Raw genomic sequence first — 115,343 nt, 5'->3', positions numbered from 1 at the left:
TGATCCGGTAAAATTGCAGAAAAACCTCCCTGTTTTAAATGCTTAAATAAAGCACGTACACCAGAATCATCTGTAGGGACCAGTGTGGCATTCAGGCGTTGCCTAGCTTCAAGCATGAAGCGGTCAACATCCTGATTCTTGCTGGGCTTGTACATAATCACAGGAGAGGTATGCTGATTCACCCAGACATTCAACAGCTCCCACGTACCAAAATGTGGAACTACAGCCAAGCAGCCCTGAGGATTTTGCAAAGCTTGAATAAATAGATCTGCACCATGCACATCTCGAATTAAAGACAGCGCATATTCAGAAGATGAACCCCAAATTTTGACGGATTCTGCATACGTCATGCACTGACTTTTGAGGCTGCGTTTAGTCAAATCAGCTCGTTCAGATTCAGAAAGTTCAGGATAAGCAGAGGCTAGATTAATCTCAGTCACTCGGCGTGCAGAAGAATGGCTGAGATACAAAATAGATCCAGCCAGTTGCGCAAGATTTTGAATGAATCTTAGTGGAAGCTTGGAGAAATTTTTAAGTAGGGTGTACATGGTATCCAGATGGTCAGATTATAGGTCTTTGTCCGGATTGCCCTTCAGCACCATATAAATCAAACCTACAAAAATCAGCAGGGCACCTAAAATACTGCTCAGACAAAAATACACAATACGGTCATTGGTATCGAGGTTGAACAGGTTGTTGGCAAGGATATAGCGCATGAACAGCCATTGAACCACTGAAAATACAATAAGCATAATGCTGCGATTACGAACTGCAGGACGCATAGCCATTGCTAATTACCTTAGATTAAAAACTGTGGCTATTATGCCACTGTTCCAGATGTGACTCAATCACACAAAAAAAGCCCCACACGAGGCAGGGCTTTTTCACTTAAATTTTCAAGAATTATTCTTGAGATTCAGCTTTTGGTTTTTCACGTAAGCGAATACCAAGGTCACGCAGCTGGTTTGATTCAACTGGTGCTGGCGCTTGAGTCAATGGACATTCAGCAGTCTTGGTTTTCGGGAATGCAATCACGTCACGAATTGAAGCGCCGCCAGTCATCAACATCACCAGACGATCCAGACCAAATGCCAAACCACCATGCGGAGGAGCACCGTAACGTAGTGCATTTAACAAGAAGCTGAATTTCTCTTCTGCTTCTTCTTCACCAATACCAAGTGCTTCAAAGATCGCTTTTTGCATTTCAAGATTGTGAATACGTAGTGAACCACCACCGATTTCAGTACCGTTCAATACCATATCGTAAGCCACAGACAATGCAGCACCTGGATTGTTCTTCACTTCTTCTACGCTAGATTTTGGCAGCGTGAATGGGTGATGCACAGACGTCCATTTACCATCATCAGTTTCTTCAAACATTGGGAAATCAACAACCCAAAGTGGTGCCCACTCGCAAGTTGATAATTTAAGGTCATGGCCGATCTTCACACGAAGCGCGCCCATTGCATCGTTTACAACTTTAGCTTTGTCTGCACCGAAGAATACGATGTCGCCATTTTCAGCACCAACACGTTTCAATAGATCCAGCACGATTGGCTCGATGAATTTAACGATTGGAGATTGTAAGCCTTCGATACCTTTTTCAAGTTCGTTGACTTTGATGTACGCCAAACCGCGTGCACCGTAGATGCCTACGAATTTGGTATATTCATCAATCGCGCTACGTGGCAGTGAACCCGCACCCGGTACGCGAAGCGCAACGATACGACCTTTAGGATCCTTCGCAGGACCTGCGAATACTTTGAACTCAACGTCTTGCATCAAGTCTGCAACGTCAACCAGTTTCAAAGGAATACGCATATCTGGTTTGTCAGATGCATAGTCACGCATTGCATCGTTGTATGTCATGCGTGGGAATTTATCGAACTCTACGTTTAGAAGTTCTTTGAACATCTTCACGGTTAAAGTTTCCATTAAATCCATGATGTCATCGTCACTCATGAACGATGTTTCAACGTCGATCTGGGTGAATTCAGGCTGACGATCCGCACGCAAGTCTTCATCACGGAAACATTTTGCGATTTGGTAGTAACGATCGATACCACCCACCATCAACAACTGTTTGAACAGCTGTGGAGATTGTGGCAGTGCGTAGAAGCTACCATTCGATACACGACTTGGAACCAAATAGTCACGTGCACCTTCAGGGGTTGCACGAGTCAAGATCGGAGTTTCAACATCCAGGAAACCATTGTCTTCGAAGTAGTTACGAATCAGGTTGGTCAACTTAGAACGGAAACGTAAACGATCTAGCATTTCTGGACGACGGATATCCAGGAAACGATATTTCAAACGAATTTCTTCAGAAATATTGGTGTTTTCGTCATTCAAAGGGAATGGCGGAGTTTCAGACTGAGCAAGAACTTCAATTTCTTTACCCAAGACTTCGATTTGACCGCTCACCATATTGGCATTTTCTGTGCCTTCATAACGGCGACGTACACGGCCTGTAATTTTTAATACAAATTCTGAACGTACTTTATCAGCAGTTGCGAATGCTTCAGGAGTATCTGGGTCAATAACCACTTGAACAAGACCATCACGGTCACGCATATCAAGGAAGATTACACCACCGTGGTCACGGCGACGGTGTACCCAACCGCATAATGTTACGGTTTGGTCAATTTGAGCTTCGGTTAAAGAACCGCAGTAATGAGTTCGCATCATAGCGTTAGAAATCCAACTATATGGGTTAAGGTCAGCGAATACGTAAACAGCGTACCGCTTTGAGTAAAGGTAGGATTATGCCTCTTTGGGCATGTTGTCACAAGAACTTGGGTCAAAAACAATATCATTTTAAAGTGAATAGGGAAAAGCCAGTGCTTTGTTTAACCCATCTTGAGATCTCTGTCTAAAAATAAAAACAATAAACAGCCCAGACTGAAGGTGATCAGAAAGCCTTGGCTAAATTCATTGATCGAGCGGCCAGTAAAATAGTAGAGATCTGATTGCCAGACTTCCGTAGAAATATAGCGCGCATAATCCCAGACAGAAAATAGGCCGGTGAATATAGAAAAGAGCAATAAGCCCCAGGCAAACGATTTGATTTTTAGGCTGACTGTAAGATATTGCTGATGAGTTTTATAATAATGCAGGCTCATCCACAGGATAAGAGGCAAGACAATCACTGAGGTGCCAATCTGTAAAATCCGATGCAGCGGATAGCTTTGTCCAAACAACTGAAAATGTTGGGCTAAGACTTCATGGAAGGCAAAAGTTCGAAAATCGACATGGGTTATTCCATCCCAGATTAAATGGGTGGCTGTACCAATGATGACTGCCAGACACATCACCAGGATGAATTTTAGTGCTGAAAGGATATTGTGAATCTTTAAATCATGCTGAATACCGATGAAACGGTAAATCACGGGCCGGTAAATCAGGTACCAGACGGCACAAAAAGCCAAACCAATCCAGAGATCTGGATGAATCAGAGAAGACCATAAATGGGTGATATTCGAATTAGTATGAGTAAACAAGCGATGCAGATCGGGAACCATGCTCCCAATTGCCAGCGCAGCAACAGGAAGTCTATTCCCAGTCAAATATGAAATAGGTGGAGCAAGCACAGCATGCGATAAGGTAAAGGGCATAAAGACAATGTTTTAATGTAATCAAAAGTATTCAAAGGACATTCTAATAAAATATAGCACTGAGTATCGTAAAGGATTGCAAAAATAATGAAATGTTATATTATAACATTCATCCAAAATACTGAATTTGAGCTTCGGTCATGTCCTTCCCTAAGAATCTAATAACATTGTCAATTTTTGCTGTAGTTGCGCCTACAGTGTTTGCAGAGCAATCCTCATCTTCTATCCCGGTTCAGACCATGGACACGATTCAGGTGCAAGCTCATCCATTGGTGCAGACTGCGGCGGATTTCGCGGTTGTGGATCAAGTCGTGGATCAGAAAGCGCTGTCTGAACGTGCGACCACCATTGGGGATGCCTTGGCAGATGAGCTGGGTGTTTATTCTAATCAATATGGTTCAGGCTCAAGTCGTCCGGTGATTCGTGGTCAAGATGGTCCACGTGTGAAAGTATTGCAGCATGCTTCTGAAACAGCGGATGTATCTACTTTGTCTCCTGACCATGCTGTCACTGTTGATCCGATTCTGGCGAAACAGGTCGAAGTGATTCGCGGTCCATCTACGTTGCTTTATGGTGCCGGTACAGTCGGTGGACTGGTGAATGTCACTGATCAAAAAATTCCGACCCAGATGCCTGAAGATGGTTTGGAAGGTACAGTTGGTCTACGTTATAACTCAGGCAGTGACGAAAAACTGGCAAGTGCTGGTGTGACAGCGGGTATTGGTGAAAATTTTGCTTTGCGTGTAGAAGGCTCAAAGCGTAAAGCCAATGATTATATTGCGCCGGATTATGTGGTCGAAGAGCCGCATGGAGATCACTCCCACTTTCATAAAGAACGCCGTGTCGACAATACCTTTGCAGAAGGACAAACAGTCAATATTGGCGGATCATGGATTCATGGCCGTGGTTTTGTTGGTCTATCTTATAGCAACCGTCATGATCAGTATGGTTTGCCGGGGCATAGTCATGAATATCATGGCTGTGTTTTACATGGCGATCATTTTCATGGTTGTCCAACACCTGACCCAGATGCACCAGTCCATGAAGAGCATGGTGGACCATGGGTAGATTTAAAATCTGAACGCTATGAAGTACGCACCGAACTGGAACAGCCTTTTGCCGGTGTTGAAAAACTACGTGCACATGCCAGCATTACCGATTATGAACACAATGAACTTGAAGAAAGTGAAGTCATTAGTAACTTTAAAAGCAAAGGTTATGACGGCCGTTTAGAGTTGGTGCATGTGCCAGTTGCAGGCTGGGAAGGGGTGATTGGAACCCAGATTTCACAGCAAAAAATTAATCTTGCCGCATCAGAGCATGACCATCATGAAGATGGCGATGAGGACGATGAAGAACATCATGTTCATAGTTCAGGTGTCGTGATGCCGGACACAAAAACTGACAAATTCAGTCTTTTTGCTTTAGAGCATAAGCAACTTGGCGATGTGCATGTTGAACTTGGTGCGCGTGTCGATCATCAAAAAGTGAAAGTAGATTCGGATCAGAAAGATTATTCGGGGACTGGTGTCTCTGCATCCGCTGCTGCCAACTGGGAATTTGCACCGGACTACAAACTTTCTGTAGTGGGATCACATCAGCAGCGTTTGCCTTTAGCTCAAGAACTCTATGCTGATGGCTTGCATTTTGCGACCAATACCTATGAACTAGGTAATCCTGATCTCGATAAAGAAACTTCAAATAATCTCGAGTTAGGTCTGCATTATGAAGGGGATAAACTGGATTACCATGTGCATGTCTATCACAACTGGTTTGATGATTATATCTATGGCGAAACGGTAGCGCAAAAAGGTAATTTACGTGGCGTGCAATATACCCAAGACAAAGCTAGATTCTATGGTACAGAAGCACAAGCCGGTTATCAGATCAATGATATGTATAAGCTCAGCGTCTTTGGGGATTATGTGCGTGGCAAGATTGAAGGCGAAAATGCACCACGGGTACCTGCAGGTCGCTTAGGCACCAAAGTCGAAGCAGACTTTGCCGATGGCTGGTCAGGTTTGGCTGAGTATTATCATGTCTTTAATCAGGACAAAATCGCCAGCTATGAAGATGAAACCCAGGGCTACAATATGGTGAATGTTGGCTTAAGCTATGCCAATAGCATTGCAGATAACAATGCTTATCGGGTTTATTTCAAGGCCAATAACCTGCTTGATGATCAGGTGTATTCACATACTTCCTTCCTGTCGAATATTCCGCAGGTGGGTCGCAACTTTACCGTCGGCGTACAGTATGATTTCTAACAGGTCTACTGAAATAATCGACTAAATCATCTAGATCTCACTGAAATCTACTTGAAAAATCATAAGATAAAACCTAGCCTGAGTATATTGGGTTAGGTTTTTTCTTATGCGTATCTTTCAACGAATTCACAATAAATTAAACTGGTCGAATCGCCGTTATGTGGCTTTGATCATTAGTATGCTGGCCGTGGGTTATCTGGCTTCGGCGATCTACCACACGTATAAGCCTTTGCCGGAAGATCTGAATTACACGGGCAAGCTGCGTCATGCCGAAGTCAAATTTCTGGCCGATCAGACTTATCTGGATGCAGAAGGAAAACAGCATTTAGATCATCGCATTTTTAATGAAATGCTGAAAATGATTGAAGAGGCCAAATCGCTGATTGTGCTGGATATGTTTTTATTTAATCAGCAAACCGGTGCATCTACGCAGCAGCATCAGGCACTGAGTCAACAGTTGAGTGATGCTTTAATCAGTAAGCGTCTGCTGCAGCCTGAGGTAGAAATCAAATTTATTACCGATCCGATCAATTCGGTCTATGGTGGAATTAGATCCGAGCAGTATCGGGAATTACGTCAGCACGGTATTGATGTGATTGAAACCAATCTGACGCCGTTGCGGGCTTCCAATCCAAGCTGGTCCGGCTTCTGGTATATCTGTTGCCAGGGCATTGGCAATAATCCGGAAACAGGCTGGTTGCCGAATCCATTTGGAACAGAAAAAATTACCCTGCGCAGTTATTTTGATTTGTTTAACTTTAAAGCCAATCATCGCAAAACTATGGTGGTGGATACCGATCAAGGCTGGAAAGCACTGGTCACGTCCATGAACCCGCATGATGGCAGTTCGCGGCATTCCAATATTGGTTTATTGGTCTGGGGGAGCACAGCTGTGGATATTTTGAAAACAGAACTGTCTGTGGGCATGATGTCACAAGCGAATATGCCAGCCATTGTCGCTGGGGATTTTCAGGCAGACAGTAGCCAGCCACAAGCTCAGGTGCTGACTGAAAAAGCCATTTATGATGCGATTCTGAATCTGATTCAGACCGCGAAAGCCAGTGAACAGATTGATCTGGCAATGTTTTATCTGTCTGAGCGAAAAATTATCAAAAGTCTGATAGCGGCCCATGAACGTGGTGTCAAAGTCCGGATTTTACTCGACCCAAATAAAGATGCCTTTGGCCGTGAAAAGAATGGAATTCCAAATCGGCAGGTGGCTTCAGAATTGCACGAAGCGGGTATAAATGTACGTTGGTGTCATACTCAGGGTGAGCAATGTCATAGCAAGATCCTAATGAAGCGCAATGCTCAGCAAGCTGAAATGATTTTAGGTTCGGCCAATTTTACGGTACGCAATTTGAAAAACTATAATCTGGAAACCAATATGCGCGTGGTGGGTCAGCCTCAGGCCGAAGTCTTCCGGGATGCCCAGCAATATTTTGAGGGGGCATGGTCAAATCTAAATGGCCGTTCGATGAGCGTAGATTACACTCAATATGCAGAAAACTCGTTCTTTAAATATTGGCTGTATCGTTTTATGGAATGGAGCGGCTGGTCGACGTTTTAATTTTAAATCCCTCCTGACCTCCCTTTTTAAAAAGGGAGGAAAGTCCCTCTTTGAAAAAGAGGGAGTTAGGGAGATTTTTTATTATCAGCTTTTTGATTCTGGATTCGGCGGAACCAGCTGATCCAGCTCTTTATCCGTTAATTGATCCAGCTCAGAAATATCGGTTTTAATTTTCCATTGCGCTTCATCATCGACTGGATTTGGTAAACGCGCTTCTAACCAGTCACAAACTACATCGGGTGGGAAATCTGCGTGATTACACTGGATCACCCAGCACAAGAAATCTCTGGCGATACCATTCATATACGGTGGTGGAGATACTGGCAGGAACTGCGTCGGAAGACGTTCATTTTTAGAAATATAATTCAGGACATGACCTAATTCTTGCACAGTTTGCCAAGCCAGCGGATGATCGACATTGATCTGAAACTTAAACCACCATGCCTGTTTGCCATCTGAACCATAGCTATCAATCCGTTCTTTCTGAACACTCGGCATTTTAGAAAAATATTCATGTAAACGATCGAAATTTAAATCAGACACAGTATTCAACTCGAAACATTAAAAAAGCAATTTTAGCATAAAGTAGCAGCCTGCCGACGTGCCTGTCAGATTGAAAATAGGCGAGCGCATTACAAAAAATTGCAGCTCCAGCGAGCTTATCCATATTTTCTGCATCTATTTTGTTTAAAATATAAGCAGATTATTCGGAGGAAGCTCAAATGAGAATCGTACTATCGAGTGCAATATTGGCTGCATTGCTATTAGGAGCTTCTGCACAAAGTATGGCTGGCAATGCTTGGGTGGGTTATGGTGGTGTAGATCGATCCACACCGAATTATCGCAGCGCTCCACGATCTTATGATCCACCACGGCAGCATTATCCGCAACGTCCGCTGCCACCAAGACCACATTACCCGCAACGACCACCATATTGGGGCTATCCACCTGCACAGAGTCAAAGTGGATTAAACATTCAGTATCAGGCACCGACCACTATTTATCAAAATTCGAATAGTTATAGCTGGGTCAATGGTGATCCGAATGTTGCCCGGATTGAAAGTTCGAGATATACGGTAATTACCGATTGGCAGCGTTTAGGGTTACCAGCACCACCGCGTGGCAGCTACTGGATTTATGAAAACGGACGCTATGTGCTGGTGCCGAATCGTTAAACTGCTCTAAACTCTGAACGGATAATTCAGTTATAAACGTCAATAACTCAAAAAGACCAAAATAGTTCCCTCTCCTGTGAGGAGATGAGATACCGTCTTGGTAGTCAATCAGGTTTTGAGATTATTCGACCAATAAATAATCTCTTTGATAGGCAGTCTGATGTTTTAAAACGCCATAACACAGATGTATAAGCTTGCGCATTGCAGCACCTAAAGCACACATTTTATTTTTACCCTGGCTTAATAATCGTTGATATAAAGCTTCAATGTGTGGATTATATTTAATCGCTGTTAATGCTGACATATACAATACTGAGCGTATTTTACTGTCACCTGCTTTTGATAAGTGACTTTGCTTGTTGACTGAACTGCCAGACAACTGATGTACTGGAACCAAACCTACATATGCAGCAGCTTGACTTGCTTTTTCAAACTTGTGCGAATGAAATAACCCCAACAGTAATAAGCCTGATCGTTCACCGATTGAAGGAATAGTTTGCAGTAATTTCAAATCCTGTTTCAATGTTGGATCTTGATCTATGTGATTATTTATTAACTTATCAATATTTTCAAGTTGCTGATTTAAATACTCAATATTCTCTTCAAGTAATTTAATCACAACAACGGAGGTATGAGTGGACTGCGCCTTTTCAAGTCGATTCTTTTCCTGCAATAGACTACCTAGATAGACATCTCGTCTGCCTAGTAAAGCTTTTAATAATCTGACATTTTCAGGTTCAGGCTGCCATATGATTAACTTTGCGGTGTAACCATAACGTGAAAGAGCTTCACTATCAGCTTTATCCGTTTTATTTAGCATGGACATGCCTTTGGCAAAGGCTCTTACTCGTGAAGGATTAGCCACACAAACCTTTACACCTGCATCATATAGATAATATCCCAAATTCTCATGATAAACCGAAGTCGCTTCCATGATTGCTGTCACTTGATCAGGTTCAATTTTAAGAGTGATGAGCCATTTGAGCAGACTGCCAAAGCCACTTTCTGTATTAGTAAATATTTTATTTTTTCTTTTTCCAGTCAAACCTTGAGGAAAAATGCAACAATCTATTTTGGTTTTACTGACATCAATACCTAGCATAATCATGGTGATATTCCTTGAGTTTAAGCTATGATTTTTATCCCATTAACCATCATCTTACCTTGTGAATACAGCATCAAAGTGCTTAGTTACCGTTCAGAGTTGTATGAGGGATAAGGGCAAATTGTAGGTTTTATCTCAGGTTCAAATTTAAGATTTTAGCAGCACTCCAAACTCTACAATTTGCGTATAGTGGTAGCTAATCACTATATCAATCAAGATACAAGTAGCACTGCTACGCAAGGGAGAGATTGCTTGAGATAAATCTCCCAAAACCCTAAACGAGGCTTAAGTATTACTTTAAGCTGAAGTGCAAAAAAGAGGGCTTAAAAGACTATGCCAATTCATCATCTTCTGGACGCGGTGTTTTGCCAAGGGGTAATGGCTTTTCACTATGTTTGTCACGAATCACGGATGGATAAGTCCATGAGGCATAGCGCACCACTAATATCGCAAAGGCCAGAATCAGAATCGAACCGGTAATAATCACCAGATCCATGCTGGCTTTATGCGTGTGTTGAATATCTGCAATCAGCAAACGGGTCAGTGCAGTAATGGCAATATAAATCAGGAAACGTACTGGCATATGGTTGGTTTTGAAATAGATGCCGACCATGGCACCAAGTTCCAGATAAATAAACAACAGAAGAATGTCGTCAATGGTGGCGAACTGTTTGACGGTCAGAATGTCAATGACGGTATGGCCAGCGGACCAGATCACCATACAGCCAATAATAAACAGCGCAATATAATGAAAGCTTTCTACAGCAAGATTACCAAGACGGTCGAGGAGCGCTTCAAATTTTTCAATTTTCGGACGTGATTTAGACATATTATCCTCCTGATTTTTCCTGTGAAATAAAGATAGTTACAGAATAACGTGCAAAGATCATGCACAGAATGATTGAATGAAAAATAAAGATTAAATTATTTGAACTTTTGCGCTTTTTTTAGACTAAATTGCTATATTGTATGGGTGGTACATTGAATAAATAGGAGAAAAAAGTGTTAGATAAAATTCAAACAAAAATTAGCCAATTAGAAGCCGGAAAAAAATTAATCCTCGGCGTAGGCATTAAGGCGGAAGATATGCAAAAGGTGGTGGAACTCTGCGAGTCTTTAGAGTCAGAGGGGAATATCAAAATTGTGAATAAACATCTGAATCCGAAAAGTAATAATCAGCCAGATACCTTGCTGATTCAAAAAGTTTAATTGTTGAATTTTCATAAAAAACGCCTGCTGATGCAGGCGTTTTTATTGCAGATTTTCAGCTTAAGCTTGAGTCGTGAAATAATCTTCAGAGAAGTTCATGATGACGTCAGAACCTGATTTCACTTTGGTAATGCGTAATGCTAGTTCAGGCAGAATGCGTTGTACAAAATAACGTGCCAGAGCGAGTTTATTTTGATAGAACTCACCTTCTTTATTTTTCGCTGCATTGGCAATGCGCGCGAACATATAAGAGAAGCTCAACAGACCTACAGCATGCAGATAGTCAACTGCGGTCGCATTCGGGAAGTCATGGCTTTCTCTTGCTGCTTCCAGAATATATTGAGTTACCGATTCAACTTCAGTCGCTGCATCCAGTGTGGCATCTTTAATGAAGTTTAGATCCGCATCCAGACTATTGGCAAAGTTACGGATTTCAGAAATATATTCAGAGATATATTCGCCGCCACATTTAATGGTTTTACGGCCGATCAAGTCTTGTGACTGTACACCGTTAGTGCCTTCATAGATCTGGGAAATACGCAGGTCACGGATACATTGCTCCAGGCCCCATTCACGGATATAGCCATGACCACCGAAGACCATTTGTGCATCTAATGTCGCTTGGAATGCGGTATCCGTTAAATACGCTTTCGCGATTGGTGTTAATAGCGCAACACGGTCATTGGCTTTTTTCACCGCTTCAGGATCAGTCGAGAATTTGGTGATATCCAGTTGTTGACCTACATACACGGCGAATGCACGTGAAGCTTCATTATTGGCACGTACATTCAGCAGCATACGGCGTACATCACCATGCACTAGAATACTGTCCGCAGGTTTGTTTGGTGATTGAACGCCAGCCGCGCTGCGACCCTGTAAACGGTCTGTCGCATATTGCGCAGCGTTTTGATAAGCGAATTCAGAAGCACCTAGGCCTTGGATACCCATCGACAGACGTTCATAGTTCATCATCACGAACATTGCAGCGAGACCTTCATTTTCTTTACCAACGAGGTAACCTTTCGCACCGTCAAAGTTCATTACACAGGTTGCTGATGCCTTGATTCCCATCTTGTGTTCGATTGAACCTGGGCCGACCGGGTTACGTTCGCCAATAGAACCATCTTCATTCACCAGGAATTTCGGTACGATGAAGAGGGAAATACCACGAGAGCCGGCAGGCGCATCTGGGGTTTTTGCCAGAACGAGGTGAATAATATTTTCAGCCAGGTCATGGTCACCGCCCGTGATGAAAATCTTGGTGCCGCTGATGCTATAAGTGCCGTCTTCGTTACGTTCAGCTTTGGTCTTGATAATACCCAGATCAGTACCGGCATGTGGCTCGGTTAAGCACATCGTGCCTGACCATTCACCTGAATAAATTTTAGGTAAATAGGTTTCTTTTTGTGCTTGTGAAGCGTAGCTGTTCAGCGCCATGCCTGCACCAACAGAAAGCAGTGGATAGAGCATGAAAGATGGGTTGGTCGCGAACAGCATTTCATCAGAAAGTACCGTTAGCATTTTCGGCATTTCCTGGCCGCCCCATTCCATATCTGCGCCTAGACCAATCCAGCCGCCTTCTGCATATTGTTTGAATGCTTCTTTAAAACCAGCAGGTGTGGTCACATTGCCATTTTCAATTTTTGCGCCTTCTTCATCACCTGTACGGTTCAGTGGAAGCATGACGTTTTGCGAAAATTTTGCCATTTCTTCAAGAATCGCTTCTGCTGTCGCAGCATCCAGATGCGCTAGATTTTCATTGGCCTGCCAGAACTGTTCTGCATTGAAGACATCGTTCAGGATGAATTTCATATCGGCAAGTGGCGCGTTATAAATTGGCATGGTGTGTCACCTGTTTATTGTTTGATTAAATGAGTTTTAATCAGTCTAAAACACTCAAAATCTGAATGTTAGACGACTAAAGGTTAATTCTATAACTCTTTATAAAGAAAAAGGACTGCCTGTTGATTGACCGTCCTTTTTCTGTGATGTAGTTAGTCTGAGACTAACTTAGAATGCAAAGTGTTCCGCATCCAGGTTCATCAATGGCTCTACACCTGTCGCAATCACTTCAACGTGTGAACGAACGCGTGGCAGGATTTTCTTGAAGTAGAAGCGTGCTGTCGTCACTTTGGCATTGTAGAAATCAACCTCAGTGGTACCAGCAGCCAGTTGCTCCTGAGCAACCAATGCCATACGTGCCCATAGGAAAGCTAGAGTGACATAACCAGAGAAGTACAGGTAATCAACTGCAGCTGCACCGACTTCTTCAGGGTTTTGCATCGCGCGCATACCAATCTGCATAGTGAGATCGCCCCATTCTTTGTTCAAGGCAGCCAATGGTTCAACGAATTCTTTCATTGCAGCATTGTCTTTGTGCGCTTCAGCAAATTTATGGATGATCTTGGTGAAGTCTTTCAACATTGCACCTTGCGTACCCAATACTTTACGGCCTAACAAGTCTAGTGCCTGAATTTCAGTGGTACCTTCGTACAAGCAGGCGATACGTGTATCACGTACGATTTGCTCCATACCGTGCTCAGAAATAAAGCCGTGACCACCAAATACCTGTACACCGTGTTTCGCAGCTTCAGAACCGGTTTCAGTCAGGAACGCTTTCGCAATAGGAGTAAGCAATGACAGGATGTTGTCCGCAAATTTACGGTCAGCTTCTTCTGCAGCATGTTCAACCACGTCAGCATATTGTGCTAATAGATAAACCAGTGCACGACCGCCTTCTGCATATGCTTTTTGCGTCAACAGCATGTTACGTACAGCAGGATGTACAATGATTGGATCTGCTTCTTTTTCTGGTGCTTTAGGGCCACTTAAAGAGCGCATTGCCAGACGGTCTTTTGCGTATGCAAGCGCGCCTTGGAATGAACCTTCAGATGCTGCAAGACCTTGAACTGCTGTACCGATACGTGCTGTGTTCATGAAGGTGAACATGCAGTTCAGACCGCGGTTTTCAGGTCCGATCAGAAAGCCTTTAGCATTGTCAAAGTTGATGACACAAGTCGCGTTACCGTGAATACCCATTTTGTGTTCGATCGAACCACAACGTACACCGTTACGCTCGCCAATCGAACCGTCAGCATTCAGGTTGAATTTTGGCACGATGAATAATGAGATACCTTTAGTACCTTTCGGTGCACCTGGCAGGCGAGCAAGTACGATATGGATGATATTTTCAGCCATGTCGTGTTCACCAGCAGAGATAAAGATTTTCTCGCCAGAGATTGCGTAGCTACCGTCTGCTTGCGGTTCAGCTTTGGTACGGATAATACCCAGATCAGAACCTGCATGAGATTCAGTTAAGCACATGGTACCCGTCCACTCACCTGAAACCAGTTTAGGCAGGTAAGTGTCTTTTTGTTCAGCTGAGCCATGGTGTTCTAAAGTACGAACCGCACCGTGAGACAGGCCAGGGTACATGCCCCATGCCCAGTTCGCAGTACCGACCATTTCAGAAATCGCGATACCTAAAGAGTTCGGTAAGCCTTGACCGCCGTATTGCTCTTCAGCAGAAAGAGAAGGGAAGCCAAGCTCGATGTATTTTTGGTACGCTTCTTTAAAACCAGTTGGAGTAGTGACAACGCCGTCATTCCAGGTGCAGCCTTCACGGTCACCGGTCTGGTTGATTGGAGACAATTCGTTTTCACAGAAGTCGGCCGCAGCTTCTAAGTACTGATCTACCAGCTCACGGCTTACGTTTTCTTGGAATGCAGGGAGATTTGCATAGTGTTGTTCAGCATTTAATAATTCATGCAACACAAATTGCATATCACGTAAAGGCGCTTTGTATTGTGGCATATCGGTTTCCTCAATACTGGTTGAACCAGCGTTATAATCTTAGATGAACTAAAACCTGTCTTCACTGACACGGTTTGGAATGATCTAATCGTGCAACAACTTCCCCTGCGGTACAAGCTTTTCGGGGTGTTTTCTTGGTGACTGTAAAGTCAAAGATTAATCTGCATGATGCATTAAAGGTCTTGAGTATAAAGACTTTAGTCATATTTTGTAGGAAAGGAATAGTCAACTGTATGCATGAAACAGCACACAATAAAAAAGCACCCGAAGGTGCTGGTCGTGAAGCCTTGATTCCTATGCATTAATAGGCAGAGGCTGTAGGCTGAAAACGAACATGACATTTGCCATTGATGGTTTGTTCGCCCATCTTGATCTGTGCAGCTGTCCCGTCTTTTTTGCTTTGACAGGCTTGTAGCATGGCTTGTTGATGTGCCTGGTGTTGAGCGAGGCGCTGATCAAACTGTTTAGTCAATTCTGCACGTTTGGCATCAGTCAGGACTTCACCGCGCATCATGCCGCCACGCATATCGGCACGCATTGGATGATGTTCAGCTTTCATGCCACGATGTTCACCGCGATGGCTTTTCATCTCTTTACGATCTGCTTTAAAGACCATCTGGCAGGTGCCGTCTATGGTTTTATCGCCACTCTTGACCTGAATGGCTGAACCCACGGCTTTATTGTCGCAGGCCTGTTGAAGCTGTTTGGCAAACTGCATGCGTTCTGCACGTTTCGCTTTAAACTGCTCACGCTGTTCAGGGCTTAGATGATGTTTTTTACCTTCATGATGTTTCATCATGTGGGGATGATCGTTGTTTGGGACATTGCTGGTAGATTGACAGGCAGTCAAAGCGCCCATCGATAAAACACTGGCACTGATTAATGCTATTTTTGTCATGGTTTGCATATGATTAATCCCGTTAAAGGTCTGATTCTTTTGATCGTTAAAGATTAAACAATAAAGATGTAGAAACAATGAAGAGTTTTTTGCTGCGGTGTTCGCTACAATAATGAATATAGAAGAAAAATTGAGATTTCTATTTTGAACATTCGCCGCATTCCCATTGCATTACGTCTATTTTTGACCGTGCTGTTGACCACGCTGGTCATTACCACGGTGAGCCTAGGTGTATTGCATCTGAATATGCAGCGTAATTTCGCCCGCTATGTCGCCGATGTCGAAATGCAGAAGCTGGATTATGTGATTGAAAATCTGGCCGATGTCTATGCAGTCTATCAGGACTGGGGCAATGCGATTCAGGCACAGATTCTCCAGATGGAAGGTGAAGCCGCGCCGGATGATTATGACCGTTTATCACGCTGGTGGCTGCGCCGTCAGTATGATATTGCCTTGCAGCAGCGTTATTTTCAGGAACAGACCCTGGCTCAGGTCGCACCAAGTATGGTGGATCCAGAGCTGCCACAACGTCAGGTCAATGAAGAAGAATTACGTTTATTAGCATCTAATTTGCCCTCCCAGTTTCAGCCTTTTGAAGGCCTGAAATTCCCGCTCAGTTCTAATCAAAATCTGTTTAGAACTGATCGCAAAAATGGTGAGCAGCCAGCCCAGCAACCGACTGGTAAAAAACAGTTTATTCAGATGCCGGACCGTCTTGGCCTCAGTTCACGTCTCTCACTGTATGATGCCAAGCGTCGTTTCGTAGTGGGTGAGGCTTCAGATGAACAGATTTCTTATCGCCCGATTATGGTGAATAATCAGATTGTTGGCTATTTGGGCTTAAAACCGGTTCTGGATCAGGATGATGCGCTCAGTATTAATTTCTTCAGTAACCAGAAGCGTTATTTATTTCTGGTCTATGCACTCAGTATTTTGGCGAGTCTGATTGCCTCCCTGTTATTGGCGACTTATTTTAAAAAGCCGATTCAACGTCTGCTCAATGGTACACGTGCCTTGACCCAAGGAAATTATCAATATCAGGTGAAAGTGAACCGGAATGATGAATTAGGTGATTTATCCAATGAATTAAATGCATTGGCGGTGATTCTGGATCAGCATGAAACCTCACGCCGTCAGTGGGTGGCAGATACTTCGCATGAGTTAAAAACCCCATTGGCAGTGTTGCAAGCACAGATTGAAGCGATGCAGGACGGAATCCGTAAACCAACGCCTGAACATTTTGCTTCCATGTTGGCTCAGGTGAATAGCCTGAAAAAACTGACCCAAGATCTGGCAGCATTGGCACAGGTCGATGCCCAGCAATTGCAATTCTATTTCTCGACAGTGAATCCGTGGGAGGTGGTGCAGCAGGAACTTATTAACTTCCAGCCGAACTTTGAGCAGGCTGAATTGACGGTTACTGCAGATGGCGAAGGGACTGAGTTAAATCTGGATCTGGATCGTTTTAAACAGATTGTGGCGAACTTGCTCAGTAACAGTATTCGCTATACTGAAGCAGGCGGGCAGGTGCATATTCACACCACGCAAGATGATAAAGAATGGACCTTATATATCGATGATAGTCCATTTGGCCTGACTGATGAACAACTGGCGCGTATTGGCGAGCGTTTCTACCGTGTCGATGATTCGCGTACCCGAGCGACTGGCGGAACCGGACTGGGTTTGGCATTATCATGTAAAATTACGCAGGCGCTGGGCGGCAGCTTAAGCTTTGCACATTCACCACTGGGTGGTTTACGATGCAAGCTGAGCTTTCCTAAACAAATGAAACCATGAAGGGAATAGATTGATGAAACATGTCATGCTGGTTGAAGATGAAATCGAACTTGCACAGTTGGTGCGAGACTATCTGGAAGCTGCTGGTTTTGAGGTCAGTATGTTTCATGATGGGCAGGAAGCATATAACAGTTTTACCCAGCGTAAACCGAGTCTGATGATTCTGGACTTGATGGTGCCGCGTATGGACGGCCTGACCATTTGCCGTAAGGTACGTGAACAGTCGGATTTACCGATTATTATGGTGACTGCACGTACTGAAGAAATTGACCGTGTGTTGGGTCTGAATATGGGTGCAGATGATTATCTCTGTAAACCATTTAGTCCGAAAGAACTAGTCGCGCGTGTACAGGCTGTATTACGTCGTCTGGACCGTAAATCAGAACCGGAAAGCAATGATTTATTCCGTATGGACAAATCACAACAGCGTATCTGGTACCAACAAAAAGCCTTGAATTTAACGCCGACCGAATTCCGTTTGCTGGAGTTATTCCTGGAACATGTCGGACAGGTCTACTCACGTGCACAATTGCTGGATCATATTAATCCGGATAGTTTTGATGTGGCAGACCGTGTCATTGACAGTCATATCAAGAATTTGCGCCGCAAGATTTCAGATGCAGCTGAAACCGGCAACCGTCATGAGTGGATTCAGGCGGTGTATGGGGTCGGTTACCGTTTTGAATATCCTGAAGATTGAATAAATAAATATTTTTTTAGCATTGTAAAGCTCCTTTAAAATGGTTATTTTTTAGGAGCTTTTTATTTATAATTTTTAGAGGGTTGGGGTAAAATGATTTTAAAAAAAACATTACTAGTACTAAGTTGCTCTGTGTTTTTAGTGGCTTGTGGTGGAGGTGGGAGTGGAAGCGAATCATCTTCACCTAGCGGAGCAAATGGGGGAGAGGTAACGACACCTGCTTCGGATTTAGAAAAAGCAAAACAACTTGTTAAAACCACCAATGCTATCATTTCTTATTATGATGGTTTTCAAAATATTGCTGATCAATATAAAGTTCCTGCAGAAGTAATAAATAACACATCTTCAGATTTGAGCCGTGCAACAAACTTATTATTAGTGATTGCAGAGGTTGTTACTGAGAATGCACAGGGGCAGACCAAGACTTATACAGCACAACAAATTCAGGATTTAATTAATCAGGATGATGCATATAATTTTAAATTTAAGAGCAATACTTTAAAGGCTAATGTTACGGGTACTTCTATTACTATTTCAGGTGATGCTAGTGTCCAATATTGGCAAGATTTTGATTGGGATAAAGTTACAGCGGACAATGCTTGGAATAATGCAAATTGGTATAACGATCCTGCATATTCAATTTATGGTGATGATGCTGAAGTTACAGTATCAAATTTGGTCTTAGAAGCACCGTTTATTGATACCGCACGTACAACTTATAATTATAAGATTCAGAATAATGGAAAAATTTCTACCAAGAATCTTAAAAATCAAACTGCGAGTTTTAGTTTCACTGCAGATAGTACAGCATCTATGGTTTATGCTACCGCAGATACAATGGAAAACCGTGAAGATATTCCGAATCAAGCCACAATGAATTTAAAAGGACTTTTGTTTGAAAGTGCAGATGTGAAAGCCAATTTAGCAGAAGTTTCTTTAATTGCACGCAAAGCTAAATTTGATAATGGTGTTGAAACTTTAGAACAATTGATTCCATCTGAGTTGGTGCTGAAAGGTCTTGTAAGTTATCAGCAGGAATCGTTGAATTTAGAAGCTAAATTCAATTTGAATAATGATTTATCTAAAGCTATTGATGTGAGTGCTGGGCAGGAAACATCGACTAATTTCATCAATGCGAATTTAAATGTCAAATTAAGCGGTAACTTAAAAGGTGCTAATGCAGTACCTACACCATTTAGCATTGATATTACTGCAAAACGTGCTGAATTTACCAAAGGCACAGCTACTGTTGCCGTTGTCGTTGATAAAAATGCATTGGATATTGAGTTAACTGCAAAAGACTTAGATCAAGAATATCAAGTTATTGCGGGTGTAATTAAGCATAAAAATGGAGCATCCATCAGTATTGCAGATGTACAGGGTTTTACTTCAGCGAATATTATGGTTGCAGGAAAAAGTTACGGGGACCTCACTAAAAACTCATCTGGGCAATATGTGGTGAAATTTAATGATGGCACAATAATTTATATCGCTCCTTAATCTAAAACTTAACTTTGAGAAGAAGGCAGCATTTGCTGTCTTCTTTTATATCTAATGAAAAAAAATTTATTCATATTGGCCGTAAGTTTGCCATGCTCTGCTTATGCGGAAAAAACGATTCAATACAGTATAAATGCTGATATTTATAGTGAGCCTGTTAGTGTACATGCCTTTTTAAATGGTTGGGAAACCCCTAATTTTAAAAAAGGCAATAATGCCTTTGCACATGGGAAAATGAAATTAGAAACCAAACAGGATAATTGGACTGTAGGTTGGGTTTGGGCTTATGACTATCAGATTCATTTTAGTGATGATATGGCAAAGTTATATTATCAAATTGAAAATGATCAGTTAATTGATGCAAATAAACATAATCAATTGGAATTAGAAGCTCAGCATGTCGAAACGGTGGGAACTCGTTTTGCCTATGATTGGAAAGTTCATCCTGATTGGACAATTGTGACAGGAGCAACGGCTCTCATCGGCCGTCATTATGTGGATGGTAAATTTCAAGCAACAGGACAAACAACCAATTTGACTGAATTGATGGATCGAGTAGCTTGGTTAAATGGTTCATTGGATTATAGTTATGACCGTCCTGCTTTAAAAGAAGAAGAATTAGGTTGGGATGGAAGAACCAGTAAAGGTTATGGCTATGGCCTAGATTTTGGTTTACATGGGCAAATCAAAAAAGATTGGAATATTAATCTTCAGGTCGATGATTTACTCGGTTACTTATATTGGGATAAGGCTCCATTTACACGCTACAATCTTTATTACGATCAAAATCAGCGTCCTCGAATGGATCTAAGTGGACAATTAAGTAAGAGCAAACAGTATCGTCAAAAACTGCCTTTTAAATTAAGTTCGGAAATTAGCTATGATGTTCAAACTAAGCCTTGGAGTGCGAGCATTAGTAGTTTTTCAAATGAATATATAACATTAGCTCAACTCAATGCCTTTTGGAAAATGGAACAATTAAAATATGGACTGCATATAGAGCCGCAAACACAAGCTTGGGGATTATCAATACAGCATAAAAATTTTGGTGCTAAATATATGACTGACAATTTAGAGAGCAATCAGGCACATCGTTTTAGTGCCTCTTTATATGCTCAATATTACTGGTAAAATCTTTCAACATTAAAATTTTCTAATAAAAACGGAGCGATATGCTTCGTTTTTATTAAGAAGAACAACTCACCATGACTTCAGGCACGTCACTCGGCAATGGCGCTAAATCTTCAGGCTGTTCCAGATCTGACTGTTTCAGATAAGGTTGACTGAGTAATTTAAACAGGCGGTCGACTTCAGAAAAATCATCCCGCTCTGCCAGTTCAATGGCTTTCTGTGCCATGTGATTACGCAGAATATAATGTGGATTGATCAAGTGCATGGCGGCGTGTAACTCTTCAATATCCTGTTGTTCTCGAATGCTTTCATATTGCGTCAAAAATGCTTCAAACTGACGACGGTCTAAGCAATCATCTTTAATGGCTTCATAGTCTTTATTTTGCAGACGGATAAAACTCTGGGTGTAGTCCAGTTGCTCACTTTGCAAAATTCGCAGAAATGCCATCGCACAATCAAAACTGTCTTTATGGAAACTTGGCAAGCCCATTTTCTGATTTAAACCATATTTATAATGCTCTAAGAATGTTGGCTCATAGTGCTCCAGACATGCTGCCAAATCCTGTTTCCATTGTTCTTTGTCATAATCTGTAGGGCAGAGCGGCACCAGATTATTTAACCATTGCCACAAATTCCAATGTCCGATACTTGGCTGCTGCTGATAGGTATAACGCCCTTGATAATCCGAGTGGTTATTGATCCAGTTCGGACGGAAGCGCTCCATAAAGCCATAAGGACCAAAGTCCAAAGTTGAACCGGTAATATTCAGGTTGTCAGTATTCATCACGCCATGTGCAAAACCAACCAGTTGCCATTTGGCAATCATCACCGCAGTGCGCTGAATAACTTTTGTGGCAAAGCTCAGAATCGGCTGTTCGGCTTGCAGGCATTCTGGATAATGCCATTCGATACATTTCTGGATAAATTCAGCTAGTAGATCTGGCTGATACTGATTGATCCATTCAAAATGGCCGAAACGGATATGACAGTCTGAAGTACGCAACATCATCGCGCCCGGCTCTAGCTTCTCACGCTGAATACCTTGGATTGATGAAGTAAAACCAACTGCATTACTGGATGCTACACCTAAAGCATTTAAGGCATGACCTGCCAGATACTCACGAATGACTGAACGCAGTACTGCACGACCATCGCCCATGCGTGAATAAGGGGTTGCACCAGCACCTTTTAAATGCAGGTCAATGGTCTGATTATTTTTATCCAGAATTTGCGCAATCAACAACCCGCGACCATCTCCCAACTGTCCTGCCCATTGTCCAAACTGATGACCTGCATAGACCATAGCCAAGGGTTCAAATTCAGTAAAAACTTTCTGACCACTACAAATCTCGACCCATTGCGCCTTGTCTTCATCCGACCATTGCAGTTGCTCTGCTAAAGCTGCATTAAAATGTCCGGCTTTCGCACCTTTTAACGGCAGCGGAACTTGATGGTGATAGAGGCGGGCGGGCAGTGTTTGATAGCGAGAGTTAAAATACATGGCATCAGTACAGGATTGGAATAAATTTACTATAACAAAGATAGCTGTATAAAACTGTTGTATAAGCGAGAGTCACGTTATCTTTCGGACATAAAAAAAGCCCCAATCGGGGCTTTAGTGTTCAACAGCTTTTATTGAGAAACTGCAGACTTTTTCAAATTACGAACCAGTAGATTCAAGGTTTGACGATGATGAGAAAGACGCTGTTCAACCAGCTGGAATTCAACTTTCAGCTTGTCATCCATCTGGTGAATTTTTTCAGCCATAGATGCTTTCTTGACCTGAATTTCCTGTTCTTTCAACTTCGCCCAGTCATTTAAAGTTTGGGTAAATGCATCATATTCCTGTGCGATTTTGGTTTTTACCGCCGAGATATCTTCAGAAACATCATGGCCATATACCGCAAGATCTTGTTCGGCATATTTAAACTTCATCGCCAATTCCGCTTTTTTGATATTAAAGCTAGGAATACGGCGCAAGTTTTTAGCTAAACCAAGTTTAGAACAAGTCCAGATCAACCATTTAGTTGGATCGTACTGCCACCATTTCACGCCGTTACGGTAATCGTATTGGAAAATGTGGTGATAGTTGTGATAACCCTCACCCCAAGTTGCAACCGCGAGTACGAAGTTGTCACGTGCAGTATTTTCATCGGTATAAGGACGATTTCCCCACATGTGGCACAGTGAGTTAATGAAGAAGGTCACATGATGGCTCAGGATTAAACGCATTAATCCACCCAACAGCAACACGCCCCAGACATCGCCGACTGCCCAGCCAATTGGCAATAAAATCGCAGCATGAACAGCAATCACTAAAGGAACGTAGTATTTGTCCTGAAACATCACCACTTTGTCTTTTAACAGATCTGGCGCATTTTTATAGTTGGCTGCACCTGATGGATAATCACGTAACATCCAGCCAATGTGTGCATACCAGAAGCCTTTATTGATCGAGTACGGGTCTTGATCAACATCATCGACATGACGGTGATGGGTACGGTGACCAGATGCCCAGAATAAAATACTGTTCTGTACAGCAAATGTACCCATAATCATCAAGATGATTTTTAATGGTAAAGTGGCTTCATAAGCACGATGTGCCCACAGGCGATGGTATCCTGCTGTAATGCCGAGGCTGCTTACGCCCAGTAAAACAAACATACTGATCCAAGCGGCAGCGCTAAAATCATGGTGATACGCATACAACGGAATCGCAATCAGGGCTACAATCGGTAAAAATACCAATGCAAACACAGCAATCCAGTTGATGGGGGCTTTGGGTAAGGGAGCATTCATCTCCAACAGCACTCCTAGAACCTCGGAAGGTATAACAAAAAGCAGAAACTACTGTTGGTTTTAACAGCAGCCTATCTTGTCCATATTAGCATGTGCCCTAAGGCATCACTAGCATTATTGTACGGTTGTATTGTACTTGTCGGTAACAGAATAAGTAGGGCAGAAGTGACCATTTTGCGAGCGTAGACGGGTTCTGATTTCCGACTAAGTGACTGAGGATTATCACTCTTTCAGAAAATGGAAACCGAATGAATCAGAGGAAAATAGTTGTTCATAATTTCTACAATACTATCAGGAAATTTGCAGAATATAGAGGTTGGGCAACTTAATTTCACTTTCAAATAAAATCTGATTAAGGAACATTCACACTTTCATTATTGTATTGTCGAAATGAACTGGATCAAGAAATACCTAGATCAATTAAGGCTAAGAGAGATTATTTTAAGAGAAATTGTTCAGAGTTGTTGCAGCATCAATTTTGGATAATCGGTAATCAGCCCCTGAATGCCCCAGTCTCGCAGCTGTTTAGCTCGGGTGACATCATTGACCGTCCAGACACTGATATTCAACTCGGCAGCCTGCGTAGCCTGAATCAGGTCTTTACTGGCCAGTTCATCCATCCAGCCAATATGACAGCATCCAAGTTCCAGTGCCTGATCAATAGCCTGATGTTTGATATCGGTCTCAATCAATAAACCACGTTTTAAACGTGAGTTTTGCTGTTTGAAAGCATCCAGAATTTTGGCATCAAAGCTGGTAATAATAGCTGCCTGCTCATAACCTTGTAACTGCTGTTCGACTTCAAACGCGATTTTTTCAGCTGCTTCTTCAGATGCTACGCTTTTGATTTCGACTTCAATATGCTCAAAATTTCGAATGACATTTAAGGTTTGATCGAGCAGTGGGGTCGCTTCGATTTTATTCCATTCTGACCAGGCCACTGCGTGATTATATTGGGTAAGATCTTGACGGTTACACTCGTATAGATGCTTCTGCAAGCCGGTGGTGCGCACAAAGTCGTCATCATGCATGATAATTAAGGCGTTGTCTTTGAGCTGACGGACATCAAACTCAACGGCGCGAATGCCGATCTCCTGAATATATTGAAAACCGCCCAAGGTATTTTCAGGGGCTTCGCCACGTGCACCACGATGACCAATTATGCGCATAAAATGCTCATGAGTGGGAAAGTTAAGTTCATTTTGCGAGGGCTACGTGACAGAAGGATGACACTTTCTATTTTCGTCAGATGCTCTGTAAAATCAAGAGACATCTGAGGTGTATTTTTAGATGCTAACTTGAAACATAATTTTACTTTTCGATGCTGTCATTGATGTTTTTTTGCCACAGCACTTCGGAACCGCCCTCAGCGCGTTGCAGGGTGCGCGATGCAACAAATAACCAGTCCGATAAACGGTTAAGTAGTTGTAGTGACGCTGCCTGAATGTTTTGGTCACGGTGATGTACCGACATCACGCTGCGTTCTGCACGACGGCAAACAGCGCGGGCCTGATGGGCAAAGCTGCACACCAACGTTCCAGCAGGCAGAATAAAATCTTTTAACATCGGCAAAGCTTCATTCATGCGGTCGATATCATTTTCCAGAAACTCAATCGATACCGGTTGCACCAGATTAAAACCCGGAATACACACTTCACCGCCCAGATCAAATAACCAGTGCTGGATCAGGCTTAAAGATTTATCCCAAGCGGCTTGATCTTCAATGTTGCTTGCTGAAATTTGTGCGCGTAATACGCCAATCACGGCATTCAGTTCATCGACATCGCCGAGTGCTGTGATACGCAAATCATCTTTGGCAACACGTGAGCCATCACCGAGTCCTGTGGTACCTGAATCGCCTGTGCGGGTGTAGATTTTGCTTAAACGGTGGCCCATATGTGTTCCTTGAATTTTTAATGAAGATAATAAAAAAGGATAATGTCGGTCATAACATTATCCATAAACTGCGCTGTTTTAAAGTTTTTTGCTGTTTAGAGCTTAGTATTTAAAGGTGATACCTGCAGAAGCGAGACGGCCACCGTTCACATAGTACTGGTCGCCAGCGCTATGCACAGTTTTGTATTTCACATCACCGACATTTTCAATGTTAGTAAACAGTTTAACTGTTGGATTAATATTCCAATATGCATTTAAGTCAACACGTGCATAACCTGGAATATCACGACTAAAGTCCTTCGCTTTCGATTTTGCTACCAGTGCAGCACTTAAACCGTAATCGGCATTTTGTAGACCTGTCGATACAGTGAATGACTGACGAGGGCGACGTAATAGCTCTGAATTCTGTTTCGTATCTTCAGTTTTGACATAAGTGTAACCGGCATTAATAAAGAACTGATCTTTTGCCCATTGTGCCGTCAATTCGCCGCCAGTCATCTTGGCTTCATCAATGTTTTGGTTTTGGTAAACAGTAGTTGGAAGCCACTCTTCTCCACAATCAATAATACATTCCGAATTAATTAAATTATCGACTTCCGTATAGAAAGCGGAAGCACCTACTAAAATATTTAATGGAAGTTTTTGATCTATCCCCATTTCATACGAAATGCTTTCTTCAGGCTTCAGTTGATCATTGCCGCCAAAAGCATACATATCATTTAAAGTCGGTGCCTTAAATGCTGAACCAATATTGGTATAAATGCTGGTATTAGGGAGCAATTGATAACGGATACCACCTTGTGCAACGGTATGTGAGCCAAATTTTTCGTTATCTTCGACACGCACACCCATCTGAGTGCTTAAGCTATTTGTCTGATACTGATGCTGAATATAGTAGCCTGTTGAATTAATATCTTCATCAATAGCCTGGGTTTTTGCATCGGTATTACGCTGGGTAATGCCCAGTAAAACATTTTGTGCTGCTGTGAAATTCCATTTGCCATAGATTTCTGCTTCTTGCGTGGTGCTATGTACAAAGCTGCTTGATGTGACCTGATCTAAGTCATCTTTAAACTGAGATAGACGTGCATTAATTTCAGTGGCTTGTGTTGGGTTAATACGACCTTTTAAGTTTACAATTTTATTTTCAAAATCTTGGCTGGAAAATGCACCCCAATTACTGTATTGGACATTTCCTGAATTTTGACTGTAATCGAGTGATGTTGCATAACGCTCTTTTTCAATACCGAATTTTGCACTATAGCCTTTTTGATCATAACTGTAGTCACGGTTGTCATTGATATTGAATACAGGTGTGCCGTCAGTTTCTAAAACTTGACCGCGAATCTGCGCATACACCCCATTTTCTGCCAAGTCAGCCCCAATAATTGATTTGTAGGTTTGATTCTCACCAATTTCACCTGTTACAAAGGCACTCGTTTTTTCAGGCGTTTTTGTTACAAACTGCACTACACCACCAATTGCGTCTGTACCATAAAGCACAGACGCAGGGCCTTTTAAGACTTCAATTTGTTTAAGATCAGTGGTGTCTAAAAAAGGAATAGACGCTGCACCTGTGGTGGCTGTATTTAAACGAACACCATCACGTAGTACTAAAACTTGATTGGAATTGGTACCGCGTAAAAAAATAGAAGTTTGCTGGCCATAACCACCCGATTGCACGACATTAATACTTGGGTCTGTTTTGAGTAAATCTGGTAGTGCTTTAAGAGGTGATTGCTCAAGAATTACAGGTTCAATAATCGAAATACGCGCTGGTACATTTTCAATATTTTGTTCGCTGCGTGATGCCGTGATCACAATGGTATCTAAAGATGCTTTTGCAACTTTTTGCTCGGCGGCATGGACAGATGAAGTAAAACCCAACGCAAGTGCGATCGCACCTACTAAGGCAGTAGGTTGACAATGAAGTGACATGTTAAAGCTCCCTACATTCACTTCCCCGTGAATGATTGAGTTATAGAACACAACAAGCAGGTTTCCGGACTTAAATGTGCAAAGCAGCGACTTTGCTGTATATCCACCTTCCCACATCAAGATGCAGTGGTGTAAACCGAAGAGTTTAAATTGATAGACGTTTCATTTTTTACCGTTGCGGGGGCAGTGCTGGATTTACACCAGCTTCCCTAAAGCCTGAAGGCTTGGACTTGCTGCAAAGTGAGCGCAGTATAAAGTTTGTATGCCTTATAAACAATCTGCATCGAGAATAATCCGGATGAACTTTTACGCAAGTCAGAAAAATTGCATTACAATGATTTGCCCCAATCTTACAGATTGTTCAATACATTGGTAGATCTAGAGCCAACATAATATGCGAACCCGTGCCAAAATTTGTGGAATCACCCGAGTTGAAGATGTACATGCCGTAGCCAATGCTGGCTGTGACGCGATAGGATTTGTATTTTATCCACCGAGTCCGCGGCATGTCACTTTAGAGCAGGCTGAAATCCTGATTCAGTCGGTTCCAGCTTATGTACAGGCGGTGGGTTTATTTGTGAATAGTCACGCAGATGAAATCCAGGCGATTTTAAATAAAATACCGCTGGATATTTTGCAATTTCATGGCGATGAAACGCCTGAACAATGTCAGGCCATCGCCCAACAGGTCGGACGCCGTTGGTATAAAGCCATTCAGGTAAAACCTGATCTGGATGCAGTCGCAGAAATTCAAGGTTATCAAGATGCAGGCGCAAGCGCAGTGCTATTAGATGCATGGCATCCTGATCTGAAAGGTGGCACAGGGCACAGCTTCGATTGGGACACATTTCCCAAACTCAATCTTCCCTTGGTCTTGGCAGGCGGTTTAAATCCTGACAATATTGAACAGGCAATTCTCACCACACAGGCGTATGCCGTCGATGTGAGTGGCGGTGTCGAGTCCGCAAAAGGTATTAAAGACCAACAACTCATAGAACGCTTTATGCAAGGAGTCCATCGTGGATCAGCAAAGTACTAGCCAGAACAGTCAGGCAGTTGACTATACCCAATTCCCGGATGAACGCGGGCATTTCGGTATTCATGGCGGACGTTTTGTGTCAGAAACACTCATGGCGGCTTTAGAAGACTTGGAAAAGCTCTATTTCCGTATGAAAGATGATGCGCAGTTTTTGGCAGAATTTGACCGTGACATGGCGTTTTACGTCGGTCGTCCGAGTCCTTTATATCATGCTGAGCGATGGTCGAAAGAGTTGGGTGGCGCACAGATTTACCTGAAACGTGAAGACCTGAACCATACCGGTTCGCACAAAGTAAATAATACAATCGGTCAGGCTTTGCTGGCGAAGCTTTCCGGCAAGAAACGTATTATTGCCGAAACAGGTGCAGGCCAGCATGGTGTAGCAACGGCAACAATTGCAGCACGTTTAGGTCTTGAATGTGTAGTATTCATGGGCGCAGACGATGTAAAACGTCAGGCGATGAACGTCTACCGTATGCGTTTATTAGGCGCGACGGTTGTGCCGGTAGAAAGTGGCTCTAAAACCTTAAAAGATGCCATGAACGAAGCCATGCGTGACTGGGTGACCAATGTTGATTCAACCTATTATGTGATTGGTACCGTGGCAGGTCCACACCCATATCCGCAGCTGGTTCGTGATTTCCAGTCGATCATCGGTCGTGAAGCACGCCGTCAAATTTTGGAACAGGCTGGCCGTTTACCAGATGCCCTAGTGGCATGTGTCGGTGGTGGATCTAATGCAATGGGCTTGTTCTATCCATTCCTGAATGACCAAGACGTGAAAATGTATGGTGTTGAAGCAGCAGGTCATGGGATTGAATCAGGCAAGCACTCTGCGCCATTGAATGCCGGTCATGTCGGTGTCCTGCATGGTAACCGAACTTACCTGATGTCGGATGCGCAAGGCCAGATCATCGAAACCCATTCAATTTCTGCAGGTCTGGATTATCCGGGTGTGGGTCCGGAACATAGTTTTCTGAAAGATATGGATCGCGTGAAATACGTGCCGATCAATGATCAGGAAGCTTTACAGGGTTTCCGCGACTTGACCAAGATTGAAGGCATTATTCCGGCGTTAGAAAGCGCACATGCTATGGCTTATGTCACTAAACTTGCACCGACCATGGACAAGGATCAGATTATTATTGCGACGGTTTCAGGTCGTGGTGATAAAGACTTGATGACTGTGGCACGCATTGATGGGGTAGAAATGGTTGAGATGTAAGTTCCTTAAAGTCCTCTCCTTGCAGGAGAGGGTTTGGGAGAGGTTATTTCAATAAAAAATCGTGCTAAGTTTTCTTAGCACGATTTTTTATTGAGTAGATTTTGAAAGAACACGTTTGTATGGAATTAAGAGAATTCACCTTGCGCGCGCTCTTTGGCCCATTCACGTAAAACAAATTTCTGCAATTTTCCGGTCGAAGTTTTTGGAATTTCGGTAATCACCACATCCTTAGGCACTTTAAAACGGGCCAGATGCTCACGGCAGAATTCCATAATTTCTTCTTCTGTGGCTTTTTTTCCTTCTTTGAGTTCGATAAAGGCACAAGGAACTTCCTGCCAGCGTGGATCAGGCTTGGCGACTACCGCCGCAGTCAGCACCGCCGGATGCTGATACAGCACTTCCTCCACTTCAAGTGAAGAAATATTTTCTCCGCCGGAAATAATCACGTCTTTAGAGCGGTCGGTAATTTTGGCATAGCCATCCGGTTGGCAAACTGCCAGATCTCCTGTATGGAACCAGCCTCCCGCAAAGGCTTCTGCTGTCGCCTCAGGATTTTTCAGATAGCCTTTCATCACGATATTGCCACGGAACATGATTTCACCCATGGTCTGGCCATCGTGTGGCACTTCCTGCATGGTATCCGGATCAAGTACTTTCATGCCATCTTGCAATGGATACGGTACGCCCTGACGGGAGTGCAACTGCGCCTGTTCCTGAATGGATAAATCACTCCAGCCTGCCTGAGATGCACATAGGGCAGAAGGGCCATAGGTTTCAGTCAAGCCATAAACATGCGTTACATTAATACCGATATTGCGCATGCCTTCGATAATCGCAGCTGGAGGTGCGGCACCCGCCACCATCACTTCGACACGGTGATCAATTTTGGTCTTTTTCTCTTCAGGTGTGTTAATCAGCATCGACAGGACAATCGGTGCCCCACAGAAGTAATCGACTTTATGTTCGGCAATCAGTTTAAAGATCAGTTCAGCATCAACTTTACGCAAGCAAACGTTGGTTCCACCGTTGGCCGCCATGGTCCAGGCAAAGCACCAGCCATTACAGTGGAATAGCGGCAGTGTCCATAAATAGGTGGCACGTGGTGTCATGCCACAGGCAATAATATTACTGGCTGCGTTAATGTAGGCACCACGATGATGATAGACCACGCCTTTCGGGTTGCCGGTGGTCCCAGAAGTGTAACTTAAGCTGATGGCATCCCATTCATCTTGAGGTAAATGCCATTCAAAGTTTGCATCGCCTTGCGCAATCCAGTCTTCATATTCGATTTGGCCAATACGCTGGTCTTCACCTTCAAACTCTGCATCAGCCACATCAATGACATAAATGTCTTGTGAAACTAGAGCGAGTGCTTCAGTCGCAAGTGCAGTAAATTCAGGATCAACCAATAATACTTTGCTCTCAGCATGTTCCAGCATGAAAGCAAGGGTCTTGGCATCCAGACGGGTATTTAAGGTATTCAGGACGGCACCTGCCATTGGTACAGCAAAATGCGCTTCGATCATGGCAGGGACGTTAGGCAGCAGGACAGACACGGTATCATTTTTACCGATGCCTAATTTTTGGAGTTGGTTGGCAAACTGACGACAACGGTTGTATTTCTCACGCCAGGTAATACGACGCTTACCGTGAATAATCGCGTTCTGGTTTGGATAGATATAAGCTGCACGATCAAGATAGCGTAAAGGTGATAAGGCTACAAAATTCGCGGGGGTACGCGGTAATTCATCATATGCGCTAACCATTGTAAAACTCCGTTCTATATTTATTTTCATATCCTGTTGAAAAGATATGTATTTCTCAGAAATCTTGCATTTATGCTTTAGTCGAGTACGATTTTACAAATTTTAAGTATTTGAATATTAATAAAAATATTTAACCCTGCTTAAATGTTTTGAACGCATGGGTTCCCAAGTTTGATTTTTTAGGTATTTTACTCTAGTTCAGCCATTAAAATAATATGAGCCCAGGAAGAATAATGAAAATACAACAGGCGAATGACGTCTGGCGAAACTGGTCGGGGAGCCAGTTCAGTGCCGCTCGGATTGTTCAGCCCAGCCAGATCAGTGAATTACAAAGTTTAGTGAAGACCCATGCACACATTCGTGCAGTGGGTGCAGGACATTCATTTAGCCCATTGGCCAAAACAGATGAGGTGTTGCTTAATCTCGATTTGTTAAAAGGTATCGTTGCCTTTGATCAAGAGAAAACACAGTGCACCGTGTACGCCGGTACGCGTTTATATGATTTGGGGAAAGATCTGACACCGATCAATCAGGCCTTAATCAATCAGGGCGATATAGACCAGCAAAGTCTGGCCAGAGCGATTTCGACTGGAACGCATGGCACGAGCATCGATTTACCTTGCATCTCTGCTTTCGTGGAAGGCTTTGAATTGCTGACCGCAGATGGCGAGCTGTTGCAATGTTATCGTCAGCAGAATGCTGAGATATTTCAGGCTGGACGGGTAGCGCTGGGTAGTTTGGGGGTGTTGACCCAAATTACCCTGCAAAATCGACCACGATATAAACTAAAAGAACAGATTCGGCTCTGTTCATTAAAAGACATATTTACCCATATTGATCAATGGAAACATCAGCACCGGCATATTGAATTTTGGGCTTTTTTACATGCCGATCAAGTGATGCTGAAAACTCTGGATGAAACGGATGCAACCATTCAGCCGAGAACAGAGAGCTGGCCTTCGGAAGATGCCTTGCTGACCTTGTGTTCAGAATTGACTTGAAAGTTGCCTGCTACGAATCCTTATCTGCAAAAATTGCTCGGTGTCTTTGTCAAACCGACCTGCTATGTCGATTGGTCGCATCGCATTTTCCCCACCCCGCGTAATACCAAATTTAATGAAATGGAATATCAGATTCCGGTTAAGCAAGGTTTGCAATGTCTGGAAGAGGTTTTAGCGACTTTAAGGAAGCATAAGGTGCCGATGTTTTTCCCGATCGAGTTCCGTTATGTCAAAGGCGATGAGATCTGGCTAAGTCCTTTTTATCAGCGCGATTCGGTCTCCATTTCGATTCATCAATTTTATAAACAGGATTATCACGCGATCTTTGATCTGGTCGAACCGATTTTTCAGAAATATCAGGGACGACCGCATTGGGGCAAGTTGCATAGCATGAGCGCCGCTTCGCTGCGCGAACTCTACCCAAAATGGGAGGATTTTATGGCGTTGCGTCAGCAACTGGATCCGCAGCAAAAATGGCTCAATCCGTACCTAAAGCAACTGTTTTTGTCTGGTAAATGAGGAGAGGGTGATGCAATCGAATTATTTTCAGCAACTGACACAAGACTTAAAACAGCAGGGAACTGGCACACCGCAACTGATTCTGGATTTGGCGCAATATCGACATAATCTGGAGGTTGTGCAGTCAAAATTGCCTGCGAAGTTAAAACCACGCCTAGTGGTGAAGTCCTTAGCCAGCATTCAGCTACTCAAACTGGCCAGTGAAAAGCTGAATACCCAGCGCTTTATGCTGTTTCATCTGCCGCATCTTATGGAAATTATTGGGACGTTTCCGCAGGCCGATATTTTGCTGGGTAAACCGATGCCGATTCAGGCGGTAAAATCTTTTTATCAAACTTTATCTGATCAAAATAAAATCAATGATCAAGGAAATATTCAATGGCTAATTGATGATGTGGAACGATTAAAACAATATCTGCAACTCGCGCAAAGCTTGAATACCTGCCTGAATGTCAATATTGAAATTGATGTAGGGCTGCATCGTGGCGGCGTACAAACGCAGCAGTAATTTATAGCCTTAATGGAGCTGATTCAGGACAACGCGGCTTATATCAAATTCTCGGGTCTAATGGGCTATGATGCACATGTCGCCAAATTACCAAAAATTCTGAAAAGTCCTGAAAAAAGTTATCAGCAATCGCAGCAGATGTATCAACAATACAAAACGATGATTCAGCAGCAATTCCCTGATTTATGGCATGAAGGTCTCTGTTTTAATGGCGGTGGCAGTCCGACCTTTATGCAGCATTGCCAGCAAAGTGTCTGTAATGACCTGGCTTTTGGCTCGATGCTGCTCAAGCCAGGCGATTTTGATCTGGCGAATCTGGCTGAACTGCAATGTGCACTCTGGATTGCCGCACCCATTTTAAAAGTGTTGCCTTGTAGCCAGATTCCCGGTTTGGAACTACTAAATTATCTTCCACATCAAGATAAAGCCGTATTTATTTATGGCGGCTATTGGCGAGCGGATTATATCTACCCTGAAAAAAGCCGGCTACATGTGTTATATGGCCGCAGCAGTAATCAGGAAATGCTTCAGGTGCCCATGCAGTGCGATATTCATGTCGATGATTATGTGTTTTTAAGACCGACACAAAGTGAAACGCTGATCCCGCAATTCTACCAGCTGTATGTTTATGTAGAGGGAAAGTTTCTCCAGTGGCAGACTTTCCGGGAATAACGAGATTTTGAACTAAAAAATGAGCCTAAGCCTTTAAAGATCAGGCACAGATTTGACGGTAAATCTTATTTTTATTGGGAAAAGGTTTAATCATGCGGCCAAGCCGTGTAAAATTCGAATCGATTTTATTTATCCACCGTTTTTATCTTTTGAGGCTGTGCCTCGATCATAATCTCGCGGTGATATGCTCCATGGTACGGGGCATCACTCCTTAAGGATTTCTTATGCCAATTATCACTTTGCCAAATGGCGATCAAAAACAGTTTGATCACGCCGTATCTGTGATGGACGTTGCACTTAGCATTGGTCCTGGTCTTGCAAAAAATACAGTTGCTGGTCGTGTCAACGATCGTTTGGTTGATGCGTCTGATCTCATCACTGAAGATGCAACACTACAAATTATCACGCCTAAAGACGAAGCCGGTGTTGAGATCATTCGCCATTCTTGCGCGCATTTGGTCGGTCATGCGGTTAAGCAACTGTTCCCAGAAGCAAAGATGGTCATTGGTCCGGTCATTGAAGAAGGTTTCTACTATGACATCTGGATGCCACGTCCGTTTACCTTAGACGACATGGCAGCGATTGAAGAGCGTATGAAAAAGCTCATCGATCAGGACTATGATGTTGTGAAAAAAATGACGCCGCGTGATGAAGTCATTGCTGAATTCACTGCGCGTGGCGAAGAATACAAATTGCGCTTGATTGCAGACATGCCTGAAGAAACCCAAATGGGCTTGTACTACCATCAGGATTATTTGGATATGTGTCGTGGTCCGCACGTTCCAAACACTAAATTCCTTAAATCGTTCAAGCTGACTAAAATCTCGGGTGCTTACTGGCGCGGTGATGCGAAAAACGAACAGCTACAACGTATTTACGGTACAGCGTGGGCAGACAAGAAGCAGCTTGCGGCTTATGTAAAACGGATTGAAGAAGCAGAAAAACGAGATCACCGTAAAATCGGTAAAGCACTTGATTTGTTCCATATGCAAGAAGAAGCACCGGGTATGGTGTTCTGGCATCCAAACGGTTGGACCATTTACCAAGTGCTTGAACAATACATGCGTAAAGTTCAGCAAGACAATGGCTACGAAGAAATCCGTACCCCACAAGTGGTTGATTTCACGCTGTGGGAAAAATCGGGACATGCTGCCAACTATGCAGACAACATGTTCACCACGCATTCTGAAAACCGCAACTATGCGGTGAAACCAATGAACTGTCCTTGTCACGTACAGGTGTTCAATCAAGGCTTGAAGTCATACCGTGATCTTCCTGTACGTTTGGCAGAGTTTGGTTCATGTCACCGTAACGAGCCATCGGGTTCATTGCATGGCATTATGCGTGTACGTGGCTTTACCCAAGATGATGCGCACATTTTCTGTACCAAAGAACAGATTGGTCCTGAAGTTGCAAACTTTATCAAATTGACACTGGATGTATACAAAGACTTTGGCTTTGAAGAAGTACAAATGAAGTTGTCGACGCGTCCTGAAAAACGTGTGGGTGATGACAAGCTTTGGGATATGGCAGAAAAATCTTTGGCAGATGCTTTAGATGCTGCAGGTCTTGAGTGGGAACTTCAACCAGGCGAAGGCGCATTCTACGGTCCGAAGATTGAATTCTCTCTGAAAGACTGCTTAGGTCGTGTCTGGCAGTGTGGTACCATTCAGTGTGACTTTAACTTGCCAGAACGTCTGGATGCGTCTTATGTCACTGAAGATAATGACCGCGATCAGCCAGTAATGTTACATCGTGCAATTCTTGGCAGCTTCGAGCGTTTTATTGGTATACTGATTGAACACTACGCAGGCTTCATGCCACCTTGGTTGGCACCAATGCAAGCGTGTGTGATGAACATTACCGATTCTCAAGCTGAGGCATGTGAGTCAGTCGTCGCAAAACTTAAAGAAAACGGTATCCGTGCAATTTCTGACTTGAGAAATGAGAAAATCGGCTTTAAGATTCGTGAACGTACATTAGAGCGTATTCCTTACTTACTGGTACTTGGGGACCGTGAAGTAGAGGAAGGCACCGTAAACGTGCGTACCCGCTCAGGAACAAATTTGGGTACTATGTCAATCGATGCTTTCGTTGACCTAGTAAAAGCAGCCGTAGCCGAACGCGGCCGGTACATTGTGGAGTAACAGCGATTAAACAGCCTGACCGTAATCAACAGGGCGGTAACAAATCAAACCGTCCTGCCTTGAATGATGAAATTCGTGCGAAAGAAGTCCGTCTTGTAGACGAAAATGGTGAGCAGAAAGGGATTGTAAGCTTAGCTGACGCCCTGCGCGCAGCAGAAAGTGTTGAGCTTGATCTTGTAGAGATCGTAGCAAACGCTGAGCCACCAGTATGTAAGATCATGGACTTCAACAAGCATTTGTTTGATCTTAAGCAAAAGCAGAAAGAAGCGAAGAAAAAACAACATCAAGTCCAGGTGAAAGAAATCAAGCTACGCCCGGGTACTGATGTTGGCGATTACAACGTAAAACTACGTGCAATCATCAAGTTCCTTGAAGAAGGTAACAAGGTGAAAATCACGCTTCGTTTCCGTGGTCGTGAAATGGCGCACCAACAGTTGGGTCTAGCTCAATTGCAAAAAATTGAAGCTGACGTGGCTGAATTCGGTACTGTTGAGCAGATGCCGAAAATGGAAGGCCGTCAAATGGGTATGTTACTTGGTCCTAAAAAGAAAAAGTAAGCACTCATTAAACGAAAAAAGCCCTGCATATGCAGGGCTTTTTTTATGCTCTAAAATTCCACGCATTGTACATAGCTTAAATAATTTCCCTGGCTTGCTGCCGGGAAAACATCGATAGCTGAATCCGGAAAAACCCGAGGCAAATTTGATTCATCAGACCAGGCTGACACAATTTAAAATCCAAAGTGCCATCGCGTGGACTAATCACATGTGCTGGCATGTTATAGAGCCAACGTTTCAGATGTGCTTTGAGAGAAGCATAGCGTGGATTTAGAAAACTATACTGTACCGAATGTCGTTTTAAGCACAGGCTGATGCGGAAACCGGCCAAAGTATAATAAATAGCGTGTGAGGTGATTTTCAGTTTAGTTCCCAGCATAAGCAGCGAAAGACCAAGAAAGCCGCCAATATAAACATAAAAGCCAGGAGACTCCTGCCATAAAAATAACAGACCTTGAAGAAAGCTGGAATTGCTACGTGCACTGCTGAAATAAAAAATGCTAAATATTCCGACCGGATAACAAAACAGCAAATATCCCGTAGCGCGCATGATCGGGCTAGCTTGATGAAACAGGATATTTTCTGGCGCATTCATGGTTTATTTTTATGATCAGAAAGCGTATTGCCTTAATGAGCTTAGGTAATCTGTAGCCAAAAAGAAAGGCCCTTTCGGACCTTCCTTTGCGTACTTAATCAAGCTTATTCCACTGATTTTTCATCGTTTGCAATGAGCAGTTTATTGCCAATCGGGATTTGACGCGGCAATTTTTCTTCTGGAATAATGCGCTGCAAGTCGATGATCAATAAACCATTTTCATAGTCTGCCTGTTGTACCTCAATATATTCATCCAGACGTAAAGACAATTTAAATGCACGTCGCGCAATGCCTTTGTACAGGAATTCAATACTGTCATTGCTCTGGTTTTCAGGCTTGCCTAGGATGGTCAGCAACTTATTTTCCAGACGAATGTCGAGTTCTTCCTGACGAAAACCCGCAGTTGCCACCACGATGCGGTAATTATTCTCACCACGCTTTTCGATATTATACGGTGGGTAATTCGGTGCATCGCTTTGCATGGCATAGTCAATAAAGTCATTCAAGCGATCAAAGCCAATACTACGACGAAATAATGGATGAAGATTTAAGTTACTCATGATTAGAACCTTCTCACTAAAGCAAAGTTATAAAAACAAGAAAATAAGATCTGTCATGTCAGACATCAACAGCGCATAAGATCGACGCAATCCTTATGCAGAAATAAATATGTGTTTCGGGCTGAAATTTTCAAGATCAAAAAGAAAAAATTATATAAATTTTTAATAAGATTTTGATATTCATTGAAAAATAATTTTTAAATGCAGTCTTGTTGTTTCTTTCTAAATCCTCTATGTTGAGTACATCGTCGCACAGTCAAAGTGCAGGGAGTATTAGAAGAAAATGATCGATTTATATTATTGGGGCACCCCCAACGGCCATAAAATTAGTATTGCTCTAGAAGAAATGGGGCTGGAATATCAAATTATTCCCATCAATATTCTGGAAAATGACCAGTTCCAGTCCGATTTTCTGGCTATTTCTCCCAATAATAAAATCCCGGCCATTGTTGATCAAGATGGGCCACATGGCCGCGCCATTTCAATTTTTGAGTCAGGTGCGATTTTGCAATATCTAGGTCGCAAAACAGGTCTGTTTTATCCAACTGATGAAGTGAAGCGTATTCAGGTTGAACAGTGGCTGATGTGGCAAATGGGCGGTTTGGGGCCGATGCTCGGGCAAACTCATCACTTTAGCCGTTTTGCACCTGAGCGGATTGCTTATGCCACAGAGCGCTATGTCAATGAAAGCAAGCGTTTATATGGGGTGTTGAATAAGCAGCTGGTCGGGCAGGATTATGTTGCCGGCGAATACTCGATTGCTGATATGGCGATATTTCCGTGGTTATTGCGACACGACTGGCAGCAGATCAATCTGGAAGATTATCCTGAAGTTTCCAAATATATTGATCGCTTGAATGCTCGTCCTGCGGTTCAGAAAGCGCTGGCGATACAAGTCAGTTAAGCATCTGCCTTTTTATGCTAAAATAGCCTTAAGCAAATAAAGCCACCCTTACGGCATTGCTGTCCCACAATTTTTCACAAGAGGAAGCTCATTTGAGCTTCCTCTTGTTTTATGGGTATTTTATCGGGTGAAAATAAAGCTTTTAAAGTTCTTCTTTCAAACAAATTCACTTGAATTATTCTGAGTAAACGTTGAACTGTCCAACCTGTTTTCCCTAAATGTTGAGCGAAACTCACCAATAAATAGGCGATCATCGCAATCCAGATTTGTGTCTGAATTGCGTTCCTGCTGCGGCCTAGAAACGCTTTTAATTTGAGATTCTGCTTAATCGCCTTAAAGAACAGCTCAACTTTCCAACGATCTTTATAAATCGCCGCAATGGTGGAGGCGGCTAAATGAAAGTTATTGCTGAGAAAGCTAAAGTGCTTGCCACTTTGCTGATCTCTATATTCAATTCTTCTTAACACTGGGGCTTTTCTTTTTAGGGCATGTGCGCTATTCAGCTGAATGGTTTCATCTTTTAGAATACCTTTGGATTCAAGCACTGGATGTTGCCGGATCACCTGATACACAGATTTAGGCCTAAAACGTGGGACAAATCCAATGTTTTGAGCAGTCAGATTTGCATACCATTGGTAATCGACATAGCCTTTATCAAAAACTACAATGCTGCCAGCAGGAAACTGGAATTTGCGGCCTTGTACCATGTCATTTTCTTTGCCATTTTCAACTGCAACAAACTCAGGAATATCATTGCTGTGATTCAATCCTATGCTGAGTTTCATGCTGGCTTTTGAGTCGTGAACTTTGGCCCATTCACATAAGGAAAGCGACAGGTCAATATGACTGGCATCCAAGGAATACAAGGGATTCTTAAAGCGAAATTTATGAGCTACTTTTGAGTGTTCATAGTATTTAAGCAACTTGTAAAATAGCTGTTGATACAAGGCAGCAGGCTGCTGCTCATTGATTCGTGCCAGCGTGCTTCGGGGAATAGACTTTGCTCCGAGATGACTTAGCTTTTCCTGTTGGCACTCCAAATTGGATTGAATATCTCTCAGACTTTGCCTACAAGAGAATTGAGACATCAATATGGCAATAAACTGATCCCACCGGGAAGCCGCTCTAAATTTCTGTCCAACATGGTGTACTTTAGCAAGTTGTTCAAAATCCTGTCGCACAACAGGTTTAATTAGCTCATGAAATACGGTATTCTGATGTGACAAAACCTGAATCCTGGTCGTTAAAGTGTTTGTTTGCACTCATATTTTAACTGTTAGGACTCAGGTTTTTTTATTTAAAGCAAACTATGGGACAGCAGTGCCCTTACGGTGGTTTTTTATTGGATGGATATATGAACGATTTTCTTCTGAACTTTACCAAGATTGTTGAAAGTAATACCCGAATTTACTGGAGCATTCTTTTCGGAATTGCTGCATGTTTAGTGCTGTATGTTGCTGAAATTGTGCATATCGATCAGGTGATTGCTGCCCTAAATACCAAAGATCAGCAGATTTTACGTGCTGCAATTGCACCGCTCAATGAGCAGTATAAATGGGCGCGGATCATGGCGATGGTGACTGCAGTCGTTTGGTCCAGTTGGGAATATAGTAAAGCCAAGAAAAAAATGGGCTTGAGCCGTTAATGCTCTAATGAGCCTGTTTTTACTGTTTCTATCTGCCTTTGGTGCAGCGACCTTACTGCCTTTACAGTCTGAAGCTGTGCTACTGGGGCTTTTAGTGCAGGGTGAGCAGAGTGCGGTACTGTTAATTGCGGTGACCAGTTTGGGGAATATACTGGGTTCTTGTGTGAACTGGTATCTGGGACTCAAGATTGAGCATTATAAAAATAAAAAGTGGTTTCCGGTTTCAGCAGATAAGATGCTCAAGGCGCAAAAGACCTATCAGAAATATGGTTACTGGTCTTTACTGCTGAGCTGGGTGCCTATCATTGGTGATCCGATTACCCTGATTGCGGGACTATTAAAAGAAAACCTCGTCCGTTTTCTGCTGATGGTCAGCATCGCTAAAATTGGACGTTATCTGTTTGTCTATGCGGCCTTTGCCATGTTCTAAACTTGAAAATAATTTTCCTGATCCAGTCTTGGATATTATTTCAGAGCGAAATCATTCTTTAAATTCGCTTATTGGGTGAAGATGCTTTTGTTTTAAACAAAGATGCTTTAGAATACTCGCTCCCTTACCTGCAGGTCGTTTTGTAATGGTGCAAACGAGCCGAACAGGTGTTCAAAAGAGGTTGTTATGCCTAAGATGAAAACTCGCCGTGGTGCAGCTAAACGCTTTAAAGCGACTGCTAACGGTTTTAAGCGTAAACAAGCGTTCAAACGCCACATTTTGACCAAAAAATCTGCTAAGCGTATTCGTCAATTGCGCGGCTGTGTAATGGTTCACGTAAGTGACGTTGCTTCAGTTCGTCGTATGTGCCCGTACATCTAAGGAGATTATAAATGGCTCGTGTAAAACGTGGTGTACAGGCTCATCGCCGTCACAAAAAAATTCTTGCTCGCGCTAAAGGTTACTATGGTGCTCGTTCACGCGTTTACCGCGTAGCGTTCCAGGCGGTAATCAAAGCTGGTCAATATGCTTACCGTGACCGTCGTCAGAAGAAACGTCAATTCCGCGCTTTGTGGATTGCACGTATCAACGCTGGTGCTCGTCAAAATGGTTTGTCGTACAGCCGTATGATCGCTGGCTTGAAAAAAGCTCAAGTGATTATCGACCGTCGCGTACTTGCTGACATCGCTATGCATGACGCAGTTGCGTTTGCTGCTTTAGCTTCTAAAGCTAAAGATGCATTGGCTGCATAAGTCTTTATGACTTGAAAAAAGACCGCCATTTGGTGGTCTTTTTTTATGCTTAAATAAAAGTAGTCATTTTAAATATTATTTAAAAATCAGTATTGTAAATCTTATATTTTTTAGTCATTGTGAAATTGAATAATTAAAAAACAAGGCTTAAAAATAATGATTCGACTTGCCACCCAACACGATGTCTTGCCGATTGCCCAAGTGCATGTACAAAGCTGGCATGAAAGCTATCAAAATATCATTAAACCAGAGATTCTCGATAAGTTGAGTGTAGAACAAAGAGCCGCTTTGTGGCGTTCTGTGCTTGAACAGGAGAATCGACGGGTATTTGTCTATGAAGAAAATGCTCAAGTTTTGGGTTTTGCTGCTTTTAATTTTCCGGTAGATGCACCAATCAGTGAATTGAGAGCACTTTATTTGCTTCAAAATATTCAAGGTCGCGGCATTGGACGTGATTTGGTTCAATTGGGTTTGGGATTAAGTCGAGAAAAATCCTATCAGCATATGCAATGCAGCGTATTGAACCTGAATTCCAGTCGTTATTTTTATGAAAAGACCGGCGCCTATTTTGTCAGTGAAGGAGATGCCAGCGATCTGGGCGAGAATCTTAAAGACTTATGTTATCAGTGGGACATTTAATTTTTGAATACTCTGGCCCAGCTGGCTCAACGTAGAAAAATCTAAAACCTGGGAAAAGACGATAGAAAATAAATCAGCCCTTAGAAATGTATGGCTGATTTATCTTTTTATCTCAATATCTCCACCGGTCAATTAAGAGAGCATTTCCGGGCGATCAGCAAATGACAGCTTCGGCTCATTCAAATAATGCTGAAATTTTAAGACAGATACTCAGTCGTGATTCCATCATCTGATGGATGATGAAAACCTATCACAAAATCGTCAGCATTATTTCAAGTTGATGCCTGCTCATGAATATCAAAATATCCATTGAATTCTGCCCGTGATGTTCAAGCTTTTCTGGCAAAATGTTAAAGGCCGAAATAGTAGCCAATCAGACAGATAATCACAGTGATCACAATTAAGGTCAGCACATTTGCAGATGAACTGGATTTGCCTGGGTCCTGAGGTTTTTCTGCTTTAGAAATTTTTGGTGAGCGGTCTTCGGTACTCATACCGACAAATGGGTCAGGTGCAACTTTTGGTGTTAGCTGTGCAGTTTTATAGTGATTGGCGACTTTGCTGATGAATTTAGCACTTAAATCATCAATTTTTTGCGAAAAATGTCGCAGGTTAAGTTGCTGCTCCGGGCTGAGTACTTCGCCATCTGCACGATAGGGATGCTGGATTTTCGTTTGAATAAAGTCATTTAAGGCGTCTAGGCGGTACAAAGTCTGGTGAGCATAATCCGCTGAATAGTCAGTGGGAATTAAGGCCAAATGACTTTCGCTATCGGCTTGAATGGCAGGCATGGTGCCGTAATAAGGCAAATTGGTATATGCAGGTTCGGTAAAATCTTGGGCAAGGCTACTTTCAAACAGTTCATGATCGGTATAGGCCTGAATATCATCCCAGTTTGGGGCTTCCAGATCGACATCAATGCGCTTGGCCAGTTTAGGATTTAGCTCATAACACCAGAATGTTTCATGGCGTAAAGGGGATTGCTGTGATTTAGGTGCTTCGTAATCATTGTCTGCGCTGTACCATTCAGGCAGTTCCTTGCCGATGATCCAGGCAGTTTTGGTTTTAGCGCCATGACTGACAATAAAATGCGCCAGTGGTAATAGCTCGATATTGGCATTCGGATTTTTTTCATCAACCAGTAAATCAGAGCGATGCAAGCTGAGGCGACGCACGCCTTGTTTTTTCAGGCCTTCCAGCCAGATCTGGAAATGCTGGGCCAGCAGGTGTTGTGATATCAGATCCCGAAAGGCAAACTGATGCTGATTAAAAATGGAATGTTGAATCCAACGATTGAAACTCAGGTCTTGAGTCAAATACTCATTGCCGTAAGTGACGAGGGTTAGTTGCTGTTTCCAAATTTGATCGAGTGCCATAGTGATTTGATCTGATTGATATTGTGTTTATCTTATACTTTTTATATTTAATCATGCCAATCTAATTTTCCTTAAAACGCATCTTCATCAAAGTGTCTAAAAACTGTTAGAATGTGGGGTTTTTAAAATATTTTTTAACCTGTTGCTTTGAGAGTTACTATGTCACTGGAAGCCCTGACCACTGAAGCGCTCGCTGCGATTGCAGCAGCTCAAGACCTTGCTGCACTTGATCAAGTACGAGTGCAATTTACGGGGAAAAAAAGCCAGCTCGCGGAACAATCTAAGTCGCTTGGTAAAATGGATCCTGAAGAACGTAAAGTCTTCGGCGCACAAATCCATGCTGTACGTGAAACTATTACCGCTGCATTGACCTCACGTCAGGCAGAATTGCATAAAGCTGCCTTAAAACAAAAACTGGCAAGCGAAACCATTGATATTACTTTACCAGGTCGTGGCCAACAGGTGGGCAGTATCCATCCAGTGACCCAGGTGCAAGAGCGTATTTGCCAGTTCTTTACCAAGGCAGGTTTTACGGTTGCAACAGGTCCTGAAGTTGAAGATGACTATCACAACTTTGAAGCACTGAATATTCCGGGTCATCACCCGGCGCGTGCCATGCACGATACCTTCTATTTCGATGTGAACCATTTGCTGCGTACGCATACGTCTGGTGTGCAGATTCGTACCATGGAAACACAGCAGCCACCAATCCAGATCGTGTGTCCGGGCCGTGTTTACCGTTGTGATTCGGATCAAACCCACTCACCGATGTTTCATCAGATCGAAGGTTTATACGTGGCTGAAAATACCAGCTTCGCGGAACTTAAAGGTTTGCTGATTAACCTGCTGAACGAATTCTTCGAAAAAGATTTGAAAGTACGTTTCCGTCCATCTTATTTCCCGTTCACCGAGCCAAGTGCGGAAGTGGATATTATGGATGAACGCGGTCGCTGGTTAGAAGTATTAGGCTGCGGTATGGTGCATCCGAATGTGCTGCAAGCTGCAGGCATTGATCCTGAAAAATACAAAGGCTTTGCTTTTGGTCTGGGTGTTGAACGTTTTGCAATGCTGCGTTATGGCGTAAATGACTTACGTATGTTCTTCCAAAACGATGTGCGTTTCTTACGCCAGTTTGCTTAAGAATTTTTAATCCTCTCCCTCTATGAATTAGGGTTTGGGAAATAGATTAGTTTTTAGATTTTAAATAATCCCCCTAAATCCCCCTTTGAGAAAGGGGGACTTACACGAAACCAATAAAAGTGTGGGTATTCCCCTCTTTATTAAAGAGGGGTTAGGGGAGATTCAGGAATTGAATGTATGAAAATTAGCGAAAATTGGCTACGCACATGGGTCAACCCAGCCTTCGATAGCGAAAAACTTTCTGATCAATTGACCATGTTGGGTCTGGAAGTCGATGACTTATCTTCTGCAGCTAAACCCTTTACTGGTGTAGTGGTGGGGGAAGTCCTGACAGTAGAACAGCATCCAGATGCTGACCGTTTACGTGTAACCACGGTAAACATCGGTTCAGGTGAGCCACTACAAATCGTCTGTGGCGCGCCAAACGTACGTGCCGGCATGAAAGCACCGGTTGCAACCATCGGCGCTGTATTGCCGGGTGATTTCAAAATCAAGAAAGGCAAGCTTCGTGGTATCGAGTCACAAGGCATGTTGTGCGGCGCTTCAGAAATTGATTTGGAAGATAAAATTGATGGTCTGTTAGAGCTTCCTGCGGATGCACCTGTAGGCGTGAATATCCGTGAATATCTAGATCTAGACGATAACGTGATTGATATCAGCATCACACCAAACCGTGGTGACTGTTTCAGTATTCGCGGGATCGCACGTGAGATTGGTGTGATTAACCAATTGCCAGTGACTGCCCCTGAAATTAAAGAAGTGGCTGCAACTATTAGCGACGAAAAGAAAGTCCTTGTATCAACAGAAGGCTGTCCACGTTACTTGGGTCGTGTGATCAAGAACGTCAATACCAAGGCTGTGACTCCTGTATGGATGGAGCGTGCATTGGCACGTTCAGGTATCCGTCAGCACAGCATTCTGGTCGATATTACCAACTATGTGCTGATGGAGCTGGGTCAACCGCTACACGCATTTGATGGCGGCAAAGTTCAAGGCGCGGTACATGTACGTCAAGCGACAGAAGATGAAAAGTTAGTTTTGCTCAATGAACAAGAAGTGGAGCTGAATGAAAAAGTGATGGTGATTGCAGATGATGAAAAAGCATTGGCCATTGCTGGTATTATGGGTGGCTTGTTTTCAGCAGTCAGCGATGCAACCACTGAAATTTTCCTGGAATCAGCATTCTTCGCGCCACTGCATATTGCCGGTCGTGCACGTAGCTTTGGTCTGCATACCGATGCTTCTCAGCGTTATGAACGTGGTGTCGATTTTGAATTGCCATTGATTGCTATGCACCGTGCATCACAATTGATTGCAGAACTTGCGGGCGGTGAGTTCGGACCAATTACAGTTGCCGAAAATGCGGCTCTATTGCCAACACGCGACGCAATTGAGTTGAATCAAGCACAAGTCGATCAACTATTGGGTTATAGCGTTGATTCAGATTTTATTACCGATGCCTTAAGCCATCTGGGTTGTGATGTAACTGTGAAAGCAGAAGGCGAATGGTCAGTGGTACCGCCATCACATCGTTATGATATGGTGATCTATCAAGACTTGATTGAAGAAGTGGCACGTATTCACGGTTATGACAATATTCAAATCAGCCTGCCTGTGATTGATGTGAAATTGGCGAAATACCAAGATCAATTTGAGTTGGGCCAACTCCGTCAAACTGCCGTAACTTTAGGTTATCAGGAAGCGATCAGCTTTAGCTTCGCAGACCTAAAACTTGAAAAGCAACTTAATTCCAGTGTGAATCCATTAGCATTAGCCAATCCAATTTCAAGTGATTTGGCGGTGATGCGTTCAACCTTGCTGTCTAGTCTGATTCCTTGTGTTCAGTACAATGTCAACCGCCAGCAAAGTCGTGTACGTTTCTTTGAGCTCGGTCTGCGTTTTGACTATCAGGAAGCCAGCAGTATTCATGATTTAAAACAGATTCCAACTTTTGCATTGATTGCAACTGGTTCACGTCATGCTGAATCCTGGCATGCGAAACCCGCTGCAATGGACTTCTTTGACTTTAAAGGCGATGTAGAAGAAATTCTGGCTGCTGGTCGTGTCAAAGTAGAATATGTGCGTTCAGAGCGTAGCTGGTTGCATCCAGGACAATCCGCAGAAATTCTCGTGAATGGTCAATCAATTGGTTACTTGGGGCGTTTACATCCCTCACTTGAAGACGAACTTGATCTGGCAACCACATGGGTAGCAGAATTGGATCAAGCGGCTGTTTTGCAAACTTATGTATCTAATTTTACAGAATTATCACGTTTTCCATCGGTTCGACGTGATATTGCCCTTTTAATTAATGATAAGATTAATGTTAGCGAAATTCAGGGACTTATCGAAAAAACAGGCGGAGAGCTTTTAGACTCAACTTGGTTGTTCGATGTGTACACTGGACAAGGAGTAGAAGAAGGGAAACGCTCACTGGCATTTGCACTTCTCTGGCAGCATCCAAGCCGTACACTGGAAGATGCTGAAATTAAATCAGGTATGGATAATATCCTTCAAGTGTTAGAAAACACTTACCAAGCGACATTGAGGGCTTCATGACAGCACTAACTAAAGCAGAAATGGCTGATCATTTAAGTGAGCTCACGAGTTTAAACCGTCGTGAAGCAAAACAAATGGTTGAGTTGTTCTTCGATGAGATTAGCCAGGCGCTCATCTCAGGCGAGCAAGTAAAACTTTCGGGTTTTGGTAATTTCGAGTTGCGTGATAAGCGTCAACGTCCGGGCCGTAACCCGAAAACGGGTGAAGAGATTCCGATTTCTGCACGCCGTGTGGTCACCTTCCGTGCCGGACAGAAGTTCCGTCAACGTGTGGGAAATGAGCAGGTCAACTGATCTGCTTTTTTAAAAACTGGGATCTAATATTGTTAAGTATCAGTTTTTAAAATAAAAAAGAGAGCCAAAGGCTCTCTTTTTTTTGTACTGAATAATCTAAAAGATTATTGAGCAGCAGCTTCAGAAGCAGCAGTAGCGTCAGCAGCAGCGTCAACAGCAACAGCAGCAGCAGCGTCAGCTTCAGCAGCAGCAGCAGTTTCAGAAGCAGCAACTTCAGAAGTAGCTTCTACAGCAGCAGCATCAGCAGCAGCTTCAGCTTCAGAAGCAGCTTCTACAGCTTCAGATGCAGCTTGGTTAGCGTCAGCAGCAGCGTCGTCAGCTTTTTTAGCACAACCAACGAAAGCTAGAGTAGTAGCAACTGCAGCAGCAATAGCGATTTTTTTGAATAACATGGCATCACTCTCTAAAAATTGAGATTAAAAAAAACCAAAGTTAGTCTGTTAAGTGCTTTTATTGTTCCTAATTGTGTTAGGGACTAACAACGCAGGAGCAGTCTAACTGGTCTGCAAATATGCTATCACTGCGCATTTTTAATTGCTACTGGCAATGATCAAAAAAGTACGGAAAAACGATAAAAAATAAGAAGTTTTTAACAGAAAATAACAATGGAATGAAACATTTAGATTGGAGAAAGGCTTATTAAACACTTAAAAGTTATACAATTTTTAATCTGAACATTTTATTAATCAAAAACTTAAAAATAAGTTTACATAAATCAGGCTTGATTGTTTCATTCTGTAATTTATGTCAACCTAAAAAAGGCCACCGCTTAGGTGACCTTTCATTTGAAATTTTAATTTGAAGCTTTGCGTTTCATCTGATCAAAGAAATCATCATTGGTCTTGGTTTCTTTCATACGATCCAGTAAGAATTCCATTGCCGCCAATTCGTCTTGAGTATGCAGCAGCTTACGCAGAATCCAGACTTTGCGTAGATTGTCTTCCGACATCAGGCGTTCTTCACGGCGAGTACCAGATTTCTTGATGTTCATCGCAGGGAATACGCGTTTTTCTGCAATGCGACGATCAAGGGTAATTTCCTGGTTACCTGTACCTTTGAATTCTTCATAAATCACTTCATCCATTTTACTACCGGTTTCAATCAGGGCAGTAGAAATGATGGTCAGTGAACCGCCTTCTTCGATATTACGTGCAGCACCGAAGAAGCGTTTAGGACGTTCTAAGGCATGCGCATCCACACCACCAGTCAGTACTTTGCCTGATGAAGGAATCACGGTGTTATAGGCACGCGCCAAACGGGTAATCGAGTCAAGCAGAATCACCACGTCTTTCTTATGTTCAACCAGACGTTTTGCTTTTTCAATCACCATTTCAGCAACTTGAACGTGACGTGCAGGAGATTCATCAAAGGTAGAAGCCACGACTTCACCGCGAACCGTACGCTCCATCTCGGTCACTTCCTCTGGACGTTCATCAATTAGGAGAACGATCAGAATAACTTCAGGATTATTGCGAACGATGGACTGTGCAATGCTTTGCAGCAGCATGGTTTTACCCGCTTTCGGCGGAGCCACAATAATTGAACGCTGGCCTTTACCAATCGGTGCCACTAGGTCGATCACACGGGTGGTTAAATCTTCAGTGGTACCATTGCCTAACTCCATCACCAACTGCTCAGTCGGGAATAATGGCGTCAAGTTTTCAAACAGAATCTTGTTACGTGAATTTTCAGGTGTGTCGTAGTTAATTTGATTGACTTTAAGTAAAGCAAAATAACGTTCGCCTTCTTTCGGCGGGCGAATGGTGCCAGTAATGGTGTCGCCAGTACGGAGGTTAAAACGACGAATTTGAGAAGGGCTGACATAGATATCGTCAGGACCTGCTAAATAAGAACCTGCGGCTGAGCGTAAAAAGCCAAAACCATCTGACAAAATTTCTAGAACGCCATCACCAAAAATCTCTTCGCCATTCATTGCATGACGTTTTAAGATGGCAAAAATAATGTCTTGCTTACGGTTACGAGCCATACCTTCGAGGCCCATAAACTCGGCAATCTTGATGAGTTCGCCAATCGGTTTTTTCTTGAGTTCGGTTAAATTCATAGGTGGTCAGATAGAATCAAAGTTCTGAGGTACAGGTTAGAAAGGGAGTAACATTCGGCCGCATACCAGCATTCAAACGAAAGCAATTGAATTTGCAAAAGAACAATTCAGAGATCTGTTTGAGTGTTTCAAAGGAAAATGTGAAAAACAATTTCTATTGCCGAGCGGCATCTTATGTAATGTGTCTTGTAAGAAATTGACAGGATTTAGGATCCTTTATCTCTTGAGTAGCGAATATAAGAGAAAATGCCAGGTTTGTCAATTTATAGCCGAAAAAAATACGCGAGCATGAGTCGCGTATTTTTTACTAAAAATGCTGTGCTTAGATATTGTCATCAATAAATGCAGTCAGTTTAGATTTTGGTGCAGCACCGACTTGAGTCGCAACAACTTCACCATTTTTGAACATCAACAAAGCCGGGATGTTACGGATGTTGAAATTCACAGCAGTTTGTTCGCAAGAAGTTACGTCAACTTTCACGATTTTAACTCTGCCTTGGTATTCTTCAGCAAGCACTTCAAGTACGGGTGCAATTGCTTTACATGGTGCACACCAGCCTGCCCAAAAGTCCACCAGTACAGGAACGTCTGATTGAAGAACGTCTGCTTCGAAGTTTGCGTCAGTAGTGTTTACGATGTTGCCAGACATGGAATGTGCTCCAGATTAATATTTTAAAGATAACTAATTATTAGTATTACATAGCCATCTTTAACAATGTAGGGGAATCTGTAAATTTTCAATGCTTAATGTTATTTTGTCTAATGGATGATCACGATAGTGATGATCGTGTCTCACTATTATTCCCGATACAAAAAAGAATAAGGCATTAAATTGTTGCTACAAATGGCTTTTAAATTGCATGCATGTGAATTACTCTAAGCACAATTCGTTAAAGGTTTATTTCTGGAATGTCTGACTTTTTGATTGATGAAGAATTACTTGCCGCCATCGATATGGGATCAAACAGTTTTCATTTGGCCATCGCCCGTGTAGACCATGGCGAAGTGAAGAAAGTGGCATCAATGTCAGAAAAAGTTCAGCTTGCCGCAGGACTAGACGAAAATAAGAATTTAACCGAAGCCGCCCAGCAACGCGGTTTGGCCTGTCTGGCCCGTTTTGTCGGACGTTTAGGTGCAGTTCAGCCAAACCGCTTGCGGATCGTGGCGACAAATGCTTTGCGTCAAGCCAAAAACGGCCATGAATTTATCCAGAAAGCTGCAGAAATTTTACCGAAACCGATCGAAATTATCGCCGGTCGTGAAGAAGCCCGTCTGATTTATCTGGGTGTATCGCATACCATGGCCAACAGCGGTCGTCGTCTGGTAGTTGATATCGGTGGCGGTTCAACTGAGCTGATTATCGGTGAAGAATTCGAGCCGATTCATACCGAATCGGTACAAATGGGCTGTGTAGCGTTTACCAAGGCCTATTTTCAGGATGGCGAAATCAGTGCCAAAGCCTTTGATAAAGCAGTTACTGCGGCACGTAAAGAAATTTCGGGAATTGCCAATACTTATAAAGAAGCCGGTTGGGATGCTGTCGTTGGCTCGAGTGGCACCATTAAAGCCTGCCGCCAGATTTGCGTCAATATGGGCTGGAGCAATGATCGCGAACAGTTGACGCGTGAAGGCCTGGAAAAGCTCAAAGATAAACTGCTTAAATATAAATATGTCTCGGACATGGAATTCGAAGGTCTGAAAGATGATCGTCGTGCCGTCTTACCTGCTGGTATTGCCATTCTCTATGCAGTCTTTGATGTACTGGGAATTGACCATTTGGTCTATTCTGATGGTGCGCTACGTGAAGGTGTGATGTATGACTTGCTTGGCCGTTTCAAGCATGAAGATATCCGTGATCGTTCCGTGCATGCCTTGATCGGCCGTTATAATGCCGATGCCAAACAGGCTGAACGTGTGGTTCAGACCGCACAAAAACTGTTTAATGACGTGGCCAGTGAACTCGGTTTGAGTGTTGAAGATAGTGACCTGTTACGTCGTGCCGCTTATCTGCATGAGATTGGTTTGGCCATCAGTCACAGTGGCTATCATCGTCATGGCGCATATTTATTACAACACTCGGATATTGCCGGTTTCTCGCAAGTTGATCAAAATCATTTGTCACATTTGGTCGCGCACCATCGGCGTAAATTGCGCGCTGATGCCAAGATTGATGTGATGAAAGTCGGTGGATCTAAACTTTTATGGTTATGTTTGCTGCTTCGTCTGTCGGTTTTGGTCAATCACAGTCGTAGCGATGAGATGCTTCCTGCCATTGAACTCAAGGTTGAAAATGCGCAACAATGGCAACTCAGCGTGTCTGGTGATGCCAAGCAATGGCCATTGCTGGTCGCTGAACTGCACGATGAACAGCAGCAATTTAAAAATTGGGAGATTGAACTCTCGATTCAATCCGAACAGTTTGTTAATTAATACCTTTATAGGGATGAAAACGGTTAACCTATGAAAAATAAAGCAACTCCATCAAAAGCATGGGCGACAGTGCAGATTGCACGTCATCCAGAACGTCCACAATTCCTGGACTATGTGGGTGAAATATTCACTGAATTTGATGCTTTACATGGTGACCGCCTATATGGTGATGATGGTGCGATGATCGGTGGTCTGGCTCGTTTTGATGGTCAACCGGTGATGATCGTCGGTCAGCATCGTGGTCGTAGTACCCGTGAAAAATTACAGCATAATTTTGGCATGAGTAACCCTGAGGGTTATCGTAAGGCGCAGCGTCTGTTAGATATGGCTGAACGTTTTAATCTGCCAGTCTTCACCTTTATTGATACCATGGGTGCTTATCCGGGAGTTGGTGCAGAAGAACGTGGTCAGGCTGAAGCCATTGCCACCAGTCTGGCGCAGCTTTCTAATTTGAAAGTACCGGTGATTGCAACTGTACTCGGTGAAGGCGGTTCAGGTGGCGCACTGGGTATTGGTGTGGCAGACCGTGTGGTGATGCTGTCTCACAGTATCTATTCAGTGATTTCACCTGAAGGCTGTGCATCGATTCTTTGGAAAACTGCCGAAAAAGCCGAACAGGCCAGTGAAGCCTTGGCGCTGACTGCAGAAAAATTGCAGAAAATGGGCATTGTAGAATATGTGGTAGATGAAGGTGAGGGCGCTCATTTAAATCCGGATCATGTGATGAACAGCTTGAAAGCAGTGTTAAAAGAAGCTTTGAATGAACTGCAACCAATGGAAGCGCAAGCACGATGCGAAGCACGTTACCAACGTTTAATGAAGTTTGGCAGCGACAATTTAGGTCTGGTTTCTTAAAACAGCTGCAGGGCTTTCCTGCAGAGACAAAATTTCTCATCGGGTGCAGTGGCGGCGTAGATTCTATGCTGCTACTGCATCTGATGTTTTTTTTATGCCCGGAAAAAGTTCGGGCGATTTATATCGATCATCAATTACAAGCTTTTAGTGCAGATTGGGGCAAGTTCGTGGCAGATCGATGCCAGCAACTGAGTATTCCCTGCATCATCCAGCCGGTTCAGGTCAAAAATGGCAATCTGGAACAGCAAGCGCGTCATTGCCGTTATCAGGCTTATTTACAACATTTGCAAACGGATGAAATTCTGGTGCTGGCGCATCATCAACAGGATCAGGCAGAAACCTTAATGCTGCGCCTATTATCTGGTGCTGGCGTGGATGGTTTGGCGGCCATGAAACAGGTTGATGTACGTGAAAATCTCACCATTTGGCGGCCACTGCTGGATATTTCCCGTGAGCAGATTTGTCAATGGGCAAAACACTTAAATATTCAAAATATTGAAGATCCGAGCAATGCTGATACCCATTATGACCGGGCCTGGGCACGCCAGACCTTGTGGCCAGTTTTGAGTGAACGTTATCCGAAAATGCAGTCTGCGCTGGTACGCACCAGTGAACTGATGCAAGATGCCCAGGAAATTTTGCAAGAAGTATTACAACAAGATTTACAGGCGTGTGGAACCGATACGCAACTTGATTTGTCTAAACTTCTACAACTGTCAAGATCACGGCAACGCCAGTTACTCTCCGCCTGGATGAAAGGCGAAGCGCAGTATCGCCCCTCTTTAGATATGGTCGAGCGTCTGCAACGCGAGGTAATTCATGCCAAACCCGATGCGCAGGCGGCCTTACACTGGAAAGATTATTACTATGTACGCTATCAGCAGCAACTATATCGTTTGACAGAAGAGGTTTATTTGGCCGAGCAGCAACAGCTTCAAACTGGCCTAAAAACCTTGAAAATTGCGTTAAAAGATCATGTGCAGGTCTTGTCCGGAAAATATGTCATTGAATCTGCAAAGGTGGGTTTATCCGCAGCATTATTGCAGCAGCCCTTATACTTGCAGCAGCGTCAGGGGGGTGAAAAGATCCATCTCTATGGTCGTGTTGGCGCCTGGCCGCTGAAAAAAGCCATTCAGGAAGCGCAAATATTTCCTTGGGTTCGGCATACTATTCAAATATTAAGCACAGATAATGTTATGCTAGGCGTGTTTACCCCTAAAGGATTTTGGTTGGCCCAATCTGCATATTGTGAAGCAGGGGGATGGCTGCCGATTTCGGTTTCTTCAACTTTAGAACTTAACAACGAGCATTAAACATGAGTGCAGCTTTAAATTGTAATATTAGTTTTATTGGTGGCGGTAATATGGCCCAAGCCTTAATTGGCGGCCTGATTTCGCGTGGTTTGCCAACAACACGTATTACAGTTTCTGATCCGGTCGAACAAGTCCGTGCCTTACTTGCGGAAAAAGAAATCAATGTGACCGATGATAATAGCGCTGCAATTCAGGATGCAGATATTGTGGTGTTTGCGGTAAAGCCTCAAGTTTTGGCACAAGTGTTACAGCCTTTAAAAGGTCTGGTTAATAATAAGCTGATTATTTCCATTGTTGCCGGTGCAGAAATTGCCACATTGTCAGCATTGTTGGGGACAGAGCGTATTGTCCGGGTCATGCCGAACACGCCAGCATTGGTACAGACCGGGGCTCATGGTTTATATGCCAATGCATTTGTGGAAACGAGTGACCGTGAGCTAGCCAGTCAGGTTCTGGCGTCGACCGGACTGACCATTTGGGTCGACTCAGAAGCACAAATTGATGCAGTCACTGCAGTCTCGGGTTCGGGTCCGGCTTACTTTTTCTATATGATGGAAAGTATGATTCGTGCGGGTAAAAATTTAGGTCTGGATGAAAAAGTTGCAACTGCACTCACCTTGCAGACGGCTTTAGGCGCGGCGCAAATGGCGATTACCAGCTCGAATACGCCGGCTGAGTTACGTAAAAATGTCACGTCTCCAAATGGGACTACACAGGCTGCACTTGAAGTCTTTGATCGCGCCCAGATTTCTCAAAATATTCAGGCGGCACTTGCCGCTGCACAAAAACGCAGTCAAGAACTGGCACAAGAGCTCAGTGAAAGCAGCAAATCTTCAGTTTAATTTTTAGGAACGTTCAAGTATGGGTGCAAATTCTGCGCTAATTTTTGGCATTATCATTAACGTCGCGATTTTGCTCGTATTCTTCCGATTTTTAATGCAACTGGCAGCGGTCAGTCCTTACAATCCTGTGGTTCTTTCTACTGTGAAAGCCACTAAAATTGTAGATGTATTTGGTCGAATTTTCCCAACTTTGGCCAAAGGTCGAGTCAGTACTGCTGCTTTGGCATTACTGGTCGTGCTCTATCTGCTTAAAATTTTTGGCATGATGTATCTGTCAGGGGGGATGCCGAATGGGCCTGTCCATCTGATTATTCTGACTTTTGTTACCATGATGCAGGATCTTATCCGTTTCTGTCGTTATTTGATTTTCGCTACGATTATCTTAAGTTGGGTGGTGATGTTTACTCAGTCTCGTTCGCCTTATATTGAAGTCGTGCAAGAGCTGGCTGAGCCTTTACTGGCGCCATTCCGTCGTATCATGCCAAATATGGGGATGATTGACCTTTCTCCAATCTTCGCTATTTTAACTTTGATTATTATCGAAATGATTATGAACCAGGTGGCGATTGTATTGCTTACCGGTCTTTAATCGGATCCAAATAAAAAGGACGCTGAGGCGTCCTTTTTTATTTGCTCCTCCCTTTAGAAAAGGGAAGTTGGGAAGGATTTGTTAAACTTCCCAAACGGTGAACAAGTTTTAATCGCAGTACAAGAAGATGGGATATTAACCTCTCCCTAACCCTAACCCTAACCCTAACCCTAACCCTCTCCTGAGAGGAGAGGGGATACCTTTAAAATAATATTGGTTTTCACTCTCTCTCCCAGAGGGGGGGGAGGGCTGGGGTGAGGAAACCCTTTAATGCGCCTCATCCCAGTTTTTGCCTTTACCCACTTCTACCACCAATGGTACAGAAATCTGCAATACCGATTGCATCACTTCAGCCAGTTTAGGTGCCAGTTCATCGGCAATGTCTTCATCGACTTCAAACACCAGTTCATCGTGAACTTGCAGCAGCATTTTGGCCTGATCTTTCGGCAACATCTTGTCGACTTCAATCATCGCCATTTTAATGATATCCGCAGCTGAACCTTGTAGCGGGGCATTAATCGCAGCACGTTCTGCCGCTTTACGCACCATCATATTACGGGCATCGATATCTGGAGTATATAAACGGCGTCCGAGCAGGGTTTCAACAAAACCCTGTTCTAATGCGACCTGACGGGTACGTTGCATATAGTCATAAATGCCCGGATAACGATGGAAATACTGCTTGATATAATCCTGTGATTCCTGACGGGTAAAGCCCAACTGACGGATCAAACCAAATTCGGACATACCGTAAAGTAGCCCGAAGTTGACGGCCTTGGCCTGACGACGCTGGTCATTGGTCACTTCTTCCAAAGGAATGCCTAGAACTTCAGCTGCGGTACGGCGGTGTACATCCTGACCGTGAATGAATGCATCCAGCAGGGCTTCATCCTGAGATAAGTGGGCCATGAGACGCAATTCAATTTGTGAGTAATCGGCTGCCAGCAAAACACGGCCTTCCGGTGCCACAAATGCTTTGCGGATTTGACGGCCAATTTCGGCACGAATCGGAATGTTCTGCAGGTTTGGATCAGTCGATGATAAACGGCCAGTTGCAGTCAATGCCTGGTGGTAACTGGTATGCACACGGTGGGTATCAGGATTGGCCTGTTTACATAAGCCATCGGTATAGGTACTTTTGAGCTTGGACAAACCACGATATTCCAGAATCAGCTGGGCAATCGGATGTTCAATTTTTTCCAGTACACTTTCACTGGTACTGTATTGTCCGGTGGTGGTTTTTTTACCGCCTTTTAGCCCCAGCTTTTCAAATAACACTTCACCGACCTGTTTAGGTGAGCTGACATTAAAGCTTTCACCGGCAATTTCCATAATCTGGTTTTCCAGATTTTGCATGGTGTTGGAGAATTCGCCCCCAAGCTGATCCAGAAAAGCCAGATCCAGTTCGATGCCGTTTTCTTCCATTTGCGTCAGTACACGTGCGACCGGAACTTCAATATTATGCAGAATATTTACCAGTTCAGGATGTGCCTGTAATTTGCTGCTCAAGACTTCATAAAGACGATAGGTAACATGAGCATCTTCTGCAGCATAATGCGCTGCAGTTTCAAGTGGAATCTGGTTGAAGGTCTTCTGTTTGGCGCCTTTACCGGCCACCTGTTCATAAGTCGTGGTCAGATGACTCAAATACAGACGGGCTACATCATCCATGCCATGACGGGTCGCGACGGAATTCAGGACATAGGAAGCCAGCATGGTATCGAAATACCAGCCTGCCAGATGAATGCCATGATTTTCCAGTACATGTGCATCATATTTCAGATGATGACCAATTTTCTTTACAGACTCATCTTCCAGAATTGGTTTGATCTGCGCCAGAATTACTTCACGATTCAGCTGCTCCGGTGCGCCTTCATAATCATGTGCCAAGGGGACATAATAAGCATTCTGCGCATCGAAGGCGACCGAGAAACCGACAATCTGTGCAATACGATAATCCAAACTGGTGGTTTCGGTATCAAAGGCAAAACGTTTTTCGGTACTTAGGCGCTCAAACAGTGTGTCCCAGTCCTGCTGGCTTAATACTGTGTGGTAGGTCGCTTGACCTAGCTGGTCATCACTGCTGGTTACAGACGCATGGTCTTCCAGAGGTTCTGGTGCTGTAACCGCTTTGGCGTTAATAGATTTTGCTGCTTGCTGGTAATTTGAATTATTCGGGTTGTTCGGGTGATCTAAGGACTGCAGCTGGTTACGGAATTCCAGCTCGGTGTACAAATGACGTAAGGTCTCGACATTCGGCTCACACAGTTTTAAATCGTCATAACCAAAGTTAAGATCCAAATCGATCACAATACTGGCCAGCTGATGGTCCAGTGCAATGCCATCGACATGTTCTTTAATATTTTGACCGACTTTGCCTTTGATCTTGTCGACATTTTCTAAAATGCCGCCAATCGAGCCATATTCGTTAAGCAGTTTTGCTGCAGTTTTGGCACCTACACCTGGCACGCCCATGATGCCATCTGATGCATCGCCCATCAGGGTCAGATAGTCAATAATCTGATTCGGCCAGACGCCAAACTTTTCAAACACGCCGTCGACATCCAGCGGTTTTTCTTTAAAGCTGTCTTCCAGGGTAACTTTTTCGGTCACCAGTTGCGCCATATCTTTATCGCCCGTAGAGATCAGCACCTGATGTCCCATTGCCTCGGCACGTTTGGCCAGTGTCCCGATAATGTCATCGGCTTCGGCACCTGGCAAGGTATGCAGGGGAATGCCCAAAGCGCGGATCAAGGCATGTAGATAAGGAATCTGTTCGGATAATTCCGTTGGCATGCTGGGACGGTCACCTTTATAAATCGGTGACAGCTCATGCCGAAAGGTCGGTTCTGGGGTATCGAAAATTACCGCCATATGGGTCGGTTGGGTCCGGCGCATCAGTTTTTGAATAGCAGAAATCGCACCACGAATTGCATTGGTATGTAAACCGGTTGACGTGGTTAATGGTGGCAGTGCGTGAAAGGCACGAAATAAAAAGTAAGAGCCATCGACCAAGACAAATGGTGGCATGTAATCAATTCCTTATTCAAAATACAGCGCTATTGTACGTGATTTTTACCGCGCTCGCTGAGGCGAGTCTGAGTTTACAGCTTAGCGAATATCGGCCGAAGATGAAATAAGCAGCACAAGCTGTTGTATGATGGAACAATTCAGGAAAGAGAAATATAAGAATGGCTGCAGGACGGAATGAGTTGCGCATGATCTGGCTGATTACCCTGCTGATTGCCGGGATCAGCGCCTGGTATCTGGGTTATCAGATTGTGACTTATCTGTGTGGTTTGGGGTTTGTCTTTAGCGTGATGCAATATGTCACTGCGGTAGAAGCACCGCTGAATCAATTGGCCGGACAGCAGCAGATGTCCTTGGAGCAAAACTCTAAAGTTCCTTTATATATTTCTTCAATTACTGCCATTGTTGGTGGACTGGCTGAACTGGATTGGCTGATGGGGATCGGGATTACGGCCTGGGTATTCTTTTTGCTCAGGTGGCTGCAACGTCTGGAAGGGCGCTTGATACAGCTGCAATCACAATCTCTTTCTGCCGATCCCTTACAGCGATCACCGGATCGATCCGATTCTGTTCCATTGGTGAAAACCGAGTCTGCCCAAGAGGTAAACGATTCTCCTCATCTGGTAGATCAACTGCAGCGCTGGCTTTTTCAGGGGAATCCTGTCCTCAAGGTCGCAATCAGTATTTTGGTGATTGGGATTATTTTACTGCTGCGCTTTGCCACCGAGCACTGGCAACTCAGTCTGGCTGCAAAATTGGGCCTGGTTGCACTGGCAAGTGGCTGTGTAACAGGTCTGGGTTATCGCCTGATGCAAAAAAATCGGAGTTTTGCTCTGGCACTGGAAGGACTGGGTTTGGGGAGTCTGTTCCTGACCTTATTTTTTGCCTATTACAATCTGGTGATTCCCACGTTACCGTTGGCAACATTGCTATTTCTCATTATTCTGGCCATCACTCTATATTTAAGCCTGAAACAGGAAAGCATCGAACTGGCTTTGATGGCTTTGCTGATTGCTTATCTGGCGCCGTTTACCTTACCGACCCGCGATGCTTCTGCCGTTGAGCTGATTAGCTATTATTTGCTGATCAATATCGGGGTGGCAGTGCTGAGCAGTTTCCGACCATGGAAGATTCTCAATCAAATTGCTTTTTTAGTCACTGGGGTCGTTGGCGGGATATATAGCCTGATTCATGGTTATACATATGAGCGTTATGCCATGACTGCGCTGATTCTGGCACATAGTGCACTGTTTATCTGGCTAGGTTTCCGCTTTAGCCAGTTGCTGGCACGACAGGATCTCTCACGTTTTCAATTAAAACCGGTATTGGACTTAGCACTGATTTTTGCTGCTCCTATTACCGCTTATATTTTTTTGTATCTGATTCATTTTAATCAGCCCAATCAAAAACTCTGGCAAGCTGGATTAAGCCTGTTCTTTGCACTGGTCTTTGCCGCTTGCTGGACACTGCTGCGCCGTAAACAAACTATCCTGCTCATTTCGCAGAGCTATCTGAGCCTGATGCTGATTTTTCTCGCCTTGGTGCCCCCAATCTTATTGACAGAACAATGGAGTGTGATTGGTTGGGCAGTTGAAGGTGTGCTGATTTATTTATGGGCCTTGGAAAAAAATGTCCGGGTAGCGCACTATCTGAGCATGGGTTTATTGCTGATGGCCGGATTCAGCAGCCTGTATTATCTGATCGAGATTAATCCAACACCGCGAATCATTTTCTGGATTTTGAGTCTGTGCTATGTGGCAGTCGTGGTCATCAGTCAGCTTAAAAAGCAGTACCAGCAGCAGATGGATAGTCTGAGTGTCAGTTTTTTAAGCAGCGTGAGTGTCGCGGCCAGTCTGATGCTATTTGCCTTGCTGGAAGATGAATTTCCGAGTCAGCATACCTATGTACTGAGTTTATTTATCATCACACTGGGTTATATGCTGTTGAATGAAATGATCCTGCGCAAAAATCAGGAATGGTCTTGGTTACTGCCGAAGTGGAGTGGCATCTCGCCCTTGCTGGTCATTGCGGTGATTCTGACTCTGGACCGCAGTCAAAATGCGGTGATTGTCTGGAATAGTGCTCTGGAAAGGGGAGTTTTTGCCCTTTCAGCGATATTGTTGGCCATTCTGTGGCTTAGACCGCTGGCTGGCTTGCAGCTCTCCAAGGAATGGGTGAGTTTTGGTGTTTTTAGCAGTCTGGCTTTGGCAAGTGTATGCCTGATCTCAAATATGCCCTATCTGAGCATGGTGATTTTGCCTTTATTCTTCTGCCTGTGGTGCTATCGGCAGGATGTGCAGTCAGGTTGGCAGCAGCTTTGGCAAACCAAGAGCTGTTTATTGCTGATGGCAACTTGGCTGGTTTGTTCACAGCTGTTTAGCCAGCAAGCCTTTCAATATTACTGGCTGCCGATTCTGAATCCTTTTGACCTGATCAGTATCGCCATGTTTGCCAGTTTTATCTGGATGCTGTTACAGCAAATCAAGGTGGGACGTGATAAAGGCATGATCGCAGTTTTAATGGTACTAAGTCTGTTATGGCTTTCCAGTTATATTGTTTTAAGAGCTTTACATGTGTACCTGCAGACGCCGTTTAATGAGCTGGCATTATGGAGCAATGCGACGGTTCAGCTTAGTCTGACCATACTTTGGGTATTACTCGCCTGGATTACCATGTGGACAGCAACGCTCAAAAAACTGAAACTGATGTGGATTTTAGGCGGCAGTATTCTGGTGATTGTGACCTTGAAATTAGTACTATTTGACCTGTCACATATTGGTACCCTGACCCGAGTGATTTCATTCCTGCTGGCGGGCGGGGTGATGCTGCTGATTGCTTATATTGCACCGATGCCGGAGAAAACTGATTGATTGAATCCTCTGCCTAACCCTCTCCTTTAAAAAAGGAGAGGGAATCTAAGGATTATTTCAGACCAGGCTCTCTTTTGAGGGGCTTGTCATTGGCGTATTGATCGATCTCTTCATTTTCTAGAGGGCGGGAAAGTGGAGGATCGACAAAGCCCATTTTTGGCACCGGAATTTCAATCTGGTTATCGACAAAGCCGTTGCGAATCCGTTCCTGCATTTCATCACGAACTTTCAGGTAGTTTTCCTGTTGGCACCACACTGCAAACAGCAGTTCAATCGAAGATTCACGGAAAGCGGTAACGGTGACTGCAGGTTTCGGGTCGGCCAGTACCAGTGGATATTTATTGGCAACGTCCAGCAGAACTTCGCGTACCTTGATAATATTTTCATGGAAATTGATCGCCAACGTAATCGGAATCCGCCGTATCGGAAATTTCGACAAGTTCTGCACCGGTGCCCGAATTAGCTGTTCATTCGGTAAACGCACATAGATATTATCTTGGGTCAAAAGTTTAACCGAGAGCAGATCAATCGAAATCACTTCGCCTTCAATGGTATGCCCACGAATCAAGGTAATCTGGATGGTATCACCGACTTCAAAAGAACCTTCACCAATCAGGAACAGACCACTGATCAGGTTGGATGCTGAGGTTTGCGAAGCAAAACCCAGTGCGACCGTTAAAATCCCTGCAGCGCCAAGGAAGACACTGAGTTTAAAACCGGCTTCTTTCAGACTAGCCATCACAAACAGCAGGAAGATAAAATAGAAAATTCCGCGGCGCCAGACCAGTTTCTGATGGGCATTAAAACGGACACCAATGGTGCGAATAAAGGTATTGGAAATAAAGCGTGCGATCAGGAAACCAATAAAGCACAACACCACCGCCACCAGAACTTCGGTCAAACGGTCGGTATTGATATTGGTAAATACTCCCTTCAGGCTGTTGGTGACTTCGGTCGGAATATTTGAACTTGGCATCAGACGCCCTTAGAAAAATGAATCAAACATATTAAATAACGCACCTGCCGGATCGCGCGGTGGATGCAGATAGGCCACTTCACCAGCATTTGGTGGTGTGCGGTTTTCGACCCGAATCCGTGGTGGACGATCCGAACTTTCATGCAAAACGCGGATTTGTGAGGTCCATAAGCGGCCGGTACTTTCACTGTAAAAAAGCGGCAGGGCAGGCACTGGCACATTCATTCGGTCAAAGCGCAATTGCTGGTTACTGGTATTGTGAAACTCAATCGGCGTGACTGCACGAAAGGCTCGCGGATGTAACTGTTTCAGTTCGGTTCTGCCATCGACTGCGGTGGCATAACAGATTTCCCCCGAACGGTGATTGGGTCCAAACCAGGTGTCTTTTGGCAAGATTACCGGCAAATCGAAAATCGGTTCGCGCTGCCCCTCGACAAAACCGGCAATCCATAAGGGCGTGCTGATATAAAGCGTACCGCGCTGTCCGGCAGGAATATAAATCGGATCGACTGGTTTAATCACCACAGAACGGTCTGCAAGGCGTGGCATCAGTTGCAATTTGTTTTGCGTGGATTTGAACATATAGCGTTCAATTTTCACAGGTGGGGGAAAGGCAAAATTCGGATCATCAATCTGATGCCATTGCTGTTCATAATCGTATTGCACAGAGGGGCGGAAATATTCCAGTCGCCATTCCTGAATCCCTCGGGTCAGCCGAAACAGCAAGGAGCCAAACTGCCAGGCTTTAGACTGATTTATTTCAAAATTCTGTTCTCCCCACCAGCGCATTTTCGCTGTATTCGGGATTAATTCATCTTTATCTCGCGGCAATCTTGGCACCCTTTCTTGCTAAATCTTTGAAAACATACTTCACGCTGTCATATGCTTAGAGTACACTCAATTTAAATTTTTTCATCATTATTATAATCCGCGATGCAAGTACTTAAACAATTACAAATCCCATATAGCTTCGCCAAGCGCCATGGTGTGCTGTTGCGTTATGAGGGAGATCAGGCCTTTATTCTGCGTCGTGACAATACCTCGATGCTTGCATTGCAGGAAGCTCGCCGTCTGCTCGGTTATCCGGCTCATTTTCAACTCTGTAGCGAACAGGAATTTAACCAGTTACTCAGTTCCAGTTTTGCCGGCGATAGCGGCGAATCGCAACAGGTCGCTGCCGGTCTGGAAGATCATCCGGATTTACTCAGCCTGGCTGATTCCGTACCTGAAGCTGAAGACCTGATGGATCAGGAAGATGATGCGCCGATTGTGCGGCTGATCAATGCATTGCTCTCAGAGGCGATTCGTGTCGGGGCTTCCGATATTCATATTGAATCTTTTGAGAAAAAACTGTCGGTGCGTTTACGGGTCGATGGCCAGTTACGCGAAATTGTACAGCCACGCCGTGAACTGGCACCGCTTCTGGTTTCACGGATTAAAGTCATGGCCAAACTGGATATTGCCGAAAAGCGTATTCCTCAAGATGGCCGTATTTCATTACGCTTGGCCGGACGTGAAGTCGATGTCCGTGTATCCACCTTGCCATCTTCTTATGGGGAGCGGGTGGTGATGCGTTTGCTGGACAAGCAGGCTGGCCGTTTGAACATGACCCATTTGGGTTTGATGAATAATGACTATGATCGACTCAAGACCTTAGTACATCGCCCGCACGGGATTATTCTGGTAACCGGCCCGACCGGTTCGGGTAAAACCACCACTTTATATGCGGCACTTTCTGATCTGAATGATGGTTCCAAAAATATCCTCACGGCTGAAGATCCGATTGAATATCAGCTGGAAGGCATTGGACAAACGCAGGTCAATACCAAAGTGGATATGACCTTTGCCCGTGCTTTAAAAGCGATGTTACGTCAGGACCCGGATGTGGTCATGGTCGGTGAGATTCGTGATCTGGAAACGGCAGAAATTGCGGTACAGGCATCCCTAACTGGACATCTGGTGTTATCCACCTTGCATACCAATACCGCGATTGGTGCGGTTACGCGCCTGAAAGATATGGGGATTGAGCCATTTTTGCTTTCCAGTTCTTTAATCGGGGTAATTGCCCAACGTCTGGTGCGTACCTTGTGTCCACATTGTGCGACCTGGCATGAGGCAGATGCTTTCGAGAAGAATCTATTAGGCAATATTGAGCATCCCCAAGATTTAAGATTGCCGCAACCGCACGGCTGTGAACGTTGTGGCAATACGGGCTTTAGTGGTCGTACTGCAATTTATGAAATTGTGTCAGTCGATGATCATATGCGCCGTTTGATTCATGGCAATGCGGCTGAATATGAAATCGAAAGCTATGCACGTCAGCAGTCAGGTTCCATTCGTGATGATGGTCTGCGTAAAGTATTGGCCGGAAAAACCACGATTGAAGAAGTATTGCGAGTAACCAACGAAGCAGTAGAATAATTTTTTAATCTGCTCGCTTTATCATAATGGTCGTCAGGACTTTTGGATATTTACCAGAGACTGACGATTTTTTTCATGAGTTGTGCACGAAAAGGTGCAGTCGGATTTCCCGGATTACGCAGAGTTTCATTTTCATAAAAGTTCTGCCAGGCTTGTGCCATTGCTAAACTCAGTCCTTCCTGTTTCATTGTTTCAACATCTGCCTGATTGATGTTGAGAAAACGAACTTCAGCATCTTTGGGGCCAGCGCCCCAACCAATAATCCCTTTACCAAATTCAGGCAGAATCATATTGTTGGGCGTTGCAGGAATGGGTAGGCGTTCAATTTCAGTATTGAGCAGAGATTTTATTTTCGGACGGATTTTTTCTGAGAGATAAAGATCTGCAAAAGAGGTTGTAGCAGTGAGGAGCAGGAGAGAATTCAGAAGAACTAGTTTTAACATCAATATAAATCGAATAAATGTAAATAAGAATCATTATATATAATTTCTTAAGTTTTTGCTGCAGTTTTCAAGTGGGGAAGAGAAGTAGCTTTTGACAAAAGATGAAGCGGGTAAATTTTGAAATTTATAATTGAAGTCTAGCTATCCTGAAACTTTTTTCAGGATAGCTGTTAAATAAAAAAATTAAGTAATTACGTTTAAGTTCACATCAATATTATTACGGGTCGCATTTGAGTATGGACAGACAATATGCGCAGCATCCACCAGTTTTTTTGCTTCTTCCTGATCCATGCCTTCAAGATGGATGTTTAATGTCACTTCGATCCCGAACCCGGTAGGAATCGGACCAATCCCAACATCACCTTCAATATAGGCATCTTTACTGATATTGAGCTTGTCACGATTGGCAACAAATTTCATTGCACCCAAGAAACAGGCGGAATAACCTGCGGCAAAGAGCTGTTCAGGATTGGTTCCACCGCCTGGTCCCCCCATTTCTTTAGGTACGGCCAATTGGACGTCCAGAATCTGATCGTCAGAAATGGCGCGGCCATCACGGCCCCCTGTGGCTTTGGCATGTGCGGTATAGACGGCTTTTTCTAATGACATGAGTTAAATCCCTGTTTATTTTTCGTAGAGCTTCTATGCTCGGTGATTTCACCTGAAGAATAAGCAGGGATTTTGTTATTTTATGCAAGCAAATGAAACGATTCAGGAAAGTTGAAGAAGTCTACGGTGTTGCATTAAAGGCATGGATTCACGCACTTTTTGCTGTTCATTTAAATCAAAGTCGACGGTGATGAGTTGAGCACCTTCTGCATGGATCATATTAATAAGTTGTCCACGACTATTGGTGGCGGCTGCATGTCCCCAAGTCTGGCGTTTTTCTCCATGCCAGCCTTGTTGAGCTGCACCAAGCACCGAGCATTGGCTATCTAGAGCACGTGTTTGCAGAAGAAGCTGCCAGTGCATTTCACCTGTGGTATAGGTAAAGGCAGAAGGAGCGGTCAAGAGGTTTGCACCTTTGGCTCGTAAATTTAACGCCAGTTCCGGAAAGCGCAGGTCATAACAGACCATTAACCCAATATTGCCAAAAGGTGTTTTGGCTACGACAACATCTGTGCCGGGTTCAAAGAACTTGGATTCCTGATAACCACCGACAGCATCGCCGACTTGCACATCAAACAGGTGAATTTTGTCATAACGTGCTTCGGTCCGTTCCGGACTGATACACAGGCTAACGGTACGCACCCGGCCATCCTCAATGATTGAACCATCCGGACGATAAGGGCAGGGTAATGTACCGGCAACGATCCAGGTGTCATATTCATGGGCAAGTTGTTCCAGACGCTGCTGAATCACTTCAAATTGTGCAGCAGTTTCACGCTGTTTACCTGCTGCAAAACAGACAAAGTTTTCCGGGAAAACAATCAGTTCAGCACCATTGGCCTTACTTTGTTGAATTAAAGATTCAATCTCCACGAAATTGACATCAATTTCATTTTGAGAATTCATTTGTACAACAGAAAGTAAAGTCATAGGGTTCTCTTATAAGATGGTTATACCTTTTGCTCGGAAATTTTATCTAAATTGTCTTGCTCTTTCTGTAGCTGTTTGACTAAAGGTTCAAACATGTTCTGATTGCTTTGATTCAGTTTCATCAAGGTTTTATGCGCATCCAGAACCGTATTCAGCATATTTTGATGCGTGACATGTTCTTCCATCAGCGCACGTGTGCAGACATTTGGATCACCACAATAATTCAGAATCACAAACACCTGGCTCAATCCCATACTGTTGGCCAAAGTGGTAATGTCAGAATTGGTAGAAAGCATGACAGCCTGAATATTGTGTACTTGCTTGAGTTTGAGTCCTAGTTTCGCTAAAACACCCAGTACGGTACTGTCAATGAAACTGGTTTCGGTGAGATCAACGATAGCGCCAACTACGTTGTCTTGCTGTTCAATTTTGTTCAGTAATTTGTCTAGACTAATACAAGATTGGGCACGCACTTCGCCGATAAGCTTAAAAATATGCGTTCCGTTCAGACTTGCATATTCAACATGACCTGTTGACATATAAATGCCATTTGCAGAGAAGGATATTAAATTATCCCATAGGGTGTATTGATACTCAAGTGGCTGAAAGTAGTAATCAAATTAAGTGCTTATAAAGCCTGTAAATATACTGCTAATTTACGCGGATAAAGCTTAAAAAGGCGATATCGTCAGCCACATGTTCCGGAGCCTGAAAAGATTGATTCTGTAAATGGTGTAATAATTGCGAGAATTGTTCATTTAAACCACCATCAAAGGGTTCCAATGCCCCATCCGAACAGATAATAAAGCGCGCATTGCGACTTAATACCCATTCATTTTCCTCAACTTCAAGATCTTCGGTTAAGCCTAAAGGGAAACTGCTGGAAGATAGAATTTTAGGCTCTTGATTGGGTTCAAATATAATCGGTGGTGGATAATGCCCAGCGCTGGACCATTTTAATACATGGGTTTCCAAATTAAGAATCCCGGCAATCATGGTGATGTGCTTTTCAATATTTTCCTGCATCAGCATACCGTTTAGCTTCTTGATCAGCTCGCGCGGCGTCTTGGAGCGGCCATGAAAAGCTGCCATCCAGGACGTGAGTAAACTACTGGTGACGCCATGTCCAGAGACATCGGCCAAATAGAAAATCACTTCTTTGTCGCTGATTTTCCAATAATCATACCAATCCCCTGAAAGATAGGCTGAAGGCTGAAAATAGGTTTCAACCTCGTAATTGGTCAATTCAATCGGATTCGGTAACAATTTCTTTTGTAGTTCTGCAGCAGAAGGCAGGTCACGGCTATCCTGGTTACGCTTATATTGCGCATCAATTTTTTGTAATGCCAGATCTGGATTCTCGGGAAGTTTATTCCAGATCCAGCCGGCTAAAGCCCCTTGTTCCCAGGCCTGAGCCAAAGCAGTACCTTCATTTTCTAAAGCAAGTACAATCGTAGGAAGATTCCACTTATATTTCAGATAATCATGTACATCTGCAATCGCAATAATCGTAGAGTCATACAGTTCATGATCATCCAGATAGATCATCTGAACATGCGGAAGCGTATCAAGTACTTGATCTAAATAAGGAATATCACGAGTCGGTTGAATGAAATACATAAAAAAGTGATTCAATCCCAGGATTGGCTATAAGATGTACTATAACAAGCAAAGTATTGCTAGCGAACAGATTTTCACTAGCAATCATACATGAAGCTTAAACTTAAAGATCTTCGTTTGAAGATTCAATGTTGCTATCACTAGAAGGTGCATCATCAGAATTCTCATCTTCAAAATCATCTTCTAGGAACAGCGTATCTTGTTCTGTACCTTTCTTTTCTGCAATTGCATAATTGGTACGTTGTAAATAAATATCGCGAATCTGCGCATAGCGATCGCCAGTCAGCACTCCTTCAACGTCCAGTATTTCTGAACGGGTATCGATGGCACGCCAAAACTGATCAGTCCAGTAAAGTCCATCTTCATCTTCGAGAATGTATTTTTGTGGACGAGCTTGACTATCTACAGCAGTACCGATTACGCCACGGACAGAACTTGGACCTAAAAATGGCAACATGATATAAGGGCCAGAAGGCACGCCATAATAACCTAAGGTAATTCCAAATTTTTCCTCTTCATGACTCAAGCCCAGGCGACGCGCTGGATCAGCCAGTCCTAAAGTTGTTAAGGTGTTAATGGTAAAACGACCTAGGGATTTAGCAGCGCGGGCAGGACGACCTTGAATCAGCTGATTCACCACATTCCAAGGTTCACCTAGGTTACTGCGGAACTGGGTATAGCTGCCACGAACATCTTGAGGAACTTTTTCCACATATTGTACGGCTATGGGACGTACCACGGTGCGGTCAATCGCATCATTAAACTGATAGATCTTTCTATTTAACGGTTGAAAAGGATCTTTAACTTCTTCAGCCTGTGCTGCACTGGCATCAACTTTCAGTTGCGTTTGTAATTGTTGCGCTTTGGTCGAGATTTTTGTTCTAAGCGGCGTTTTTGCAGGCTCGTTTTCCAGATTTTCCACACTGGTGGCCGCCTCGGCGAAAACATGTGCGCTTGAAGCTAAAGAAAATAAGCATATAGATAAGTAAATAGAACGATGCATAAGGTAACCTGAGGCCTTTTCTGTGTAAGTAGCACTACTTATTAGTATAAAAATAATAAACGTTATATTCACGAATAGACATCATTTAAGCAAATTTGTATAAAAAATGAATGAAAACACACGAAAAGCTTAAAAAATATACATACAAAATGATTTTCTTGAAAAAGGTGTTGCAAGGGCTCTGAAATACTGTAGAATGCACATCCATCGGCGGTGATGAAGATTAAAACTTCTGATAAAACAGTGACTTAGTTAAGATTGATTGGGTTGGGTTTTAGAAAGAAATTTTAAAAATAGTTTTCATTACTGGTTGACTTTCTAGAGATAGAGAGTAATATAGCCGACCTAGCTTGCTGGTGACGAATTAGCAAGAAGATCATTAAGAGATTATGAAGAACAACTTGTGTGGATTTTTACTGGTTGATCGATCGAAATTATTTTCATTGATTGATGGTAGAAATTACTCGAAGTTTATTTGAGAAATATTTGTCAGAAAATTGATGAGCCAAGATTGGCACCCTTTAAGGTGCTACATAGTATTAAACTGAAGAGTTTGATCATGGCTCAGATTGAACGCTGGCGGCAGGCTTAACACATGCAAGTCGAGCGGGGAAATGTAGCTTGCTACATTACCTAGCGGCGGACGGGTGAGTAATGCTTAGGAATCTGCCTATTAGTGGGGGACAACATCTCGAAAGGGATGCTAATACCGCATACGTCCTACGGGAGAAAGCAGGGGACCTTCGGGCCTTGCGCTAATAGATGAGCCTAAGTCGGATTAGCTAGTTGGTGGGGTAAAGGCCTACCAAGGCGACGATCTGTAGCGGGTCTGAGAGGATGATCCGCCACACTGGGACTGAGACACGGCCCAGACTCCTACGGGAGGCAGCAGTGGGGAATATTGGACAATGGGGGGAACCCTGATCCAGCCATGCCGCGTGTGTGAAGAAGGCCTTTTGGTTGTAAAGCACTTTAAGCGAGGAGGAGGCTACCGAGATTAATACTCTTGGATAGTGGACGTTACTCGCAGAATAAGCACCGGCTAACTCTGTGCCAGCAGCCGCGGTAATACAGAGGGTGCAAGCGTTAATCGGATTTACTGGGCGTAAAGCGCGCGTAGGTGGCCAATTAAGTCAAATGTGAAATCCCCGAGCTTAACTTGGGAATTGCATTCGATACTGGTTGGCTAGAGTATGGGAGAGGATGGTAGAATTCCAGGTGTAGCGGTGAAATGCGTAGAGATCTGGAGGAATACCGATGGCGAAGGCAGCCATCTGGCCTAATACTGACACTGAGGTGCGAAAGCATGGGGAGCAAACAGGATTAGATACCCTGGTAGTCCATGCCGTAAACGATGTCTACTAGCCGTTGGGGCCTTTGAGGCTTTAGTGGCGCAGCTAACGCGATAAGTAGACCGCCTGGGGAGTACGGTCGCAAGACTAAAACTCAAATGAATTGACGGGGGCCCGCACAAGCGGTGGAGCATGTGGTTTAATTCGATGCAACGCGAAGAACCTTACCTGGTCTTGACATAGTAAGAACTTTCCAGAGATGGATTGGTGCCTTCGGGAACTTACATACAGGTGCTGCATGGCTGTCGTCAGCTCGTGTCGTGAGATGTTGGGTTAAGTCCCGCAACGAGCGCAACCCTTTTCCTTATTTGCCAGCGGGTTAAGCCGGGAACTTTAAGGATACTGCCAGTGACAAACTGGAGGAAGGCGGGGACGACGTCAAGTCATCATGGCCCTTACGACCAGGGCTACACACGTGCTACAATGGTCGGTACAAAGGGTTGCTACCACGCGAGTGGATGCTAATCTCAAAAAGCCGATCGTAGTCCGGATTGGAGTCTGCAACTCGACTCCATGAAGTCGGAATCGCTAGTAATCGCGGATCAGAATGCCGCGGTGAATACGTTCCCGGGCCTTGTACACACCGCCCGTCACACCATGGGAGTTTGTTGCACCAGAAGTAGGTAGTCTAACCTTAGGGGGGACGCTTACCACGGTGTGGCAGATGACTGGGGTGAAGTCGTAACAAGGTAGCCGTAGGGGAACCTGCGGCTGGATCACCTCCTTAACGAAAGATTGACGATTGGTAAGAATCCACAACAAGTTGTTCTTCATACGATGTATCTGAGGGTCTGTAGCTCAGTTGGTTAGAGCACACGCTTGATAAGCGTGGGGTCACAAGTTCAAGTCTTGTCAGACCCACCAAATCTGACTAACGAAGCATGAAAGTGCTGAAGCAAACAGAACAGAACGATACATTGACTTATTGATAAGCTGGGGACTTAGCTTAGTTGGTAGAGCGCCTGCTTTGCACGCAGGAGGTCAGGAGTTCGACTCTCCTAGTCTCCACCAAATTTCAAGATCATAAAAGCACTGCTTTTACTTGAAATTTAAGCAAGAAGCTACGCTTCGCGCAGTATGTAAGCATACAGTGATGAAGTTGTTTAGTTCCTAAGCGATCAGGTGTTTAGATCCTAGAGATTAACAAGTACAAGCGTTATGATACGCGCACTTGATAATCTCTGTGATTTATCACAGTTTCCTGACCTGACGAAGGCTGGAAAAATCATTAACAGAATATATTTGAGTTGAAATAATTTGTTCAAACTCGTTTTTAAGATCAACACTAACAGTGATTTATTACTGTGATGTGAAGATTAAAGAAATGAGTTCTAGCGAAATTAACTGAATCAAGCGTTTTGGTATATGAATCTAATTGAAGCTGTACAGTAGTTGAATCTACGAAACGCCAACTGTATGAGAGTGTTGAAAGACACAATCTGTTGCTTATCCCACTTGTAAGGATAAACGACTGTTTGGGGTTGTATAGTCAAGTAATTAAGTGCATGTGGTGGATGCCTTGGCAGTCAGAGGCGAAGAAAGACGTGATAGCCTGCGAAAAGCTCCGGGGAGGCGGCAAATATCCTGTGATCCGGAGATGTCTGAATGGGGAAACCCACTTACCATAAGGTAGGTATTGCAACATGAATACATAGTGTTGCAAGGCGAACGAGGGGAAGTGAAACATCTCAGTACCCTTAGGAAAAGAAATCAATTGAGATTCCCTCAGTAGCGGCGAGCGAAAGGGGAAGAGCCCATTAAGTCATATAAGTTCTAGTGGAACGCTCTGGGAAGTGCGACCGTAGACGGTGATAGTCCTGTACACGAAAGGGCTTATATGATGATGTCGAGTAGGGCGAGGCACGTGAAACCTTGTCTGAATATGGGGGGACCATCCTCCAAGGCTAAATACTCCTGACTGACCGATAGTGAACCAGTACCGTGAGGGAAAGGCGAAAAGAACCCCTGTGAGGGGAGTGAAATAGATCCTGAAACCGCATGCATACAAGCAGTGGGAGCCGACTTGTTCGGTGACTGCGTACCTTTTGTATAATGGGTCAGCGACTTATATTCAGTAGCAAGGTTAACCGCATAGGGGAGCCGTAGGGAAACCGAGTCTTAATAGGGCGTTTAGTTGCTGGGTATAGACCCGAAACCAGGTGATCTATCCATGAGCAGGTTGAAGGTTGGGTAACACTAACTGGAGGACCGAACCCACTGTCGTTGAAAAGCCAGGGGATGACTTGTGGATAGGGGTGAAAGGCTAATCAAACTTGGTGATAGCTGGTTCTCCCCGAAAGCTATTTAGGTAGCGCCTCGGACGAATACCATTGGGGGTAGAGCACTGTTTCGGCTAGGGGGTCATCCCGACTTACCAAACCGATGCAAACTCCGAATACCAATGAGTACTATCCGGGAGACAGACTGCGGGTGCTAACGTCCGTAGTCAAGAGGAAAACAATCCAGACCGCCAGCTAAGGCCCCAAAATTATAGTTAAGTGGGAAACGATGTGGGAAGGCATAGACAGCTAGGAGGTTGGCTTAGAAGCAGCCACCCTTTAAAGAAAGCGTAATAGCTCACTAGTCGAGTCGGCCTGCGCGGAAGATGTAACGGGGCTAAAACTATATGCCGAAGCTGCGGATGCATAATTTATTATGCGTGGTAGGGGAGCGTTCTGTAAGCCGATGAAGGTGGATTGAGAAGTCTGCTGGAGGTATCAGAAGTGCGAATGCTGACGTGAGTAACGACAATGCGAGTGAAAAACTCGCACGCTGAAAGACCAAGGGTTCCAGTCCAACGTTAATCGGGGCTGGGTGAGTCGACCCCTAAGGCGAGGCCGAGAGGCGTAGTCGATGGGAAATTGGTTAATATTCCAATACTTCTGTGTAATGCGATGAGAGGACGGAGAAGGTTAAGTCAGCCTGGCGTTGGTTGTCCAGGTGGAAGGTTGTAGGCATGTATCTTAGGCAAATCCGGGGTACTCTATGCTGAGAACTGATAGCAAGCTGTACTTGTACAGTGAAGTGGCTGATACCATGCTTCCAGGAAAAGTCTCTAAGCTTCAGTTACACAGGAATCGTACCCGAAACCGACACAGGTGGTCAGGTCGAGTAGACCAAAGCGCTTGAGAGAACTCTGCTGAAGGAACTAGGCAAAATGGTACCGTAACTTCGGGAGAAGGTACGCTGTTGTCTGTGATAGGACTTGCTCCTTGAGCGGCCGACAGCCTCAGAAACCAGGCCCCTGCAACTGTTTATTAAAAACATAGCACTCTGCAAACACGAAAGTGGACGTATAGGGTGTGATGCCTGCCCGGTGCTGGAAGGTTAATTGATGGGGTTAGCGTAAGCGAAGCTCTTGATCGAAGCCCCAGTAAACGGCGGCCGTAACTATAACGGTCCTAAGGTAGCGAAATTCCTTGTCGGGTAAGTTCCGACCTGCACGAATGGCATAATGATGGGGGCGCTGTCTCCAGCAGAGACTCAGTGAAATCGAATTCGCCGTGAAGATGCGGTGTACCCGCGGCTAGACGGAAAGACCCCGTGAACCTTTACTGCAGCTTGACATTGAACTTTGATCTTACTTGTGTAGGATAGGTGGGAGGCTTTGAAGTCGCGACGCTAGTTGCGATGGAGCCGTCCTTGAAATACCACCCTGGTAATATTGAGGTTCTAACTCTGTCCCGTTATCCGGGACGAGGACCATGTCTGGTGGGTAGTTTGACTGGGGCGGTCTCCTCCTAAAGAGTAACGGAGGAGTACGAAGGTGCGCTCAGCGTGGTCGGAAATCACGCGTAGAGTATAAAGGCAAAAGCGCGCTTAACTGCGAGACCCACAAGTCGAGCAGGTACGAAAGTAGGTCTTAGTGATCCGGTGGTTCTGTATGGAAGGGCCATCGCTCAACGGATAAAAGGTACTCTGGGGATAACAGGCTGATACCGCCCAAGAGTTCATATCGACGGCGGTGTTTGGCACCTCGATGTCGGCTCATCTCATCCTGGGGCTGAAGCAGGTCCCAAGGGTATGGCTGTTCGCCATTTAAAGAGGTACGCGAGCTGGGTTTAGAACGTCGTGAGACAGTTCGGTCCCTATCTACCGTGGGCGTTGGAAATTTGAGAGGATCTGCTCCTAGTACGAGAGGACCAGAGTGGACGAACCTCTGGTGTACCGGTTGTCACGCCAGTGGCATCGCCGGGTAGCTATGTTCGGAAGGGATAACCGCTGAAAGCATCTAAGCGGGAAGCCTACCTCAAGATAAGATTTCCCCGAGACTTTATGTCTCCTAAAGAGCCGTTGAAGACTACGACGTTGATAGGTTGGATGTGGAAGCATAGTGATATGTGAAGCTGACCAATACTAATTGCTCGTGAGGCTTGACTATACAACACCCAAACAGTTGTTGTATAAAAGCTCGATTGATTCGATATTAAACAAAGTGACTTGATTTAGTTACGCTAAACGAACAAACTACTGCAACTCAGATATATCTGTTAATGAACGATGTTCAAAGCACTGCTTTGAACAGAGTGCAAGATTTGAAGAAAGCTAAGGCAGCCATAAGACCTCAGTAAGTAATCATACCAGTTGTGCTGGCGACCATAGCAAGAGTGAACCACCTGATCCCTTCCCGAACTCAGAAGTGAAACCTCTTAGCGCTGATGGTAGTGTGGGGTTACCCATGTGAGAGTAAGTCATCGCCAGCTCATTATTCGAAATCCCCCTCCGCCAAGGCAGAGGGGGATTTTTTTATGCGCAAATTTAAGTATTTCAACAATTATTAGTCGCGAAAGACTAGAAATTTAAAATCCAATTTGTATGTTTTTTGGTAAATCTGTGTTATAAAAAATAAAACGGCATAAAAATTGCTTATAAAACGGGATTTTCTATTAAGGGGGGTAACAATGAGATTATCAGTGGGTATAAAAATTGCGAACTCGCTGTCATTAACTCCACAATTACAGCAGGCAATTCGGCTATTACAACTTTCAAGTCTGGAATTGGAACAAGAAGTTCAGTTGCAACTTGATAGTAATCCTCTATTAGAAAAAGTTGAAGAGCAAATTACCCTTGAAAGCTTATCTACAATTGAGTCAAATAATGAAAATCAAGATCTAACTAATCAACTTAATGCCGATCATCTGCCTGATGACTTACCTGTAGATACCGATTGGGATGATGTCTATACCCATCAACCTACAAGTCTGGGGGCAGCCGAGTTCGAAGAGCGTGAAGATAATCGTCAAGGGCATCAGAGCCTGCAAGAATATATGCTAGAACAAATTAATCTGCTGAATTTTTCACAGGTTGATAAATTAATCGCTTATTGCATAGTCGATTCTTTGGACGACAAAGGTTTTTTAGATGCTGAGTTGAGTGAAATTACTGCATCAGTACAACATTTACTCTCTTCTATGGGGTCTGAAGAAGAAATTGAAGATGATGAGGTTGCCGTTGTATTAAAGCATATCCAGCGTTTGGATCCGGTAGGTGTAGGTTCTAGAAGCTTGGCAGAATGCCTATTGGTTCAACTTGATAATTTACCTGCGTCAACCCCTTGCCGAAATGATGCGATCAAACTTCTGCAACATTATGAATTGTTAATTACCAATGAGCTTCCTAAGCTGATCAAACAGACTGGCTTAAATCCAGAACAGTTGCGCTGTGCTGTAGATTTGCTAAAAACCTTAAAACCGCATCCAGGTCTGGAATTTGAAAACAAGGAATCGGATTATCAGGTGCCAGATGTTGTGGTGATGAAAAAGAATAACTGCTGGCAAGTCAATTTAAACTCGGATGTACTGCCAAAGTTACGCGTCAATTCTTTTTATGCCAAAATGATTCGTCGTGCAGATCAAAGCGATGATAATCAGTACCTGCGTAATCAGATGCTGGAAGCGAAGAACTTTATCAAAAGTATCGATGAACGGCATAAAACATTATTGAAAGTCGCAACTTGTATTGTGGAACATCAAAAAATGTTCTTGGAAATTGGGGCGGAAGGCATGAAACCTCTGGTTTTAAGAGATATTGCCGAAGAAGTTGAATTGCATGAATCTACAGTTTCGCGCGTAACCACCAATAAATATATGCTGACCCCACGTGGATTGTTCGAGTTGAAATATTTCTTCTCGAGTCATGTCGGGACTACTTCAGGTGGTGAAGCATCTTCTACTGCTATTCGTGCCAAAATCAAAAAACTGATTTCCGAAGAAAATGCCCGTAAGCCTCTGTCTGATAATGCAATTGCCAATATGTTAAAAGATGAAGGCATTGATGTGGCACGACGTACGGTGGCGAAATATCGTGAATCGTTACATATTCCTTCATCTTCTGAGCGAAAAGTCTTGATCTAAAATTTGAAATCTGGCTATTCTAGAGATTCATTATGACAACATAATGAATCTTTTTTCTTTTGAGGATCAGTAAGATTGATTTGATTCAGGACTTAAAATACGGATATTTTATTTATAAGTTACTGTATTTAAATTATTTTATATTGAGACTCTTCTAATCCTAACGAAGGTGAGGGATAGAACTATGCAAATAACAATTCGTGGACATCATTTATCGATTACGCCAGCTATTGAAGAAAGTATAAAAACCAAGTTTTCACAGATGACGAAGCACCTAGATCAGGTGAATAGTATGCAAGTGAAACTCTCGAAAGATCATCAAATTGATAAACGCTCTAGAAAGGGCAGTAGTAATCATATCGCAGAGGCTATTATCCGATTACCGGGCATTGAATTTTTTGCTCACGCCACCGCAGATGATATGTATACCTCAATTAAAATATTGACCGAAAAATTGAAACGGCAGATTGATCGATACCGGGAAATGCATTTACAGCAGCATCCTTTAGCTCTATAAAGGACAAATGATGAAAAAGAGGTTTTAAAAGCCTCTTTTTTTTATATATATAATGTATGGATCCATGAATTATTTTTGCTATTTATAGTAAAATGGCTCGTTTTACACCCTTAGTCCTATAAGAGGTCTTGTGATGAATAATGAACAGCTCGCTGAAATTTTAGAAGCCGCTTTTCCAGAGGCGGATGTTGCTGTGAGTGGTCAGGGCGGAAAATTTGATCTCCGTATTGTGGATGATCAATTTGAAGGTAAGCGTCCAGTTGCACGCCAACAAGCTGTTTATGCTCCTCTCAATGCCCATATTGCCAGTGGTGCAGTTCACGCAGTAACGATTCGCGCGATGACAAAAGAAGAATGGCGCAAAGCAAGCTTATTTGGAGCTTAATCATTTAATGGATAAATTTTTAATTCAGGGCGGTATCAAGCTCGAAGGTGAAGTGCGCATTTCTGGTGCAAAGAATGCAGCACTTCCATTATTGGCAGCAATGATTCTTGCTGATACCCCGATTACGCTCAGAAATGTTCCTAATCTAAAAGATGTCAATACGTTGGTGAAGCTGATTGCTGGTCTTGGGATCACCATGACTTATGAAGGCGATACGGTTGTTGCTGATACTTCTACATTAGATAACCAGTTCGCACCGTATGAGCTCGTAAAAACTATGCGTGCTTCTATTTTGGTGCTTGGTCCATTATTGGCGCGCTATGGCAGTGCAAAAGTGTCTTTACCAGGCGGTTGTGCGATTGGTTCCCGTCCTGTCGATCAGCATTTGAAAGCTTTAGAAGCTTTAGGCGCCGAGATTGAAGTCGAAGCCGGTTATGTACATGCCAAAGTCGATGGTCGCCTGAAAGGTGGCGAAGTTGTCTTTGATATGGTGACTGTGGGTGGGACAGAAAATATTCTGATGGCTGCCGTGTTGGCCGATGGTGTGACCACGATTCGCAATGCAGCACGTGAACCTGAGATCACTGATCTTGCGCAAATGCTGATCAAGATGGGTGCCAAGATTGAAGGTCTAGATACCGATACTTTAATTGTGACCGGTGTCGAACGTCTGCATGGCTGTGAATATGCGGTTGTTGCTGACCGGATTGAAACCGGTTCATATCTGGCAGCAGCAGCGATCACTGGCGGTCGTATCAAAACCACGCATACTGATCCGTCCCTGATGGAAGCGGTGCTGGACAAGTTTGAAGAAATGGGCGCAGAAGTGACCCGTGGTGACGACTGGATTGAACTGGATATGCTGGGTAAACGTCCGAAAGCTGTCAGCTTCCAAACCTTACCACATCCAGAATTTCCAACCGATATGCAAGCCCAGATTATGGCTGTGAATGCCATTGCTCAAGGCTTTGCGACAATTTCTGAAACGATTTTTGAAAACCGTTTCATGCATGTTCCTGAATTGGCACGTATGGGTGCCAATATTCAGGTAGAAGGTAATGATGCTGTGGTAACGGGTGTAGAAAAACTTTCTGCCGCACCCGTAATGGCAACAGATTTACGTGCTTCGTTCTCTTTGGTGCTGGCAGCACTTGCCGCTGAAGGTGAAACGCTGATTGACCGCATTTATCATATTGACCGCGGTTATGAAGATGTAGAAGCAAAGTTACAAAGTTTAGGTGCCCAAATTAAGCGAGTAAATTAATGAGCGATATGAGAAACGATGATCCAAACTTTGACGTAATGGGCAATTTTGATCATGGTTTAACTTTGGCATTAAGTAAGGGGCGTATCTTAAAAGAGACTTTACCTTTGCTAGAAACAGCAGGGATTAATCTTTTAGAAGATCCTGATAAATCTCGTAAATTGATTTTCCCGACCACGCATAAACAGGTTCGTATTCTAATTTTACGTGCTTCAGATGTACCGACTTATGTTGAAAATGGTGCAGCCGATATTGGTGTGGCCGGTAAAGATGTATTGATGGAACATGGCGCGCAAAACGTCTATGAACCATTGGACCTGAAAATTGCGGTATGTAAATTGATGACCGCCGGTAAGGTGGGGATGCAACGTCCTAAAGGTCGTTTAAAAATTGCGACCAAGTACGTGAATTTGACCCGTCAATACTATGCCAGCTTGGGTGAGCAAGTGGATGTGATCAAGCTGTATGGCTCCATGGAACTTGCACCATTAGTTGGTCTGGGCGATTACATCGTCGATGTCGTAGATACAGGCAATACCTTGCGTGCCAATGGTTTAGAGCCACTTGAAGAAATTTGCAAAGTGTCTTCGCGTTTAATCGTGAATAAAGCCAGCTTCAAGCGTAAGCAAGCATTATTAAATCCGATTTTGGCTCAACTGGAACAAGCGGTTGAAGCACGTGAAAAGGCCAAACATGCTTAAGCTTGTTGTTTAAAAAAGCCGTCCTTTCAGGGCGGTTTTTTTATTCGATTGAACATAAATACGATGTAAATTCTTTCATCAATTTTACCAAAAGTTATTTCCAATAAAACTCATAGGGCTAGAGCACTATAGCTGCCGACAAAAGTCTGGAAAACAGGTAAACTAAAGCCTTCGAATTCAAACCTGATGGGTAAATTGATGCGACGTTTATCGACCCAAGATCAAAACTTCAAGCAAGCATTTGCTGACTTGTTGGCTTTTGAAACTGTTAATGATCCTGAACTTTTAAAAACCGTAGATCAAATTATTGCTGATGTTCGTCAGCATGGTGATGCTCAAGTTCTTAAACTCACTCAACAGTTCGATCGACATCCGGCGCATCAATTTTCAGATTTAGAGTTAAGCCAAGAGCAACTAAAAGCTGCCTTCGAGGGTCTAACAACTGAAGTGCGCGAAGCCTTAGAACTTGCTGCATCACGCGTGCGTGAATTTCACCAGGCACAAAAACAGGACGGCTGGACCTATGTCGATGCTTTGGGGAATACGCTCGGTCAGAAAGTGACCCCACTGGATCGTGTCGGGATTTATGTACCGGGTGGTCTGGCATCTTATCCATCTTCAGTATTGATGAATGCAGTGCCTGCACATGTGGCGGGTGTTCCTGAAATTATTATGGTAGTGCCTGCGCCGAATGGTGATTTAAACCCATTGGTACTGGCGGCTGCATATCTGGCAGGCGTAACGCGTGTCTTTACAATTGGTGGCGCGCAAGCGGTTGCGGCATTGGCTTATGGTACAGAAACTGTCCCAGCAGTAGATAAAATTACCGGCCCAGGCAACCGTTTTGTTGCTGCAGCAAAACGTGCAGTGTTTGGTCAGGTCGGCATCGACATGATTGCAGGGCCTTCTGAAATTCTGGTATATGCCGAAGGCCAAAATAATGCTGAATGGCTGGCGATGGATTTGCTTTCGCAAGCTGAGCATGACACTGTGGCACAGGCTATTTTCATCACACCAGATGAACAGTTGCTGAATGATGTTGAGCAGGCGATTGAAATGCATCTAGCAACATTACCGAAGGCAGAAATTTCCCGTACTTCGATTGCCAATCGTGGTGCTTTGGTCTTGGTGAAAGACCGTCAAGAAGCGTCAGATTTGATTAATCAGGTGGCACCTGAGCATCTGATGTTGTGTTTAGATGATGCAGAAGCAATGTCTGATAGCATTCGTCATGCAGGTGCGATCTTTATGGGGCGTTATACGCCTGAAGCCATTGGTGATTACTGTGCTGGTCCAAACCACGTCTTGCCGACTTCAGGTACTGCGCGTTTTTCATCGCCACTTGGTGTCTATGATTTCCAGAAGCGCTCAAGCCTGATTATGTGCTCACAAGAAGGTGTAAAAACTTTAGCAAAAACTGCGGATATCTTGGCGCAACAGGAAAACCTAGATGCACATGCACGTTCTGCACGTTATCGTTATCAACCATAAATAGCATTACCACCTCTCCCTGACCCTCTCTTAAAAGGAGAGGAGAATTTAAACCACAAAAATCTTGTGTCTTTATTAATGAAAATTCCTCTCTTGCGCCATATATGGCTCAGGGAGAGGTTAGGAGAGGGTTTAAAGAGAATACAAAATGAATATCACAACAGAACAAATGCGTTTTTGGAGTCCTGAAGTACGTGAATTAGAACCGTATACGCCAGGCGAACAACCGAAAATCCAGAATATTTTAAAACTTAATACCAATGAAAATCCGTATCCACCATCCCCCAAAGTGGTAGAAGCGGTTCAAAAGGTACTTGCGAATTCGGCGGATGTGTTGCGTCTCTATCCAGACCCGGATGCATCAAAGCTAAAACAGGCAATCGCTAAACAGCAACATGTACCTGTTGAAACCGTCTTTGTCGGCAATGGCTCAGATGAAGTTTTGGCACATATCTTTAAAGCATTTTTTGTTCAAGAACAGCCTGTGCTTTATCCAGACATTACTTATAGTTTCTATCCGGTTTATAGTCAGTTTTTTGGCGTCAAAACCAAAATCTTGCCACTCAATGATGACTTTGAAATTGTGGTAGATGACTATAAGCAAGCCAATGGTGGCATCATCATTACCAATCCAAATGCGCCAACCAGTATTGATCTGGGCTTGGCGGCGATTGAGGAAATTTTGCAAGCCAATCCGGATTCAGTGGTGGTGATTGATGAAGCCTATGTCGACTTCGGTGCCGAATCAGCAGTCAAGCTGGTTGAAAAATATGAAAATTTAGTCGTATGTCAAACTACTTCGAAGTCACGTTCTCTTGCAGGGTTACGTGTTGGTTTCGCGATTGCTCAGCCACATTTGATTGCAGCACTTGAAGCAGTCAAAAACAGCTTTAACTCTTATCCGATGGACCGTTTTGCGATTGCTGCAGCGGTCGCTTCATTTGAAGATCAGGCCTACTTTGAAGCACAGAATCAGAAAGTTATTGCCAGCCGTGAAAAGTTGGTGTTTCAACTAAATGAGCTTGGTTTTAAAATTTTACCATCGAGTGCCAACTTTATTTTTGCCTCATTGCCATCTAAGGATGCAGGCGAACTTGCAAGTGAGTTGCGTGAACGTGGCATTATCGTGCGTTATTTTAACAAGCCACGTATTAACCAGTTCTTAAGAATTACCATTGGTACAGATGAGCAAAATCAGCGTTTAGTCGATACGCTAAAAAATGAGATTTTGGTGTGATTAAAATCCCTCCTAGCTTCTCTTTGAAAAGGGAGGAGTTCCCTCTTTGAGTAAAGGAAGGTTAGGGTGGATTTGTAGAAAAAAGCGAATCAAATGATTCGCTTTTTTATTTATTCAGGCTGATACCAGCTATTTAACAGATCCAGCATCGCTGAAACTTTATCAAAACATTCCTGATATTCCGCATTACAATCCGAAGAAATGGTAATGCCACCACCGGCCCATAAAGAAACATCTTCTTGATATTTCTGAATAGAACGAATCAGAATGTTCCAGGAACCGGTACCATCAAAATTAAAATAACCCATTGAACCGCAATAAGCACCACGTGCTGCACCTTCCAATTCAGCAATAATCTGCATCGCCCGGATTTTAGGTGCGCCCGTAATTGAGCCACCTGGTAGGGCTGACATTAATACCTCGAAAGGATTCACACCTGCTTTTAAGGTCGCTTCTACTTCGCTCACCATATGATGCACTTGATTAAAACTTTCGATATTAAATAATTTGGGGGTTTTAACCGAGCCTGTTTCTGCATAAACACTTAAATCATTACGTAATAAATCCACAATCATGACATTTTCTGCTTGATCTTTTTCCGATGCTTTTAAGGTTTGTTTAGATTGTTCATCCAGCACTGGATCTGTATAGCGTGGCATGGTGCCTTTAATTGGTTTGGTGATAATTTTCCGATTTTTTTCGAAGTCAATAAATAACTCGGGTGAGCAGCTGAGTAATTCAAAATCACCAATACGCAAATAACCGGCATAGGGCGCTTCGGTTAATGTCCAGAATGCTTGGGCAGTTGCTAAGAGGGAGCCTTGGGCACGACCTTTAAACTCTTGGGTCAGATTAATCTGATAGCAGTCACCTGCAACAATATAGTCCTGAATTTTCTGAAAAGCCTGAGTATAAACAGATTTAGTCCAGCGTGAGATACAAGGATTTTTTAAATGAAATGTCGAGTGAATTTTATCTTGATTAAGTAAGTTCTGAATATGATTGAAAATTTGTTCTGCCTGTGGATCATCACTATAGAACATCCAGCCATCAGAGATTGGTTTAATGTAGGAAGGAAATTGACCAATAAATAAACCAGGTTGAGGACGGTCTGGATACTGAATATATTGTTGAGCCGCATAATCGTAGCCGATAAAGCCAACATAGCCTCCATGAAAGCCATTCTCTTGAGGAGTTTTTAATGCATTAATCACTAAATTAAATTCAGATGGGCTGGGTTGATACTGTTCAATCCCTATTCTTTTAAAAGACTGAATTTGTGATGTCTGCGCAACAAAATATTCTTGAGCGCAGCAGGCAATAAAAGGCCGACCATTATTATTTAAATACACTAGATGATTCAATGTCTTCAATGCGGATAATAGATCTGTAACCAGACGTGATTCAAACTTTAAGGGACGATGATAGAGAGCTTCGGTCATTCAGTTATAGAGAGTTCGATATGACTCACTATTTTATATCAAGAAGTCAGGAAAATATTTTTAAATCATGAAATACCGTTTATCGGTAAGCGACAGATTGCGACCAACAACAGTTGATCAAAAACTGACTCGACGCTACTTTAAGTGGGCTAGCAAATTACTCAAGGAAAGATGCTTAAGCTGTCAGAAAATAAAAAATACAGCCTAAACACTGAGTAATTCACAACCAAAAAAAATAGTACTCTTGGGAGAGTAAACAATGAAAAAATTTACAAAATTAGTTTTAGCGACTTCAGTTGCATTTAGTGCCAATGCGATGGCGATGCAAGCAATGGATGATGCATCTCTAAGCGAAACAACGGGTCAAGACGGTTTGACAATTGGTATCGGCATCTCGAAAATTGCTATTGAAAAATTATTTATCCATGATAATGACGGTTTGAAAGATGGTTATAATTTAGTTAATCCAACTACTGGGGCCTCAACTCCTCAAACTGCAGCCGCAGGTTCGATCGTGATTCGTGGTACTAGTGATACGGCTATTACAGATGCTGATCGTGTAAATCCTACGACTACGGCACACCATGGTGTATTAATCGGTGCCAATTATGACGATAATGGTGCCTATTTACTCGAGTCCCGTAATCTTGCTGACTTGGTGATCGACTCTGATGCAGGTAACGGTAATCCTTTCATTAATGTTGCTGCACAAGTATCGGGCCTTGATATTAAAATTGGCCGAATTGGTGTAACTGCCTCTGGTGCAGCTGATCCAGATTCGATTCGTCGAGGTGGTGCCGGTGTTGTAAATGACATCATTAGTGGTTTAGAAGTTAAAACTGGTGTGATAAATGCCAATATTCAACTGGGTGCTGCTCCACAAGGTGCAATGATCAAGATGAATACTGTAATGGTAGGTGGTTTAGAAATTAACAACCTGGGTATTTTAGATAATTCAACAAAAAATCAACCTGTTGGTCTTTCGGGTTCTAGCCCTGTGATTACACGTGAAGCCGGTGAAATCTTTATTGAAAGTATTAAAATTGCAGATGCGGAATCTAATGATTTAACCATTAGCCAGAATATTTCAGTATTTAATGATGGTTATGTAGGTACTTCTACGGATGTGACAAAAGCAGCGCATGTTCGTATTGTAAGTAATGATACTGGGGCGAAAGACCAATACATTAAAGGTATTCATTTAGGTAACCGTAGTGCAGCTTCATCTATCGGTGACATGGAAGTACAGGGGTTACAAACCTTCTACTCTAGAACTCCTGGTAGTTATACAAAAGGTGCAATTATTACTATTTCAGGTCACTAATCTTTATTTTAAAAAAAAGCGCGTGTTTACACGCGCTTTTTTATGACTATATCACTTATCTAAAAAATAAAAAAAATACTGTATTTTTTTGAAAAAGCAGGTATCTTTCTAGTTACAGGGAAGTAGAGTGAATGCTCTATAAAAAGAAAAATAGGCACATTATGCCCATTATAAGAAAAGTTAATAATTATGTTAGAGATCGCGTTGGGCTCGGCATTGATGTATTACGCTGCCAAAGAAGCTCTGGATATCAAAAAACAGCCGAATGGTGCTGTTCACTATACTGAAGTTCTTGATTCAAGAAATGACTCTTTTGTGCGTATGCACCGTGAAGCTGTGGAAGTAAAACCGGCACTTCTGGATCAGTTTCAGGGCATTGTACGTCAAGCTTATGATTATAGTTGTGGTTCAGCAGCACTTACGACCCTCCTCAATGGTTATGTCGGTACGCAGCTGGATGAGCAGCAAGTCATGAGTGGGCTGATGAAATTCGGTGAAACGGATAAAATTGTTGAACGCCGTAGTTTTTCTCTGCTTGATATGAAGCGCTTTGTTTCAGCCTTAGGGTTGGAAAGTGGAGGCTATCGAGGGGAGTTCAAAGATTTAGTCAATCAAGATCAGCCTGCCATTGTTCCGATTTCCTATGCAGGATTTAAGCATTTTGTAGTTTATAAAGGTTATAAAAATGGCCGGGTTTATGTTGCAGATCCGGCACTTGGTAATATCAGTTTTGAGGAACGGCGTTTTCAGGATATTTGGGAAAATAACACTTTGTTCCTGATTAATGTACCTGAGCAATATCGCAAAAATTTTCTAGCATTAAAAGAATCAGATATGCGTCATGTAGAAGATGCTACGATTAATCGCTATGCCTTGGTTGACATGCAGTATCCACAATTTTATATGGACAAAATTGCTGATAAAGCTTCTACGATCCGTATGGACCGTAATCGTAATACAGAGTCAGAAAAATTTGGGGAATATCAACATAACTTCCTGAGACTGTATTACAAGAATAAATAAAATGAAAAACAGTAATAAAAATTAAAATGGTGAAATGGATATGAACAGTAAATGGATGAACAAGACGTTCTTGGCACTGAGCATTCAAATGGTAATGGGCGTTGCATTTGCTGCAGAAGAACCAGCACTAGGTGAATACGAAACGGTTGATGAGGAAGTTGTCGTTGAAACTGCTGCATCTGTACCGGCTCAAACCGGGCAGGTCGAAACGCAGGCTGCAGAAGAGTCAGAACTAGGTGAATATGAAGCAGTTGAAGAGGCGGTCGTTAAAACAGCATCACCTGTAGAGACTCAGGCTGGCCAAGTCGTAGATGCATCTCAAGCTTTACAGCAACAAGAAGGAGATGCTACTCAGGCAGCTAATCTGGAAGAAGTATTTACGTCAAATGAACGCCAATACTCTCTGATAAAACAAGGCGAAATTTCATCATATTACGATATTGATTATACCTATTATCGAGACACTCAACTTGATATAGAAATGGCTCAGGGCCAATTGTATCAACTACGTGTTCAAGAAAATGCAACACATAGTATGACCAATACTTTCACTTTCCAATATGGCGTGAAAGATAACCTGACCTTGACTGCATCCTTACCTTTAGTGGCCAAAACTGACTTGTTAAAAGATACGTCTACTGCAGGTTTGGGCGATATTAGTTTGGGTGCTCGCTGGGAACCCTTTCCACTAAAAGCGGGTCGTCTGCCTCTGATTTTATTTGCAAATTTGTCGACTAAAACGGGTGATAGTCCTTATGAAATTAATGCCGCGACAGATCTAGCAGCAGGAAAGGGTTATTACTCTGCTGGAGTAGGTGCTAGTACGCGTAAATACATTGATCCAGTCGTGCTGTTTGCATCAGTTTCTGCGAACTATGGTTTTAAAGAATCAGGCCTAAATCAGCGTCGAGGTAGCCGAATTATTGAGGAGTTTGAACCTGGTGTTAGTGGAGGCTTTGCCTTTGGTTTCGCATATTCATTTAACTATGACGTTTCGATGACCATGTCCTATCAGCAAAGCTTTAATACCGGTGCGGAATTTAGCTATAACACGGGTGAAAGTTATTCTGCTGCGGATCAGACCAGTTCTACCTTTGCAATTTCCTTAGGTGTGCGAGTCTCTCCAGAAACCATTGTTAATGGTACCGTTGGCCTAGGGCTGACCGAAGATGCACCGGATGTTTCGTTGGGACTGTCATTCCCACTTGATATTTTAGGTTTTGGTAAAAAAATTAGTTAATAGGGGGTGTCGTATGAAAAACATTCGACTTAGCCCGTTATTAACAGGAATTATTCTTGCGGGCTGTTCAAGTTATACCTTTGCACAATTGGGAACCAACCTTTCAGTTGATTTACGTGCACTATCCATGGGGAATGCTGTCACTGCAGATCCTCCAGGGGTCAATGCGGTCCACTTTAACCCGGCTGCACTGACTAAAATTAATGGGCTGCAAACCGAACAGCAAATCATTGTGGCTAATTTTGATATCCAGCGTGAGTTTTCAGTACCCGCCGGATATAACGTATTTGGCTATTCTGATGATCCTATTGTCTGTAATGACGGTCCTGAAGTTTCATCTGATTTGTGTACCGATTTTAAAGGGTCGGTCAAAGGTGATGTGGAATATGTCAGCCTTTATGTCCCTTTTTTGAAAAAAATGGTGGATTTAGGGGAAGGCCTTCCTTTGACTGCACCGACCATGGGGATTGCATACAACCCACCTGGATCTAAAGCCACGTATGCGACTGCTGTTTATGCTCCTCTCATGGCAGGTTTTGGTCATGAAGATGGTAACCCGGCAAACTTTATGGGGCAGCAGGTTGCTTTAGAGCGGATTACCTATCTGTCACCATCCATCGGTTATGAGGTTAATGACCAGCTGTCGATTGGTGCTTCTATCGGGATGTCTTATCAAGCCATTGGGATGAAAACGGACTTGCGTTTCCCGAATGAGTTGATCGGGATGTTGCGTATGATCGACGAAGTCGTGTGTACGCCGTTTAAAGAAAATTCCGATATTATTACAGATATTCTTTTGCTCGGGATCTGTAATGCAGATGAGGGGATGAACCCATTTGGCAAGTTTGGTCAAATGCAACTGGAGCTTGAGCAAAACTTAAGTCCAAGCTATAACCTGGGAATATTGTGGGAACCGCGTGAAGACTTTAGTTTTGGTATGGTGTACCAAAGTGCTGCGAAAATGCGCTTAAAAGGTAAATATCATATTGATAATGCCAAAGCTCCTCAGGAAATGATCAAAGGTTTAATGACCTCGCCGACCGGCCAGATTTTGGCTGCAATTCTTGGATTTCCTACTTACATACCATCGAGTGAATCTGGTCTAGTGTCGCAGGATTTTGAATATCCGGCGCATTTTCAGGCAGGTATCAAATATAAAGTGATGCCAGATTTGCAAGTGAATTTTGATATTGGCTGGACAGATTACAAGGTCTGGGACGAATTTAAGTTCGAATTTGATCGTACTATTTCAGCCCTAAAAATTGCCAAAATTTTGTCTGCCAATGTCACTGACTCAACCTTGGCTTTACCGATGGGATTTGAATCGCCGTGGAACTTCGGTATCGGGATGGAGTATTCCGCTACAGACCGTTTGAAGCTTCGGGCAGGTTATGAACCACGGACCAGTGCTATTCCAAAAAATAAGCGTAATACCATGGTACCGATTAATGGTGCACAGTTATTTGGTTTAGGTGTTGGTTACCGTTTTGATGCTGATACTGATCTGGATCTATCGATTGGTTTCTTGCGCAGCAAAGATCAGATTCCAGCAAATACCAGTAGTTTAGCCAACCAGACTGGAGTAAATAACCTGTTATTAAACCCATATGCAGGTTTAAACGTAAAAACAGATACCAAAATTACTATTTTAGGCTTGAACTATCGCACTCGTTGGTAAGGAAAAAATGATCAAGACAGGGAACGTTGGATTGACAGCGGTACTGGCATTAAGTCTGGTATCCGTGTCTTTTTATACAAGCGCTAAAGAATTTATTACGATTATTGGTCCGGATGGGCGACCATTAGTCGTACCACGTAATAATGCAGAGAAAAAAACTGAAGACAAATCTCGATTGTTGAAAAAAGTAGAAACTGCAATAGTTCAGTCCACACCTGTGAAGCAAAACTTAGAAAAAGTGCCCGTCGTAGAAAATGGACAAGTTAAACCTAAGCATGACCATAATATGGTTGTACAACCAGTACAACCAGTACAACCAGTACAACCAGTACAACCAGTACAACCAGTACAACCAGTACAACCAGTACAACCAGTACAACCAGTACAATTGCATATTGCGCAAGAAAAGCTTCAGTCTAAACCACAATTAAAACCCAAATCTCAAACCTCTGATACCGGAGCTGGATCTTCTGTTGCTACCATACAAAAACCGGGATTTAGCCAGGTTGAAGGCATTGAATATGTAGATAGTGAGTATCTGGAAAATAAAGAATTTAATTTGGAAGGCAAAAAACGTTTCTATAGCATGCCCGAAGGAGTCGTCGATAAAAACATTGGAACTACTCGGATCCAGACAATTGAACGTGAAAAAGGGGTGGGACAATCCGTATTAAAATCCTTGTTTCAAACGCCAGAAGTAGATTCCGGTCCTGTGGTACTGGCTCAAAGTTATTATCGTATTTCACAGTCGGAGACCATCGATAGCTTGGGCAAGCAGTGTTTTAATGATAAGAAAATTAAAAAAGCGAAAGAAATCAGCCTTAAAAAAGCAGTTAACCTGTGGCCTCGCGTACCTCTTAAAGCAGACGAATTTGATTTTGAAGTGGTAAAGCTTCAATCCGATATCCAGAATATTCAGATCAACTCTTATGCCTCTAGCCAGAAAAATCCAACGTATTATTGGCCTTTTGTTGTGTTTTTAGACAGTCATGGTTGTGTGCTTGAAGGAGCGGGCGGTTTTAAAAATCAGGAAGGTCAGGCGAATATTATTCAACATGAGCGTATCGAAGGGGTTCTCCATATTCCGGCACAAACTGAATATGTATTATTGACGCCTTTGGCCTCCGCGATAGATATTGAAGATAAGATGCTGACAAATCATGGACAACTAAAATTAGTCGCCATTCGATAAGGACTATTCGAGTACAAAAAGATGAAAAATAAAATATTATTTCCATTTGCTTTAACCACACTTTTAACGGCACTGAGCGGGTGTGGTGGGGAAAGTGCCAATGTCATTCCAGAAAAAAACGATGAAGCCACGACCAATGGTACTTGTACCCCAGGTACAACTAACTGTGTGGAATGGGGGCTGGAATATCCGCTCGATGGTTTGAACTTTAACTGTAGTAGCGATACAGAAAATACCTTTATTACGTTATTTGATAGTAAAAATGGGGTTGCTTCTGGAACCTGTCAAAAGACGGATAATATTGAGTTTTATATTCAAAGTTTTGCTTCGCGCAAGATTAATTTAGGTCAGATTAAACTCAGCGATTATGCCAGTTTTAGTGCCCAGACCCAGCTGCCGCGTTTAAGTGTAATCGATATTGCAACTGGGATTGCTCGACGTCCGGTAGGTGATTTGGTGCCTAATGATCCTACCGTTCAGGTGGCCATGCGTCTGGTTAAAATTCTGCAAGCTTTGGCGTTAGAAGAAGGGCGTATTATTAATCCATCTGATGTACAACCTTTGTATATTACTGAAGAGATGCGTAAAGACCTGGCGAAAACCAGTGAGAATATCAATCTGATGGATGCCGATTTGGCGACCAAAATTAAAGATTTTGTTGATATCAGCACAATTTCGGATGAGGTGGCTTTTGCCACTGTTAAAAAACTGGTAACGATTGCCAACGCAGCCGTGTATCAGCCAGAATTTTCATTATTCTCAACTTCAGGCGTAATTGGTAGTAACCTGACCGGTTCGGATGGACTAGTGGGCTGTAATCAAAACCCTTGTGATATTAAAAATAAGAATACTAAATATTTATTTGGCCATTTTATGCTGATTACCGATCGCCAGGGCTATACCTTTGGCAGTGGCTTACAATGGCGTGATACCCAGTTAACATTGGCTAAAGAAAATTTATCTTCCTTAGGGGGGATTAATGCTCAACTTATCCGTAAGGTGAAACCGGTACAAATGACCGCTGATCCGCAAAGTTCATGGATTCATCCAACCAGTAAAACCATTAACACGCCTTACCGCTTGAATGTTGCAAATAATGCGACTCCGCTTGAGTTGTATCAAGGCAGATTATTGAATGATTATGTGATCGCGGGTAAAGAAGCTTTCTATAAGGTGGTGACTGACAAAAAATCGCTGGATACTTCCGATCAAGCCAACTTGGGGTTATGGCGTTTGCAGGCCGATGGTGAAAACTATACAGGAAGCATTGATCTCTATAAGATTTTCCCGATTAGTTATCTGGATCGTCAGGTCTTTAAAACAGCGCAGAACGTCGCAGATGGAGAGAAATACATTTTCCCAATGTATGCCAATCTGGAATTTAAATTTACAGATACCACTGTCAGCCCAATTACTTTAGGAATTGTAATTGACAGTAATGGTGATGTACGCACCAATATGCAATCTTCCAGCAATTTCGCGACTGATCCGGTGAATGGCTGTCAAGGCGATGTGTTGGCAGATACGCTCTTAGATCATCAAGGCATACCACAATATCGCCTTGGAACTTTGGGACGTGCATTTGTCGCTGATAAAGCGGTTTCCATGCGCCTGATTTTGGCCAATGAAAAGTTTGGTAATATCAATGGCGCATTGGTAGGGGTAGACTCACGCATCCAGTCTTCACCGGATTCTAGGGATTCGATTGTGATCGGTGGTGCGCTGCTCAATTTGTCTAATGTGTTGGATACTAATGTGGGCCAGAATGGGCGTGTAACTTTCCTGAATTCGGCAGGGGATGGGGTACAATGGGCCAATACCTATGCGAGTTTTCAAAAAGTTTATAATAATAACAATGAGGGTGAAACACCGGCAGATATTAGCCTGGCAAAATTAAACGGTGGTTCGGTTGAGTTTAAACTCGCGGATTGCTATCAAGTCAAAGCTAAATAATATTCCTTAGAAATAAAAAAAATCCCATCTTAGTATGGGATTTTTTATACAGATTAGATTTAACCCGTGTGGTCTAGACGTGTGCCTAAGGTTTCCAGATGCATTGGGAAAGTGTTGCTTTTACGATCTTCAAAATAATGTCTGAGGGTGTGTTCTACACTCGGGAAGGCTAGTTCGGTCCAGGGAATATCTGCTTCATCAAATAAACGTGTTTCGATGGTCTCTTCACCCGCACCAAATTTTCCATCAATCAGATTGGCTTTAAATAGCACATAAATCTGACCAATACGTGGAATGTTATACATACAGTACAACTGTTCAATGTCTACTTCAGCTTCGGCTTCTTCGCGGGTTTCCCGGGCAGCCCCTTGCTCCATGGTTTCAAACAGTTCCATATAGCCGGCAGGTAAAGTCCATAAGCCATAGCGTGGTTCAATGGCACGACGGCACAACAGTACTTTGTTTTCGAACAGGACTAAAGTGCCACAAATCACTTTCGGATTAATATAATGAATAGAGCCGCATGAATCACATACGCTGCGAATTTGCTGATCGCCCAAAGGAATTTTAGCAGTGGTTTTATGTCCACAATTCACACAGAAGTTCATATTCATCATCAATGATAAAAGTATGCTCAGGATAACTGAAAAAGCAAAATTTGGCATCATTTCTCTCCCGCCCCGGCTAAAATCAGCTATGATGAAATTATGATCATCGTCAGGGTTGAAAGAATGGATGCATGTGAATTGACACAAAGGTTGCAGCAACGCTTACGTTTTTCCAGGCGTATCCGATCTGCACATGCTGCCGTGTTGATTGCAATTACAGATGAAGCTGACCCGAAAGTATTGCTGACACGCCGTTCAGCTTATTTGAATAATCATGCCGGAGAAGTCTCATTTCCGGGTGGCAAGCGCGATCCGCAAGATACCAGTAATATTGTGGTGGCTTTAAGGGAAGCCTATGAGGAAACGGCTCTCAATCCTTTTGATGTACATTTAATGGGTGATTTACCGATGCAAAAAGCCCGCAATGGCATGCTGGTCAAACCGATTGTGGGACTGATTCCTCCGCAAGTGAAGCTGATTCCACAACCGACGGAAATCGACCGGATTTTCTTTGCCTCATTGCAGCATTTACTTGAAGTGACGCCCACACCTTATGAAGTTCGCTTTGCTCAGCAATCTTTATATTTTCCGAGTATGCGGATAGAAAATGAAGTGGTTTGGGGCTTGACCGCACGTATGTTGATTTCTTTATTTCAATATGGGCTGGATTATAAAAAAGACTGGCCATTCTTGCTTAATTCTCCAACGTTTAAACGCTCCAAATTTTTTTAACCATTGAATAGGATTTTATCAATGTTGTACAAATTTCAGGGACACTTACCTACCGCTATACATCAGCCCTGGGATGGCTGGGTGGCACCGACGGCCACAGTGATTGGACAAGTTGAGCTTGGACGCCAAGTCAGTGTCTGGTTCGGTGCTATAGTGCGCGCAGATAACAGTAAAATTAAATTGGGTGACTTTAGCAATGTGCAGGAAAATGCAGTGCTGCATACGGATGCCGGCATTGAGATGCAGATCGGTAATTATGTAACGATTGGGCATCAGGCCATGCTACATGGTTGTACCATTGGCGATAACAGCCTGATCGGGATTCAAGCAGTCATTCTAAACAATGCCGTGATTGGCAAGAATTGTATTATTGGTGCCAATGCCTTGATTCCGGAAGGCAAGATCATTCCAGATAATTCAGTGGTGATGGGCTCACCCGGTAAAGTGGTGAAAATGCTGGATGATGACAGTATTCAAAAATTAACAATGAGCGCCATGCATTATGCCGAGCATTTTCAGAAATTTCAGGATTTGGAAGAAGTGCTACTCTAAGGCACTCTTTTATTGATTGAATCATAAGCCTAGATTTTCTAGGCATTTTTGTATCTGTTTCGGGAAAATCTCGCGTAGCGGATATGAGTGGAGTATCATATCCGCGTTTTTTATATTCTCTGAATTAAGGTTGTGCATGAAAGTGCTGGCATTGGAGACTGCCAATGAGCAGTGTTCCGTTTCTGTAATCGATGATACTCAAGAACTATTTTTTCAGCTTGATGCGCGCGCCAAGGCACAAACGCAAACGATTCTCCCGATGATTGAACAAGGTCTGCAAGATCTTGGGCTGGCCATTGCTGATTTGACCGCGATTGCCTTTAGTCGTGGTCCGGGTTCTTTTAGCGGTGTGCGTATTAATGCTGCCGTGACTCAGGCCTTGGCCTGGTCAAATGATGTGCCGGTAATTCCGGTGTCAACTTTGCAGGCTTTGGCACAAGCAGCCTATCGTTTACACGGCCTCAAGGAAGTGTCTGCGGTATTGGATGCCCGCATGAGCGAAGTCTATATCGCGAGCTATCAACTGGATGCACAAGGGATTATGCAACCGGTCGATGAAGAACAACTATTAAGTTATGCAGAAGGCAGCCAAGCTGTGTGCTTTATCCCGGTCGGTTCGGGTGCTGAACTGGTACAAAGCGAAACTTCAATTTATAAAGATGTGCATGCGACTGCACAGGATATTGCCAGCATTGCACGTGCAGCGGCACAAGCAGAAAACTGGGTGAGTGCAGAATTGGCATTACCCGTATATTTACGCGATAACGCGTGGAAAAAAATTCCAGAACAAGGCAAAGCATAATTAATTAGGATAAAGCATGGATCTTTTACTGCTACTCAAAGCGGCCATCATGGGTATTATCGAAGGCATTACTGAGTTTTTGCCTATTTCCAGTACCGGCCATTTGATTTTGGCATCAGAATTAATGAATTTCTGGACCAAGGAAAAGAGTGATGTATTCGTCATCGCGATCCAGATGGGGGCAATTGCTGCCGTTATTTATGAATATTGGGCACGTCTTTGGGGGGCAGCGACCGGGATTGTCAGCGGTGAACCACAAGGTCGCCGTTTAGGCATTGGCCTGATTCTGGCTTCTATTCCGATTATATTGATTGGTCTGACTCTGGGACAAACCGTCAAACAATTACTGTTTAATGATATTGCCATTGCCATTGGTTTGATCGTCGGTGGTTTGATCATTATCTGGATTGAAAAGAATCCACCGCAAGTCCGTGTCCATGAAGTTGAAGAACTCAGCATTAGAGATGCGATCTGGATTGGCCTGATTCAGGTTTTATCCTTAATTCCGGGTACTTCCCGTTCAGGCGCAACCATTATCGGTGCGATGTTCCTCGGTGTGTCCCGTAAGGCAGCGACTGAATTCTCATTTTTCTTGGGTATTCCGGTCATTATCGGCGCTGGCCTGCTGGACCTTTATCAAAGCTATGATGTCTTAAATACGACTGAAGACTGGACCGTGATCGGAGTTGGGCTTCTGGTTTCCTTTATCTCGGCATTGATATTAATCCGTGCGCTGGTCGCTTACGTGGCCAAACGCGACTTTATGATCTTTGCCTGGTATCGTATTGCTTCGGGTCTGCTGATTTTATTATTTGCCTATACAGGTTGGAAATTATGGTAAGCGCGATTCGCTTATATGCCGAATCTGACTATCAAGAGAAAGCACAGCACTTCGAGGCTGTGCTTTCTTCTCGTGGGGTGCAGGTTGAAATTGAAACTGTTGAAAAACTCAATGCACGTTTTTTCCGTTTAAATCCTGAACTGGCCCTTTGTGCCGATGCTGACGGACTCTGGTTATGTGCCAACGGCATGAAGATGCAACCGGACTGGCAGGCGGAAACCGGACGCTTAAAACGCGCATCTTTGAAATCGGAAATGATTGCACGCGCCTGTAATTTAAGTGAAAAACCAAGCTTAGTCGATGCTACCGCGGGTCTGGGGCATGACAGTCTGTTGATGGCACATTTAGGCGCGCAGGTCATCTTGGTTGAACGGCATCCGATTCTGTTTACCTTGCTTGAAGATACGCATACCCGTGCCCAGTCGGATGCATTCCTGAGTCAGGTCGTATCACGGATTCAACTAGTCTTTTCAGATTCAGCCGATTATTTGCAGCAACAGGCCCAGCAGCAACAGATTGTTGATGTGGTTTATCTTGATCCGATGTTTCCGCAGCGTGACCAAAACCAGCAGGCAGTCAAGAAACAGTCGCAAGTGAAAAAACAGATGCAGCTGTTGCATATGTTATTGCCTGAAGATGGTGAAATGGATCTGGGCGACAACTTACTGGAACTGGCACAGAAAATTGGCAAACGTGTTGTGGTCAAACGTCCGCGTCTCGCGGTATTTCTGGCTGGAAAAGAGCCAAATCATCAATGGCAAGGCGATGCTTGTCGCTTTGATGCGTATTTTCAGCATGAACTTGTAGCTGAATAGGATAATGGCTTCTTTATTAAGCAAAGATTTGTTATATATTTAAAATTAGCATTGATTAAATACTTATCAAGCATAAACTTATTCAGCACATTAGCGAGCCACTCATCTCCTTGAAATCCTATGATCGACTTTAAACCCTCCATTAATTTTTGGCACGATTTTAAGAGCAACCAAATTGCCGGGATGTGGTTATTTCTGGGGTCGAGGCGTTCTTTACAACTGGTCCGTCCATCCATCATGCAATTGGTGTTCTGGGGGATTTTGGGTGGCTGCGCCAACAGTTTGTTTAGCTGGCTCAGTTCAGGCCGTATGGGAGATTTTAACTCTCAAGGTCTGATCAGTTATGCACTTTGGCCTTTCATTGCCCTGATTGTCGGTATTTTTCTTTCGCAACGGGTCAATAATCCACGCTTGATGCTGGTGCCAGCCTTGTTATGGTTGGTGTTAGATACCCATATCATGCTGTTCCAGTGTCTGATTCAGTATCTGGGTGATCTGGATTATCTGCCTTATATCCTTTACGACTATATTCCAACGCTCTTTGTCATGCTGTTTGTCTGGCAAAGTCTGGCAGTGGTCTGGGTGATTTCACGTGAATTAAAATGGCCGTGGTGGGAACGTGCGCTGATTATGCTGGCGACTTTGTTTACGCTAGTAGTTTGGCAGATTTCAGTCAAAGATCAGCCGATCTGGAAAGTCGAAGAAATTCCACCGAGTTTTGCCGAAGATGCTTTCTATGCCCAGCCAACTTTGCTGAATAAAGCGCTGGAAAATATCGAGTATGGTGAATTTGCACAGTCACACTGGTATTTCATGGGGGTAGCCGGAGCGAGCTATCAGGATGTATTCCATTCTGAAGTTGAGCGGATTAAAGAGCAGTTTGATACCCGTTTTGGTACTTTTGGCCGATCGATTGCCTTGGTCAATCACCCAGCGACACGTACCACTATGCCGATTGCTTCCAAAACCAGTATGGAGCTGACATTGCGCCGTATGGGGCAGCAGATGAACCGTGAAAGTGACGTATTATTTTTATATATGACCTCTCACGGTTTGCCGAATGTATTTGAAATGGAAAATGCCCCACTGGATCTGGCGCAGGTTGATCCAAAATGGTTGCGTGAAACACTAGATGCATCAGGCATACGTTGGCGCGTGATCGTAATCTCGGCCTGTTTTTCAGGCAGTTTTGCTTCTGCTTTACAGAATGACAATACCTTGGTGATTACGGCTTCGGCAGCTGATCGGCAGTCTTTTGGCTGTTCGAATGAAGCGGATTATACCTATTTTGGTCGTGCGTTCTTTGATGAAGCCATGCGTGAAAATAGCAGCTTGCAAAGCGCTTTCGCACAGGCCACAGATACTGTAGCAAAATGGGAATCGGCTCAAGGCTTTGAGCCATCAGAACCGCAATGGGTCATCGGCAAGAATATGGAATTGATGTTGCCACAACTGGAGCAACGTTTATTTCCACAGACCAGTACGGCGACACCATCTCCCTAGATGTCATCCACAGACCGGTTGCAATAATAAGGAATAGCCATGGAACTTATACAAAACAATAGAAGCTTTGAAGGTGAACAGCGGATTTATCGTTTTGATTCACGCTATCTTAAATCCCCGACCAAGTTTGGCATTTTCCTGCCGCCTCAAGCTTTAGAAGGTCACAGCTGTCCTGCTTTATTCTATTTGGCGGGTTTGACCTGTACCGAAGAAACCTTTGCCATCAAGGCACATGCACAGCGTTTGGCGGCACAGCTTGGCTTGATCCTGATTACACCAGATACTTCGCCGCGTGGCGAAGGTGTGGCAGAAGGCGACAACTGGGATATTGGTCAGGGTGCGGGTTTTTATATCAATGCTACCCAGGCACCGTGGGCTGAACACTATCAGATGGAAAGCTTTATTGTCGATGAGCTTTACGCACTGGTCACTGAGGAATTCGTGATCCATCCCGGCAAGATCGGTATCTTCGGCCACAGTATGGGTGGTCATGGCGCATTGACTCTGGCATTTAAATATCCAGAAAAATTCAAATCTGTTTCAGCCTTTGCACCGATTTGTGCCCCGAGCCAGTGTCCTTGGGGAGACAAAGCATTCTCAAATTATCTGGGTACTGAAAAAAAAGAATGGCTCGAACATGATGCAACCGCTTTGGTTCAGGAAAAGGGCGCCTTATTTAGCGATATCCTGATTGATCAGGGTTTTTCGGATCAGTTCTATAGTCAGCTTAATCCAGCCTTGTTTCAGCAAGCTTGTGATGCCGTCAACCAGCCGCTAACTTTGCGTGAACATCAGGGCTATGATCATGGTTATTACTTTATTCAAAGTTTCGTAGATGACCATTTGCAATTCCATGCCGTGCAGTTAAATCCTTAAAGTAGGACTGCAGATATGTAGCAAAGCCAAAAAGATTAAAAAACCTCCAAAATGTTTTTACATTCTGGGGGTTTTTCTTTTAATATCAGATGTATAAAAGTATAAAAAATTGGGGTCGTCATGCAGCAGACAGCAGACGGTATTCGTGTCAGTGAGTCATTATTTCCAGCTGCTTCAAGTTTTTCGACTGAAGCCATGCCTTCGGTCAGACCGAAATATCAGCGATATGGATTCAGATTTCATGGCAGTGCATCCGAATATTTTGGTATCTGGATGGTGAATCTGATGCTGACCATAGTGACATTGACCTTGTACAGCCCTTGGGCCAAGGCACGCCGTATGCGTTATTTCTACGGCAATACCCAATTTTTAAACCATCGCTTCGACTTTGTGGCCATGCCCAGCCGGATCTTGCTGGGTCGTCTGTTTGCACTGGAACTATATCTGGTTACCGTCGTACTGACCAACTATTCAATCCTCGCTACCAGTTCTTTATTGATGGTCGCTGCGCTGTGTTTGCCCTGGCTCAGTCGGATGACCTTGAAATTCAAGGCCCGAAATAGCAAATATGGCAATGTGCGCTTTTATTTTAATGGCAGCAACCGCGAGGCTTACAGGGTCTTATTTCTGGCCATCCTGATCAATATCTTTACTTTGCTGCTGTTTAGTCCAGTGATGATCTGGCTCTATAAACGCTATTGCTTTAATCATTTATCGATTGGTCAGTTGCAATTCAGGCTGAATATTAACTGGTCCAAGTTTATGTCTGCCGTTTATCTGCCCTTGGGTCTTTGCCTGCTGGTTGGTATTGGCTGGCTTGCAGCAGTGGTGTACTGGGTGGACCGGATAGGGACCAATTTGTTTAGTCTGGGTTTACTGCTGAGTTATCTGCTTTGTCTGGTGCTGGTCTGGCCGATTATTTCTGCACGTTTATAACTTATTACCTGGAATCATGTGGAGCTTGGTCAAAGTTACTTCAAAACACGGGTAACTACCTGGCGTTATAGCTGGATTGTGCTGAGCAACTGGATAGTGCGTGTTCTTAGTCTGGGCTTAATGACGCCTTGGGCTGCCATCCGTTTATATGAATATCAGTTAAAACACTTAGAACTATATGTGGCTGAAGATGAAACCAATCTTGAGCATATCTTGCAACCTGACCCGAGTGCTTTGGCCGATGAAATCCTGGACGTATTTGATTTCGATGCATCGTTATAGGGGCAAGTAGGATGAAGCGACCTGTTGAAGTCAGATTTTATGATGGGGTTTTGGCTGAAGCCCAGCGTGCATGGATTGTCCCTGATCAGCAACAAGGGATTGCTCTGAAACTTGATGAGGATGTTCCAGCACAAGTTAGCGATGCAGATTTTTATTTTTCTTATCCGGACATGGCCTACATTGGTGGTGTCGGTGGTCGTAAACCGATTATTGAGCTGCCTGAAGAGCGTCGGATTGAGTTTTTAAGCAAAGCGCCACATTGGCTCGGGATTAAACATAAAGATATTTATCATGCAATCTGGAAGTTTGAACGTTCACCGATCCTAATTTTCTTTTCCATGATCATCGTGATTAGTGCAGTGATTATTATTTTAAAATGGGGGATTCCTTATAGCGCCAAACAGCTGGCAAAACTCCTTCCGGAGCAGACTCTGGTTGAAGTAGGCAACCGGACAGAGCAGCAGTTAATTGCCCAGACCCAGCCAAGTACACTCCCGGCAGAACAACAGACGCGATTAAAAACTTTGTATGAACAAAAGATTGCCGTTGGACCACCGGCAAAGATTATTTTCCGTCAAGGTGGATCAAGCATGGGCATGAATGCCGCAGCCATCCCGAATAACACCATTATTGTGACTGATGAACTGGTGAAAATCAGCGGCACCGATGAAGAAGTCCTTGCAGTACTGGCCCACGAACAAGGCCATCTGGTACAAAAACATAGCATGTAAAAAGTGATTTTTAATCTGGGTGCGGCGGGACTGTTTGCCTTGGTGACTGGAGATTTAAGTGATGTGGTCACCGCATCTGTAGTGGTCCTGACCGATGCTGGATATTCGCAGGCGATTGAACTGGATGCCGATGACTATGCCATGCAGCATTTGCATCAACAGCAGATTTCCAGTATTCACTTGTCTAACTTTTTGCAGCGGGTGGAAAATGCCAGAATACTGGCAGAGGAATCGCAAACCTTAAAAATGAAAAATTTCACCCTGAATATTGATGGAAAAGACCGGCACCTGACAGAAACCGAACTGAAATGGATTCGCCTGATCGGGAAGTTTAAAAAATATCTGGAATCACATCCCGAACTGGATAAAAGAATTGAGCGTATTCATGCCTTTAATGAACAAGCGAATCATCGTATTTAGTTTCTGATCATTGCTATGCCTTGATCATCAAGGCTTTTTAGTTTCTATCTTTGCCAGTCGGCAGTCAGATTTTCCTGTCCCATACGGATCAGATGATCCAGAACCACATTTTCAAATTTATTCAGGTCAGTAGATTCATCTGTGCTTTGAATCGTTACGGTTAGATGATCCGCCTCGGGTGTCAGACTCACTTCAGCATTTGGAAAATGAATCAGGAAATTTTGTTCGGTTTCATCAATATTAAATTTATGTTTCCAGTGATTGGCCAGGCGTTTGGCAATTCGTGCTGCTTGTTGCGTCTGGATATGGGCAATACTTTTCATCAGTTTTCTACACTATTCATCATTATCCTGCACTTTAAACCAAGCGGTGATGCCGGCATAAGCCTCAAAGCGTTACACAGCGTTTTAATCTTGCAACATCGAATCACAGTAGCCGGAGCGGATTTGATATAATGGGAAAAATCCAATTTCAACAAGCCAGGTTCTCCCATGTCCAAGCCTTATTTAATTGCCCCTTCTATTTTATCTGCTGACTTTGCCCGTTTAGGTGAAGAAGTCGAGAACGTGTTGGAAGCAGGTGCAGACGTTGTCCATTTTGATGTCATGGATAACCATTATGTGCCGAACCTGACTTTTGGTGCGGGTATTTGCAAGGCCTTGAAAAATTATGGGATTAAGGCGCCAATTGATGTGCATTTGATGGTTAAGCCGGTAGATCGCATGATCGGAGATTTCCTTGAAGCGGGTGCTGATATCATTACTTTCCATCCGGAAGCGTCTGATCATATTGACCGTTCTTTACAGTTGATTAAATCAGGTGGTGCCAAAGCGGGCTTAGTATTTAACCCAGCAACGCCACTGCATTATCTGGATTATGTACTGGATAAAGTCGATCAAATTTTGCTCATGAGCGTGAACCCGGGTTTTGGCGGACAGAAATTTATTCCAATGACTTTGGATAAATTGCGTCAGGCACGCAAACTGATTGATGCTTCAGGTCGTGATATTCGTCTGGAAGTTGATGGCGGTGTTACGCCAAGCAATATTCGTGAAATTGCCGAAGCGGGTGCCGATATGTTTGTGGCGGGTTCAGCTATTTTTGGCAAGCCGGATTATAAAGCTGTGATTGATGAAATGCGTGCGGAATTAGCGAGAGTGGGACAGGTTCAATTGTAATCGTTAAAAACTCATAAGTGCATAAATATGTGGATAACTTTATGGATAAGTGTGTAGATATCTATGTTGATAACCATATGGATATGTTGCATAAAATGTAATCATTTATAGCCTGATTGATTGCGATTTAGACAAAATCTGTATAAAAAGAACTCAAATTGGGTTCTTTTTTATTACATATAACCCTTGTGTTTAGTGGTTATTTGTTAATCAAGAGTTAATAATTCAACCAAGTAAAAAATGATCAATGTCTCGCATATTTGTGTTTCATTATGTAATTACTCCAGACAAAGTTTAAATTTAATTGATGTGTATAACTTAATATTCTGAGTCCATTCTCATCTAATTGTTGTGAATGAATTGCCCGATTATTAGAACTATTTCTGACTTGGCATTTTCAAAATCTACCATAACCAGAGTAGCCATGAATGTCGTGAAGATTTGAGTAAGACAAAGTTAAGTTGTATCTCGATAAGTGATATTTTGTAAAAATAGCCAGATTGCTGAAACGCGGTTTTATCAAATTTTTACACCTAGGAGGAACGACCTCCCTTGTGAATTACGTATCGGAATTTACAGGAAAAATCGTCAGGACGGCCTGATTCTTATATAAAAGGAGGAGGTTGCATGGCCTGGATCGTACTTATTCTTGCGGGTATTTTTGAAATCGTTTGGGCATATTCGATGAAGCTGTCTGAAGGATTTACCAGACTTACCCCAAGTATTATTACCATTGTCTTCATGGTACTGAGTTTTGCTTTACTGGCTTATGCGATGCGTACTTTGCCGCTAGGTACAGCCTATACGATCTGGACCGGGATTGGTGCAGTGGGTTCATTTCTCATCGGTATTTGGGTTTTGGGTGAACCCGCTACAGCGTTGCGTATGCTGGCTGCCGTACTCATCATTTCCGGTCTGGTGCTGATGAAAGTATCATCTTCATAATTTGTTTCTGCCTGTCTCGGTGAACTGGGTTAATATAGAAAATGAACTCAGTGATTGGGACAGGGCGCCATCATGAACTTAAGTTATCTCTATATGGATTCTCCCGTAGGTCAGTTACGACTGGTCGCGAATGAAACCGCGCTGGTAGCCGTGCTTTGGGACTGTGAACAGCCGAATCGGGTGAAACTGGCGACCTTGGTTGAAGATCCGCAGCATCCGGTTTTGATTGAAACCAGACGTCAGCTTCAGGAATATTTTGCTGGTCAGCGCAATGTTTTTGACCTGCCTTTGGACTTTGCAGGTACTGATTTTCAGAAAAAGGTTTGGCAGGTGCTACTGAATATTCCCTACGGACAGACGCGAAGCTATCGCGACATTGCTGAACAGGTGGGTAATATCAAGGCTGTACGCGCCGTGGGTGCAGCCAATGGCAAAAACCCGATTTCGATTATTGCACCCTGTCATCGGGTGATTGGTCGCAGTGGCAAGCTGGTAGGATTTGCCGGTGGTTTGGATAAAAAAGAAATCCTGTTAAATATTGAGCGGACGCATTCATAAATCTCTTTTATAAATCAAAAAATGATCGTTCTATTCATTTTAAAATGAATATTAAAAGTTCCTTCTCCCTCTGGGATAAGAAGCACTGCTTAGCAAGGAGATGAGGGGGTAAAAACCTCTCCCTCGCCCTCTCCTACAAGGAGAGGGTATTTCCTTTGTAGTGATTATAAAAAATGATTTATGAAAGAACTTTAATATCTAAAAATTTAAAACAAATGAAAAATTAGAATATGGATGTTCTGCTAGTAGAAATTAATCTATTCATACTTTGTGATTGGATTTATTTCGAAGTGGTATTCAAAACAGCCTAAGCAGTCATAAGCTTTTACGAGCCCATAAAAAAGCCTTTGAATGATTCAAAGGCTTTTTAGTTTTAAATATTTGAAGCTTTCAGTTTTTCGGTAATCTCGGCCAGAACTTTAATCCGTTTTACTTCATCCCATAATGCTTTGGCTTCAGGATAATGTTTCGACATCATGCCCAGCCATTGCTTGTAACGGCCGACCATCCCGATCTCAGTTTTGGCTGGGCCGTTGATAAAACGAATTTGCAGTTGCAGTAGTTCATTCCAGTTCATCAAAGGTGCATCCGAGTTTTGACGGATACATTGGGTCAGGTCGGGTGTAGTCACTGCACCACGGCCAATCATCAGATCTTCGCAACCGGATTCCAGACGGCACTGTTTGGCATCGGCATTGTTCCAGATTTCACCATTGGCGATCACATTGATCTTAAGTGTCTCACGAATCGGTTGTAGCTGGTCCCAGAATGCGGGCGGAGTATAGCCATCAGCTTTGGTGCGTGCATGAACGGTAACCCATGCTGCTCCTGCATCTTCAATGGCATGGGCATTTTCCAGCATGAAATTACGGTCCATATAACCCAGACGCATTTTGGCGGAAACCGGAATATGCGCAGGCACTGCATCACGCACGGCTTTAACCAGCTCATGCACGACTTCGGGTTCATCGAGCAGGACTGAACCACCACGATGACGGTTCACGGTTTTGGCCGGACAGCCAAAATTCATGTCAATTGCCGGTGCGCCCATGGCTGCAACTTTGGCAGCATTCGCTGCCAGCATCTCCGGATTATTTCCCAGAAACTGCACATGTACTGGTGTACCTGCCGCCGTCTTGCCACCATTCAACAGTTCTGGACAGTAAGTATGATAAATATGATCGGGCAGAAGGGAATCGGTGACACGGATAAACTCGGTCACACACCAGTCAAAGCTACCTACGGATGTTAGCACATCACGCATAATCGGATCGGTTAAGCCTTCCATGGGAGCAAGCACAAGTTTCAACGGTGCACACCTGTAAATTTAAAACGGTGTTATACGTTTTTTTAGGCAGCCTGTCTAGGCTGGATGGGAATTGAAATCTGAGAACCTGAAAATTGAACTTTTTGGGCTGATATAAAAAGGCCCTTAATGTGGATTAAAGGCCTTTACAAGTGAAGATTAAGAAGGTTTATCGATATCCAGCCATTTTAGTCAGCCAGTTTTTCGACTTTCATACTTTCACGATAATACTGACAGCCCTTGTATAACAAGAAGCAGCCAATCAATCCGGCAATCGCATTGACGATCGAGATCGAGTTACCAACCATTAAGGTATTCTGGAAATATTTATCCGTGATTAACGCCACTGCAGTGGTTCCGACACCTAAGGCAATCAGGTTTGAAACCAGCAGGAACTTGGCAGATACCTGTGCGCGTAGCTGGTTTGGTGTCAGCATTTGTGTAGCAGCTGCCGATGCAGGAATCGGGAAAGTGGAGAAGAACATCGCCACAAAAATCAGTGCAAATGAAAGCTGCATATTATCGACCTGAGTAAACAGCACACTCGGAATAATCAGCGCTGCACAGCCAATGGCACCGGTACGAATCGCAGCATCGCTATAGCCACGTTTCGAGAAGAAGTCGATCAGCCAGCCACAGAATAAGGCACCCGAAGTATTCGCGACTAGAATAATCGTACCGAGGATATAACCGGTTTGACTCGCATCTAGACCGAAATTACGCATGTAATAGGCAGGTGCCCAGCCCAGTAGGGAATACAGCATCATGGTATAAAAAGAAAAACCAATAAAATGACAGAAGAAGGTCTTTTTATGTGTCTTGATAAAACCGATCGAATTTTTGAAAGAGGCTTTAATGACTTGGCCATCCTGACCGACTTTCATACCCTTACGTGCAGGTTCACGCACCGTCAGCACCATGAGTAGGGCCAGCAATACGCCCGGTAGACCGACAATCATAAAGGTAAGTTGCCAGGTTTTCACTTCACCAATGAGCGGTAAAGCCACGAAGCTGACATCTTTTAGCAGGCCAATCACATAGCCGCCAATCAGGAAAGCTAAACCCGAACCAATAAAGGCACCAATCGCATATACCCCGAGTGCACGGCCTAATTTATCTTTCGGAAATAAGTCGGCAACGATTGAATAAAAGGCAGGGGAAAGCGCAGCTTCACCGGCACCCACACTCAAACGTGCAATAAACATTTGAATAAAGTTTTTACTGAGACCACAAGCCGCTGTGGCAAGACTCCAAAACGCAATCCCGGTTGCAATGATTTTAATCCGGGACTTTCGATCCGCCAATGCTGCGATGGGCAGACCCATAATGGCATAAAACAAGGAGAAGGCCAGACCTTGCAATAGACTAAACTGGGTATCGCTTAGCATTAAATCGGCTTTAATCGGTTCAATCATGAGCGATAAAATTTGACGGTCTACAAATGACAGAATGTAAGCCACCATACAAATGACCACCACATACCATTGATAGGTGCTGCTTTCCGGTGGCGGTTCAATCTGTTCAGACAGCGGCACGGCCGTTTCTGTCGGTATAGGCTCAAAATTTTGATCTGTTGGTTGAATCGTCCTTTCAACCATTTCTAGGTTCAGCGATTTATCATTCATCATGCAACATCCTGTGCTGATCGTTTGAGATATTTATTTGATACTTTTAATTTGCTTGTTATTTTTATGTTGTATCGCATTTAATTAATCTAGAGTCTAAATGGATAGACGTCAATCTGTTTTTAAAAATAGATACAAATAATTTTTAAAGGCAAAAAAAAGGAATCATAATGATTCCTTTTTTTGAGTTTAAATTTTTAGCCACGCTCAACCAGCGTTAAAATATCGTAGGTTGCAACCAGTTCATTGCGTTGGTTTTTTACTTTAATATCCCAGACCACGACACCATGTGGCTTCTGTGCCGGATCGCGCAGTGCTTTTGGAGTTTTCTGCTTACAGGTCAGTTCTACCTGAATGGTATCGCCAATTTTCACCGGTTCTACAAAGCGCAAGTTGTCCATGCCATAGTTGGCAATGACTGGGCCCTGGGCGGCATCAACGAATAAACCGGCTGCGGCAGACACCACGAAATAGCCATGTGCCACGCGCTCACCAAACAGCGATTCTGCTGCAGCAATTTTGTCCATATGCGCATAGAAGTGATCACCGCTCAGGCAGCCGAAATTCACCAGATCCGCTTCGGTCACGCTACGTCGTGCTGTCAGCAAACGTTCGCCGATACGCAATTCATCAAATGATTTTTTAAAAGGATGCACGCGGTCTTCAAAGACCTGAGCACCAGCCGTCCAGCTATGGCCGACCTGAGTCATGGCATTTGGTGAACCTTGAATCGCAGTACGTTGCATATAATGTTTGACTGCACGCAAGCCGCCGAGTTCCTCACCGCCACCAGCACGTCCCGGTCCGCCATGAACCAGCAAAGGTAATGGAGAGCCATGTCCGGTACTTTCTTTGGCACTTTCTGCATCCAGAATATGGACACGGCCATGCCATGGCGCAATTTTGCTGAGCATTTGTTCAATATTTTCATCAGTATTGCGTACGATGGAGGCCACCAGGCTACCTTCGCCACGTGCCACCAGGTCAGCCAGCTGAGCGAGGTCGCTATACGGCATTAAAGTCACTACAGGCCCAAAGGCTTCAATCTTATGAATATTTTCTGCCTGAGCTGGTGCTTTGCATAGCAAGACTGTCGGTGGATAGCATGCAGACTTCTCAGTATTTTGTACTTGCAGTTTAAAGTCTTGGCGCAAGTGGCTACCGAATACAATCTCTGCATCCTGGCTCAGCTGTTCAACTTTTGCCGCGACATCATGTTTCTGTTTGACGCTGGCCAAAGCACCCATCGTCACGCCTTCCTGAGCCGGATCGCCCACGACCACTTTTTTTAGTTTTGCAATCAGACGGTCTTGTACTGTATCCAATAGCTCGGCCGGCACAAAAGCACGACGAATGGCGGTACATTTCTGTCCGGCTTTGGTGGTCATTTCACGGAAAACTTCACGGACAAATAAATCAATCGTTTCATCATTGGCTTGCGCCGTCAAAATTGCACTGTTGACCGAGTCTGCTTCCATGGTGAATGGAATCGAGTAGGCATTTAAGTGTGGATGCGAACGCAGTTTTTGCCCTGTTGAAGCAGAACCGGTAAAAGTGACCGTATCTTGAGGATTTAAATGATCAAATAAATCATAGACCTGTCCGCAAATGAGCTGCAGTGAACCTTCTGGCAAGAAACCGCTTTCATGAATGGCTTTAACTACGGCATGAGTCAGCTCGGCACCTTCGGTCGCCGGTTTGACAATACAGGGTACGCCTGCCAGCAGTGTCGGTGCGATTTTTTCCAGCATGCCCCAGATCGGAAAGTTAAAGGCATTGATATGCACGGCGACACCGGCTTTAGGCGTCAGAATATGTTTCGCGCCAAAGCTACCTTGCTTAGAAAGAGGAATCCAGGCATCTTCGACCCATGCTGTTTCATCACTCAGTTCACGACGCACCAAACTCGAATAAGCATATAAGGTGCCAATCCCGCCTTCAATATCAATCCAGGCATCTTTACGGGTACAGCCGGTTGCTTTGGCAAGCTCATAAAAGTCTTCTTTGCGTTCCATCAAATACTGAGCCACTTGCTTCAGTGCATTGGCACGTTGATGGAAGGTCCATGTGGCAATAGTCGCGCCTTTTTGTTTGGCATACTTCACCACGGCTTGGGTATCGATACCCTGACTGCCGACCTGATAAACCGCTTCACCGCTAATGGCATGATAAACCGTACGTAAATCGGCTTGCGCTGCGTATTCCTGGCCGTACACCAGTGAAGATAAGCTTTTGATGGCAATAGAATTATGGGTTGATTCAGTATCTTGATAATCCGTTGTGCTTGAGCTGCTGTCTAACTCTAACATTGTAAAAACTCCATTTATGATACGTTTTGAGATGTATTTTAATTTTGATGTTTCATAATTTGTGTTGAAAAATTGAAAATGTCAATCATAAATCTGTATTTAAAAATGCGTAACAATAAAATAAAAAATATTAAGTTATATAAAACAAATATTTATTAAAAATAAGGGGTGAAAATTAAATGATACCAATAAATAGATATTGATTTTAATTACGTATCGTTTTAATTTGAGTGTATCAACACTTGGGATAAGTGAGGGAACAATGAATAATCAACAACAAATCTTCGATCAAAAGATTGAAAAGGATATTTCCATCGAGCCGAAGGACTGGATGCCGGATGCTTATCGTAAGACCTTGATTCGTCAGATTGGTCAGCATGCACACTCTGAAGTGGTGGGCATGTTGCCGGAAGGCAACTGGATTACCCGTGCACCGACCTTGAAGCGTAAAGCTGTGCTGATGGCAAAAGTTCAGGACGAAGCCGGTCATGCTTTGTATCTGTACAGTGCTGCAGAAACCTTGGGTGCGGATCGTGACGACATGATGGATAAGCTGATTGCCGGTCGCATGAAATATTCTTCAATTTTCAACTATCCAACCCTGAGCTGGGCCGATGTTACCGCGATTGGCTGGCTGGTAGATGGTGCAGCAATTGTCAATCAGGTTGCGCTGTGCCGTACATCTTATGGTCCTTATGCCCGCGCTATGGTGCGTGTGTGTAAAGAAGAAAGTTTCCATCAGCGTCAGGGCTTTGAAGCCATGATGGAATTGGCCAATGGTACGCCGGAACAAAAGCAGATGGCACAGGATGCAGTGAACCGTTTCTGGTGGCCGGCACTGATGATGTTTGGTCCAAGTGATGATAATTCACCGAACAGTGCACAAAGTATGCAGTGGAAAATTAAATTATTCAGCAACGATGAGCTACGTCAGAAATTTGTCGATAACACCGTGTCGCAAGTTTTGCAGCTGGGTTTAACCGTTCCAGATCCAGACCTCAAATTCAATGAAGCCACCGGACATTACGAATTTGGTGAAATCAATTGGGATGAGTTTTTTGCGATTCTTGCAGGCAAGGGGCCGTGTAACCATGAGCGTATTGAAGCACGCCGCAAAGCTTGGGAAGGCGGCAAGTGGGTACGTGATTCCGCAGCTGTCTATGCTCAAAAACAGCAGCAACAGTCAGCAGCACAAAAAGTCGCTTAAAAAATAGTTTGATCAATATAAGGAAATTTGCTCATGAATAACAAAAATAACTGGTCACTTTATGAAGTATTTGTGCGTAGTAAACAGGGTCTAAGTCACCGTCATGTCGGCAGCCTGCGTGCACCGGATGAGGAAGTCGCACTACAAAATGCCCGCGATGTATATACCCGCCGCAATGAAGGGATCAGTATCTGGGTGGTGAAATCTGAATTGATTACCTCTTCACAGCCAGATGAAAAAGCAGAATTTTTTGAACCCGCTTTGGACAAGGTTTATCGCCATCCAACCTTTTATAACATTCCAGCTGGCATCGAGCATATGTAAAGGGAAAGGTGAAGAATATGACAAATCAAGTATTGGCAGAATTTCTTTTACATGTGGGTGACAGTCAACTGATCCTGTCTCATCGTTTGGCAGAGTGGTGTGGTCATGCACCTGAACTGGAGCTGGATATTGCCTTAGCCAATATCGGACTGGATTTATTGGGTCAGGCACGTACTGCCCTCAGTCTGGCGGGTGAAGTGGAAGGACAGGGCCGTGATGAAGACAAGCTGGCTTATTTCCGTACCGAACGTGAATACCGTAATTTGCTGCTGTGTGAACAGCCGAATGGTGACTTTGCCCAGACCCTGGTGCGCCAGTGGTTGATGGATCACTACCACGCTTTATTGTTTAGCGCCTTAAGTCAAAGTCAGCATGCTGAGTTGGCGGCTTTTGCAGTGAAATCACTCAAAGAAGTGAAATATCACCAGCGTTTTTCCACCACCTGGATGGAACGCTTAAGTTTAGGTACCGCAGAAGCGCATGAAAAAACCCAGCAAGGTTTAAACCAGTTATGCCGTTTTACCGAGGAACTTTTTGTTCTGACGGCTGATGAAAGACAGTTGGTCGATAGCGGTGTCATTCCAGATATTGAAAATTTAAAAGCCCAGTGGCTGGAGACCATTACATCCGAGTTAGCGCGATTTGAATTAAGCCTGCCAGAGCTAGGCGCTTATCGCAGTGGGGCTAAACAGGGTTTACATACAGAACATCTCGGTTTTGTTTTGGCTGAACTGCAATACATGCAGCGCTCTTATCCAAACATGAACTGGTAATTCGGCACAATCACAGGGAGTGAGTCGCATGAATCTGATTCGACACGTAGAAGATCAATGTTGGGACGTTTTACAGCAGGTTTCTGATCCAGAGATTCCAGTATTGTCAGTGATTGATCTGGGTATGATTCGTGGCGTCGAGCTGAATCAGCAGGATGAAATTGTGGTGCGACTCACGCCGACCTATAGCGGCTGTCCGGCCACGGATTTATTAAAAGCAGAAATTACCCAGGCTTTCGAGGCGAACGGTTTGACGCCGGTCAAAGTCATTGTGGATCTGTCTCAAGCCTGGACCACGGACTGGATGAGTGAATCGGGCAAACACAAATTACAGCAATATGGTATTGCCCCGCCGCAAGGCCAGTCACATAGCTGTGGTACGCATGTGGCATTGACCGATGGCATCACCTGTCCACAGTGCTTAAGTAACAACAGCAAATTATTAAGTGAATTCGGTTCGACAGCCTGTAAAGCTTTATATCAATGTCGGGACTGCTTAGAAACTTTTGACTATTTCAAATGTATTTGATTGTAACGATTGCGCGGTGGGCAGGGTAAACCAATAACAAGCCTGAACACCGCCACCTAAAAGAAGGATTTTGCGATGAGCCAATTTATACCATTAACCATTAAATCGATTCAGCCACAAACCGAGCAAGCGATCTGCATTGCCTTTGATCTCGCGCCTGAGCAGTTGGATACTTTTCAATATCAGCCGGGTCAGCACCTCACCATTCGTCATTTAACCGATGACGGCGAGCTGCGCCGCTGCTACTCGATCTGCAGTGATACTCAGGAAGACATGAGCATTGCGATTAAAAAAATTGATCAGGGTCAGTTTTCAACCTGGGCCAATGCGCATCTCAAAGCGGGCGATGTACTAGAAGTCATGCCACCGCAAGGGGTGTTCTTTCAGAAAGCCGCCAAGGCTGGTGGCCAGAATTATCTAGGATTTGCAGCAGGCAGTGGCATTACGCCAATTTTATCGATTGTAAAGTCGGTGTTGAACCGTCAAGCGGAAGCAACATTCACTCTGGTATATGGCAACCGCTCCTGGAAACAGACCATGTTCTCTGAACAGATCATGGACTTGAAAGACCGTTTTAAGGAACGTCTGCAACTGGTAAATATTTTTTCACGTGAACTGAATGACAGTGACATCTTTAATGGTCGGATTGATGCAGACAAATTGCAGCAGTTATTTCAGGCCAATCTGATTTCTGCCGAAGCAGATCACTGTTTCGCTTGCGGTCCTGAAGAAATGATGACAGCAGTCGAAACGGTATTACCGACTTGGGGCATTCAACGCAGCAAGATTCATACGGAACGCTTCAATACGGGTACTGCACCGAAAGCAACCGCCCAGCAGATGGAAAGCCGTAGCGAAGAACGCGTCAATATCATCCTTGATGGTCGCGAGCTGATTGTTGAAGTCTCCAAACAGGATGACAGTATTTTAGATGCTGCGCTACGTGCCGGAGCCGACCTGCCATATGCCTGTAAGGGCGGGGTATGTGCCACCTGTAAATGTAAAGTGTTAGAGGGACAGGTTGAAATGGCTGTGAATTACAGTCTGGAAGAAGATGAAATTCAGAAAGGCTATGTGCTCAGTTGTCAGGCACGTCCAACCACGGCCAATGTACGTCTGAGTTTTGATGAATAACAGCTGAATTTACAGCACCGCGAGCATAGCAGGAGTTCAAGGATGACCTACATTAAAACCAGCTCACCCAAGCCAGGTGTGGTACTGATCGAGCTGAATCGCCCGGAAAAGCGCAATGCTTTAAACAATGCCACCTTGCAAGAGATTGCAGCCTGTTTACAGAATCTGGAAACAGATGCTGCTGTGAAAGCTGTGGTCATTACCGGAAATACGCAATGCTTTGCTGCCGGTGCTGATTTAAATGAGCTGGCGCAGTTAGATGTGGTCAGCATCCAGCAGGATCAGCGCCCACTGCTTTGGAAAAAAATTGATGAATTTTCCAAGCCTTTAATCATGGCCGTGAATGGTTATGCTTTTGGTGCAGGTTTCGAGTTGGCTTTACATGGCGACATGGTGCTGACTGGAGAAAATGCCCAGTTTGCCTTGCCTGAAATCGGTTTAGGGATGCTGCCGGGTGCCGGTGGAACCCAGCGTCTGGCCCGTCTGGTCGGTCAGCAATTGACAATACGTTGGGCCATGACCGGTGAAATGATTTCGGCACAAACGGCATTGCAACATGGCATTAGCAGCCAGGTTTGTCCGGCAGAACTGACCGTGCAATACGCACTGGAACTGGCAGAAAAAATTGCCAAGCAGGCACCGCTGGCCATTCGTGCCATCAAGCAATCTTTAAAGTCGATCCATGAAGTGACTTTAAGTCAGGGGTTGAAATTGGAACGTCAACATTTTGTCTGGCTGGCTGCAACCCAAGATCGCCAGGAAGGCATTAATGCATTTTTAGAAAAAAGAAAACCAGAATTTAGAGGTGTGTAATGGATTATCAAACAATTATTGTCGAAGAAAAAAATGCAGTGGGCTACCTGACCTTTAACCGTCCAAAACAGCTCAACAGTTTTAATGAAACCATGCATCAGGAAGTCTCCAAGGTCATCAAGGCCTGGGCCAAAGACAGCCAGATTCGTGCCGTGGTGATTTCAGCTGAAGGCCGTGGTTTCTGTGCCGGTCAGGATCTGAATGACCGTGTGGTCGATCCGAATGCCGATGCACCGGACTTAGGCCTATCGATTGAAAAATATTACAACCCTTTGATCAAGCTGATTACCGAAATGCCTAAACCGGTGATTTGTGCCGTGAATGGAGTAGCAGCAGGGGCAGGTGCCAATATTGCCCTGGCGTGTGACATTGTGGTGGCAGCAAAATCGGCTTCCTTTATTCAGGCCTTTTGCCGTCTTGGTTTGGTGCCAGATTCAGGCGGTACCTGGTTCCTACCGCGTCTGGTCGGCCGTGCTCAGGCGATGGGCCTAGCGATGCTCGGCGATAAAATTCCGGCTGAGCGCGCAGTACAACTGGGCATGATCTGGCAAGTGGTTGAAGATGAACAACTGCAAGCAGAAGCGAAAAAATTGGCGGAGCATCTGGCTCAGCAACCGACCTATGGTCTGTCCCTGATCAAAAAAGCCATTCATGCAGCCG

At 43.8% G+C, this 115,343-nt stretch carries 96 protein-coding genes, 2 tRNA genes, 3 rRNA genes, 4 pseudogenes and 1 riboswitch (2 of these 106 cut by a window edge); of the genes and pseudogenes, 67 read left to right on the top strand and 38 right to left on the bottom strand.

The features are described from left to right. The 4 genes from H0S56_RS11830 to H0S56_RS11815 all read right to left on the bottom strand — a co-directional run. Positions 1 to 548: the 5' portion of a lysophospholipid acyltransferase family protein gene (locus tag H0S56_RS11830; protein ID WP_195725146.1), read on the bottom strand. Its footprint begins 298 nt before the window's first position; only the first 548 of its 846 coding nucleotides appear in the window; its start codon is at positions 546 to 548; the stop codon falls past the left edge of the window. 18 nt (positions 549 to 566) lie between these two features. Next, complete coding sequence (locus H0S56_RS11825) at positions 567 to 788, bottom strand: hypothetical protein (protein WP_004278319.1); 222 nt, start codon at positions 786 to 788, stop codon at positions 567 to 569. Between the two features lie 115 nt (positions 789 to 903). Beyond that, positions 904 to 2,688, bottom strand: coding sequence for an aspartate--tRNA ligase (aspS, locus tag H0S56_RS11820; protein WP_005103279.1), 1,785 nt, complete (start codon positions 2,686 to 2,688; stop codon positions 904 to 906). 161 nt (positions 2,689 to 2,849) lie between these two features. Then, positions 2,850 to 3,614 (bottom strand): DUF4184 family protein, encoded by a 765-nt coding sequence (locus H0S56_RS11815; RefSeq protein WP_195725145.1) that lies wholly within the window; start codon positions 3,612 to 3,614, stop codon positions 2,850 to 2,852. Between the two features lie 140 nt (positions 3,615 to 3,754). Between H0S56_RS11815 and znuD the strand changes: the two genes are divergently transcribed. Then, entirely contained in the window at positions 3,755 to 5,881 is a 2,127-nt protein-coding gene (gene znuD, locus H0S56_RS11810; RefSeq protein WP_195725144.1) for a zinc piracy TonB-dependent receptor ZnuD, read from the top strand. Positions 5,882 to 5,987: 106 nt separating this feature from the next. Then, a complete protein-coding gene (locus H0S56_RS11805; RefSeq protein WP_195725143.1) occupies positions 5,988 to 7,451 on the top strand; it encodes a phospholipase D-like domain-containing protein in 1,464 nt (487 codons plus the stop codon). Between the two features lie 84 nt (positions 7,452 to 7,535). On the opposite strand, the gene H0S56_RS11800 is transcribed toward H0S56_RS11805, so the two are convergent. Continuing rightward, positions 7,536 to 7,994: a hypothetical protein gene (locus H0S56_RS11800; protein WP_195725142.1), complete on the bottom strand. Its 459-nt coding sequence runs from the start codon at positions 7,992 to 7,994 to the stop codon at positions 7,536 to 7,538. A gap of 179 nt (positions 7,995 to 8,173) precedes the next feature. Here H0S56_RS11800 and H0S56_RS11795 point away from each other — a divergent pair, with 179 nt between their 5' ends. Further along, on the top strand, positions 8,174 to 8,626 hold the full coding sequence (locus tag H0S56_RS11795) for an RcnB family protein (protein ID WP_005103287.1): 453 nt from the start codon (positions 8,174 to 8,176) through the stop codon (positions 8,624 to 8,626). A gap of 121 nt (positions 8,627 to 8,747) precedes the next feature. On the opposite strand, the gene H0S56_RS11790 is transcribed toward H0S56_RS11795, so the two are convergent. Together H0S56_RS11790 and H0S56_RS11785 are read right to left on the bottom strand one after the other, a co-directional pair. Further along, entirely contained in the window at positions 8,748 to 9,734 is a 987-nt protein-coding gene (locus tag H0S56_RS11790; protein ID WP_005251678.1) for an IS110 family RNA-guided transposase, read from the bottom strand. Between the two features lie 328 nt (positions 9,735 to 10,062). Then, complete coding sequence (locus tag H0S56_RS11785; protein WP_004647497.1) at positions 10,063 to 10,560, bottom strand: phosphate-starvation-inducible protein PsiE; 498 nt, start codon at positions 10,558 to 10,560, stop codon at positions 10,063 to 10,065. A gap of 173 nt (positions 10,561 to 10,733) precedes the next feature. On the opposite strand from H0S56_RS11785, the gene H0S56_RS11780 reads away from it, so the two are divergent. Next, positions 10,734 to 10,940 carry a hypothetical protein gene (locus tag H0S56_RS11780; protein ID WP_004278311.1) on the top strand — a complete coding sequence of 69 codons (207 nt, stop codon included), beginning with the start codon at positions 10,734 to 10,736 and terminating at the stop codon, positions 10,938 to 10,940. Positions 10,941 to 11,000: 60 nt separating this feature from the next. Here the strand turns inward: H0S56_RS11780 and H0S56_RS11775 are convergent, their stop codons facing one another. The 3 genes from H0S56_RS11775 to H0S56_RS11765 all read right to left on the bottom strand — a co-directional run bounded on the left by H0S56_RS11775 (position 11,001) and on the right by H0S56_RS11765 (position 15,660). Further along, the gene (locus H0S56_RS11775) at positions 11,001 to 12,782 is read right to left on the bottom strand and encodes an acyl-CoA dehydrogenase C-terminal domain-containing protein (protein WP_195725141.1); all 1,782 of its coding nucleotides are present in this window, start codon (positions 12,780 to 12,782) and stop codon (positions 11,001 to 11,003) included. Positions 12,783 to 12,950: 168 nt separating this feature from the next. Further along, a complete protein-coding gene (locus H0S56_RS11770; protein WP_195725140.1) occupies positions 12,951 to 14,753 on the bottom strand; it encodes an acyl-CoA dehydrogenase C-terminal domain-containing protein in 1,803 nt (600 codons plus the stop codon). Positions 14,754 to 15,054: 301 nt separating this feature from the next. After that, positions 15,055 to 15,660 (bottom strand): hypothetical protein, encoded by a 606-nt coding sequence (locus tag H0S56_RS11765; RefSeq protein ID WP_195725139.1) that lies wholly within the window; start codon positions 15,658 to 15,660, stop codon positions 15,055 to 15,057. Positions 15,661 to 15,795: 135 nt separating this feature from the next. Between H0S56_RS11765 and baeS the strand changes: the two genes are divergently transcribed. The 4 genes from baeS to H0S56_RS11745 all read left to right on the top strand — a co-directional run bounded on the left by baeS (position 15,796) and on the right by H0S56_RS11745 (position 20,779). Beyond that, positions 15,796 to 17,448, top strand: a complete 1,653-nt coding sequence (baeS, locus tag H0S56_RS11760; protein ID WP_005103294.1) for a sensor histidine kinase efflux regulator BaeS — start codon at positions 15,796 to 15,798, stop codon at positions 17,446 to 17,448. Between the two features lie 13 nt (positions 17,449 to 17,461). After that, on the top strand, positions 17,462 to 18,148 hold the full coding sequence (locus H0S56_RS11755; protein WP_004278304.1) for a response regulator: 687 nt from the start codon (positions 17,462 to 17,464) through the stop codon (positions 18,146 to 18,148). A gap of 93 nt (positions 18,149 to 18,241) precedes the next feature. Beyond that, positions 18,242 to 19,648 carry a hypothetical protein gene (locus tag H0S56_RS11750; protein WP_227554897.1) on the top strand — a complete coding sequence of 469 codons (1,407 nt, stop codon included), beginning with the start codon at positions 18,242 to 18,244 and terminating at the stop codon, positions 19,646 to 19,648. Positions 19,649 to 19,702: 54 nt separating this feature from the next. Further along, positions 19,703 to 20,779, top strand: a complete 1,077-nt coding sequence (locus H0S56_RS11745) for a DUF5723 family protein (protein WP_171304322.1) — start codon at positions 19,703 to 19,705, stop codon at positions 20,777 to 20,779. A 55-nt stretch (positions 20,780 to 20,834) separates the two neighbouring features. On the opposite strand, the gene H0S56_RS11740 is transcribed toward H0S56_RS11745, so the two are convergent. The 5 genes from H0S56_RS11740 to H0S56_RS11720 all read right to left on the bottom strand — a co-directional run bounded on the left by H0S56_RS11740 (position 20,835) and on the right by H0S56_RS11720 (position 27,412). After that, the gene (locus H0S56_RS11740) at positions 20,835 to 22,280 is read right to left on the bottom strand and encodes a protein adenylyltransferase SelO (protein WP_195725138.1); all 1,446 of its coding nucleotides are present in this window, start codon (positions 22,278 to 22,280) and stop codon (positions 20,835 to 20,837) included. A gap of 131 nt (positions 22,281 to 22,411) precedes the next feature. Further along, a complete protein-coding gene (locus H0S56_RS11735) occupies positions 22,412 to 23,578 on the bottom strand; it encodes an acyl-CoA desaturase (protein ID WP_004647507.1) in 1,167 nt (388 codons plus the stop codon). A 455-nt stretch (positions 23,579 to 24,033) separates the two neighbouring features. Then, positions 24,034 to 24,747 carry a glycerophosphodiester phosphodiesterase gene (locus tag H0S56_RS11730; RefSeq protein WP_195725137.1) on the bottom strand — a complete coding sequence of 238 codons (714 nt, stop codon included), beginning with the start codon at positions 24,745 to 24,747 and terminating at the stop codon, positions 24,034 to 24,036. Positions 24,748 to 24,889: 142 nt separating this feature from the next. Then, on the bottom strand, positions 24,890 to 25,474 hold the full coding sequence (locus tag H0S56_RS11725; protein ID WP_004647509.1) for a cob(I)yrinic acid a,c-diamide adenosyltransferase: 585 nt from the start codon (positions 25,472 to 25,474) through the stop codon (positions 24,890 to 24,892). Positions 25,475 to 25,576: 102 nt separating this feature from the next. Beyond that, a complete protein-coding gene (locus H0S56_RS11720; RefSeq protein WP_195725136.1) occupies positions 25,577 to 27,412 on the bottom strand; it encodes a TonB-dependent receptor plug domain-containing protein in 1,836 nt (611 codons plus the stop codon). Positions 27,413 to 27,450: 38 nt separating this feature from the next. After that, positions 27,451 to 27,661, bottom strand: a riboswitch (cobalamin riboswitch). A gap of 145 nt (positions 27,662 to 27,806) precedes the next feature. Here H0S56_RS11720 and H0S56_RS11715 point away from each other — a divergent pair. Further along, complete coding sequence (locus tag H0S56_RS11715; protein WP_195725135.1) at positions 27,807 to 28,451, top strand: phosphoribosylanthranilate isomerase; 645 nt, start codon at positions 27,807 to 27,809, stop codon at positions 28,449 to 28,451. Continuing rightward, a complete protein-coding gene (gene trpB / locus H0S56_RS11710; protein ID WP_004732965.1) occupies positions 28,432 to 29,676 on the top strand; it encodes a tryptophan synthase subunit beta in 1,245 nt (414 codons plus the stop codon). Before H0S56_RS11715 ends, trpB begins: the two co-directional genes overlap by 20 nt. Before the next feature lie 125 nt (positions 29,677 to 29,801). Here trpB and H0S56_RS11705 read toward each other — a convergent pair whose 3' ends face one another. After that, positions 29,802 to 31,442, bottom strand: a complete 1,641-nt coding sequence (locus tag H0S56_RS11705) for an acyl-CoA synthetase (RefSeq protein ID WP_195725134.1) — start codon at positions 31,440 to 31,442, stop codon at positions 29,802 to 29,804. 233 nt (positions 31,443 to 31,675) lie between these two features. Here H0S56_RS11705 and H0S56_RS11700 point away from each other — a divergent pair. From H0S56_RS11700 to infC, 4 genes and pseudogenes are all read left to right on the top strand, one after another. Further along, positions 31,676 to 32,962: pseudogene (locus H0S56_RS11700) on the top strand (D-arabinono-1,4-lactone oxidase). 10 nt (positions 32,963 to 32,972) lie between these two features. Further along, positions 32,973 to 34,142: pseudogene (locus H0S56_RS11695) on the top strand (alanine racemase). Positions 34,143 to 34,366: 224 nt separating this feature from the next. Then, positions 34,367 to 36,289: a threonine--tRNA ligase gene (thrS, locus tag H0S56_RS11690; protein ID WP_005107823.1), complete on the top strand. Its 1,923-nt coding sequence runs from the start codon at positions 34,367 to 34,369 to the stop codon at positions 36,287 to 36,289. A 5-nt stretch (positions 36,290 to 36,294) separates the two neighbouring features. After that, positions 36,295 to 36,846: a translation initiation factor IF-3 gene (gene infC, locus H0S56_RS11685; RefSeq protein WP_071850398.1), complete on the top strand. Its 552-nt coding sequence runs from the start codon at positions 36,295 to 36,297 to the stop codon at positions 36,844 to 36,846. 76 nt (positions 36,847 to 36,922) lie between these two features. Here infC and H0S56_RS11680 read toward each other — a convergent pair whose 3' ends face one another. Together H0S56_RS11680 and H0S56_RS11675 are read right to left on the bottom strand one after the other, a co-directional pair. Beyond that, positions 36,923 to 37,441: a hypothetical protein gene (locus H0S56_RS11680; RefSeq protein ID WP_195725133.1), complete on the bottom strand. Its 519-nt coding sequence runs from the start codon at positions 37,439 to 37,441 to the stop codon at positions 36,923 to 36,925. A 104-nt stretch (positions 37,442 to 37,545) separates the two neighbouring features. After that, entirely contained in the window at positions 37,546 to 38,001 is a 456-nt protein-coding gene (locus H0S56_RS11675; RefSeq protein WP_004732955.1) for an Hsp20 family protein, read from the bottom strand. Between the two features lie 283 nt (positions 38,002 to 38,284). Here H0S56_RS11675 and H0S56_RS11670 point away from each other — a divergent pair, with 283 nt between their 5' ends. Next, positions 38,285 to 38,905: a glutathione S-transferase family protein gene (locus H0S56_RS11670; protein WP_195725132.1), complete on the top strand. Its 621-nt coding sequence runs from the start codon at positions 38,285 to 38,287 to the stop codon at positions 38,903 to 38,905. Positions 38,906 to 38,979: 74 nt separating this feature from the next. Here H0S56_RS11670 and H0S56_RS11665 read toward each other — a convergent pair whose 3' ends face one another. After that, complete coding sequence (locus H0S56_RS11665) at positions 38,980 to 40,131, bottom strand: IS4-like element ISAbe18 family transposase (protein WP_195726033.1); 1,152 nt, start codon at positions 40,129 to 40,131, stop codon at positions 38,980 to 38,982. Between the two features lie 128 nt (positions 40,132 to 40,259). On the opposite strand from H0S56_RS11665, the gene H0S56_RS11660 reads away from it, so the two are divergent. The 5 genes from H0S56_RS11660 to H0S56_RS11640 all read left to right on the top strand — a co-directional run bounded on the left by H0S56_RS11660 (position 40,260) and on the right by H0S56_RS11640 (position 42,371). Continuing rightward, positions 40,260 to 40,550 (top strand): hypothetical protein, encoded by a 291-nt coding sequence (locus tag H0S56_RS11660; protein WP_004647523.1) that lies wholly within the window; start codon positions 40,260 to 40,262, stop codon positions 40,548 to 40,550. 7 nt (positions 40,551 to 40,557) lie between these two features. Further along, complete coding sequence (locus H0S56_RS11655; RefSeq protein ID WP_195725131.1) at positions 40,558 to 40,980, top strand: YqaA family protein; 423 nt, start codon at positions 40,558 to 40,560, stop codon at positions 40,978 to 40,980. 186 nt (positions 40,981 to 41,166) lie between these two features. Beyond that, positions 41,167 to 41,361 carry a 50S ribosomal protein L35 gene (rpmI, locus tag H0S56_RS11650; RefSeq protein ID WP_004278281.1) on the top strand — a complete coding sequence of 65 codons (195 nt, stop codon included), beginning with the start codon at positions 41,167 to 41,169 and terminating at the stop codon, positions 41,359 to 41,361. 11 nt (positions 41,362 to 41,372) lie between these two features. Then, on the top strand, positions 41,373 to 41,732 hold the full coding sequence (gene rplT / locus H0S56_RS11645) for a 50S ribosomal protein L20 (RefSeq protein ID WP_004647525.1): 360 nt from the start codon (positions 41,373 to 41,375) through the stop codon (positions 41,730 to 41,732). Positions 41,733 to 41,888: 156 nt separating this feature from the next. Next, on the top strand, positions 41,889 to 42,371 hold the full coding sequence (locus tag H0S56_RS11640) for a GNAT family N-acetyltransferase (RefSeq protein WP_195725130.1): 483 nt from the start codon (positions 41,889 to 41,891) through the stop codon (positions 42,369 to 42,371). A gap of 350 nt (positions 42,372 to 42,721) precedes the next feature. Here H0S56_RS11640 and H0S56_RS11635 read toward each other — a convergent pair whose 3' ends face one another. Next, positions 42,722 to 43,747, bottom strand: coding sequence for a hypothetical protein (locus tag H0S56_RS11635; protein WP_005107810.1), 1,026 nt, complete (start codon positions 43,745 to 43,747; stop codon positions 42,722 to 42,724). A gap of 159 nt (positions 43,748 to 43,906) precedes the next feature. Between H0S56_RS11635 and pheS the strand changes: the two genes are divergently transcribed. The 3 genes from pheS (at position 43,907) to H0S56_RS11620 (ending at position 47,739) form a co-directional block, all read left to right on the top strand. Next, complete coding sequence (pheS, locus tag H0S56_RS11630) at positions 43,907 to 44,887, top strand: phenylalanine--tRNA ligase subunit alpha (protein WP_195725129.1); 981 nt, start codon at positions 43,907 to 43,909, stop codon at positions 44,885 to 44,887. A 177-nt stretch (positions 44,888 to 45,064) separates the two neighbouring features. Then, positions 45,065 to 47,446: a phenylalanine--tRNA ligase subunit beta gene (pheT, locus tag H0S56_RS11625; protein WP_195725128.1), complete on the top strand. Its 2,382-nt coding sequence runs from the start codon at positions 45,065 to 45,067 to the stop codon at positions 47,444 to 47,446. Then, the gene (locus H0S56_RS11620; protein ID WP_004278269.1) at positions 47,443 to 47,739 is read left to right on the top strand and encodes an integration host factor subunit alpha; all 297 of its coding nucleotides are present in this window, start codon (positions 47,443 to 47,445) and stop codon (positions 47,737 to 47,739) included. Before pheT ends, H0S56_RS11620 begins: the two co-directional genes overlap by 4 nt. Before the next feature lie 104 nt (positions 47,740 to 47,843). Here H0S56_RS11620 and H0S56_RS11615 read toward each other — a convergent pair whose 3' ends face one another. From H0S56_RS11615 to trxA, 3 genes are all read right to left on the bottom strand, one after another. Next, the gene (locus H0S56_RS11615; RefSeq protein ID WP_005107806.1) at positions 47,844 to 48,131 is read right to left on the bottom strand and encodes a hypothetical protein; all 288 of its coding nucleotides are present in this window, start codon (positions 48,129 to 48,131) and stop codon (positions 47,844 to 47,846) included. Positions 48,132 to 48,532: 401 nt separating this feature from the next. Then, positions 48,533 to 49,801: a transcription termination factor Rho gene (gene rho / locus H0S56_RS11610; protein WP_004278267.1), complete on the bottom strand. Its 1,269-nt coding sequence runs from the start codon at positions 49,799 to 49,801 to the stop codon at positions 48,533 to 48,535. 322 nt (positions 49,802 to 50,123) lie between these two features. Continuing rightward, the gene (gene trxA, locus H0S56_RS11605; RefSeq protein ID WP_195725127.1) at positions 50,124 to 50,450 is read right to left on the bottom strand and encodes a thioredoxin; all 327 of its coding nucleotides are present in this window, start codon (positions 50,448 to 50,450) and stop codon (positions 50,124 to 50,126) included. 260 nt (positions 50,451 to 50,710) lie between these two features. On the opposite strand from trxA, the gene ppx reads away from it, so the two are divergent. From ppx to H0S56_RS11580, 5 genes are read left to right on the top strand one after another with little or no spacing between them, the layout of a single operon-like run. Next, positions 50,711 to 52,231 carry an exopolyphosphatase gene (gene ppx, locus H0S56_RS11600; RefSeq protein ID WP_004278264.1) on the top strand — a complete coding sequence of 507 codons (1,521 nt, stop codon included), beginning with the start codon at positions 50,711 to 50,713 and terminating at the stop codon, positions 52,229 to 52,231. Between the two features lie 30 nt (positions 52,232 to 52,261). Beyond that, positions 52,262 to 53,086, top strand: a complete 825-nt coding sequence (locus H0S56_RS11595) for an acetyl-CoA carboxylase carboxyltransferase subunit alpha (RefSeq protein WP_005095813.1) — start codon at positions 52,262 to 52,264, stop codon at positions 53,084 to 53,086. Next, positions 53,023 to 54,399, top strand: coding sequence for a tRNA lysidine(34) synthetase TilS (gene tilS / locus H0S56_RS11590; RefSeq protein ID WP_195725126.1), 1,377 nt, complete (start codon positions 53,023 to 53,025; stop codon positions 54,397 to 54,399). Before H0S56_RS11595 ends, tilS begins: the two co-directional genes overlap by 64 nt. A gap of 2 nt (positions 54,400 to 54,401) precedes the next feature. Then, positions 54,402 to 55,241, top strand: a complete 840-nt coding sequence (gene proC, locus H0S56_RS11585) for a pyrroline-5-carboxylate reductase (RefSeq protein WP_195725125.1) — start codon at positions 54,402 to 54,404, stop codon at positions 55,239 to 55,241. Positions 55,242 to 55,260: 19 nt separating this feature from the next. Next, entirely contained in the window at positions 55,261 to 55,830 is a 570-nt protein-coding gene (locus H0S56_RS11580) for a YggT family protein (RefSeq protein WP_004278259.1), read from the top strand. Positions 55,831 to 56,097: 267 nt separating this feature from the next. Here the strand turns inward: H0S56_RS11580 and polA are convergent, their stop codons facing one another. Continuing rightward, the gene (polA, locus tag H0S56_RS11575) at positions 56,098 to 58,860 is read right to left on the bottom strand and encodes a DNA polymerase I (protein WP_195725124.1); all 2,763 of its coding nucleotides are present in this window, start codon (positions 58,858 to 58,860) and stop codon (positions 56,098 to 56,100) included. Positions 58,861 to 59,021: 161 nt separating this feature from the next. On the opposite strand from polA, the gene H0S56_RS11570 reads away from it, so the two are divergent. Further along, entirely contained in the window at positions 59,022 to 61,730 is a 2,709-nt protein-coding gene (locus H0S56_RS11570) for a DUF2339 domain-containing protein (protein WP_195725123.1), read from the top strand. A gap of 52 nt (positions 61,731 to 61,782) precedes the next feature. Here the strand turns inward: H0S56_RS11570 and H0S56_RS11565 are convergent, their stop codons facing one another. Both H0S56_RS11565 and H0S56_RS11560 read right to left on the bottom strand, forming a co-directional pair. Further along, positions 61,783 to 62,706 (bottom strand): mechanosensitive ion channel family protein, encoded by a 924-nt coding sequence (locus tag H0S56_RS11565; protein ID WP_195725122.1) that lies wholly within the window; start codon positions 62,704 to 62,706, stop codon positions 61,783 to 61,785. A 9-nt stretch (positions 62,707 to 62,715) separates the two neighbouring features. Continuing rightward, complete coding sequence (locus H0S56_RS11560) at positions 62,716 to 63,495, bottom strand: hypothetical protein (protein ID WP_086044916.1); 780 nt, start codon at positions 63,493 to 63,495, stop codon at positions 62,716 to 62,718. 144 nt (positions 63,496 to 63,639) lie between these two features. Between H0S56_RS11560 and gspE the strand changes: the two genes are divergently transcribed. Then, entirely contained in the window at positions 63,640 to 65,127 is a 1,488-nt protein-coding gene (gene gspE / locus H0S56_RS11555) for a type II secretion system ATPase GspE (RefSeq protein WP_004732921.1), read from the top strand. A gap of 50 nt (positions 65,128 to 65,177) precedes the next feature. Here the strand turns inward: gspE and H0S56_RS11550 are convergent, their stop codons facing one another. The 6 genes from H0S56_RS11550 to H0S56_RS11525 form a co-directional block, all read right to left on the bottom strand. Beyond that, on the bottom strand, positions 65,178 to 65,570 hold the full coding sequence (locus H0S56_RS11550) for a DUF4951 domain-containing protein (RefSeq protein WP_004732919.1): 393 nt from the start codon (positions 65,568 to 65,570) through the stop codon (positions 65,178 to 65,180). A gap of 183 nt (positions 65,571 to 65,753) precedes the next feature. Further along, positions 65,754 to 66,179 carry an organic hydroperoxide resistance protein gene (locus H0S56_RS11545; protein WP_004732917.1) on the bottom strand — a complete coding sequence of 142 codons (426 nt, stop codon included), beginning with the start codon at positions 66,177 to 66,179 and terminating at the stop codon, positions 65,754 to 65,756. A gap of 102 nt (positions 66,180 to 66,281) precedes the next feature. Next, positions 66,282 to 67,109, bottom strand: coding sequence for a carbon-nitrogen hydrolase family protein (locus H0S56_RS11540; protein ID WP_004732915.1), 828 nt, complete (start codon positions 67,107 to 67,109; stop codon positions 66,282 to 66,284). Between the two features lie 20 nt (positions 67,110 to 67,129). Next, complete coding sequence (gene gigB / locus H0S56_RS11535; protein WP_004647542.1) at positions 67,130 to 67,648, bottom strand: anti-anti-sigma factor GigB; 519 nt, start codon at positions 67,646 to 67,648, stop codon at positions 67,130 to 67,132. Between the two features lie 112 nt (positions 67,649 to 67,760). Beyond that, on the bottom strand, positions 67,761 to 68,729 hold the full coding sequence (gene gigA, locus H0S56_RS11530; protein ID WP_004732911.1) for an RsbU family protein phosphatase GigA: 969 nt from the start codon (positions 68,727 to 68,729) through the stop codon (positions 67,761 to 67,763). Positions 68,730 to 68,832: 103 nt separating this feature from the next. Continuing rightward, positions 68,833 to 69,732 (bottom strand): MlaA family lipoprotein, encoded by a 900-nt coding sequence (locus tag H0S56_RS11525; RefSeq protein WP_195725121.1) that lies wholly within the window; start codon positions 69,730 to 69,732, stop codon positions 68,833 to 68,835. A gap of 541 nt (positions 69,733 to 70,273) precedes the next feature. Between H0S56_RS11525 and H0S56_RS11520 the strand changes: the two genes are divergently transcribed. The 12 genes from H0S56_RS11520 to hisC all read left to right on the top strand — a co-directional run bounded on the left by H0S56_RS11520 (position 70,274) and on the right by hisC (position 83,032). Continuing rightward, positions 70,274 to 71,811, top strand: a 16S ribosomal RNA gene (locus H0S56_RS11520). 60 nt (positions 71,812 to 71,871) lie between these two features. Then, positions 71,872 to 71,948 (top strand) — tRNA-Ile (locus H0S56_RS11515). A gap of 71 nt (positions 71,949 to 72,019) precedes the next feature. After that, positions 72,020 to 72,095, top strand: a tRNA-Ala gene (locus tag H0S56_RS11510). A 476-nt stretch (positions 72,096 to 72,571) separates the two neighbouring features. Beyond that, positions 72,572 to 75,465 (top strand): 23S ribosomal RNA (locus H0S56_RS11505). 207 nt (positions 75,466 to 75,672) lie between these two features. Continuing rightward, a 5S ribosomal RNA gene (gene rrf / locus H0S56_RS11500) occupies positions 75,673 to 75,787 on the top strand. The 16S, 23S and 5S rRNA genes sit together here with 2 tRNA genes alongside, the layout of an rRNA operon. Before the next feature lie 198 nt (positions 75,788 to 75,985). Beyond that, entirely contained in the window at positions 75,986 to 77,437 is a 1,452-nt protein-coding gene (locus H0S56_RS11495) for an RNA polymerase factor sigma-54 (protein WP_071851365.1), read from the top strand. A 184-nt stretch (positions 77,438 to 77,621) separates the two neighbouring features. Beyond that, positions 77,622 to 77,954, top strand: coding sequence for a ribosome hibernation-promoting factor, HPF/YfiA family (hpf, locus tag H0S56_RS11490; protein WP_004730744.1), 333 nt, complete (start codon positions 77,622 to 77,624; stop codon positions 77,952 to 77,954). Positions 77,955 to 78,087: 133 nt separating this feature from the next. Further along, the gene (gene ibaG, locus H0S56_RS11485) at positions 78,088 to 78,339 is read left to right on the top strand and encodes a BolA family iron metabolism protein IbaG (RefSeq protein ID WP_004730742.1); all 252 of its coding nucleotides are present in this window, start codon (positions 78,088 to 78,090) and stop codon (positions 78,337 to 78,339) included. A gap of 7 nt (positions 78,340 to 78,346) precedes the next feature. Next, complete coding sequence (murA, locus tag H0S56_RS11480; RefSeq protein WP_004279150.1) at positions 78,347 to 79,603, top strand: UDP-N-acetylglucosamine 1-carboxyvinyltransferase; 1,257 nt, start codon at positions 78,347 to 78,349, stop codon at positions 79,601 to 79,603. Beyond that, the gene (hisG, locus tag H0S56_RS11475) at positions 79,603 to 80,304 is read left to right on the top strand and encodes an ATP phosphoribosyltransferase (RefSeq protein WP_195725120.1); all 702 of its coding nucleotides are present in this window, start codon (positions 79,603 to 79,605) and stop codon (positions 80,302 to 80,304) included. Before murA ends, hisG begins: the two co-directional genes overlap by 1 nt. Before the next feature lie 186 nt (positions 80,305 to 80,490). Continuing rightward, the gene (gene hisD, locus H0S56_RS11470; protein WP_195725119.1) at positions 80,491 to 81,795 is read left to right on the top strand and encodes a histidinol dehydrogenase; all 1,305 of its coding nucleotides are present in this window, start codon (positions 80,491 to 80,493) and stop codon (positions 81,793 to 81,795) included. Positions 81,796 to 81,943: 148 nt separating this feature from the next. Beyond that, positions 81,944 to 83,032 carry a histidinol-phosphate transaminase gene (hisC, locus tag H0S56_RS11465; RefSeq protein WP_195725118.1) on the top strand — a complete coding sequence of 363 codons (1,089 nt, stop codon included), beginning with the start codon at positions 81,944 to 81,946 and terminating at the stop codon, positions 83,030 to 83,032. A 110-nt stretch (positions 83,033 to 83,142) separates the two neighbouring features. Here hisC and H0S56_RS11460 read toward each other — a convergent pair whose 3' ends face one another. Next, positions 83,143 to 84,474, bottom strand: a complete 1,332-nt coding sequence (locus H0S56_RS11460) for an anthranilate synthase component I family protein (protein ID WP_195725117.1) — start codon at positions 84,472 to 84,474, stop codon at positions 83,143 to 83,145. A 259-nt stretch (positions 84,475 to 84,733) separates the two neighbouring features. Here H0S56_RS11460 and filA point away from each other — a divergent pair, with 259 nt between their 5' ends. The 6 genes from filA (at position 84,734) to filF (ending at position 92,884) form a co-directional block, all read left to right on the top strand. Continuing rightward, entirely contained in the window at positions 84,734 to 85,798 is a 1,065-nt protein-coding gene (gene filA, locus H0S56_RS11455; RefSeq protein WP_195725116.1) for a putative pilus system protein FilA, read from the top strand. Between the two features lie 189 nt (positions 85,799 to 85,987). Beyond that, complete coding sequence (filB, locus tag H0S56_RS11450; protein ID WP_004646031.1) at positions 85,988 to 86,821, top strand: putative pilus system C39 family peptidase FilB; 834 nt, start codon at positions 85,988 to 85,990, stop codon at positions 86,819 to 86,821. Positions 86,822 to 86,855: 34 nt separating this feature from the next. Then, entirely contained in the window at positions 86,856 to 88,061 is a 1,206-nt protein-coding gene (gene filC / locus H0S56_RS11445) for a putative pilus system protein FilC (RefSeq protein WP_195725115.1), read from the top strand. 13 nt (positions 88,062 to 88,074) lie between these two features. After that, positions 88,075 to 89,739, top strand: a complete 1,665-nt coding sequence (filD, locus tag H0S56_RS11440) for a putative pilus system OmpP1/FadL family transporter FilD (protein ID WP_195725114.1) — start codon at positions 88,075 to 88,077, stop codon at positions 89,737 to 89,739. Positions 89,740 to 89,746: 7 nt separating this feature from the next. Further along, positions 89,747 to 90,931: a putative pilus assembly protein FilE gene (gene filE, locus H0S56_RS11435; protein WP_195725113.1), complete on the top strand. Its 1,185-nt coding sequence runs from the start codon at positions 89,747 to 89,749 to the stop codon at positions 90,929 to 90,931. A 21-nt stretch (positions 90,932 to 90,952) separates the two neighbouring features. After that, positions 90,953 to 92,884 (top strand): putative pilus system protein FilF, encoded by a 1,932-nt coding sequence (gene filF, locus H0S56_RS11430; RefSeq protein ID WP_195725112.1) that lies wholly within the window; start codon positions 90,953 to 90,955, stop codon positions 92,882 to 92,884. A gap of 59 nt (positions 92,885 to 92,943) precedes the next feature. Here filF and H0S56_RS11425 read toward each other — a convergent pair whose 3' ends face one another. Further along, complete coding sequence (locus H0S56_RS11425) at positions 92,944 to 93,492, bottom strand: NUDIX hydrolase (protein ID WP_171260787.1); 549 nt, start codon at positions 93,490 to 93,492, stop codon at positions 92,944 to 92,946. A gap of 123 nt (positions 93,493 to 93,615) precedes the next feature. Between H0S56_RS11425 and H0S56_RS11420 the strand changes: the two genes are divergently transcribed. The 9 genes and pseudogenes from H0S56_RS11420 to H0S56_RS14485 all read left to right on the top strand — a co-directional run bounded on the left by H0S56_RS11420 (position 93,616) and on the right by H0S56_RS14485 (position 101,982). Continuing rightward, on the top strand, positions 93,616 to 94,224 hold the full coding sequence (locus H0S56_RS11420; protein ID WP_195725111.1) for an NUDIX hydrolase: 609 nt from the start codon (positions 93,616 to 93,618) through the stop codon (positions 94,222 to 94,224). A 24-nt stretch (positions 94,225 to 94,248) separates the two neighbouring features. After that, positions 94,249 to 94,776, top strand: coding sequence for a gamma carbonic anhydrase family protein (locus H0S56_RS11415; RefSeq protein ID WP_195726088.1), 528 nt, complete (start codon positions 94,249 to 94,251; stop codon positions 94,774 to 94,776). A 136-nt stretch (positions 94,777 to 94,912) separates the two neighbouring features. After that, a complete protein-coding gene (tsaB, locus tag H0S56_RS11410) occupies positions 94,913 to 95,578 on the top strand; it encodes a tRNA (adenosine(37)-N6)-threonylcarbamoyltransferase complex dimerization subunit type 1 TsaB (protein ID WP_195725110.1) in 666 nt (221 codons plus the stop codon). Between the two features lie 16 nt (positions 95,579 to 95,594). Next, positions 95,595 to 96,419: an undecaprenyl-diphosphate phosphatase gene (locus H0S56_RS11405; protein WP_004279167.1), complete on the top strand. Its 825-nt coding sequence runs from the start codon at positions 95,595 to 95,597 to the stop codon at positions 96,417 to 96,419. Further along, positions 96,413 to 97,234 (top strand): class I SAM-dependent methyltransferase, encoded by an 822-nt coding sequence (locus tag H0S56_RS11400; RefSeq protein ID WP_406935368.1) that lies wholly within the window; start codon positions 96,413 to 96,415, stop codon positions 97,232 to 97,234. Before H0S56_RS11405 ends, H0S56_RS11400 begins: the two co-directional genes overlap by 7 nt. A 120-nt stretch (positions 97,235 to 97,354) precedes the next feature. After that, positions 97,355 to 98,737: a C13 family peptidase gene (locus H0S56_RS11395; RefSeq protein WP_004646044.1), complete on the top strand. Its 1,383-nt coding sequence runs from the start codon at positions 97,355 to 97,357 to the stop codon at positions 98,735 to 98,737. Positions 98,738 to 98,776: 39 nt separating this feature from the next. After that, positions 98,777 to 99,613: an S-formylglutathione hydrolase gene (fghA, locus tag H0S56_RS11390; protein WP_195725109.1), complete on the top strand. Its 837-nt coding sequence runs from the start codon at positions 98,777 to 98,779 to the stop codon at positions 99,611 to 99,613. Between the two features lie 120 nt (positions 99,614 to 99,733). After that, positions 99,734 to 100,831: pseudogene (locus tag H0S56_RS11385) on the top strand (YjgN family protein). 11 nt (positions 100,832 to 100,842) lie between these two features. Beyond that, a pseudogene (locus H0S56_RS14485) lies at positions 100,843 to 101,982 on the top strand (M48 family metallopeptidase). Positions 101,983 to 102,026: 44 nt separating this feature from the next. Here the strand turns inward: H0S56_RS14485 and H0S56_RS11375 are convergent. Further along, positions 102,027 to 102,305: a DUF2218 domain-containing protein gene (locus H0S56_RS11375; protein WP_195725108.1), complete on the bottom strand. Its 279-nt coding sequence runs from the start codon at positions 102,303 to 102,305 to the stop codon at positions 102,027 to 102,029. 168 nt (positions 102,306 to 102,473) lie between these two features. Between H0S56_RS11375 and rpe the strand changes: the two genes are divergently transcribed. The 3 genes from rpe (at position 102,474) to H0S56_RS11360 (ending at position 104,663) form a co-directional block, all read left to right on the top strand. Beyond that, on the top strand, positions 102,474 to 103,160 hold the full coding sequence (rpe, locus tag H0S56_RS11370) for a ribulose-phosphate 3-epimerase (protein ID WP_195725107.1): 687 nt from the start codon (positions 102,474 to 102,476) through the stop codon (positions 103,158 to 103,160). A gap of 627 nt (positions 103,161 to 103,787) precedes the next feature. Continuing rightward, positions 103,788 to 104,105 carry a DMT family transporter gene (locus tag H0S56_RS11365; protein ID WP_004279177.1) on the top strand — a complete coding sequence of 106 codons (318 nt, stop codon included), beginning with the start codon at positions 103,788 to 103,790 and terminating at the stop codon, positions 104,103 to 104,105. A 72-nt stretch (positions 104,106 to 104,177) separates the two neighbouring features. Further along, complete coding sequence (locus H0S56_RS11360; protein ID WP_195725106.1) at positions 104,178 to 104,663, top strand: methylated-DNA--[protein]-cysteine S-methyltransferase; 486 nt, start codon at positions 104,178 to 104,180, stop codon at positions 104,661 to 104,663. A gap of 373 nt (positions 104,664 to 105,036) precedes the next feature. On the opposite strand, the gene H0S56_RS11355 is transcribed toward H0S56_RS11360, so the two are convergent. The 3 genes from H0S56_RS11355 to paaZ form a co-directional block, all read right to left on the bottom strand. Then, positions 105,037 to 105,972, bottom strand: coding sequence for a tRNA-dihydrouridine synthase (locus H0S56_RS11355; RefSeq protein WP_195725105.1), 936 nt, complete (start codon positions 105,970 to 105,972; stop codon positions 105,037 to 105,039). A 185-nt stretch (positions 105,973 to 106,157) separates the two neighbouring features. Further along, complete coding sequence (locus H0S56_RS11350) at positions 106,158 to 107,597, bottom strand: spinster family MFS transporter (RefSeq protein ID WP_005251040.1); 1,440 nt, start codon at positions 107,595 to 107,597, stop codon at positions 106,158 to 106,160. 194 nt (positions 107,598 to 107,791) lie between these two features. Beyond that, a complete protein-coding gene (paaZ, locus tag H0S56_RS11345; RefSeq protein WP_195725104.1) occupies positions 107,792 to 109,903 on the bottom strand; it encodes a phenylacetic acid degradation bifunctional protein PaaZ in 2,112 nt (703 codons plus the stop codon). Positions 109,904 to 110,165: 262 nt separating this feature from the next. On the opposite strand from paaZ, the gene paaA reads away from it, so the two are divergent. The 7 genes from paaA to paaG all read left to right on the top strand — a co-directional run. Further along, on the top strand, positions 110,166 to 111,110 hold the full coding sequence (paaA, locus tag H0S56_RS11340) for a 1,2-phenylacetyl-CoA epoxidase subunit PaaA (RefSeq protein WP_195725103.1): 945 nt from the start codon (positions 110,166 to 110,168) through the stop codon (positions 111,108 to 111,110). 33 nt (positions 111,111 to 111,143) lie between these two features. Then, on the top strand, positions 111,144 to 111,434 hold the full coding sequence (gene paaB / locus H0S56_RS11335) for a 1,2-phenylacetyl-CoA epoxidase subunit PaaB (RefSeq protein WP_004279183.1): 291 nt from the start codon (positions 111,144 to 111,146) through the stop codon (positions 111,432 to 111,434). A 17-nt stretch (positions 111,435 to 111,451) separates the two neighbouring features. Next, on the top strand, positions 111,452 to 112,207 hold the full coding sequence (gene paaC / locus H0S56_RS11330; protein ID WP_195725102.1) for a 1,2-phenylacetyl-CoA epoxidase subunit PaaC: 756 nt from the start codon (positions 111,452 to 111,454) through the stop codon (positions 112,205 to 112,207). A 28-nt stretch (positions 112,208 to 112,235) separates the two neighbouring features. Further along, entirely contained in the window at positions 112,236 to 112,736 is a 501-nt protein-coding gene (gene paaD / locus H0S56_RS11325; protein ID WP_005247163.1) for a 1,2-phenylacetyl-CoA epoxidase subunit PaaD, read from the top strand. A 75-nt stretch (positions 112,737 to 112,811) separates the two neighbouring features. Next, on the top strand, positions 112,812 to 113,870 hold the full coding sequence (gene paaE, locus H0S56_RS11320) for a 1,2-phenylacetyl-CoA epoxidase subunit PaaE (protein ID WP_180087426.1): 1,059 nt from the start codon (positions 112,812 to 112,814) through the stop codon (positions 113,868 to 113,870). A gap of 42 nt (positions 113,871 to 113,912) precedes the next feature. After that, on the top strand, positions 113,913 to 114,683 hold the full coding sequence (locus H0S56_RS11315) for an enoyl-CoA hydratase-related protein (RefSeq protein ID WP_195725101.1): 771 nt from the start codon (positions 113,913 to 113,915) through the stop codon (positions 114,681 to 114,683). Beyond that, positions 114,683 to 115,343 carry the 5' portion of a 2-(1,2-epoxy-1,2-dihydrophenyl)acetyl-CoA isomerase PaaG gene (gene paaG, locus H0S56_RS11310; RefSeq protein ID WP_195725100.1) on the top strand. It continues 131 nt past the right edge of the window, so only the first 661 of its 792 coding nucleotides appear in the window; it begins with the start codon at positions 114,683 to 114,685; the stop codon falls past the right edge of the window. Before H0S56_RS11315 ends, paaG begins: the two co-directional genes overlap by 1 nt.

This window comes from Acinetobacter lwoffii, from assembly GCF_015602705.1.
In the GTDB taxonomy this organism is placed as follows: domain Bacteria; phylum Pseudomonadota; class Gammaproteobacteria; order Pseudomonadales; family Moraxellaceae; genus Acinetobacter; species Acinetobacter lwoffii_E.
The sequence above is the reverse complement of the archived record's forward strand: the minus strand, read 5'-3'. Positions and strand labels throughout refer to the sequence as shown.

Excerpts from the sequence above, each read along its gene's own strand:
- H0S56_RS11825 (WP_004278319.1), bottom strand. The coding sequence starts at position 788 with ATGGCTATGCGTCCTGCAGTTCGTAATCGCAGCATTATGCTTATTGTA.
- aspS (WP_005103279.1), bottom strand. The coding sequence starts at position 2,688 with ATGATGCGAACTCATTACTGCGGTTCTTTAACCGAAGCTCAAATTGAC.
- H0S56_RS11815 (WP_195725145.1), bottom strand. The coding sequence starts at position 3,614 with ATGCCCTTTACCTTATCGCATGCTGTGCTTGCTCCACCTATTTCATAT.
- znuD (WP_195725144.1), top strand. The coding sequence starts at position 3,755 with ATGTCCTTCCCTAAGAATCTAATAACATTGTCAATTTTTGCTGTAGTT.
- H0S56_RS11805 (WP_195725143.1), top strand. The coding sequence starts at position 5,988 with ATGCGTATCTTTCAACGAATTCACAATAAATTAAACTGGTCGAATCGC.
- H0S56_RS11795 (WP_005103287.1), top strand. The coding sequence starts at position 8,174 with ATGAGAATCGTACTATCGAGTGCAATATTGGCTGCATTGCTATTAGGA.
- H0S56_RS11790 (WP_005251678.1), bottom strand. The coding sequence starts at position 9,734 with ATGATTATGCTAGGTATTGATGTCAGTAAAACCAAAATAGATTGTTGC.
- H0S56_RS11785 (WP_004647497.1), bottom strand. The coding sequence starts at position 10,560 with ATGTCTAAATCACGTCCGAAAATTGAAAAATTTGAAGCGCTCCTCGAC.
- H0S56_RS11775 (WP_195725141.1), bottom strand. The coding sequence starts at position 12,782 with ATGCCAATTTATAACGCGCCACTTGCCGATATGAAATTCATCCTGAAC.
- H0S56_RS11770 (WP_195725140.1), bottom strand. The coding sequence starts at position 14,753 with ATGCCACAATACAAAGCGCCTTTACGTGATATGCAATTTGTGTTGCAT.
- H0S56_RS11765 (WP_195725139.1), bottom strand. The coding sequence starts at position 15,660 with ATGCAAACCATGACAAAAATAGCATTAATCAGTGCCAGTGTTTTATCG.
- H0S56_RS11755 (WP_004278304.1), top strand. The coding sequence starts at position 17,462 with ATGAAACATGTCATGCTGGTTGAAGATGAAATCGAACTTGCACAGTTG.
- H0S56_RS11750 (WP_227554897.1), top strand. The coding sequence starts at position 18,242 with ATGATTTTAAAAAAAACATTACTAGTACTAAGTTGCTCTGTGTTTTTA.
- H0S56_RS11745 (WP_171304322.1), top strand. The coding sequence starts at position 19,703 with ATGAAAAAAAATTTATTCATATTGGCCGTAAGTTTGCCATGCTCTGCT.
- H0S56_RS11740 (WP_195725138.1), bottom strand. The coding sequence starts at position 22,280 with ATGTATTTTAACTCTCGCTATCAAACACTGCCCGCCCGCCTCTATCAC.
- H0S56_RS11735 (WP_004647507.1), bottom strand. The coding sequence starts at position 23,578 with ATGAATGCTCCCTTACCCAAAGCCCCCATCAACTGGATTGCTGTGTTT.
- H0S56_RS11730 (WP_195725137.1), bottom strand. The coding sequence starts at position 24,747 with ATGCGCATAATTGGTCATCGTGGTGCACGTGGCGAAGCCCCTGAAAAT.
- H0S56_RS11725 (WP_004647509.1), bottom strand. The coding sequence starts at position 25,474 with ATGGGCCACCGTTTAAGCAAAATCTACACCCGCACAGGCGATTCAGGT.
- H0S56_RS11720 (WP_195725136.1), bottom strand. The coding sequence starts at position 27,412 with ATGTCACTTCATTGTCAACCTACTGCCTTAGTAGGTGCGATCGCACTT.
- H0S56_RS11715 (WP_195725135.1), top strand. The coding sequence starts at position 27,807 with ATGCGAACCCGTGCCAAAATTTGTGGAATCACCCGAGTTGAAGATGTA.
- H0S56_RS11705 (WP_195725134.1), bottom strand. The coding sequence starts at position 31,442 with ATGGTTAGCGCATATGATGAATTACCGCGTACCCCCGCGAATTTTGTA.
- thrS (WP_005107823.1), top strand. The coding sequence starts at position 34,367 with ATGCCAATTATCACTTTGCCAAATGGCGATCAAAAACAGTTTGATCAC.
- H0S56_RS11680 (WP_195725133.1), bottom strand. The coding sequence starts at position 37,441 with ATGAATGCGCCAGAAAATATCCTGTTTCATCAAGCTAGCCCGATCATG.
- H0S56_RS11675 (WP_004732955.1), bottom strand. The coding sequence starts at position 38,001 with ATGAGTAACTTAAATCTTCATCCATTATTTCGTCGTAGTATTGGCTTT.
- H0S56_RS11670 (WP_195725132.1), top strand. The coding sequence starts at position 38,285 with ATGATCGATTTATATTATTGGGGCACCCCCAACGGCCATAAAATTAGT.
- H0S56_RS11660 (WP_004647523.1), top strand. The coding sequence starts at position 40,260 with ATGAACGATTTTCTTCTGAACTTTACCAAGATTGTTGAAAGTAATACC.
- H0S56_RS11655 (WP_195725131.1), top strand. The coding sequence starts at position 40,558 with ATGAGCCTGTTTTTACTGTTTCTATCTGCCTTTGGTGCAGCGACCTTA.
- rpmI (WP_004278281.1), top strand. The coding sequence starts at position 41,167 with ATGCCTAAGATGAAAACTCGCCGTGGTGCAGCTAAACGCTTTAAAGCG.
- rplT (WP_004647525.1), top strand. The coding sequence starts at position 41,373 with ATGGCTCGTGTAAAACGTGGTGTACAGGCTCATCGCCGTCACAAAAAA.
- H0S56_RS11640 (WP_195725130.1), top strand. The coding sequence starts at position 41,889 with ATGATTCGACTTGCCACCCAACACGATGTCTTGCCGATTGCCCAAGTG.
- H0S56_RS11635 (WP_005107810.1), bottom strand. The coding sequence starts at position 43,747 with ATGGCACTCGATCAAATTTGGAAACAGCAACTAACCCTCGTCACTTAC.
- pheS (WP_195725129.1), top strand. The coding sequence starts at position 43,907 with ATGTCACTGGAAGCCCTGACCACTGAAGCGCTCGCTGCGATTGCAGCA.
- pheT (WP_195725128.1), top strand. The coding sequence starts at position 45,065 with ATGAAAATTAGCGAAAATTGGCTACGCACATGGGTCAACCCAGCCTTC.
- H0S56_RS11620 (WP_004278269.1), top strand. The coding sequence starts at position 47,443 with ATGACAGCACTAACTAAAGCAGAAATGGCTGATCATTTAAGTGAGCTC.
- H0S56_RS11615 (WP_005107806.1), bottom strand. The coding sequence starts at position 48,131 with ATGTTATTCAAAAAAATCGCTATTGCTGCTGCAGTTGCTACTACTCTA.
- rho (WP_004278267.1), bottom strand. The coding sequence starts at position 49,801 with ATGAATTTAACCGAACTCAAGAAAAAACCGATTGGCGAACTCATCAAG.
- trxA (WP_195725127.1), bottom strand. The coding sequence starts at position 50,450 with ATGTCTGGCAACATCGTAAACACTACTGACGCAAACTTCGAAGCAGAC.
- ppx (WP_004278264.1), top strand. The coding sequence starts at position 50,711 with ATGTCTGACTTTTTGATTGATGAAGAATTACTTGCCGCCATCGATATG.
- H0S56_RS11595 (WP_005095813.1), top strand. The coding sequence starts at position 52,262 with ATGAAAAATAAAGCAACTCCATCAAAAGCATGGGCGACAGTGCAGATT.
- tilS (WP_195725126.1), top strand. The coding sequence starts at position 53,023 with ATGCGAAGCACGTTACCAACGTTTAATGAAGTTTGGCAGCGACAATTT.
- proC (WP_195725125.1), top strand. The coding sequence starts at position 54,402 with ATGAGTGCAGCTTTAAATTGTAATATTAGTTTTATTGGTGGCGGTAAT.
- H0S56_RS11580 (WP_004278259.1), top strand. The coding sequence starts at position 55,261 with ATGGGTGCAAATTCTGCGCTAATTTTTGGCATTATCATTAACGTCGCG.
- polA (WP_195725124.1), bottom strand. The coding sequence starts at position 58,860 with ATGCCACCATTTGTCTTGGTCGATGGCTCTTACTTTTTATTTCGTGCC.
- H0S56_RS11570 (WP_195725123.1), top strand. The coding sequence starts at position 59,022 with ATGGCTGCAGGACGGAATGAGTTGCGCATGATCTGGCTGATTACCCTG.
- H0S56_RS11565 (WP_195725122.1), bottom strand. The coding sequence starts at position 62,706 with ATGCCAAGTTCAAATATTCCGACCGAAGTCACCAACAGCCTGAAGGGA.
- H0S56_RS11560 (WP_086044916.1), bottom strand. The coding sequence starts at position 63,495 with ATGCGCTGGTGGGGAGAACAGAATTTTGAAATAAATCAGTCTAAAGCC.
- gspE (WP_004732921.1), top strand. The coding sequence starts at position 63,640 with ATGCAAGTACTTAAACAATTACAAATCCCATATAGCTTCGCCAAGCGC.
- H0S56_RS11550 (WP_004732919.1), bottom strand. The coding sequence starts at position 65,570 with ATGTTAAAACTAGTTCTTCTGAATTCTCTCCTGCTCCTCACTGCTACA.
- H0S56_RS11545 (WP_004732917.1), bottom strand. The coding sequence starts at position 66,179 with ATGTCATTAGAAAAAGCCGTCTATACCGCACATGCCAAAGCCACAGGG.
- H0S56_RS11540 (WP_004732915.1), bottom strand. The coding sequence starts at position 67,109 with ATGACTTTACTTTCTGTTGTACAAATGAATTCTCAAAATGAAATTGAT.
- gigB (WP_004647542.1), bottom strand. The coding sequence starts at position 67,648 with ATGTCAACAGGTCATGTTGAATATGCAAGTCTGAACGGAACGCATATT.
- gigA (WP_004732911.1), bottom strand. The coding sequence starts at position 68,729 with ATGTATTTCATTCAACCGACTCGTGATATTCCTTATTTAGATCAAGTA.
- H0S56_RS11525 (WP_195725121.1), bottom strand. The coding sequence starts at position 69,732 with ATGCATCGTTCTATTTACTTATCTATATGCTTATTTTCTTTAGCTTCA.
- H0S56_RS11495 (WP_071851365.1), top strand. The coding sequence starts at position 75,986 with ATGAGATTATCAGTGGGTATAAAAATTGCGAACTCGCTGTCATTAACT.
- hpf (WP_004730744.1), top strand. The coding sequence starts at position 77,622 with ATGCAAATAACAATTCGTGGACATCATTTATCGATTACGCCAGCTATT.
- ibaG (WP_004730742.1), top strand. The coding sequence starts at position 78,088 with ATGAATAATGAACAGCTCGCTGAAATTTTAGAAGCCGCTTTTCCAGAG.
- murA (WP_004279150.1), top strand. The coding sequence starts at position 78,347 with ATGGATAAATTTTTAATTCAGGGCGGTATCAAGCTCGAAGGTGAAGTG.
- hisG (WP_195725120.1), top strand. The coding sequence starts at position 79,603 with ATGAGCGATATGAGAAACGATGATCCAAACTTTGACGTAATGGGCAAT.
- hisD (WP_195725119.1), top strand. The coding sequence starts at position 80,491 with ATGGGTAAATTGATGCGACGTTTATCGACCCAAGATCAAAACTTCAAG.
- hisC (WP_195725118.1), top strand. The coding sequence starts at position 81,944 with ATGAATATCACAACAGAACAAATGCGTTTTTGGAGTCCTGAAGTACGT.
- H0S56_RS11460 (WP_195725117.1), bottom strand. The coding sequence starts at position 84,474 with ATGACCGAAGCTCTCTATCATCGTCCCTTAAAGTTTGAATCACGTCTG.
- filA (WP_195725116.1), top strand. The coding sequence starts at position 84,734 with ATGAAAAAATTTACAAAATTAGTTTTAGCGACTTCAGTTGCATTTAGT.
- filB (WP_004646031.1), top strand. The coding sequence starts at position 85,988 with ATGTTAGAGATCGCGTTGGGCTCGGCATTGATGTATTACGCTGCCAAA.
- filC (WP_195725115.1), top strand. The coding sequence starts at position 86,856 with ATGGATATGAACAGTAAATGGATGAACAAGACGTTCTTGGCACTGAGC.
- filD (WP_195725114.1), top strand. The coding sequence starts at position 88,075 with ATGAAAAACATTCGACTTAGCCCGTTATTAACAGGAATTATTCTTGCG.
- filE (WP_195725113.1), top strand. The coding sequence starts at position 89,747 with ATGATCAAGACAGGGAACGTTGGATTGACAGCGGTACTGGCATTAAGT.
- filF (WP_195725112.1), top strand. The coding sequence starts at position 90,953 with ATGAAAAATAAAATATTATTTCCATTTGCTTTAACCACACTTTTAACG.
- H0S56_RS11425 (WP_171260787.1), bottom strand. The coding sequence starts at position 93,492 with ATGAACTTCTGTGTGAATTGTGGACATAAAACCACTGCTAAAATTCCT.
- H0S56_RS11420 (WP_195725111.1), top strand. The coding sequence starts at position 93,616 with ATGGATGCATGTGAATTGACACAAAGGTTGCAGCAACGCTTACGTTTT.
- tsaB (WP_195725110.1), top strand. The coding sequence starts at position 94,913 with ATGAAAGTGCTGGCATTGGAGACTGCCAATGAGCAGTGTTCCGTTTCT.
- H0S56_RS11405 (WP_004279167.1), top strand. The coding sequence starts at position 95,595 with ATGGATCTTTTACTGCTACTCAAAGCGGCCATCATGGGTATTATCGAA.
- H0S56_RS11400 (WP_406935368.1), top strand. The coding sequence starts at position 96,413 with ATGGTAAGCGCGATTCGCTTATATGCCGAATCTGACTATCAAGAGAAA.
- H0S56_RS11395 (WP_004646044.1), top strand. The coding sequence starts at position 97,355 with ATGATCGACTTTAAACCCTCCATTAATTTTTGGCACGATTTTAAGAGC.
- fghA (WP_195725109.1), top strand. The coding sequence starts at position 98,777 with ATGGAACTTATACAAAACAATAGAAGCTTTGAAGGTGAACAGCGGATT.
- H0S56_RS11375 (WP_195725108.1), bottom strand. The coding sequence starts at position 102,305 with ATGAAAAGTATTGCCCATATCCAGACGCAACAAGCAGCACGAATTGCC.
- rpe (WP_195725107.1), top strand. The coding sequence starts at position 102,474 with ATGTCCAAGCCTTATTTAATTGCCCCTTCTATTTTATCTGCTGACTTT.
- H0S56_RS11365 (WP_004279177.1), top strand. The coding sequence starts at position 103,788 with ATGGCCTGGATCGTACTTATTCTTGCGGGTATTTTTGAAATCGTTTGG.
- H0S56_RS11360 (WP_195725106.1), top strand. The coding sequence starts at position 104,178 with ATGAACTTAAGTTATCTCTATATGGATTCTCCCGTAGGTCAGTTACGA.
- H0S56_RS11350 (WP_005251040.1), bottom strand. The coding sequence starts at position 107,597 with ATGATGAATGATAAATCGCTGAACCTAGAAATGGTTGAAAGGACGATT.
- paaZ (WP_195725104.1), bottom strand. The coding sequence starts at position 109,903 with ATGTTAGAGTTAGACAGCAGCTCAAGCACAACGGATTATCAAGATACT.
- paaA (WP_195725103.1), top strand. The coding sequence starts at position 110,166 with ATGAATAATCAACAACAAATCTTCGATCAAAAGATTGAAAAGGATATT.
- paaB (WP_004279183.1), top strand. The coding sequence starts at position 111,144 with ATGAATAACAAAAATAACTGGTCACTTTATGAAGTATTTGTGCGTAGT.
- paaC (WP_195725102.1), top strand. The coding sequence starts at position 111,452 with ATGACAAATCAAGTATTGGCAGAATTTCTTTTACATGTGGGTGACAGT.
- paaD (WP_005247163.1), top strand. The coding sequence starts at position 112,236 with ATGAATCTGATTCGACACGTAGAAGATCAATGTTGGGACGTTTTACAG.
- paaE (WP_180087426.1), top strand. The coding sequence starts at position 112,812 with ATGAGCCAATTTATACCATTAACCATTAAATCGATTCAGCCACAAACC.
- H0S56_RS11315 (WP_195725101.1), top strand. The coding sequence starts at position 113,913 with ATGACCTACATTAAAACCAGCTCACCCAAGCCAGGTGTGGTACTGATC.